The organism is Leclercia sp. UBA2479 (genome assembly GCF_002341985.1).
Taxonomy (GTDB): Bacteria; Pseudomonadota; Gammaproteobacteria; order Enterobacterales; family Enterobacteriaceae; genus Enterobacter; species Enterobacter pneumoniae.
On record NZ_DDPB01000009.1, the window covers coordinates 905,918 to 1,021,260 of the forward strand.

The 115,343-nt window shown below is 55.3% G+C and carries 98 protein-coding genes, 2 pseudogenes and 1 riboswitch (2 of these 101 running past the window's edge); of the genes and pseudogenes, 39 read left to right on the forward strand and 61 right to left on the reverse strand.

Translation table 11 applies throughout. From position 1 onward, the window contains the following. The 3 genes in view from wzc to B3B59_RS14050 are tightly spaced (at most 6 nt apart) and all read right to left on the reverse strand, a layout consistent with a single transcriptional unit that may run on beyond the window. Window positions 1-1,541: the 5' portion of a tyrosine-protein kinase Wzc gene (gene wzc, locus B3B59_RS14040; protein WP_286782666.1), read on the reverse strand. It extends 622 nt beyond the left edge of the window; 1,541 of the gene's 2,163 nt are visible here — the first part of the coding sequence; it begins with the start codon at window positions 1,539-1,541; its stop codon lies off the left edge, out of view. Window positions 1,542-1,543: 2 nt separating this feature from the next. Further along, window positions 1,544-1,987, reverse strand: a complete 444-nt coding sequence (gene wzb / locus B3B59_RS14045; protein ID WP_040074885.1) for a low molecular weight protein-tyrosine-phosphatase Wzb — start codon at window positions 1,985-1,987, stop codon at window positions 1,544-1,546. Between the two features lie 6 nt (window positions 1,988-1,993). Beyond that, entirely contained in the window at window positions 1,994-3,130 is a 1,137-nt protein-coding gene (locus B3B59_RS14050; protein WP_040074884.1) for a polysaccharide export protein, read from the reverse strand. A gap of 691 nt (window positions 3,131-3,821) precedes the next feature. On the opposite strand from B3B59_RS14050, the gene B3B59_RS14055 reads away from it, so the two are divergent. Then, window positions 3,822-5,405, forward strand: coding sequence for a TerC family protein (locus B3B59_RS14055; protein WP_233801770.1), 1,584 nt, complete (start codon window positions 3,822-3,824; stop codon window positions 5,403-5,405). 40 nt (window positions 5,406-5,445) lie between these two features. On the opposite strand, the gene asmA is transcribed toward B3B59_RS14055, so the two are convergent. From asmA to udk, 3 genes are all read right to left on the reverse strand, one after another. Beyond that, window positions 5,446-7,290, reverse strand: coding sequence for an outer membrane assembly protein AsmA (gene asmA / locus B3B59_RS14060; RefSeq protein WP_046884793.1), 1,845 nt, complete (start codon window positions 7,288-7,290; stop codon window positions 5,446-5,448). Between the two features lie 26 nt (window positions 7,291-7,316). Continuing rightward, a complete protein-coding gene (dcd, locus tag B3B59_RS14065; protein WP_040074881.1) occupies window positions 7,317-7,898 on the reverse strand; it encodes a dCTP deaminase in 582 nt (193 codons plus the stop codon). Between the two features lie 91 nt (window positions 7,899-7,989). Then, window positions 7,990-8,631: a uridine kinase gene (gene udk / locus B3B59_RS14070; protein WP_040074880.1), complete on the reverse strand. Its 642-nt coding sequence runs from the start codon at window positions 8,629-8,631 to the stop codon at window positions 7,990-7,992. A gap of 342 nt (window positions 8,632-8,973) precedes the next feature. Here udk and B3B59_RS14075 point away from each other — a divergent pair, with 342 nt between their 5' ends. Beyond that, the gene (locus tag B3B59_RS14075) at window positions 8,974-12,300 is read left to right on the forward strand and encodes a diguanylate cyclase (RefSeq protein WP_263616166.1); all 3,327 of its coding nucleotides are present in this window, start codon (window positions 8,974-8,976) and stop codon (window positions 12,298-12,300) included. Here the strand turns inward: B3B59_RS14075 and alkA are convergent. After that, entirely contained in the window at window positions 12,265-13,137 is an 873-nt protein-coding gene (alkA, locus tag B3B59_RS14080; RefSeq protein ID WP_286809352.1) for a DNA-3-methyladenine glycosylase 2, read from the reverse strand. The genes B3B59_RS14075 and alkA overlap by 36 nt on opposite strands. 134 nt (window positions 13,138-13,271) lie before the next feature. Between alkA and yegD the strand changes: the two genes are divergently transcribed. From yegD to baeR, 7 genes are all read left to right on the forward strand, one after another. Further along, window positions 13,272-14,624, forward strand: coding sequence for a molecular chaperone (yegD, locus tag B3B59_RS14085; protein ID WP_207292063.1), 1,353 nt, complete (start codon window positions 13,272-13,274; stop codon window positions 14,622-14,624). 207 nt (window positions 14,625-14,831) lie between these two features. After that, window positions 14,832-16,064, forward strand: coding sequence for an MdtA/MuxA family multidrug efflux RND transporter periplasmic adaptor subunit (locus tag B3B59_RS14090; RefSeq protein WP_286809354.1), 1,233 nt, complete (start codon window positions 14,832-14,834; stop codon window positions 16,062-16,064). Then, window positions 16,064-19,186, forward strand: a complete 3,123-nt coding sequence (locus B3B59_RS14095) for an MdtB/MuxB family multidrug efflux RND transporter permease subunit (RefSeq protein ID WP_286809356.1) — start codon at window positions 16,064-16,066, stop codon at window positions 19,184-19,186. Before B3B59_RS14090 ends, B3B59_RS14095 begins: the two co-directional genes overlap by 1 nt. Beyond that, the gene (gene mdtC / locus B3B59_RS14100) at window positions 19,187-22,279 is read left to right on the forward strand and encodes a multidrug efflux RND transporter permease subunit MdtC (protein ID WP_046884787.1); all 3,093 of its coding nucleotides are present in this window, start codon (window positions 19,187-19,189) and stop codon (window positions 22,277-22,279) included. Continuing rightward, window positions 22,263-23,678, forward strand: coding sequence for an MFS transporter (locus B3B59_RS14105; protein ID WP_286809358.1), 1,416 nt, complete (start codon window positions 22,263-22,265; stop codon window positions 23,676-23,678). Before mdtC ends, B3B59_RS14105 begins: the two co-directional genes overlap by 17 nt. Continuing rightward, window positions 23,675-25,078 (forward strand): two-component system sensor histidine kinase BaeS, encoded by a 1,404-nt coding sequence (gene baeS, locus B3B59_RS14110; protein ID WP_286809360.1) that lies wholly within the window; start codon window positions 23,675-23,677, stop codon window positions 25,076-25,078. Before B3B59_RS14105 ends, baeS begins: the two co-directional genes overlap by 4 nt. Continuing rightward, on the forward strand, window positions 25,075-25,797 hold the full coding sequence (baeR, locus tag B3B59_RS14115) for a two-component system response regulator BaeR (RefSeq protein WP_046884784.1): 723 nt from the start codon (window positions 25,075-25,077) through the stop codon (window positions 25,795-25,797). Before baeS ends, baeR begins: the two co-directional genes overlap by 4 nt. Before the next feature lie 72 nt (window positions 25,798-25,869). Here baeR and B3B59_RS14120 read toward each other — a convergent pair whose 3' ends face one another. After that, window positions 25,870-26,613, reverse strand: a complete 744-nt coding sequence (locus tag B3B59_RS14120; protein WP_046884783.1) for a MerR family transcriptional regulator — start codon at window positions 26,611-26,613, stop codon at window positions 25,870-25,872. A gap of 114 nt (window positions 26,614-26,727) precedes the next feature. Further along, the gene (locus B3B59_RS14125; RefSeq protein ID WP_046884782.1) at window positions 26,728-27,948 is read right to left on the reverse strand and encodes a diguanylate phosphodiesterase; all 1,221 of its coding nucleotides are present in this window, start codon (window positions 27,946-27,948) and stop codon (window positions 26,728-26,730) included. A 326-nt stretch (window positions 27,949-28,274) separates the two neighbouring features. Here B3B59_RS14125 and ycgZ point away from each other — a divergent pair, with 326 nt between their 5' ends. From ycgZ to yegS, 6 genes are all read left to right on the forward strand, one after another. After that, on the forward strand, window positions 28,275-28,514 hold the full coding sequence (ycgZ, locus tag B3B59_RS14130; protein WP_040074864.1) for a regulatory protein YcgZ: 240 nt from the start codon (window positions 28,275-28,277) through the stop codon (window positions 28,512-28,514). A gap of 139 nt (window positions 28,515-28,653) precedes the next feature. Next, window positions 28,654-28,977 carry a hypothetical protein gene (locus B3B59_RS14135; RefSeq protein ID WP_046884781.1) on the forward strand — a complete coding sequence of 108 codons (324 nt, stop codon included), beginning with the start codon at window positions 28,654-28,656 and terminating at the stop codon, window positions 28,975-28,977. Between the two features lie 50 nt (window positions 28,978-29,027). Further along, the gene (locus B3B59_RS14140) at window positions 29,028-29,294 is read left to right on the forward strand and encodes a biofilm development regulator YmgB/AriR family protein (protein WP_040078438.1); all 267 of its coding nucleotides are present in this window, start codon (window positions 29,028-29,030) and stop codon (window positions 29,292-29,294) included. A gap of 173 nt (window positions 29,295-29,467) precedes the next feature. Beyond that, window positions 29,468-30,829: a tRNA 5-hydroxyuridine modification protein YegQ gene (gene yegQ / locus B3B59_RS14145; protein ID WP_286809362.1), complete on the forward strand. Its 1,362-nt coding sequence runs from the start codon at window positions 29,468-29,470 to the stop codon at window positions 30,827-30,829. A gap of 333 nt (window positions 30,830-31,162) precedes the next feature. Beyond that, window positions 31,163-31,501, forward strand: a complete 339-nt coding sequence (locus tag B3B59_RS14150) for a hypothetical protein (protein WP_046884779.1) — start codon at window positions 31,163-31,165, stop codon at window positions 31,499-31,501. A 125-nt stretch (window positions 31,502-31,626) separates the two neighbouring features. After that, entirely contained in the window at window positions 31,627-32,526 is a 900-nt protein-coding gene (yegS, locus tag B3B59_RS14155) for a lipid kinase YegS (protein ID WP_286809363.1), read from the forward strand. A 32-nt stretch (window positions 32,527-32,558) separates the two neighbouring features. Here yegS and B3B59_RS14160 read toward each other — a convergent pair whose 3' ends face one another. From B3B59_RS14160 to thiM, 9 genes are all read right to left on the reverse strand, one after another. Beyond that, window positions 32,559-33,332, reverse strand: coding sequence for an ABC transporter ATP-binding protein (locus B3B59_RS14160; protein ID WP_286782688.1), 774 nt, complete (start codon window positions 33,330-33,332; stop codon window positions 32,559-32,561). Between the two features lie 9 nt (window positions 33,333-33,341). Continuing rightward, on the reverse strand, window positions 33,342-34,205 hold the full coding sequence (locus B3B59_RS14165; RefSeq protein WP_207292073.1) for an ABC transporter ATP-binding protein: 864 nt from the start codon (window positions 34,203-34,205) through the stop codon (window positions 33,342-33,344). Then, window positions 34,177-35,082, reverse strand: coding sequence for an ABC transporter permease (locus tag B3B59_RS14170; protein ID WP_040074856.1), 906 nt, complete (start codon window positions 35,080-35,082; stop codon window positions 34,177-34,179). Before B3B59_RS14170 ends, B3B59_RS14165 begins: the two co-directional genes overlap by 29 nt. Next, window positions 35,079-36,116, reverse strand: coding sequence for an ABC transporter permease (locus B3B59_RS14175; RefSeq protein ID WP_286809364.1), 1,038 nt, complete (start codon window positions 36,114-36,116; stop codon window positions 35,079-35,081). The genes B3B59_RS14170 and B3B59_RS14175 overlap by 4 nt, the downstream gene beginning before the upstream one ends. Then, on the reverse strand, window positions 36,113-37,729 hold the full coding sequence (locus B3B59_RS14180) for an ABC transporter substrate-binding protein (protein WP_286809366.1): 1,617 nt from the start codon (window positions 37,727-37,729) through the stop codon (window positions 36,113-36,115). Before B3B59_RS14180 ends, B3B59_RS14175 begins: the two co-directional genes overlap by 4 nt. Window positions 37,730-37,762: 33 nt before the next feature. After that, window positions 37,763-38,917, reverse strand: coding sequence for a mandelate racemase family protein (locus tag B3B59_RS14185; protein WP_040074853.1), 1,155 nt, complete (start codon window positions 38,915-38,917; stop codon window positions 37,763-37,765). A 267-nt stretch (window positions 38,918-39,184) separates the two neighbouring features. Further along, a complete protein-coding gene (gene fbaB / locus B3B59_RS14190) occupies window positions 39,185-40,237 on the reverse strand; it encodes a class I fructose-bisphosphate aldolase (protein ID WP_040074852.1) in 1,053 nt (350 codons plus the stop codon). Window positions 40,238-40,420: 183 nt separating this feature from the next. After that, window positions 40,421-41,221, reverse strand: coding sequence for a bifunctional hydroxymethylpyrimidine kinase/phosphomethylpyrimidine kinase (thiD, locus tag B3B59_RS14195; RefSeq protein ID WP_207292076.1), 801 nt, complete (start codon window positions 41,219-41,221; stop codon window positions 40,421-40,423). After that, entirely contained in the window at window positions 41,218-41,988 is a 771-nt protein-coding gene (thiM, locus tag B3B59_RS14200; RefSeq protein WP_286809368.1) for a hydroxyethylthiazole kinase, read from the reverse strand. Before thiM ends, thiD begins: the two co-directional genes overlap by 4 nt. Window positions 41,989-42,024: 36 nt before the next feature. Then, window positions 42,025-42,121: riboswitch (TPP riboswitch) on the reverse strand. Window positions 42,122-42,475: 354 nt separating this feature from the next. Here thiM and B3B59_RS14205 point away from each other — a divergent pair. Both B3B59_RS14205 and B3B59_RS14210 read left to right on the forward strand, forming a co-directional pair. Further along, window positions 42,476-43,861, forward strand: coding sequence for a diaminobutyrate--2-oxoglutarate transaminase (locus B3B59_RS14205; protein ID WP_040074848.1), 1,386 nt, complete (start codon window positions 42,476-42,478; stop codon window positions 43,859-43,861). Between the two features lie 18 nt (window positions 43,862-43,879). After that, window positions 43,880-45,346: a pyridoxal phosphate-dependent decarboxylase family protein gene (locus tag B3B59_RS14210; RefSeq protein ID WP_286809369.1), complete on the forward strand. Its 1,467-nt coding sequence runs from the start codon at window positions 43,880-43,882 to the stop codon at window positions 45,344-45,346. 40 nt (window positions 45,347-45,386) lie between these two features. Here the strand turns inward: B3B59_RS14210 and B3B59_RS14215 are convergent, their stop codons facing one another. From B3B59_RS14215 to B3B59_RS14245, 7 genes are all read right to left on the reverse strand, one after another. Beyond that, a complete protein-coding gene (locus B3B59_RS14215; protein ID WP_286809370.1) occupies window positions 45,387-45,890 on the reverse strand; it encodes a protein disulfide oxidoreductase in 504 nt (167 codons plus the stop codon). Further along, window positions 45,880-46,479, reverse strand: a complete 600-nt coding sequence (locus tag B3B59_RS14220) for a DsbA family protein (RefSeq protein WP_414671907.1) — start codon at window positions 46,477-46,479, stop codon at window positions 45,880-45,882. The genes B3B59_RS14215 and B3B59_RS14220 overlap by 11 nt, the downstream gene beginning before the upstream one ends. Next, window positions 46,479-48,485, reverse strand: coding sequence for a protein-disulfide reductase DsbD family protein (locus B3B59_RS14225; protein ID WP_286809372.1), 2,007 nt, complete (start codon window positions 48,483-48,485; stop codon window positions 46,479-46,481). Before B3B59_RS14225 ends, B3B59_RS14220 begins: the two co-directional genes overlap by 1 nt. A 48-nt stretch (window positions 48,486-48,533) precedes the next feature. Beyond that, a complete protein-coding gene (locus B3B59_RS14230; RefSeq protein WP_286809527.1) occupies window positions 48,534-48,878 on the reverse strand; it encodes a copper resistance protein in 345 nt (114 codons plus the stop codon). A gap of 112 nt (window positions 48,879-48,990) precedes the next feature. Then, window positions 48,991-51,192: a polysaccharide biosynthesis tyrosine autokinase gene (locus B3B59_RS14235; protein ID WP_286809374.1), complete on the reverse strand. Its 2,202-nt coding sequence runs from the start codon at window positions 51,190-51,192 to the stop codon at window positions 48,991-48,993. Beyond that, entirely contained in the window at window positions 51,174-51,650 is a 477-nt protein-coding gene (locus tag B3B59_RS14240) for a protein-tyrosine-phosphatase (RefSeq protein ID WP_046884766.1), read from the reverse strand. The genes B3B59_RS14235 and B3B59_RS14240 overlap by 19 nt, the downstream gene beginning before the upstream one ends. Continuing rightward, window positions 51,641-52,777: a polysaccharide export protein gene (locus B3B59_RS14245; RefSeq protein WP_046884765.1), complete on the reverse strand. Its 1,137-nt coding sequence runs from the start codon at window positions 52,775-52,777 to the stop codon at window positions 51,641-51,643. The genes B3B59_RS14240 and B3B59_RS14245 overlap by 10 nt, the downstream gene beginning before the upstream one ends. 456 nt (window positions 52,778-53,233) lie before the next feature. Here B3B59_RS14245 and B3B59_RS14250 point away from each other — a divergent pair, with 456 nt between their 5' ends. After that, window positions 53,234-53,566 (forward strand): RcnB family protein, encoded by a 333-nt coding sequence (locus B3B59_RS14250; RefSeq protein ID WP_040074836.1) that lies wholly within the window; start codon window positions 53,234-53,236, stop codon window positions 53,564-53,566. Continuing rightward, window positions 53,517-53,999, forward strand: coding sequence for a GNAT family N-acetyltransferase (locus B3B59_RS14255; protein ID WP_286809377.1), 483 nt, complete (start codon window positions 53,517-53,519; stop codon window positions 53,997-53,999). The genes B3B59_RS14250 and B3B59_RS14255 overlap by 50 nt, the downstream gene beginning before the upstream one ends. Before the next feature lie 15 nt (window positions 54,000-54,014). Here the strand turns inward: B3B59_RS14255 and apbC are convergent, their stop codons facing one another. After that, a complete protein-coding gene (gene apbC / locus B3B59_RS14260) occupies window positions 54,015-55,124 on the reverse strand; it encodes an iron-sulfur cluster carrier protein ApbC (RefSeq protein WP_040074834.1) in 1,110 nt (369 codons plus the stop codon). A 166-nt stretch (window positions 55,125-55,290) separates the two neighbouring features. On the opposite strand from apbC, the gene metG reads away from it, so the two are divergent. Together metG and B3B59_RS14270 are read left to right on the forward strand one after the other, a co-directional pair. Further along, window positions 55,291-57,324: a methionine--tRNA ligase gene (gene metG, locus B3B59_RS14265; protein WP_286809379.1), complete on the forward strand. Its 2,034-nt coding sequence runs from the start codon at window positions 55,291-55,293 to the stop codon at window positions 57,322-57,324. A gap of 145 nt (window positions 57,325-57,469) precedes the next feature. Continuing rightward, complete coding sequence (locus B3B59_RS14270) at window positions 57,470-57,925, forward strand: DUF1307 domain-containing protein (protein ID WP_286809380.1); 456 nt, start codon at window positions 57,470-57,472, stop codon at window positions 57,923-57,925. Between the two features lie 44 nt (window positions 57,926-57,969). Here B3B59_RS14270 and B3B59_RS14275 read toward each other — a convergent pair whose 3' ends face one another. From B3B59_RS14275 to B3B59_RS14285, 3 genes are read right to left on the reverse strand one after another with little or no spacing between them, the layout of a single operon-like run. After that, window positions 57,970-58,437, reverse strand: a complete 468-nt coding sequence (locus B3B59_RS14275) for a DUF1456 family protein (protein WP_046884759.1) — start codon at window positions 58,435-58,437, stop codon at window positions 57,970-57,972. A 47-nt stretch (window positions 58,438-58,484) separates the two neighbouring features. Then, window positions 58,485-59,204: a two-component system response regulator BtsR gene (gene btsR, locus B3B59_RS14280; protein ID WP_040074830.1), complete on the reverse strand. Its 720-nt coding sequence runs from the start codon at window positions 59,202-59,204 to the stop codon at window positions 58,485-58,487. Beyond that, window positions 59,198-60,886 (reverse strand): sensor histidine kinase, encoded by a 1,689-nt coding sequence (locus B3B59_RS14285; protein ID WP_040074829.1) that lies wholly within the window; start codon window positions 60,884-60,886, stop codon window positions 59,198-59,200. Before B3B59_RS14285 ends, btsR begins: the two co-directional genes overlap by 7 nt. A gap of 219 nt (window positions 60,887-61,105) precedes the next feature. Here B3B59_RS14285 and mlrA point away from each other — a divergent pair, with 219 nt between their 5' ends. Continuing rightward, window positions 61,106-61,840, forward strand: coding sequence for an HTH-type transcriptional regulator MlrA (mlrA, locus tag B3B59_RS14290; RefSeq protein WP_046884757.1), 735 nt, complete (start codon window positions 61,106-61,108; stop codon window positions 61,838-61,840). 59 nt (window positions 61,841-61,899) lie between these two features. Further along, window positions 61,900-62,013, forward strand: a complete 114-nt coding sequence (locus B3B59_RS14295) for a protein YohO (protein ID WP_072039489.1) — start codon at window positions 61,900-61,902, stop codon at window positions 62,011-62,013. Here the strand turns inward: B3B59_RS14295 and B3B59_RS14300 are convergent. The 5 genes from B3B59_RS14300 to bglX form a co-directional block, all read right to left on the reverse strand. Then, complete coding sequence (locus tag B3B59_RS14300; protein ID WP_040074827.1) at window positions 61,988-62,725, reverse strand: ABC transporter permease; 738 nt, start codon at window positions 62,723-62,725, stop codon at window positions 61,988-61,990. The genes B3B59_RS14295 and B3B59_RS14300 overlap by 26 nt on opposite strands. Further along, window positions 62,709-63,659, reverse strand: a complete 951-nt coding sequence (locus tag B3B59_RS14305; RefSeq protein ID WP_207292088.1) for an ABC transporter ATP-binding protein — start codon at window positions 63,657-63,659, stop codon at window positions 62,709-62,711. The genes B3B59_RS14300 and B3B59_RS14305 overlap by 17 nt, the downstream gene beginning before the upstream one ends. Further along, window positions 63,652-64,809 (reverse strand): ABC transporter permease, encoded by a 1,158-nt coding sequence (locus B3B59_RS14310; RefSeq protein ID WP_040074825.1) that lies wholly within the window; start codon window positions 64,807-64,809, stop codon window positions 63,652-63,654. Before B3B59_RS14310 ends, B3B59_RS14305 begins: the two co-directional genes overlap by 8 nt. A gap of 22 nt (window positions 64,810-64,831) precedes the next feature. After that, entirely contained in the window at window positions 64,832-65,749 is a 918-nt protein-coding gene (osmF, locus tag B3B59_RS14315) for a glycine betaine ABC transporter substrate-binding protein OsmF (protein ID WP_286809383.1), read from the reverse strand. A gap of 144 nt (window positions 65,750-65,893) precedes the next feature. Continuing rightward, window positions 65,894-68,191: a beta-glucosidase BglX gene (gene bglX, locus B3B59_RS14320; protein WP_286809385.1), complete on the reverse strand. Its 2,298-nt coding sequence runs from the start codon at window positions 68,189-68,191 to the stop codon at window positions 65,894-65,896. A 187-nt stretch (window positions 68,192-68,378) separates the two neighbouring features. Here bglX and dld point away from each other — a divergent pair, with 187 nt between their 5' ends. Beyond that, on the forward strand, window positions 68,379-70,127 hold the full coding sequence (dld, locus tag B3B59_RS14325; protein ID WP_286809387.1) for a D-lactate dehydrogenase: 1,749 nt from the start codon (window positions 68,379-68,381) through the stop codon (window positions 70,125-70,127). Window positions 70,128-70,237: 110 nt separating this feature from the next. Continuing rightward, on the forward strand, window positions 70,238-70,792 hold the full coding sequence (locus tag B3B59_RS14330; protein ID WP_207292092.1) for a GNAT family N-acetyltransferase: 555 nt from the start codon (window positions 70,238-70,240) through the stop codon (window positions 70,790-70,792). Here B3B59_RS14330 and pbpG read toward each other — a convergent pair whose 3' ends face one another. From pbpG to B3B59_RS14345, 3 genes are read right to left on the reverse strand one after another with little or no spacing between them, the layout of a single operon-like run. After that, window positions 70,793-71,740 carry a D-alanyl-D-alanine endopeptidase gene (gene pbpG / locus B3B59_RS14335; protein ID WP_040074818.1) on the reverse strand — a complete coding sequence of 316 codons (948 nt, stop codon included), beginning with the start codon at window positions 71,738-71,740 and terminating at the stop codon, window positions 70,793-70,795. 17 nt (window positions 71,741-71,757) lie between these two features. Then, a complete protein-coding gene (locus B3B59_RS14340) occupies window positions 71,758-71,907 on the reverse strand; it encodes a hypothetical protein (protein WP_154298770.1) in 150 nt (49 codons plus the stop codon). Beyond that, window positions 71,908-72,495 carry a Yip1 family protein gene (locus tag B3B59_RS14345; RefSeq protein ID WP_040074817.1) on the reverse strand — a complete coding sequence of 196 codons (588 nt, stop codon included), beginning with the start codon at window positions 72,493-72,495 and terminating at the stop codon, window positions 71,908-71,910. A 116-nt stretch (window positions 72,496-72,611) separates the two neighbouring features. On the opposite strand from B3B59_RS14345, the gene B3B59_RS14350 reads away from it, so the two are divergent. Next, on the forward strand, window positions 72,612-73,178 hold the full coding sequence (locus B3B59_RS14350; protein WP_207292093.1) for a DedA family protein: 567 nt from the start codon (window positions 72,612-72,614) through the stop codon (window positions 73,176-73,178). A 6-nt stretch (window positions 73,179-73,184) separates the two neighbouring features. Here B3B59_RS14350 and B3B59_RS14355 read toward each other — a convergent pair whose 3' ends face one another. From B3B59_RS14355 to B3B59_RS14385, 7 genes are all read right to left on the reverse strand, one after another. Then, the gene (locus B3B59_RS14355; RefSeq protein WP_040074815.1) at window positions 73,185-73,958 is read right to left on the reverse strand and encodes an SDR family oxidoreductase; all 774 of its coding nucleotides are present in this window, start codon (window positions 73,956-73,958) and stop codon (window positions 73,185-73,187) included. Between the two features lie 237 nt (window positions 73,959-74,195). Beyond that, complete coding sequence (locus B3B59_RS14360; RefSeq protein ID WP_286809390.1) at window positions 74,196-75,590, reverse strand: glycoside hydrolase family 1 protein; 1,395 nt, start codon at window positions 75,588-75,590, stop codon at window positions 74,196-74,198. A gap of 14 nt (window positions 75,591-75,604) precedes the next feature. Beyond that, window positions 75,605-77,461 (reverse strand): PTS beta-glucoside transporter subunit IIABC, encoded by a 1,857-nt coding sequence (gene bglF, locus B3B59_RS14365; protein WP_046884747.1) that lies wholly within the window; start codon window positions 77,459-77,461, stop codon window positions 75,605-75,607. Between the two features lie 137 nt (window positions 77,462-77,598). Continuing rightward, window positions 77,599-78,432 carry a BglG family transcription antiterminator LicT gene (gene licT, locus B3B59_RS14370; protein ID WP_212477758.1) on the reverse strand — a complete coding sequence of 278 codons (834 nt, stop codon included), beginning with the start codon at window positions 78,430-78,432 and terminating at the stop codon, window positions 77,599-77,601. A gap of 248 nt (window positions 78,433-78,680) precedes the next feature. After that, complete coding sequence (gene dusC / locus B3B59_RS14375; RefSeq protein WP_286809393.1) at window positions 78,681-79,613, reverse strand: tRNA dihydrouridine(16) synthase DusC; 933 nt, start codon at window positions 79,611-79,613, stop codon at window positions 78,681-78,683. 66 nt (window positions 79,614-79,679) lie between these two features. Then, window positions 79,680-80,459 (reverse strand): type I methionyl aminopeptidase, encoded by a 780-nt coding sequence (gene map, locus B3B59_RS14380; RefSeq protein ID WP_207292098.1) that lies wholly within the window; start codon window positions 80,457-80,459, stop codon window positions 79,680-79,682. Next, window positions 80,440-80,658: a ParD-like family protein gene (locus B3B59_RS14385; protein WP_004868736.1), complete on the reverse strand. Its 219-nt coding sequence runs from the start codon at window positions 80,656-80,658 to the stop codon at window positions 80,440-80,442. The genes map and B3B59_RS14385 overlap by 20 nt, the downstream gene beginning before the upstream one ends. A 185-nt stretch (window positions 80,659-80,843) precedes the next feature. Here B3B59_RS14385 and B3B59_RS14390 point away from each other — a divergent pair, with 185 nt between their 5' ends. The 4 genes from B3B59_RS14390 to sanA all read left to right on the forward strand — a co-directional run bounded on the left by B3B59_RS14390 (window position 80,844) and on the right by sanA (window position 83,794). Then, a complete protein-coding gene (locus B3B59_RS14390) occupies window positions 80,844-81,242 on the forward strand; it encodes a CidA/LrgA family protein (RefSeq protein WP_040074808.1) in 399 nt (132 codons plus the stop codon). Next, window positions 81,239-81,934, forward strand: a complete 696-nt coding sequence (locus B3B59_RS14395; RefSeq protein WP_040074807.1) for a CidB/LrgB family autolysis modulator — start codon at window positions 81,239-81,241, stop codon at window positions 81,932-81,934. Before B3B59_RS14390 ends, B3B59_RS14395 begins: the two co-directional genes overlap by 4 nt. Window positions 81,935-82,062: 128 nt before the next feature. Further along, window positions 82,063-82,947: a cytidine deaminase gene (gene cdd, locus B3B59_RS14400; RefSeq protein ID WP_046884743.1), complete on the forward strand. Its 885-nt coding sequence runs from the start codon at window positions 82,063-82,065 to the stop codon at window positions 82,945-82,947. 127 nt (window positions 82,948-83,074) lie between these two features. Continuing rightward, window positions 83,075-83,794 (forward strand): outer membrane permeability protein SanA, encoded by a 720-nt coding sequence (sanA, locus tag B3B59_RS14405; protein ID WP_046884742.1) that lies wholly within the window; start codon window positions 83,075-83,077, stop codon window positions 83,792-83,794. Between the two features lie 1,206 nt (window positions 83,795-85,000). Here sanA and B3B59_RS14410 read toward each other — a convergent pair. Next, the gene (locus tag B3B59_RS14410; protein ID WP_286809397.1) at window positions 85,001-85,504 is read right to left on the reverse strand and encodes a hypothetical protein; all 504 of its coding nucleotides are present in this window, start codon (window positions 85,502-85,504) and stop codon (window positions 85,001-85,003) included. 1,489 nt (window positions 85,505-86,993) lie between these two features. Here B3B59_RS14410 and B3B59_RS14415 point away from each other — a divergent pair. Continuing rightward, window positions 86,994-87,198, forward strand: a pseudogene (locus B3B59_RS14415) (phage virion morphogenesis protein); the annotation flags it as partial. 80 nt (window positions 87,199-87,278) lie between these two features. On the opposite strand, the gene B3B59_RS14420 reads toward B3B59_RS14415, so the two are convergent. After that, on the reverse strand, window positions 87,279-89,075 hold the full coding sequence (locus tag B3B59_RS14420; RefSeq protein WP_286809398.1) for an AAA family ATPase: 1,797 nt from the start codon (window positions 89,073-89,075) through the stop codon (window positions 87,279-87,281). Between the two features lie 240 nt (window positions 89,076-89,315). Here B3B59_RS14420 and B3B59_RS14425 point away from each other — a divergent pair. Further along, window positions 89,316-89,525, forward strand: a pseudogene (locus tag B3B59_RS14425) (baseplate assembly protein); the annotation flags it as partial. Window positions 89,526-89,888: 363 nt separating this feature from the next. Here B3B59_RS14425 and mglC read toward each other — a convergent pair. The 7 genes from mglC to B3B59_RS14460 all read right to left on the reverse strand — a co-directional run bounded on the left by mglC (window position 89,889) and on the right by B3B59_RS14460 (window position 98,084). Beyond that, a complete protein-coding gene (gene mglC, locus B3B59_RS14430; RefSeq protein WP_040074800.1) occupies window positions 89,889-90,899 on the reverse strand; it encodes a galactose/methyl galactoside ABC transporter permease MglC in 1,011 nt (336 codons plus the stop codon). Between the two features lie 15 nt (window positions 90,900-90,914). After that, the gene (gene mglA / locus B3B59_RS14435) at window positions 90,915-92,435 is read right to left on the reverse strand and encodes a galactose/methyl galactoside ABC transporter ATP-binding protein MglA (protein ID WP_046884740.1); all 1,521 of its coding nucleotides are present in this window, start codon (window positions 92,433-92,435) and stop codon (window positions 90,915-90,917) included. Window positions 92,436-92,516: 81 nt separating this feature from the next. Then, window positions 92,517-93,515, reverse strand: coding sequence for a galactose/glucose ABC transporter substrate-binding protein MglB (gene mglB / locus B3B59_RS14440; protein ID WP_046884739.1), 999 nt, complete (start codon window positions 93,513-93,515; stop codon window positions 92,517-92,519). A gap of 295 nt (window positions 93,516-93,810) precedes the next feature. Continuing rightward, a complete protein-coding gene (galS, locus tag B3B59_RS14445; protein WP_040074796.1) occupies window positions 93,811-94,833 on the reverse strand; it encodes an HTH-type transcriptional regulator GalS in 1,023 nt (340 codons plus the stop codon). A 155-nt stretch (window positions 94,834-94,988) separates the two neighbouring features. After that, window positions 94,989-96,146, reverse strand: a complete 1,158-nt coding sequence (gene yeiB, locus B3B59_RS14450) for a DUF418 domain-containing protein YeiB (RefSeq protein WP_286809401.1) — start codon at window positions 96,144-96,146, stop codon at window positions 94,989-94,991. Between the two features lie 17 nt (window positions 96,147-96,163). After that, entirely contained in the window at window positions 96,164-96,832 is a 669-nt protein-coding gene (gene folE / locus B3B59_RS14455) for a GTP cyclohydrolase I FolE (RefSeq protein ID WP_046884737.1), read from the reverse strand. A 106-nt stretch (window positions 96,833-96,938) separates the two neighbouring features. Then, window positions 96,939-98,084, reverse strand: a complete 1,146-nt coding sequence (locus tag B3B59_RS14460) for a YbfB/YjiJ family MFS transporter (RefSeq protein ID WP_207292110.1) — start codon at window positions 98,082-98,084, stop codon at window positions 96,939-96,941. A 137-nt stretch (window positions 98,085-98,221) separates the two neighbouring features. On the opposite strand from B3B59_RS14460, the gene fghA reads away from it, so the two are divergent. Then, window positions 98,222-99,058: an S-formylglutathione hydrolase gene (gene fghA / locus B3B59_RS14465; RefSeq protein WP_286809403.1), complete on the forward strand. Its 837-nt coding sequence runs from the start codon at window positions 98,222-98,224 to the stop codon at window positions 99,056-99,058. A 255-nt stretch (window positions 99,059-99,313) separates the two neighbouring features. After that, on the forward strand, window positions 99,314-101,299 hold the full coding sequence (locus tag B3B59_RS14470) for a ligand-gated channel protein (protein WP_286809404.1): 1,986 nt from the start codon (window positions 99,314-99,316) through the stop codon (window positions 101,297-101,299). Between the two features lie 54 nt (window positions 101,300-101,353). Here the strand turns inward: B3B59_RS14470 and B3B59_RS14475 are convergent, their stop codons facing one another. Next, on the reverse strand, window positions 101,354-102,823 hold the full coding sequence (locus B3B59_RS14475; RefSeq protein WP_040074787.1) for an amino acid permease: 1,470 nt from the start codon (window positions 102,821-102,823) through the stop codon (window positions 101,354-101,356). 155 nt (window positions 102,824-102,978) lie between these two features. After that, a complete protein-coding gene (gene yieE / locus B3B59_RS14480) occupies window positions 102,979-103,845 on the reverse strand; it encodes a DNA-binding transcriptional regulator YeiE (RefSeq protein ID WP_212477739.1) in 867 nt (288 codons plus the stop codon). Window positions 103,846-103,970: 125 nt separating this feature from the next. Here yieE and B3B59_RS14485 point away from each other — a divergent pair, with 125 nt between their 5' ends. Together B3B59_RS14485 and nfo are read left to right on the forward strand one after the other, a co-directional pair. Continuing rightward, window positions 103,971-105,017, forward strand: coding sequence for a YeiH family protein (locus B3B59_RS14485; RefSeq protein WP_286809406.1), 1,047 nt, complete (start codon window positions 103,971-103,973; stop codon window positions 105,015-105,017). Between the two features lie 76 nt (window positions 105,018-105,093). Continuing rightward, a complete protein-coding gene (gene nfo, locus B3B59_RS14490; RefSeq protein WP_040074784.1) occupies window positions 105,094-105,951 on the forward strand; it encodes a deoxyribonuclease IV in 858 nt (285 codons plus the stop codon). An 84-nt stretch (window positions 105,952-106,035) separates the two neighbouring features. Here the strand turns inward: nfo and B3B59_RS14495 are convergent, their stop codons facing one another. Next, a complete protein-coding gene (locus B3B59_RS14495) occupies window positions 106,036-107,289 on the reverse strand; it encodes a NupC/NupG family nucleoside CNT transporter (protein WP_040074783.1) in 1,254 nt (417 codons plus the stop codon). A 115-nt stretch (window positions 107,290-107,404) separates the two neighbouring features. After that, window positions 107,405-108,337 carry a ribosylpyrimidine nucleosidase gene (gene rihB, locus B3B59_RS14500; RefSeq protein ID WP_286809408.1) on the reverse strand — a complete coding sequence of 311 codons (933 nt, stop codon included), beginning with the start codon at window positions 108,335-108,337 and terminating at the stop codon, window positions 107,405-107,407. Between the two features lie 127 nt (window positions 108,338-108,464). Here rihB and B3B59_RS14505 point away from each other — a divergent pair, with 127 nt between their 5' ends. Next, window positions 108,465-109,163 carry a transcriptional regulator YeiL gene (locus B3B59_RS14505; protein ID WP_046884729.1) on the forward strand — a complete coding sequence of 233 codons (699 nt, stop codon included), beginning with the start codon at window positions 108,465-108,467 and terminating at the stop codon, window positions 109,161-109,163. A 189-nt stretch (window positions 109,164-109,352) separates the two neighbouring features. Here B3B59_RS14505 and fruA read toward each other — a convergent pair whose 3' ends face one another. Genes fruA through fruB form a run of 3 tightly spaced genes read right to left on the reverse strand, consistent with a single transcriptional unit; the run spans window position 109,353 to window position 113,123 of the window. Continuing rightward, window positions 109,353-111,038: a PTS fructose transporter subunit IIBC gene (gene fruA, locus B3B59_RS14510; RefSeq protein WP_286809410.1), complete on the reverse strand. Its 1,686-nt coding sequence runs from the start codon at window positions 111,036-111,038 to the stop codon at window positions 109,353-109,355. Window positions 111,039-111,054: 16 nt separating this feature from the next. Next, complete coding sequence (gene fruK / locus B3B59_RS14515; RefSeq protein WP_040074777.1) at window positions 111,055-111,993, reverse strand: 1-phosphofructokinase; 939 nt, start codon at window positions 111,991-111,993, stop codon at window positions 111,055-111,057. Continuing rightward, on the reverse strand, window positions 111,993-113,123 hold the full coding sequence (gene fruB / locus B3B59_RS14520) for a fused PTS fructose transporter subunit IIA/HPr protein (protein WP_040074776.1): 1,131 nt from the start codon (window positions 113,121-113,123) through the stop codon (window positions 111,993-111,995). The genes fruK and fruB overlap by 1 nt, the downstream gene beginning before the upstream one ends. A gap of 367 nt (window positions 113,124-113,490) precedes the next feature. Here fruB and setB point away from each other — a divergent pair, with 367 nt between their 5' ends. Then, window positions 113,491-114,672 carry a sugar efflux transporter SetB gene (gene setB / locus B3B59_RS14525; RefSeq protein WP_040074775.1) on the forward strand — a complete coding sequence of 394 codons (1,182 nt, stop codon included), beginning with the start codon at window positions 113,491-113,493 and terminating at the stop codon, window positions 114,670-114,672. Here setB and B3B59_RS14530 read toward each other — a convergent pair. Continuing rightward, complete coding sequence (locus B3B59_RS14530; RefSeq protein ID WP_046884725.1) at window positions 114,669-114,923, reverse strand: YkgJ family cysteine cluster protein; 255 nt, start codon at window positions 114,921-114,923, stop codon at window positions 114,669-114,671. The two genes, setB and B3B59_RS14530, sit on opposite strands and share 4 nt — an antisense overlap. 164 nt (window positions 114,924-115,087) lie before the next feature. On the opposite strand from B3B59_RS14530, the gene yeiP reads away from it, so the two are divergent. Beyond that, on the forward strand, window positions 115,088-115,343 hold the 5' end (the start) of the coding sequence (yeiP, locus tag B3B59_RS14535; protein ID WP_040074772.1) for an elongation factor P-like protein YeiP. Its footprint extends 317 nt past the window's final position; the window shows 256 of its 573 coding nt (coding positions 1-256); the start codon lies at window positions 115,088-115,090; its stop codon lies beyond the right edge, outside the window.

Below are 115,343 nucleotides of genomic sequence, written 5' to 3' on the forward strand. Positions count from 1 at the left end.
CGCAGGCTGCGCACCGCTTCAATCGCCAGATCCGTTGGGTTACCCACCGCCAGCAGCTGGCTCTGTTTGTAACGCTTAACCCCCTTCACGGTTTTAACGCTGTCGCGGGATTTTTGCCATTCAGAGAGCGGGATGCTGGCATAGACGCTGATGCCGTTCTCTTCCAGCACCTGCGGGCTTTCGATACCGCGGTTGAACAGAGAGCGCAGCAGTACGCCCACAATCGAGAGCATCAGGCCAAGAATGATGCTGCCGAGAATAATCAGCGCTTTCTTCGGCTTCAGTACCCCAGGCTGGGTGATGGCCGGGTCGACGATACGGACATCGCCTACGGTACTGGCCTCAGTGATCTTCAGCTCCTGCTGTTTGTTCAGCAGCTGCATATAAACCTGCTGACCCGACTCCACATCACGCGTCAGACGCACAATCTCTTGCTGGGTCTTCGGCATGGCGGTCACGCGGTTGTTCAGTTTGGCTTTCTCATCCTCTAAGGCCTTACGTTTTTCCAGCAGCGTGCGGTATGCCGGGTGACGTTTGGTATAGAGCTTGGAGATTTCCGCCTCTTTAAAGGTCAGCTCGTTCAGCTGGGCGTCGATATTGACCATCGAATCCAGCACCGATTTCGCCTCTAAAGGCAGGTCAACCGAGTCCTTATCCTGACGATAGGCGTTGAGTTTGTTCTCGGCTTCATCCAGGCTGGCGCGCACTTCAGGAAGCTGTTTCGCCAGGAAGGCCAGGCTCTTCGCCGCTTCTTCGGATTTACGCTCAACGTTCTGCTCGAGATAGTTGCGGGTGATGCTGTTCAGGATATCGCGGATTTTATCTTTATCTTCACCGGTAAAGGTCATGCTCAGCACGCCGGTATCTTTACCCGTTTCCGTCACCGTGAGGTTATTTTGCAGGTTGTTAATCATCCCAAGCGTGGAGAACTTGGTGACGGTAAACTCGCTGCCCTCAGCGGCCTGAATCGCGTTCACTTTAATGCTCACGCCATCTTTGCTGAGCAACTGCCCTACTTCGCCACGGGCGCTAAAGCCGGCGTCGCTGGTCAGTTGGTACTGCTTAGGCCCCAGCACTTCGAGGGTAAAGACCTGATCGGCCGTCCCCTTTGGCAGACTAAAGTCGGTCACTTTGACGGTATCGTTTTGCCGTCCCATCAGACGATCCCAGCCCGCGCCGAAGACCGGGAAGGTATTTTTGCTAACGGCGATATCCAGACCCAGGTCTCGCACGGTTTTACCCAGCACCAGACGCGACTGCAGCAGCTGAATTTCCGCTTCTGAAGCCGGTGGCTTGTTTGCCAGCGCCGAGCCAATATCCTGCACCAGCGAGTTGCCGGTGTTTTGCTCGATCTGCACCAGCGCATCGGCGCTGTAGATGGGAGTGGCGAACAGGGTGTAGACCACTGCCGCCAGCGCAAAGACGGCGGTGGTGCCTAACACCCACCAGCGCGCCTCAACCACGGTCCCAATCAGGCGACCAATATCGATTTCATCGCTGCCCGCGGTCGAGGCGGAAGAAGCTTTTACTTTTTCTGTCATTGTTATCCCTGCTGAACGTTCAGTGCCTGCGCCCACTGACGGGCAGACTGGTCAAGTAAGGTGTAAACCGCTTCAAAGGCTTCACGGCTTTTGCGATAGGGATCGGGGATTTCGCGTTCGTTGTCCCAGTGACCAAACAGCATCACTTTGCCGCGCATCTCCGGCGCGATATCGCACAGAGCGTGAATATGGCGCTTTTCCATCGCCAGGATCAGGTCATATTCCCGACACATGGCGGCTGAAACCTGACGGGCGCAATGCCCGTCGAGAGAGAGGTTATGTTGCTCTGCCACGCTCGTTGCACGCTCGTCGGCCCCTTTGCCTACCAGCGCACCCAGGCCTGCAGAACCCACCGTCAGCCCCGGCTGATATTGCTTTAACAGCCGCTCGGCCGTGGGGGAACGGCAAATGTTCCCCACGCACACCACCAGAATTTTGTTAAACATCGCGGATTACCAGTTATGAACGTCGCTTGCCGTGTCGGTCATGTAGCGAACGCCACTGATCGTCGGCAGCAACTGGTTGATCAGGCGGTTCCAGCGAGCAACCGGTGCGGTCGTCACGTAGACCACGTCATACGGCTGGAGGCGGAACTCGGTTGCCATCACCAGAGAGGTGGCATCGGACATATCCAGCTGATAAATGTTGGCAATCTTGCCGTTGCTGCCCTGTCCTTTGAGCGGACGAATAACGAAGATGCCGCTGGCATTGGAGGTCGTCAGATCGATACCTTCCGCCGAGCCCAGCGCTTCGGTCAGCGTCATGCCGCTGAAGTCCATTTTGAGGGTGCTCTGTTTCTTCACTTCGCCCATCACGAACACTTTCAGATCGTCATTACGCGGCACAAAGAGGATGTCACCCGGATAGAGCAGTCGGTTCTGGCTCAGGTCGCCGTTTTGCATCAGCGCCTGCAAGGAGATGCGTTGTTCTTTGCCCTGATGGGTCAATACAACATTGCGCCAGTCGGCATTTTCGGTCAGCCCGCCTGCGGCGTTGATAGCGTCAAGTACGGTCAGCGGCACGTTGGTGATCGCCTGCTGCCCCGATTTATTGACCTGCCCGGAGATATAGGCTTTTTGCGAACGGAACGCGGCGATATTAACGTCCACCTGCGGATCAGCGATGTACTGCGCTAAGCGGCTGGTAATATCACTACGGATCTCGGCCAGCGTTTTGCCAACCACGTGTACTTTGCCAATGTAGGGATAGAACATGGTGCCGTCAGGCTGTACCCAGTTGCCGGTATCGCTCGAGCTACGGTACTGACCGGCTGGCGTCGTCAACTCCGGGTGGTCCCAGACGGTAACGCTAACGACATCGCCTGGGCCGACGCGATACTGATAAGAGGAGATCTCCTGATCCAGCGAAACGTTCGGCTGGGCCACGTTCGGGCGTGGGCGTAATTGCTCCACCAGTCTTGGTGTCAGGGGATAGACATTTACCATCCGATCAAGGTCGAAATCAGCATCTTGCTGTTTAATCACATCCTTACCCATGGTCGACATATTGCTGCCAGGTAAGACGGTGCACCCACTCATCAAGGTCACAGACACCAATAATGGCATCAATTTCATTTTGGATTTCATCATTGATTATTTATCACTTTGGCAGAGTAATTATCCTGTGCGGTTTAATTAAATGCGCGGCATTTAACTTTTAGCATGCGGTTAATAAAACAGAAATATAACTGGCATCAGTCCTAAAAAAAGTTTATTCATCCGCAAGCTATTGACAGAATAATCGAGGCTGATTAACACGCTTTCAGGCACGCTACCGCCCTTGGCTTTCAGTTACCAATCCACTGTTTAAACAGTAATTTATGGATAAACACCCTCTTTGACATGGTTTAATCGAAAGATATATCGGGCAAGAAAACGCTTCTCCAGATATAAACTTTCTGTTCTTTAAACCGACACTGAAATAGCAACAAGAGGCTTTAACATTTGATGCTGGAGGAATTGTTGCAGCTAACGATTTAGCAGGCAAGGAAACAACAGTCGGCGCATCGCTTTTTAAGATTAATATTAACGGCAAAGTTTTAATGTTTTAGGATTTTCTTCAGGTTGACAAAAATGAATATATAACCGTTACCTGCGATATTTCTTAAATATAATTATTTAAGGGGATTCTGGTTATAACCCTAATTTAACCATGGGAATAGAGTGAGCCGTATTTGCGGCGTTGCCCGAGGAAATCCCAGGCTGGCATTGCATTTTTCGCAGGCTTTATCCATGATCGAAATGTGACATTTGTCATATTACAAAAGGTATGATTCCCGCTATGGAATGGATTGCAGATCCATCAATCTGGGCCGGTCTGGTCACTCTGGTGTTACTGGAACTGGTGCTCGGCATCGACAACCTGGTCTTTATCGCCATTCTTGCCGAAAAATTGCCCCCTGCTCAGCGCGATCGCGCTCGCGTCACCGGCCTGCTTCTGGCCATGGTGATGCGCCTGCTGTTACTGGCCTCTATTTCCTGGCTGGTGGGGCTCACCAAACCGCTATTTACGGTACACGGCCTGGGCTTCAGCGCGCGCGACCTGATTATGCTTTTTGGCGGCCTGTTCCTGATCTTCAAAGCCACCGTCGAACTCAATGAACGGCTGGAAGGTAAGGATAATGAAAACCCCACCCAGCGCCGGGGCGCCAGATTCTGGCCGGTGGTGGCGCAAATTGTGGTGCTGGACGCTGTCTTCTCTCTTGATTCGGTGATCACCGCCGTGGGGATGGTGGACCATCTGGCCGTTATGATGGCAGCCGTCATCATTGCCATTGCGCTGATGGTGATGGGCAGTAAGGCGTTAACGCGCTTCGTTAATAGCCACCCGACAATCGTCATTCTCTGTCTTAGCTTCCTGCTGATGATCGGCTTTAGCCTGGTGGCAGACGGCTTTGGCTTCCACATTCCGAAAGGCTATCTGTACGCCGCCATAGGGTTCTCGGTCATCATCGAGGCGCTAAACCAGCTGGCCATTTTCAACCGCCGTCGCTTTCTGTCAGCCAATCAGACGCTACGTCAGCGCACAGCTGAGACGGTGATGCGTCTGCTGAGCGGAAAGAAAGAGGATGCGGAACTGGATGCGGAGTCGGCCTCCCTGCTGGCCGATCATGACAGCAGCCAGATCTTTAACCCGCAGGAACGTCGAATGATTGAGCGGGTGTTAAATCTTAACCAGCGCTCTGTCAGCAGCATCATGACCTCGCGCCACGATATCGAGCATATCGACCTCAACGCCCCGGAGGCGCAAATCCGCGCGCTGCTGGAAAAAAACCAGCATACCCGCGTGGTGGTAACCGGTGGCGAGCAGGAGGAGGATCTGCTCGGCGTGGTGCACGTTATCGACCTGCTCAACCAGCAGTTACAGGATGAACCGCTTGACCTGCGGGCGCTGGTGCGTCAGCCGCTGGTCTTCCCGGAGGGGCTGCCGCTGCTCTCTGCGCTGGAGCAGTTCCGCAACGCCCGTACGCACTTTGCCTTTGTGGTGGATGAATTCGGCTCCGTTGAGGGGGTGGTGACCCTGAGCGACGTGATGGAAACCATTGCCGGTAACCTGCCTAACGAAGTGGAAGAGATCGACGCCCGCCATGATATCCAGAAAAATGCCGACGGAAGCTGGACGGCGAACGGTCATATGCCGCTGGAAGACCTGGTGCAGTATGTGCCACTGCCGCTGGATGAGAAGCGTGAGTATCACACCCTCGCCGGTCTGCTGATGGAATACCTGCAACGTATTCCCGCCCCTGGGGAAGAGGTCCAGGTGGGTCACTATGCTCTGAGGACGCTGGAAGTCGATCATCACCGGGTGCAGAAGGTGCAGTTAATTCCGCAGGCTGATGAAGCAGAGGAAGAGTACGAAGTGTAATAAAAAGCCGGGTAAGGCTAACCCCTACCCGGCTTAATCATTAAAGTTTTTCCAGCAGCTTTTTCACGTCTTTACTGTTTTTCGAATCCTTGTTGCGATCCGCCCAGTCGTTCAGACGCCGTTTGGCTTCATCCTGAAGATGTTTACGCATCAGCTGATCCACCTGCAGACTGTAGTTGAGCGCCTGCCACTGACCATACACGCTCAGCGGGATCGGTGTCTGTTTCAGGAAATCGATCAGCTTACCCTCGCCCAACCAGCCCTCCAGCACCGTCACTTTAAAGTGGGTATCCGCCGTCTCTTTGACCAGGTCCATCGTGCCATCGCCCTCAAGCGATAACATAGGCGATTCCCCCTGCATGCTCTCCAGCGAGAGCTGGCCGTTATCAAGCGAAAGCTCGGTAACAAAGCGATTCAGACGGGTGGCGTTCTCAAAGTTATCTTTGGCCTTCACATTACTGCTGCGCTCCACCGCCTGCTGCACCAGTTGCTGGAAGTTAAGCCCTTCCATACGGGTGTTGCTCATCTCGACGTGGGCCTGCCCTTGCCAGTTGCGACGGAAGGCCTCGGCGTCGATCTTGCCGCCAGAGAAATCGCCCGCCAGCGTCAGGCTACCGGTCAGGGGGATCGGATAGTTGAAGGCTTTCAGGATGGTGCCAATCTCGACATTTTCCAGCCGCGGCTGGAATGCCGTGCGGGCCTCCGCTTTGCGCACATCCAGGGTGCCTGGCAATGAGAGGCGCCCCTGCCCCATCTCGCCGCTCAGATCGCTGATGGTGAGCAAACCATTTTTGTTAGTCATCTGGCTGGAGACATGGGTGAAATCCATGCCGCGCCAGTGGACGCGGTTGGCTTTTAGCATGATATCCGCGTCAAAACCGCGCAGACCGTTATAGTCAGGCCGATCGAGGTTCGTCGAGATCACCGGGCGCGGCTTCGGCTGAGACTGCCCCTGCTGCGCCACGTCGCCCTGGGCGGCAGCGGCTTGCGCCGTAAGCAGATTTTCAAGATTGAGCGTATCAAATTGCAGGTTGATCACCCATTGCGGGGTGTCGCTCAGCATCACGCTCGCCTGGCCAGTCAACGCGCTGTCGTTCGCTTTCAGATCGAGCTGGTTGAGCTCAAGCTGTTTGCGCTCTTCCCGCCAGACTGCCTGCAGTTTGCCCTGTCCGGTGATCCCCTGCGCCGGAAGATCGGCCCCGGTCAGCTGCCAGTCAAGCTGCTGAATATTGGCAATCAGCTGGTGAGGATAGTCAGACGCATCGACATTCGCATTCAGCGAGACCACCATGTCGCGCTGATTACGGTTCACGCGCCCGCTAAAGTCCATCGTGCCTTTGTGGTGCTCATCCTGCTCCATCTGCAGATTGATATTACGCACCGTCACCTGTTCGTCGCTCTCATGCTGGAACACCAGCACGCTATCGGCGACCTTCAGTTTGCCAATATCAAACGACCAGCCGTTATCTTCTGCTACGTCGGGAAGCGTGTTTTCGCGCGGCGCCACCGGGGCATCGGGCTTGCGCACCGCCTCGGTCTGCGGCGTCAACTGAATTACCGCCCCTTTAAGCATCACCTGATTCACCTGCAACTGATGCGAAAGAAGCGGCATTAACGCCACGTCCAGACGCATATTGTCAGAGGTAAGCAGCGGCACGGAAGCCCCCGGCGCGGTTAACGACATCCGGCCGGAAAGAATGCTTAACTGCGGCCAGACGTGCCAGCGCAGCGGGCCGTCCAGCTTCATCACGTAGCCACTGCGCGCTTCAACCTGGCGCACCATGTAGGCACGAAAATCGTTGGGATTTACCAGCAGCACCAACGCAGTAAGACCTGCCAGCAAGACCACCAGCAAAATCATCAGCGTTGTCAGAACTCTTCTCATGGCTTCCTCGGTGGACTGGGCTGGGCTCAGTCTTTGTCAATACGACTGGCAACCGCACCCTGCTGATCGCGGTATTTCGCATCCTGGCGGCGGTTGTAAGGACGTGCAGCCGGGCCGGTCAGCGGCTCGAAACTGAGCGCGCCAATCATCATGCCTGGACGTAATGCCAGCGGCAATTTACCGGCGTTGAAGAACTCCAGTACAATGCGACCCGACCAGCCTGGATCGATACGGTGCGCGGTTACGTGCACCATCAGCCCCAGACGCGCCAGGGACGAACGTCCATCAAGCCAGCCAACCAGATCGGCAGGCAGGGTCACGGATTCAAAGGTAACCGCCAGCGCCAGTTCTCCTGGGTGCAGATAAAAGGCCTCGCCGTCCTCAAGAACAATCTCGTCGCTCATCACGCGTTCGAGTGCGGCGCTCACTTCATCTTTTGGACCGCTAAGGTCGATAAAGGGGGCGGTATGCCCGCTGAAGGTGCGGAATTTATTGCCCAGACGCACGTCCACGGTCACGCCATTAATGCGCTCCACGGGCGGACGGGGTGAAATGGACAGACGGCCTTCATCGAGCCAGGCTTCAATATCTTTGTCACACAGACGCATGGCACTCTCTCCTTTCGTGCATCACTCCCTCGGGCTTATCTGCGCCGAGGGTGAACCGGGTTATCTCTGAACGGTACACAATTCGCGTGTTTTATTCAAAAAACTGGCTGATTTTCGCTTTCAGAATATCGATCGCAATACGGTTTTTACCCCCGCGCGGCACGATAATATCGGCGTACTGTTTGGACGGTTCAATAAACTGCAGGAACATCGGACGTACCGTTTTTTGATATTGCGCCATAACGGAGTCCATGGAGCGACCGCGTTCGTTAACGTCGCGCTTGATGCGGCGCATCAGGCAAATATCCAGTGGCGTATCAACAAAAATGGAGAAGTTCATCGATTCGCGCAGACGCGCGTCGGTCAGCAGCAGGATGCCTTCAAGGATAATGACCTTCTTTGGCTCAATACGGATAGTTTCCTGCGTGCGGGTATGTTCAACATAGCTGTAGACGGGTAATTCAATTGGGGCGCCGTTCTTCAGAGACTGAAGATGCTGAAACAGCAGGCTGTGATCCATCGCGCTGGGATGGTCATAGTTGGTCTTAACGCGCTCTTCCATCGACAGATGACTTTGATCCTTGTAATAGCTGTCTTCCGGAATGACACCGATGTGCTCATCACCAACCTGTTCACGTAATTCACGGTAAAGCGTACTAGCAATAAGACTTTTACCTGAAGCCGATGCGCCGGCGATGCCTATAATGACGCACTGATGAGACTTATCAGTCATAAATTTAGCGACCTGAGTAACCTGGATGTAAAGGAAGGACGACGCCGAAGCGTCAAACGGCGCAATTATAGGGATTTCGCTCCCGTGATACCAGTCGAAAGCGCAGGTTATGCGTGACGCGCGAAAATAGCCTTTTTCTTCCCGCTACGTTATTACCCTGTTCACTTTTCCATCATCAAAGATGAAATTTTTGCAGGATAACTATTTAATAACTCTATGATGTCAAATTATGAGCAGCCACCATATGAATTGTAAATTGTTTGTACTAGCATAATCCAAATTCATCATTCAACTCGTCCGGACCTCGTTCGTGACGGCATGGCGTCCCCTGGATAAGCGGTAATGAATAAACAATACCAGCGCGTTTTGGTTACCACCCCACATCCTTTACTACGGCTTGTCAGTCTTGGTCTGGTTACCTTTATCTTTACCCTTTTTTCGCTGGAGCTGACGCGTTTCGGTACATTACTGGCACCTTTATGGTTCCCGACCGCCATTATGATGGTGGCCTTTTACCGTCACGCCGGCAAAATGTGGCCCGGTATCGCGCTCGCCTGCACCTTCGGCAATATCTTTGCCACCTGGCTGCTCTTCTCCTGGGATACCCTTAATCTGTGGTACGGGTTGATCAACACCCTCGAGGCGGTGGTCGGCGCGCTGTTGCTGCGAAAACTGCTCCCCTGGTATAACCCGCTGCAAAATCTGGGCGACTGGATCCGTCTGGCGATCGGCAGCGCCGTGATCCCGCCTCTGCTGGGCGGCATGCTAGCGTATCTGCTGGTCCCTACCGCCGAGCCGATGCGCAACTTCCTGGTCTGGGTGCTCTCGGAAACCATCGGCGCGCTGGCGCTGGTGCCGCTGGGCCTGCTGTTTAAACCCCACTACCTGCTGCGTCATCGCAATCCGCAATTACTGCTCGAAACGCTGGTCACTATGGTGGTGACGCTGGTGCTAAGTTGGATCGCCATCCGCTTTTTACCCTGGCCCTTTACCGCGATTATCGTCTTACTGATGTGGAGCGCCGTCCGATTACCACGCCTTGAGGCATTTCTGGTCTTCCTGGTCACGGTAATGATGGTATCGCTGTTGATCGCCTCTTCGCCGGTGCCGCTGGTCACTGAAAATGCCGCCATGCTCAACGCCCCCTGGCTGCCGTTCCTGATGATGCTGTTGCCCGCTAACGTCATGACCATGGTGATGTACGCCTTCCGCGCCGAGCGGAAACACATCACCGAGAGCGAAGAACGTTTTCGCAATGCCATGGAGTACTCCGCGATCGGCATGGCGCTGGTCGGTACCGACGGCCAGTGGCTGCAGGCCAACAAAGCGCTTTGTCAGTTCCTCGGTTACTCCCAGTCTGAGCTGCACTCCCTGACGTTCCAGCAGGTGACCTGGCCCGAAGATCTCAATCTTGACCTCGAGCAGATGGAGCAACTGATCCGCGGGGATATCAACAGCTACTCGATGGAGAAGCGTTACTACACCCGCAATGGTGAGGTGGTCTGGGCGCTGCTGGCGGTCTCGCTGGTGCGCCATGCGGACGGCAGCCCGCTCTATTTCATCGCCCAGATTGAAGACATTAACGATCTCAAGCAGACCGAATGGGTTAACAAGCGCCTGATGGAGCGCATTACTCTCGCTAACGAAGCGGGGGGAATTGGTATCTGGGAGTGGGATGTTAAACCGGACGTGATCAGCTGGGATAAGCGCATGTTCGAACTCTATGAAGTTCCGCCGCATATTAAACCCACCTGGCAGATGTGGCATGAGTGTATGCTCCCGGAGGACCGCGCCCATGCTGAACAGGTGGTACGTGATGCCCTGGCCGCGCGCATTCCCTTCAAGCTGGAGTTTCGTATTCGGGTCAAAGAGGGGGTTCGTCACATCCGCGCGCTGGCGAATCGGGTGCTGAATAAGCAGGGCGAGGTCGAACGCCTGCTCGGCGTCAATATGGATATGACCGAGGTAAAAGAGCTTAACGAAGCGCTGTTCCAGGAAAAAGAGCGTCTGCATATTACCCTCGATTCTATCGGCGAAGCCGTGCTCTGTACCGATGTCGATATGAACGTCACCTTTATGAACCCGGTCGCCGAGAAGATGAGCGGCTGGACGCAGCAAGACGCGATGGGCCAGCCGATTTTATCGGTGCTGCATATTACCTTTGGTAATAGCGGCCCGCTGATGGAAAACATTCACAGCGGGGATATGTCCCGTACCGATATCGAACAGGATGTCGTCCTGCACAGCCGCAGTGGCGGGAGCTACGATATTCACTACAGCATCACCCCACTGAGCACTCTCGATGGACAAAACATCGGCTCGGTGCTGGTCATTCAGGATGTTACCGAGTCGCGCAAAATGCTGCGTGAACTGAGCTACAACGCCTCTCACGACGCCCTCACCCACCTGGCAAACCGCGTCAGCTTTGAAGCGCACCTGAAACGTCTGCTCCATATGGTGCAGGAGACCCGCCAGCGACATGCGCTGGTGTTTATCGATCTCGACCGTTTTAAAGCGGTGAATGACACCGCAGGCCATGCGGCGGGCGATGCCCTGCTGCGTGAGCTCTCTTCGCTGATGCTTAGCATGCTGCGTTCGACCGATGTGCTGGCGCGTCTTGGCGGGGACGAGTTTGGTTTACTGTTGCCTGAATGCAATACCGAAAGCGCCCGCTACATCGCGGGGCGCATCATTAATGCCATCAACGATTACCACTTTATGTGGGACGGCCGCCTGCACCGTATCGGCGCCAGCGCCGGGATTACGCTTATCGACGCTGTAAACCACCAGGCCGCTGAAGTGATGTCTCAGGCGGATATTGCCTGCTACGCCTCAAAAAACAGCGGACGTGGGGTAGTCACGGTGTATGAACCGCAGCAAGAACGCATGCAGAGCAACCGCAATATGATGTCGCTCGATGAACAGTGGCACATGATTAAAGACAACAACCTGGTGATGCTGGCGCGCAGCGTGGCGTCACCGCGTATCCCGGAGAGCAGCAATTTCTGGATGCTGTCGCTGCGCCTGTGGACCAGCGAAGGGGAAGTTCTCGAAGAGCAGACCTTCCGCGCCGGATTGGCTGAGCCCGAGCTCCTTCACGCTCTCGACAGACGCGTGATGCAGGAGTTCTTCCGCAGTTTTGCCGCCCCGCTGGCTAAAAAAGGGACCGGCGTGGCCCTTCCGCTGTCGCTGGCTGGACTGGCCAGCGTGACCCTGGTCGACGAGCTGCTGGATATGCTGGCACAGAGCCCGCTACCGGCACGACTACTGCACCTGATGCTGCATATTGACGTACTGAGGCAGCAAAATAACGCCTGTCTGCAGGGGCTGGATAAACTGCGCCGCGCCGGCTGCCGTATCATCCTCAGCCATGTCGGGCGAGATATGGACGAGTTTAACCACCTCAGTGCCCATCAGGCAGATTACCTGCTGCTGGATCCCGAGGTCGTGACCAACGTTCACGGCAACCTGATGGACGAGATGCTGGTCACCATTATCCAGGGTCATGCCCAGCGGCTGGGCATGAAAACTATCGCCGGGCCGAGCAACCAGCCGGTGGTGATGGACACGCTCTCAGGCATCGGCATCGACTATATCTACGGCAATACCATTGACGAACCGCGCCCGCTGGAACTACTGCTTAATACCAGCTACTTCGCTATCAACTGACGGCGTCCAGCCTTCGGTATACCAGATATGCAGCAGCGCGTATGAGCGCCACGGCTGCCACCGGGCGGCATAGCGCCGTATCCCGGCCGGGGTCATGCCGGCAAAGCGTTGCTTGATCAGATAATCATCCGGTAAGAACACATCTTTTGCCTGCCAGCCGCGCAGGGCGAAATAATTCGCCGTCCAGCGCCCGATGCCCGGGCGAGTTTGCAGTGCCTTCACGCCCGCCTCGATATCATCCGGCGGCGTAAGAGGAAATGTCCCGGCCTCCACCGACTGCGCCAGGTGAATGAGCGACTCGGCGCGTTTAACTGGCATGCCGAGCGCCTTCAAGGCCAACGGGTCGGCATTTGCCAGCGCCGCCGGGGTAGGAAAGCAGAAATAGCCCGGCGCCCCTGCGAGCGGCTCACCACACAAGGCGACCACTTTCGCGGTGAGCTTCGCTGCCATCGCTACGCTCACCAGTTGGCCGAGAATAGCGCGTACCCCCTGCTCGTAAGCATCCATCGAGCCGGGCAGTCGCAGGCCGGGCCGGGCAGCGCCGAGCGCCCCGAGTACCCCGGCTATCTGCTGCGGGCGACAATCCAGGTCAAACAGCCGGGCCACGCGCGCCAGGACCGGGTCAGCGACCGGCAGCAGCCCGTCACTCAGTTCAACCTGAAGCGTGCCGTCTTGCAGGTGCGGCGTGGCGCGAATTAACCCGACATGCCCCTCACAGGCGAAACTGCGCACGTAGTCAGTGGCGGTCACGGTTTCGATACCGGTGACCGCACGGGCGGCCAAAAAATCGAACATCCATTGCCAGTCGTAGGGGGGTTGCCAGTGCAGAATAAACATTACGGCTCCTTTTTTCGTTACTCCACAGCATAACGCTGCCCGGCGGTTCTTGCCTTGCTTTCATATTCCAGTTGTCGCAGGCGAGACATTTCGCTAAAGTCTCGCCCCTTCTCAATGGCATGGGGATTTCGCACGTGTTTATCGGATTTGACTATGGTACCGCCAACTGTTCTGTGGCGGTGATGCAAGACGGGCAGCCACAGCTGCTCAAAATGGAAAATAACAGCACCCTGCTGCCATCAATGATTTGCGCGCCCACGCGTGAAGCGGTAAGCGAGTGGCTCTATCGTCATCATCAGGTTCCGGCTACCGGCACGGAAACCCAGGCGCTGTTACGCCGGGCGGTAAGCTTCAATCGCGAAGAGGATATCGACGTTACCGCCACCAGCGTGCAGTTTGGACTCTCCTCGCTGGGCCACTATATTGAGGACCCGGAAGAGGTCTACTTTGTTAAATCCCCGAAATCCTTCCTCGGTGCCAGCGGACTGAAGCCGCAGCAGGTTGCTCTGTTTGAGGATCTGGTTTGCGCCATGATGCTGCATATTCGTCAGCAGGCACAGTCGCAGGTGACGGATACCATTACCCAGGCGGTGATTGGTCGCCCTATTAACTTCCAGGGGCTGGGGGGAGACGACGCGAACCAGCAGGCGCAAGGGATCCTTGAGCGTGCCGCCCACCGCGCAGGTTTTCAGGACGTGGTGTTCCAGTATGAGCCGGTTGCCGCCGGTCTGGATTTTGAAGCGACGCTTAGTGAAGAGAAACGTGTGCTGGTAGTGGATATCGGCGGCGGGACAACTGACTGCTCGCTGCTGCTGATGGGGCCACAATGGCATGTCCGCCGCGACCGTGAAAATAGCCTGCTGGGACACAGCGGGTGCCGCGTAGGCGGGAACGATCTTGATATTGCACTGGCGTTCAAAAGCCTGATGCCGCTGCTGGGCATGGGCGGCCAGACGGAAAAAGGTATCGCCCTGCCGATCCTCCCCTGGTGGAATGCGGTTGCCATTAACGACGTCCCCGCTCAGAGCGATTTCTACAGTACCGCCAACGGTCGTTTCCTTAATGACCTGGTGCGCGATGCGCAGGATGCCGACAAAGTCGCCCTGCTGTATAAGCTCTGGCGTCAGCGTCTGAGCTATCGCGTGGTGCGTAGCGCCGAAGAGAGTAAAATTGCCCTTTCAGAAGCAGCCGATCATACCGTTACGCTGCCGTTTATCGGCGATGAGCTGGCCACCGCGATTAGTCAGCAGGGGCTGGAGGCGGCACTGGCACAACCGTTGCAGCGCATTCTGGAACAGGTGCAGTTGGCGCTGGATAACGGTAAAGAGAAACCGGACGTGATCTACCTTACCGGCGGTAGCGCCAAATCGCCGTTAATTAAGCGTGCGCTGGCGGAGCAGTTGCCGGGCATCCCGATTGCTGGCGGCGATGATTTCGGCTCGGTGACGGCGGGGCTGGCGCGTTGGGCGCAGGTAGTGTTTAGCTGACATAGGTGCGGGCTGATGCCCTCACCCCTACCCTCTCCCTGTGGAAGAGGGAGAAAAGCCTAGAAAAGGCAACCCGTGTTGCCTTTTTGCTTTACCCTCATTCAGACAATTCCAGACAGTCTTCCATATTTCCTCCATTTTTCTGCCGTCTCCACTCACTAAACTAGTATCATTTCCCGAAATGTTTCAGGACGAGAACGTATAACGATGAAAGGCAGTCAAAAATCCCGCTGGGCAATCGCCGCAGGCCTTATTGTGGTGGTCGTTGCCGCCGCGTGGTACTGGCACAGTCACTCCGCGGCACCGGCAGGTGCCACCAGCCAACAGCGCCCCGCAGGCGGTGGCCGCCACGCTATGCGCGGTGGCGTGCTGGCCCCTGTCCAGGCTGCCACCGCCGTCAATAAATCCGTTCCGCTTTACCTTACGGGCCTGGGAACTATCACGGCGGCAAATACGGTGACCGTGCGCAGTCGCGTTGACGGCCAGCTTATGGCGCTCCACTTCCAGGAGGGGCAACAGGTCAAAGCCGGTGATCTGCTGGCTGAAATCGATCCCAGCCAGTTTAAGGTTGCCCTCACCCAGGCGCAGGGGCAGCTCGCAAAAGACAAAGCGACTCTCGCCAACGCACAGCGCGACCTCGCCCGCTTCCAGAAGCTGGTGAAAACCAATCTGGTGTCACGCCAGGAGCTGGATACCCAGCAGTCGCTGGTCAGTGAATCACAGGGCACGATCAAAGCGGATGAAGCCGCCGTCGCCAGCGCCCAGCTCCAGCTCGACTGGAGTCGGATCACCGCCCCGATTGATGGCCGCGTGGGGCTGAAACAGGTTGATATCGGTAACCAGATCTCCAGCGGCGATACCACAGGCATCGTGGTGATCACCCAGACCCACCCCATCGATCTGGTTTTCACCCTGCCAGAAAACGACATTGCTACCGTCGTTCAGGCGCAGAAAACCGGCCAGCCGCTGGTGGTTGAAGCCTGGGATCGCGCCAACAAACAGAAACTGAGCGAAGGTACGCTGCTGAGCCTGGATAACCAGATCGACACCACCACCGGCACCATCAAGCTGAAGGCCCGATTTACCAACCAGGACGACGCGCTCTTCCCGAACCAGTTTGTTAACGCCCGGATGCTGGTCTCGACTCAGGATAACGCGGTAGTTATCCCGACCGCAGCCCTGCAGATGGGCAACGAAGGCAACTTCGTGTGGGTACTGAACAGCGAGAATAAAGTGAGTAAACATCTGGTGAAAACCGGCATCCAGGACAGCCAGACGGTGGTGATCAGCGCCGGGTTGTCTGCAGGCGATCGCGTAGTCACTGACGGTATCGACCGCCTGACCGAAGGGGCTAAAGTCGAGGTAGTGGAAGCGCACAGCGACACCGCCACTCCGAAGCAGCCTGCCCGTGAACAGGCCAAACAGAGAGAGAACGCCTGATGCAGGTGATGCCACCCAGCGCCACGGGCGGGCCGTCACGCCTGTTCATTATGCGCCCGGTCGCCACCACGCTGTTGATGGTGGCGATTTTACTGGCGGGGATTATCGGCTACCGTTTTCTGCCGGTCTCCGCCCTGCCGGAAGTCGATTATCCCACCATCCAGGTGGTGACCCTCTATCCCGGCGCCAGCCCGGATGTGGTCACCTCTGCCATAACCGCCCCGCTGGAGCGTCAGTTCGGCCAGATGTCGGGGCTGAAGCAGATGTCCTCACAAAGCTCTGGTGGCGCGTCGGTTGTTACGCTTCAGTTCCAGCTCACCCTGCCGCTGGATGTCGCCGAGCAGGAGGTGCAGGCCGCCATTAACGCCGCCACCAACCTGCTGCCGTCCGATCTGCCGAATCCGCCAGTCTACAGCAAGGTCAACCCGGCGGATCCGCCCATCATGAGCCTCGCCGTCACCTCGTCTGCCATGCCGATGACGCAGGTTGAAGATATGGTCGAAACCCGCGTGGCGCAAAAGATTTCTCAGGTATCGGGCGTCGGCCTGGTCACCCTCTCTGGTGGCCAGCGTCCGGCCGTTCGCGTGAAGCTTAACGCGCAGGCCATCGCCGCGCTGGGGTTGACCAGCGAAACCATCCGTACCGCCATCAGCAACGCCAACGTCAACTCGGCGAAAGGCTCCCTGGATGGCCCCACCCGCGCGGTCACGCTGTCGGCCAACGATCAGATGCAGTCTGCCGATGAGTACCGCCAGCTGATTGTGGCTTACCAGAACGGGGCCCCTGTTCGGCTGGGCGATGTGGCCACGGTTGAACAAGGGGCGGAAAACAGCTGGCTGGGTGCCTGGGCGAATAAGCAGCAGGCCATCGTGATGAACGTGCAGCGCCAGCCGGGCGCTAACATTATTGATACCGCCGACAGCATCCGCGCCATGCTGCCGCAGCTGATAGAGAGCCTGCCGAAGTCGGTGAGCGTGAAGGTGCTTTCGGATCGCACCACCAACATCCGCGCCTCGGTCAGCGACACGCAGTTTGAGCTGATGCTCGCCATCGCGCTGGTGGTGATGATCATCTATCTGTTCCTGCGCAACGTTCCCGCTACCATAATCCCCGCCGTCGCGGTGCCGTTATCGCTGGTGGGGACATTTGCGGTCATGGTGTTTCTCGATTTCTCCATCAATAACCTGACGCTAATGGCGCTGACCATCGCCACCGGTTTCGTGGTGGACGATGCCATCGTAGTGATTGAAAACATCTCGCGCTATATCGAGAAAGGCGAGAAACCGCTGGCGGCAGCGCTCAAAGGGGCTGGTGAGATCGGCTTTACCATCATCTCCCTGACCTTCTCCCTGATAGCGGTGCTGATTCCGCTGCTGTTTATGGGCGATATTGTCGGACGTCTGTTCCGCGAATTTGCGGTCACCCTGGCGGTGGCGATTCTGATCTCGGCGATAGTGTCATTAACCCTGACGCCAATGATGTGCGCGCGCATGCTGAGCCATGAGTCTCTGCGCAAACAGAACCGTTTTTCTCGCGCGTCTGAACGGATGTTCGAGCGGGTGATCGCCGGCTATGGCCGCCTGCTGACCAAAGTGCTTAACCACCCCTGGGCGACGCTGGGCGTGGCGCTGGCAACCCTGGCCCTCAGCGCACTGCTGTGGGTCATGATTCCGAAGGGCTTCTTCCCGATTCAGGACAACGGCATTATTCAGGGAACGCTGCAGGCGCCGCAGTCGGTGTCGTTTGCCAGCATGGCCCAACGCCAGCAGCAGGTTTCCGAAATCATTATGAAGGATCCGGCCGTCGAGAGTCTGACCTCATTCGTGGGGGTGGACGGTACCAACCCGTCGCTGAACAGCGCTCGCCTACAGATCAACCTCAAACCGCTGGATGAGCGTGATGACCGCGTCAATGCGGTGATTGAGCGCCTGCAGCAGGCCGTGGCGCGCGTACCGGGTATCGAACTCTATCTGCAACCGACTCAGGATCTGACGATCGATACCCAGGTCAGCCGCACTCAGTATCAGTTTACCTTGCAGGCCACTACGCTTGAGGCGCTCAGCACCTGGGTACCGCAACTGGTAGAGAAACTGCAGGCGCTGCCGCAGCTTTCCGACGTCAGCAGCGACTGGCAGGATAAAGGGCTGGCGGCCTATATCAACGTCGATCGCGACAGCGCCAGCCGGCTGGGCATTACCATGGCGGATGTGGATAACGCCCTGTACAACGCCTTTGGTCAGCGCCTGATCTCCACCATCTATACTCAGGCAAACCAGTACCGCGTGGTGCTGGAGCACGATACGCAACAGACGCCGGGACTGGCAGGGCTGGACGCCGTGCGTCTCACCAGCAGCGAAGGCGGCAGCGTGCCGCTCAGCGCCATCGCGAAAGTGGAGGAGCGCTATACGCCGCTGGCGGTGAACCATCTGGATCAGTTTCCCTCTACCACCATCTCGTTTAACGTCCCGGACGACTACTCGCTGGGCGAGGCGGTGGAGGCGATCCTGGGTGCGGAAAAAGATCTCAGTTTCCCCACCGATATTCAGACCCAGTTCCAGGGCAGTACGCTGGCATTCCAGGCCGCACTGGGCAGTACCATCTGGCTGATCGTGGCGGCAGTGGTGGCAATGTACATCGTGCTTGGCGTGCTGTACGAAAGCTTTATTCACCCCATCACCATCCTCTCTACCCTGCCCACCGCAGGAGTGGGGGCCCTGCTGGCGCTGATGCTGGCAGGCAGTGAACTGGATGTGATTGCCATCATTGGCATCATCTTGCTGATTGGTATCGTCAAGAAGAACGCCATCATGATGATCGACTTTGCCCTTGCCGCCGAGCGTGAGCAGGGAATGGCACCGCGCGAGGCCATCTATCAGGCCTGTCTGCTGCGCTTTCGTCCGATCCTGATGACCACCCTCGCCGCCCTGCTCGGTGCCCTGCCGCTGATGCTCAGCACCGGGGTTGGCGCAGAGCTGCGTCGTCCGCTGGGGATTGGCATGGTAGGCGGCCTGCTGGTCAGCCAGGTGTTAACACTCTTTACCACACCGGTGATTTACCTGCTGTTCGACAGCCTGGCGCTGAAGATGAAATCCCGCTTCCCGAAGCGTACTGAGGAGGCGTAAGTGAAGTTTTTCGCCCTCTTCATTTACCGCCCGGTGGCGACAATCCTGATTTCGCTCGCCATTACGCTCTGCGGCGTGCTCGGCTTCCGGCTGCTGCCGGTGGCCCCGCTGCCGCAGGTGGATTTCCCGGTCATTATGGTCAGCGCCTCGTTGCCCGGCGCGTCGCCAGAGACCATGGCCTCGTCGGTCGCCACGCCGCTTGAGCGCTCCCTCGGACGCATCGCCGGGGTCAATGAGATGACCTCCAGCAGCTCGCTGGGCAGTACGCGCATCATTCTGGAGTTCAACTTTAACCGCGACATCAACGGCGCGGCCCGTGACGTGCAGGCAGCGATCAACGCCGCGCAAAGCTTGTTGCCAAGCGGTATGCCGAGCCGCCCGACGTACCGCAAAGCTAACCCGTCCGACTCGCCGATCATGATCCTGACGCTCACCTCGGATACCTATTCCCAGGGTGAGCTGTATGACTTTGCCTCTACCCAGCTGGCGCAGACCATCGCCCAGATCGACGGCGTGGGCGATGTGGATGTGGGGGGCAGTTCCCTGCCAGCCGTGCGCGTGGGGCTCAACCCGCAGGCGCTGTTTAACCAGGGCGTATCGCTGGATGACGTGCGCAGCGCTATCAGTAATGCTAACGTGCGCAGGCCGCAGGGAGCCATCGAAGACAGTAGCCACCGCTGGCAGATCCAGACCAACGATGAACTCAAAACCGCCGCCGAATACCAGCCACTGATTATTCACTACAACAACGGCGCGGCGGTGCGCCTCAGCGACGTGGCAAGCGTAACCGACTCGGTTCAGGATGTGCGTAACGCCGGGATGACCAACGCCAAACCGGCCATTTTGCTGATGATCCGCAAGCTGCCGGAGGCCAACATCATCGAGACGGTGAACAGCATCCGCGCCCGTCTGCCGGAGTTGCAAGAGACCATTCCGGCGGCCATCGATCTGCAGATCGCTCAGGACCGCTCCCCCACCATTCGCGCCTCGCTTGAAGAGGTGGAGCAGTCGCTGATTATCTCCGTGGCGCTGGTGATCCTCGTGGTCTTCCTGTTCCTACGCTCCGGTCGCGCCACGCTGATCCCCGCCGTGGCGGTACCGGTGTCGCTTATCGGCACCTTCGCCGCCATGTATCTGTGCGGTTTTAGCCTTAATAACTTGTCGCTGATGGCGCTGACTATCGCCACCGGCTTCGTGGTGGATGACGCTATTGTGGTGCTGGAGAATATCTCCCGTCACCTGGAGGCGGGCATGAAGCCGCTACAGGCGGCGCTGCAGGGGTCGCGTGAAGTGGGCTTTACGGTGCTCTCCATGAGTCTGTCGCTGGTGGCCGTGTTCTTACCGCTGCTGCTGATGGATGGCCTGCCGGGACGGCTGTTGCGAGAATTCGCCGTGACGCTCTCGGTCGCAATCGGCATTTCGCTGGCGGTCTCTCTGACCCTCACCCCAATGATGTGCGGCTGGATGCTGAAATCCGGCAAACCGCACAGCCAGCCGCGTAAACGCGGGTTTGGCCGGCTGTTGATGGCGCTGCAGGAGGGCTACGGTAAATCACTGAAGTGGGTACTTAACCATACCCGCATCGTCGGGCTGGTGCTGCTGGGCACCATTGTGCTCAATGTCTGGCTCTATATCACCATTCCGAAAACCTTCTTCCCGGAGCAGGATACCGGGGTGCTGATGGGCGGCATCCAGGCTGACCAGAGCATCTCCTTCCAGGCGATGCGCGGAAAGTTGCAGGACTTTATGAAGATCATACGCGACGACCCGGCGGTGGATAATGTCACCGGCTTTACCGGCGGCTCGCGGGTCAACAGCGGGATGATGTTTATTACCCTTAAATCCCGCGATAACCGCAGCGAAACCGCCCAGCAGGTTATTGATCGTCTGCGCGGCAAGCTGGCGAAAGAGCCCGGCGCGAACCTCTTTTTGATGGCCGTTCAGGATATCCGCGTTGGCGGGCGGCAGGCCAATGCCAGCTACCAGTACACCCTGCTGTCGGACGATCTCGCCGCCCTGCGCGAATGGGAGCCGAAGATCCGCAAAGCGCTGGCGGCCTTGCCGCAGCTGGCGGATGTTAACTCAGACCAGCAGGACAACGGCGCAGAGATGAGCCTGACCTATGACCGGGAAACCATGTCGCGGCTGGGGATAGATGTCAGCGCGGCCAACAGCCTGCTGAATAATGCCTTCGGTCAGCGGCAGATCTCTACCATCTACCAGCCGATGAACCAGTACAAGGTGGTGATGGAAGTCGATCCGCGCTATACCCAGGATATCAGCGCGCTGGATAAGATGTTTGTGATTAACAACGACGGCAAGGCAATTCCGCTCTCCTACTTTGCCAGCTGGCAGCCAGCGAACGCGCCGCTGTCGGTTAACCATCAGGGGCTGTCCGCGGCGTCGACCGTCTCATTCAACCTGCCTACCGGCTCTTCGCTTTCAGAGGCCAGTGAAGCCATCAACCGCGCCATGACTCAACTGGGGGTCCCTTCGACTGTGCGCGGCAGCTTTGCCGGTACGGCGCAGGTTTTCCAGGAGACGATGAACTCTCAGATCATTTTGATTCTGGCGGCGATTGCCACCGTCTATATCGTGCTGGGAGTGCTTTACGAGAGCTATGTCCATCCGCTGACGATTCTTTCCACCCTGCCGTCGGCGGGGGTGGGGGCGCTGCTGGCGCTGGAGCTATTTGGCGCACCGTTTAGCCTCATCGCGCTTATCGGGATCATGCTATTAATAGGAATAGTGAAGAAAAACGCGATCATGATGGTCGATTTTGCCCTCGAGGCGCAGCGCAACGGCAACCTGACGCCGCAAGAGGCCATCTTCCAGGCCTGCCTGCTGCGTTTCCGCCCGATTATGATGACCACCCTGGCAGCGCTGTTTGGCGCGCTACCGCTGGTTATCTCCAGCGGGGACGGTGCCGAGCTGCGTCAGCCGCTGGGGATCACCATTGTCGGCGGTCTGGTGATGAGCCAGTTGCTTACGCTCTACACGACGCCGGTGGTCTACCTGTTCTTTGATCGTCTGCGGTTGCGTTTTTCACGGCAAAACACTAACGGTGACGGAGTAAATGACCGATCTCCCTAAGCAGGTTCGCTGGCAGCTATGGATTGTCGCCTTCGGCTTCTTTATGCAGTCGCTGGATACGACCATCGTTAACACCGCCCTCCCCTCAATGGCGAAAAGCCTGGGGGAGAGTCCGCTGCATATGCACATGGTCATCGTCGCCTATGTGCTGACGGTGGCGGTGATGCTGCCTGCCAGCGGCTGGCTGGCGGACAAAGTGGGGGTGCGCAATATTTTCTTTACCGCCATCGTGCTCTTTACCACCGGCTCGCTGTTTTGTGCTCAGGCGAACACCCTCAATGAGCTGATCATGGCGCGGGCGTTACAGGGGGTCGGCGGGGCGATGATGGTGCCGGTTGGCAGGCTGACGGTGATGAAAATCGTCCCGCGCGCGCAGTATATGGCGGCAATGACCTTCGTCACCCTACCCGGGCAGGTTGGTCCGCTGCTCGGCCCGGCGCTGGGGGGGATTCTGGTTGAGTACGCTTCCTGGCACTGGATCTTCCTGATTAACCTTCCTGTGGGGGTTATCGGCGCCATCGCCACCCTCTGGCTTATGCCCAACTACACCATGCAGACCCGACGTTTCGATCTGATGGGCTTTTTTCTGCTGGCGGCTGGTATGGCGACCTTGACCCTGGCGCTGGATGGGCAAAAGGGGCTGGGGATCTCTTCTCTGTCGCTGGTCGCTCTGGTGGCCATCGGGGTGGTTTCGGTGCTGTGGTATCTCTGGCATGCCCGCGATAACGACCGCGCCTTATTCAGTTTGTCGTTATTTGAAAATACGACCTACCGGCTGGGGCTGCTGGGCAGCTTTGCCGGGCGCATCGGCAGCGGTATGTTGCCCTTTATGACCCCGGTCTTCTTACAGATTGGACTGGGTTTCTCCCCGTTCCACGCCGGGCTGATGATGATCCCCATGGTGCTGGGCAGCATGGGGATGAAGCGGATCGTCGTGCAGGTGGTCAACCGCTTTGGCTATCGCCGGGTGCTGGTGACGTCCACCCTGGGGCTGGCGCTGATCAGTCTGCTGTTTATGGCCGTCGCCCTGCTGGGCTGGTACGCCGTTCTGCCGCTGGTGCTCTTCTTCCAGGGCGTCATTAACTCCACCCGCTTCTCGTCGATGAACACCCTCACCCTGAAGGATCTGCCGGATTCGCTGGCGAGCAGCGGCAACAGCCTGCTGTCGATGATCATGCAGCTCTCCATGAGCGTCGGGGTCACTGTCGCCGGGCTGCTGCTGGGGATGTATGGCCAGCACCATCTGAGCGCCGATACCGCCGTGGCCCACCAGGTCTTTTTATACACTTATCTCAGCATGGCGGTCATCATCGCTCTGCCCGCGTTGATCTTCGCCAGGGTTCCGGATGATACCAGTAAAAACGTCGTCCTCCGGCGGCGTAAAAGGAGTGAACCATGAAGTTCTGGCGTCCCGGTATTACGGGTAAGCTGTTTCTCGCCATTTTCGCCACCTGTATCGTCCTGCTTATCACGATGCACTGGGCGGTGCGGGTCAGTTTTGAACGCGGCTTTATCGATTACATTAAGCATGGCAACGAACAGCGTCTGCAGGGGTTAAGCGATGCGCTGGGCGACCAGTATGCCCTGCATGGCAACTGGCGGTTTTTACGTAATAACGATCGCTTCATTTTTCAGATCCTGCGCTCCCTCGAACATGATTCTGATGATGATCGCCCCGGTCCGGGCATGCCGCCGCACGGCTGGCGCACCCAGTTCTGGGTGATTGATCAGGATATGCGCGTGCTCGTTGGCCCGCGGGCGCCCGTGCCCCCGGACGGGACCAAACGAGCCATCAGGGTCAACGGCGCCAACGTCGGCTGGGTCATTGCCTCCCCGGTGGAGCGGCTCACCCGCAATACCGATATTAATTTCGATCGCCAGCAGCGGCAGACCAGCTGGCTGATTGTGGCCCTCTCCACCCTGCTTGCCGCGCTGGCCACCTTCCCGCTGGCGCGCGGCCTGCTGGCGCCGGTCAAGCGGCTGGTTGAAGGGACGCACAAGCTGGCGGCGGGCGATTTCTCGACCCGGGTAGATACCCGCAGCGAGGACGAACTGGGCAAGCTGGCGCAAGACTTTAACCAGCTTGCCAGCACCCTGGAGAAGAACCAGCAGATGCGCCGGGACTTTATGGCCGATATCTCGCACGAACTGCGTACCCCTCTGGCGGTGCTGCGCGGCGAACTGGAGGCCATCCAGGATGGGGTGCGGCAGTTTACCCCCGAGTCGGTGGCCTCGTTGCAGGCAGAGGTGGGTACCCTCACCAAGCTGGTGGACGATCTCCACCAGCTCTCGATGTCCGACGAAGGGGCGCTGGCCTATCAGAAAGCCCCCGTCGATGTGATCAACATTCTGGAAGTGGCCAGTGGGGCGTTTCGTGAACGTTTTGCCAGCCGCGATCTGCGCATTGAACTCGCCCTGCCCGACCATGCGGTGGTCTTTGGCGATCGCGACCGCCTGATGCAGCTATTTAATAATCTGCTGGAAAACAGCCTGCGTTATACCGATGGCGGAGGGGCATTACGCCTCTCCGGCCACCTTACAGACACCCATTTTTCCCTCACCTTCGCCGACACGGCCCCCGGGGTCACAGACGCGCAGCTCACAAAACTGTTTGAGCGCTTTTACCGTACGGAAGGTTCGCGTAATCGTGCCAGCGGCGGCTCCGGGCTGGGGCTGGCGATTTGCGTGAACATTGTGGCGGCGCACGGCGGCACGCTGCGCGCCGCGCATTCGCCTTTTGGTGGGGTTAGCATTACAGTAGAGCTACCGCTGGAAAGAGAGTTATCGAGAGAAGTATGACTGAACTCCCTATTGACGAAAACACGCCACGAATTTTGATCGTGGAGGACGAGCCTAAGCTTGGGCAACTGTTAATCGACTATCTGCGGGCGGCCAGCTATGCGCCCACCCTGATCAGCCACGGCGATCAGGTGCTGGCGTATGTGCGTCAGACTCCACCGGATCTGATCCTGCTGGATCTGATGCTGCCAGGCACCGATGGGTTGACCCTGTGCCGCGAGATCCGCCGCTTTTCCGATCTCCCCATTGTGATGGTAACGGCCAAAATCGAAGAGATCGACCGCCTGTTGGGGCTGGAAATTGGTGCCGATGATTACATCTGTAAACCCTATAGCCCGCGCGAAGTGGTCGCCAGGGTGAAAACGATTTTGCGCCGCTGCAAGCCACACCGTGAGCTTCAGGCTCTGGATGCGGTCAGTCCGCTGATTATCGACGAGAGCCGTTTTCAGGCCAGCTGGCGTAATAAGCTGCTGGATTTAACCCCCGCCGAGTTTCGCCTGCTGAAAACCCTCTCTCACGAACCGGGGAAAGTCTTCTCCCGCGAACAGTTACTTAACCACCTGTATGACGATTATCGCGTGGTTACTGACCGTACTATTGATAGCCACATTAAAAATCTGCGCCGCAAACTGGAAGCGCTGGATGCCGATCAGTCGTTTATTCGCGCGGTGTATGGTGTGGGATATCGCTGGGAAGCGGACGCATGCCGCATCGGATAGGAGAGTGTGAACGCAGCTGAGGGGTAACAGGCTTAACCGGCCTGCGTTACCCGTGCGCGTCACGGAAGAGGATTAGCGGGCTTCGCCCAGCCCGTGCGCCATAATGGCGTAGCCCTGTTTTTGCCAGTGCTCAAGTTGTTCTGATTGTAACGCCGTTAACGTCCGGCCCGCCCACACAAGGATCTGCTGCCCCGGGAAAAACTCGGGGTGCGGCAATTCGAGCGGTTCAGCAAAGACATCGATACGCCAGCCGCGCTGTGAGAGCCGCCAGGCTTCCAGCCACAGGCTGGTGCGATCGACGATACCCCAGCCGATTAACAGCGCATCTCTGCCAGCCTTAACCCGGGACTCGCTAAGACTGGAGACCGCATGTTCAATCAAAATGCCATCGAGCAGGCTGCACATGGCTCGCGCCGTGTTTTGATCCAGGCTCAGCGTCTGGCGAACAGGTTCAAAGACATGATCAATGAGTGAATCAATGGGATGCAGATGGCAAAAGGCATTGATTTTCGCCCGCACTTTAAGCGGGTTAACCTGCCGTAAGGTACTCATCATCTCTTCTTGCAGTGCGCGCCAGTCGCCCGGCTCAGGCGCTTTGTCCTGATCAAGCAGCGCTTTAACCTTACCGACCGGCACACCACGCTCTATCCAGCGCTTGATCTCCTCAATGCGCTGAAGGTCTTCGTCATCAAATTGTCGATGCCCGCCTTCACTGCGCTGCGGCTTTAGCAACCCGTACCGGCGCTGCCAGGCGCGTAATGTGACGGGATTTATGCCGCAACGTTCTGCGACATCGCCAATACTGTAAAAGGCCATCGAATCCCCATGCGTAAAACGATATATTCTGTATCCAAGGTAACCAATCTCACCAGGGTGTACAACCTGTAATATTGTACAATAAGTTTGTACTATAACCCGGTGAGAGAGGATTTAAATGTCATCGACCCGCTCAGGCCACGCGATTGCCGGGATCCCCGCCAGTTGAGGACGGGCGAAAAGATGCCCCTGGAACTGAGAAACACCTGCCGATTCAAGCCACATCCACTCTTCTGGCTTCTCAATACCTACAGCAGAGATCAAGATTTCCAGCGTTGTACAACATTTGATGATAGCCAGGACGATAGCCTGCCGTGGACCACTTTTGTGTACATCGCGAATCAGATCACGGTTAATCTTAATTCTGTCCGGCTGGAACTGCGCCAGCAGCAATAATCCGGCGAATCCGCCGCCAAAGTGGTCAATAGCCACCCCTATGCCTGCCGCCTTCAGTTCGCGCACGGCACCGGTGAACTCTTCCAGCCGGGAAATGACTTCGTTTTCAGTAAATTCCACCACGATCTGCTCTGCCACCAGCCCGTTTGCTTCTATCTCCTGGAGCAAGAAATCTACCGCGTTAGGTACCATGACCAGCGTCATCGGTAACAAATTCACTGACAAGCTCTGCTTCCCTAGCCCCAGCTGGCGGGCCATAGCAAAGGCTACGCTTTTGCTCCGCAGGTCAGCTTCGTAGACCTCATCTCCTGGTCGATCGTCGAACCAGGTTTGGGCCTGTTCGCCACCCGGCGCACGAATCAAGGCCTCAAAAGAGACCACTTCCCGGGCCAGTGGATCGATAATCGGCTGAAAAGCGAAGCTGCATGTCTCATCAGGGCTCTGCTCAAGCTGACGGATGCCACTGGCATTATCATCGACAATAAATTGCCAGGAGTCTCCCGGTGGGATCTCGAAGTAGTTCTCTCTTTCACTCTCTTCGACAAACGTCCGGAAAAACTGCAGAGCGCGATCGTTATAAATCAGCTGATAACGGCTGGTTCCTTTATCCAGCACCGTTTGTAGCACCTCGTGGCGGTCATATTTGCGCAGGTCAAACAGCTCCATTCCAACCTTGCCAAAACGCCGCGAGCGGGAGAAATCATTAAGCAGCTCTACCACGTTGTGGTGGCGGTCATCGGCGCAGATGTCGCGATAGATAGCCCGAACTGTCTCATCAGGTCCCTCGAGCAGTTGGAAAAAGAGCTTACCGTTAAACAACAGAATGCCGGTGACATTGGATTCGATGTTTTTCTTATTTGCTGCAACAACCATGTCTTCCAGCGTGCTAACCGGCAGTTCATCGCGAAGATGACTACGGTAAATGATGGTAGTGAGCATAGGGTTTCCAATAGAGGAGGTGAATGAAATGCCACGATATCAGATGGTTGCTAACGCGTCCTGTTGCAGGTCTGTAGTGGTTTTCCTGTCACGCCGTATGACCTTTTATAGGACTAAAATTATGCCATAATGTACAAGCTTTTTTAAATACACGCTAAACATTAGTTTTATAAGTTGCTGATATTAATAATTTAGCACTTAATGATCAAAAATAAATTGATAAGTTGTACAACAGATGTGTACAGTATTTATAAATTTACATTGTGTTAACCATTTGCGTTAACGCATTTTTGAATGTTTTAAGCATTAAAAGCGAGGAGTGACATATGCGCGAGAACGGCTTTGTACCGAATACAGCGAATGCCATTACCCAATACTTCAACAAAGCAAGTCAGCCTACCCAACAAGAAGCGCTGGGACAAATTGTTGTCGAAATCCTGCGGGAGGGTAAAGTTCTTAACCGAAAAGCGATTTGCACAAAACTGCTTTCCCGGATGGAAAAGGCGTCTGATTTTGATGAGGAGAGTCGCTACCAAACTTTAATCGGCTTGCTCTTTGACCGTTAACAGATTGAGGTCAAGCGCCGCTGATTACCCGTTTTTAAGTCAGTTTTTTTGCGCCATCTTAATGCCTTATACTGGCGCAATTTACTGATGAAATGCCGCCCTTTCGCTAGCAGAATTTGGCGGCAACAGAGACGTAGTTATGAACAGAAGTGAACATGAACGACTGACTGATGAACTTATTGGCGAAGCCACCCTATCGCTGCTGAAAGATAACGGCCCTATCAGCATGAAGCTGCTGTTGGCAAGGCTGCAATCCATGCTGTCAGCAGAAAAGGATGGTGAACGACGCGCTGTACTGGCCCAGATAATCCTGGAGATTTCTAATGGGAATACCAGTACAGAAGTGCCGGCTCGTAAGCACAAAGGTGAGCAGCATGAATGGGACAAGGAGAGTCGCCAGAGCAGTAATGTTTATCCCCTGTTTGGTGATAGCCAACAATCCAGCAGCAGCAAAAAACATTAACTGCATACATTTACTCTAAACTGAACCGGTGTGACACTATGAGCCAGGCTATGCTCCAGAAATCCGACTTTTATGATGAACTGCCCGATCCTGTCCTCTCCAGCTATTTTCGCAACTCCGGCGGTTTGCTGGCAGAAGAGTGGGCATTACTCGAATCTGTTATGGGTGCCATTCTGGATGCGAAGGAACCGCTGACCAACAAAGCGATTATCTTGCGCTTGATTCAACAAATTGAATCCACGCAGGACGTGGTAAAAGCCGATATTATCCGCAAGACGCTGGAAATTATTGTCGATCACACTCAGGACGACCTCTAATACGCACCGCAAATTTTAACGCTGACGGTACACTGCTGCCGTCAGCGTTTCTCTGTAGAGTGGTTTACCTCCCTTCCCCGTAGCGTTACAATGCCCGCCCTTAAAGTAGGGGATCTCCCCCTGGCGCCCACCTTGTGAGGCGCATCTGACCTGTCATCAGAACGAGAACATACATGTTTAAACCGGAACTTCTCTCCCCGGCGGGAACGCTGAAAAATATGCGTTACGCCTTCGCCTATGGCGCCGATGCCGTTTATGCGGGCCAGCCGCGTTACTCCCTGCGCGTGCGTAATAATGAATTCAACCACGAGAATCTGCAGCAGGGCATTAATGAAGCGCATGCCCTTGGCAAGAAATTCTATGTAGTGGTCAACATCGCCCCGCACAACGCCAAGCTGAAAACCTTTATCCGCGACCTGCAGCCGGTGGTAGAGATGGGGCCGGATGCCCTGATTATGTCGGATCCCGGCCTGATCATGCTGGTACGTGAACACTTCCCGGAGATGGATATTCATCTCTCCGTGCAGGCAAACGCCGTTAACTGGGCGACGGTGAAGTTCTGGAAACAGATGGGGCTGACCCGCGTTATTCTCTCCCGCGAACTGTCGCTTGAGGAGATCGAAGAGATTCGTACCCAGGTTCCCGATATGGAACTGGAGATCTTCGTCCACGGTGCACTGTGCATGGCCTACTCTGGCCGCTGCCTGCTCTCGGGCTATATCAATAAGCGCGACCCGAACCAGGGCACCTGTACTAACGCCTGCCGCTGGGAATATAAAGTCCAGGAAGGGAAAGAGGACGATATCGGGAATATCGTACACAAATACGAACCGATTCCCGTACAGACCGTTGAGCCGACGCTGGGTATTGGCGCTCCGACGGATAAAGTGTTCATGATTGAAGAGAACCAGCGCCCGGGCGAGTACATGACCGCCTTTGAGGACGAGCATGGCACCTACATCATGAACTCCAAAGATCTGCGGGCCATAGCTCATACCGAACGGTTGACGAAAATGGGCGTGCACTCTCTGAAGATTGAAGGTCGCACCAAATCCTACTACTACTGTGCGCGTACCGCTCAGGTCTATCGTAAAGCGATAGACGATGCCGCAGCCGGCAAGCCATTCGACACTGGGCTACTGGATACGCTGGAAGGGCTGGCCCATCGCGGCTACACCGAAGGCTTCCTGCGTCGCCATACCCACGACGATTATCAGAACTATGATTACGGCCACTCCCTTTCCGAGCGCCAGCAGTTTGTTGGGGAATTTACCGGTGAGCGTAAAGGGCCGCTGGCGGCCGTCGCCGTGAAAAACAAATTCCTCGTGGGCAACAGCATGGAACTGATGACGCCGCAGGGCAATGTTAACTTCACGCTGGAACATATGGAAAATGGCAAAGGCGAAGCCGTTTCCGTGGCGCCGGGCGATGGCCATACTGTCTGGTTGCCGGTCCCTGAAGATATCGCGCTGGAGTATGCGCTGCTGATGCGTAATTTCGACGGTGAAAACAGCCGTACGCCTTACGCGAAGTAATTTAGTGGGGTTATTTCTTCAGGGTGGGATAATTCTTAGAATCGGATCACATACCGCTGCGTTCAATACGGGTATTATCCCCAGCGCTGAAAAACATAACCCATAAATGCTAGCTGTACCAGGAACCACCTCCTTAGCCTGTGTAATCTCCCTTACGCAGGCTTATTTTTTTGCCTGCCATTCCCCGCTTTCTCTCCGCTGTTACGTAAATTTATCTCTGTTTACCTGTAGAAACGCATCGATTCGTTTGATATTGAATTTCAGTCTATTCATAGAGATACATAATGTTATTCTTTCCGCGTATAAAAATTTACCTTAGGGAAAGGAGGTAATATGTATTGGGTCGTTGAAAACAGGATGGTCTGTCCTGCAACGGGAACGATTTTTGTTCATGTACTCACGGTAAAAAACATCAGGATGATAGTTTGGTATAAAGGCGATTATTTCATCAGCGTTGGTTCAATCCTCGTCACTGGCCCCTTTGGCATAGCCGTAGACGGCACCCTCAGAGAGCTAAACATTCTTCGTGTATTCCCCTATAAAGACGCGCTTTGGTCTGAATTTCTCGCCGGGACCCGCTGCCCCGGCAACAGCGGCGCCCTGATAACCCACTGTAAACGGCGCCCGTTCTGCGCCTTTTCCCTCTGCCCCTGGGGGGCCCGGGACTGCTAATTTATTGCCTTACGCCGCCCCCCTGCCGGGGGCGATGACGAAATTTCAACTCTTTCATCCTCTTCTTACCCGTTTTTTCTCGCGCTGCGATACACTTTTCAGAGACCCGAACAGGAGCAACGTGGATGGCAACCTATCCCGCAAGTTTATTAATTCTCAATGGCAAAGGGGCTGGCAACGATCTTTTACGCCAGGCCATCACCCTGTTACGCGAAGAGGGCGTGGTGATCCACGTCCGCGTGACCTGGGAGAAAGGCGACGCGGCGCGCTATATCGACGAAGCCTGCGCCCTGGGCGTAGAGACCGTGATCGCCGGCGGAGGCGATGGCACCATTAATGAGGTAGCAACCGGGTTGATTACGGTCCCCGAAGCCCGGCGTCCGGCGCTGGGGATTTTGCCGCTGGGCACCGCTAACGACTTTGCCACCAGCGCCGGCGTGCCGGAGAGTCTGGACAAGGCACTGCAGTTGGCGATCGCCGGAAAAGCGACGGCAATGGATATCGCCCGGGTTAACGATAAAACCTGCTTTATCAATATGGCGACCGGCGGTTTTGGCACGCGTATTACCAGTGAAACGCCGGAAAAATTAAAAGACGCACTGGGCGGCGTCTCTTATCTTCTTCATGGACTGGTCAGGATGGACCTGCTCAAGCCAGATAGCTGTGAAATCACCGGTGAGAACTTTAACTGGCAGGGGAACGCGCTGGTTATCGGCATTGGTAACGGACGCCAGGCGGGCGGCGGTCAGCAGCTCTGTCCCGAGGCGCTAATCAACGACGGGCAGCTGCAGCTGCGCATTTTTACCTCTGACGAGCTGCTCCCTGCCCTCTTCACCACGTTGACGCATCCGGAAGAGAGTCCGAACGTCATTGACAGCCAGTCTGCCTGGTTTGAGGTGAATGCCCCACACGGCATGACTTTCAATCTGGACGGTGAACCGCTAAGTGGCACGCACTTCCGTATGTCGTTGCTACCGGGTGCGCTTAAGTGCCGCCTGCCGCCGGACTGCCCGCTACTGCGTTAATCTTTGCCGGTCAGGTGACTGACCGGCCTGGCTTAATATGCCGCCACCTCACGCGCCATCTCACGGCTATATTGCTGACTGGCATTGACCAGCATTCGCGTGTAATCCGTCTTTGCATTACCGGCGACCAGTTCATCCACGCTCAGCGTTTCAAGGATCTTGCCGTACTGCATTACCGCTACCTTCTGGCAGAGATGAGCAATCACCCCCAGATCATGCGTGACCATCAGATAGGTGAGATTCGACTCCCGCTGCAACTCTGCCAGCAGGTTGAGGATCTCCGCCTGTACCGATACGTCCAGTGCCGAGGTAGGCTCATCCAGCAGTAAGACCTGCGGCTCCAGTATCAACGCGCGGGCGATAGCTACACGCTGGCGTTGCCCGCCTGAAAGCTGATGCGGATAGCGATCGCGAAAAGCCCGGTTTAATCCCACCCGATCCAGCAGGGTGTGAATACGGCGATCCCGCTCTTTCATCCCATGGATTTGCAGCGGCTCTTCCAGAATATCGCCGATGGTGTGGCGCGGGTGTAGCGAGCCGTAGGGATCCTGGAACACCATCTGGACCCGACGACAACGCTCAGCGCTGATGCTACGTCCGAGCGCGACCCCGTCAATAGCGAGCGCCCCCTCCCAGTGGGTGAAAAGCCCCGCCAGGCACTTCAGTACCGTGGTTTTGCCAGAGCCCGACTCTCCCACCAGGCCATAAATCTCGCCTGGCTGAACATGGATATTCACGTCGTACAGCACCTGGGTGCGCTTTTCACCTTCGCCGAAAGTCAGATTAAGATTCTGTATATCGATCATGGCTCCTCCCTATTCGCTGAGCCAGCTGGCCTGACGTTGCAGCACCGGCAACACCGGGCGGCGATGGTTAATTTCCGGCAGGGCATCGATCAGCCCCTGGGTATAAGGATGCTGTGCATTGTGCAGCTCGCTGGCGGCGATCGACTCCACCACGCGCCCGGCATACATCACCAGCACCCGATCGCAGAAGCTACGGACCAGGTTGATGTCGTGGCTGATAAATATCAGCCCCAGCCCGCGCGACTGCACCAAATCATCCAGCAACCCCAGCACCTGTAAGCGCACCGAGACGTCCAGCGCCGAGGTGGGTTCATCGGCAATCACCAGTTCGGGGTCGGTGATTAACATCATGGCAATCATGATGCGCTGCCCCTGCCCGCCGGAGATCTCGTGCGGGTACAAATGATAAACCCGCTCCGGCTGGCGAATACGCACGACGTCGAGCATCTCCAGCACTTTGGTTTTGGCCTCCGCCTTGCGGCCGGGGTGGTGGGTAAGCCATGCCTCAGCGATTTGATCCCCCACGCAGACCACCGGATTGAGCGAATACTTTGGGTCCTGCATGATCATTGAGATGCGTTTGCCGCGGATCGCACGCATTTTCGCCTCGCTGACGGTGCGTAAATCCACATCGCCAAACTGCATTTTTGTCGCACTAATCCGCGCCTTTGCCGGGTGCAGACGCATCAGCGCGCGCCCAACGGTAGATTTTCCGGAGCCGGATTCGCCGACAATCGCCAGCTTCTCGCGCCCCAACTGGAAGGAGACGCCGCGCACCGCGTTGGTGACAGCGCGTCCGTTGATAAAATCGACGTGCAGATCGCGCACATCTAACAGCGGCGCATCAGGCGCTGCGAGGATCGAGGATGTCACGTAAGCCATCTCCTAAGAAGTTGAACGCCAGACTGTTGATTAAAATCGCCAGCCCCGGGATCGTTACTACCCACCAGCACTCCATCATGTAGGTCCGGCCGCTGGAGATCATCGCCCCCCACTCCGGCTCTGGCGGCTGTGCTCCCAGGCCAAGGAAACCGAGCCCGGCGGCGGTAAGAATGATGCCGGCCATGTTCATGGTGATACGGATAATCACCGACGGCAGGCACAGCGGCACAATGTGACGCCAGAGGACACGCACCGGGGACGCGCCCTGTAAACGGACGGCGGAGATGAAATCGGCCTGCCGTAAAGAGAGCGTTTCAGCCCTGGCAAGGCGGGCAATCGGCGGCCAGGCGGTGATCGTAATCGCTATGACCACGTGCTCCAGCCCAGGCCCCAGCGCGGCAACAAACGCCAGCGCCAGAACCAGGCTCGGGAAGGAGATAAAGATGTCAGTCACCCGCATCAGTACCGCATCCACCTTGCCGCCAAAATAGCCGGCGGTCACGCCCAGCAGTAGCCCCAGCGGGCCGACCGTGACCGACACCAGCAACACGATATAGAGCGTGATTCGCGCGCCATACACCAGACGGCTAAAGATATCCCGGCCAAATTCATCGGTACCGAACCAGTGCTGGCCATTAGGGGCCACCAGGGCGTTATTGAGATCCTGCACCAGCGGGTTATACGGGGCGATCCAGGGGGCAAATATCGCCACAATCAGCAGCAGCAAGATAATCCCGCCGCCAATCGCGGTAAGGGGGTTGCGCGCCATCTGGCCAAGAAAGCCCACCATGCGTGAAAGTGAACGTTTGATACGCTGGCGGCTTTCAGATTGCCCCGCCCCCAGCGGCGTATCCAGAGAAACGGTCATGATTTCGTCCTCGGGTCAAAGAGTTGATACAGCATGTCGGAGAGCAGGTTGAGCATCACAAAGATTATCCCTACCAGCAGCACGCAGCCCATTACCGCATTCATATCCCCCAGCAGCAGGCTGCCAGTAAGATAGGAGCCAAAGCCAGGCCAGGAGAAGACGGTCTCAATCAGGACGGCCCCTTCCAGCAGCGAACCGTAGGCCAGCGCGACCACGGTTAACAACTGCACCAGGATATTACGAAACGCGTGGTTCCAGATAACCTGCCGCTCGGTTAACCCTTTTACGCGGGCGGTGATAATGAACTCCTGCGACAGCTGCGCCAGCATAAAGCTACGGGTCATACGGCTGATGTAGGCCAGCGAATGAAAACCCAGCAGTGAGGCAGGTAGCACCAGGTGGTTAATGGCATTCCAGAATACGGCGCTGTTACCCGCCAGCAGGGCATCGACGGTCATGAGTCCGGTACGGCGCGGGACTAAACCGTCCAGCCCCAGATCCAGACGTCCGGCGCCCCCCACCCAGCCAAGCCAGGCGTAAAACAGCAGCAGCCCCATCATTCCGACCCAGAAGATGGGTGTGGAGTAACCCGCCAGGCTGATAATGCGCACCACGTAATCGGAAACACTGTTGCGCCGCGCGGCGGCCAGAACGCCCAGCGGAATACCCAGCCCTGCGCCGACAATGATCGCCATCGTCGCCAGCTCCAGCGTGGCCGGGAAGACGCGTAAAATATCGTCCAGCACCGGCTTACCGGTCAGCAGCGCATTCCCCAGATTGCCGTGCAGCAAGTTGTTCAGGTAGATACCAAACTGCGTCAGCAGAGATTGATCAAAACCTAGCTGCTGATAAACCTGCTGATAGGTACTGTGGTCGGCATCCGGACCCACTATCGCCAGTACCGGGTCCACCGGCATTACCCGACCAATAAAGAAGGTGAGCACCAGCAGGCCAAACAGCGTGATCAGCACCTGAGTCACCCGCTTTGAGAAGCGCCGGGTACGGGAGCCCAACGCGAGGATCGCCACACTCATTGTTCACCTCCGGTTTTATAGACTTCACGCAGGAAGGTGGTGGCCGACGGATGCGACTGGAAGTTTTTCACTTCGTTACGCACCACTACCGAATCCACCATCTGTGACAGCGGGATCAGCGCCGGTATCAGTTGGTCATAGCGCACCTGGATCTGCTGATAGTCGGCAATCTGTTTTTGCGGATCGCGCTCCAGCAGCGCCTTGTCGATCATCGCGTTGAGCGGCTTATCGTAGAAGCTGGTGCGCCAGCCCTGGAAGTTGGTCAGCCGCGCTTCGTCGCTGTTGTCGGGGTTATAGACCAGCGCGCGCAGGCTGGAGTGTGGATGAGGCTCTACGCCGCTCCCCCCACGCCCGACCAGCATGTCGAATTTGCGCTCGCGCATGGCCCCATAAATCTGGTTCCCGGTACCGGTAACGATTTTGGCGTTGATCCCCGCCTGCATCAGGGTGGACTGCACGGCGATGGCAATATTCAGGAAGGGCTGATCCGCCAGCACGCGCAGGGTGGTGTCGAATCCTTCCGGATACCCTGCCTCTGCCAGCAGTTTTTTAGCGCGCGGGATATCCAGCTTATAGCCGGGATCCGGTAGCGTGGAGGGCATCCCCGCCTTGATGGGCCGCTGATGCAGCACGCCGTAGCCCGGCATCAGCGCTTTGTTGATGCCCTGATAATCAATGAGGTAGCGCACCGCCTCGCGCACTTTCGGATTGTCGAAATGGGCCTCTTTCATGCTCATCGCTACGTAGTAAACCGTCCCTTTCTGCACGGCCTCTACCGTCAGCTGCGGATCCTTACGTAAGGCATTGATATCGGCCACCGCCATATTGTTGGCAATGTCGAGGTCGCCCTTTTCAATCATCAGACGCAGGGTTTGCGACTCCTGGAAATGGCGCAACACAATGCGATTCATTTTAGGCGCGTCTCGCCAGTAGTGCGGATTGCGCTGCATACGCAGCACATCTTTTGCCTGCCAGGTCTCCAGCATAAAGGGGCCGGAACCCGCTTCGTTCGTGGTGAGCCAGCGGTTGCCCCAGTCGTTATTCACTTCATGCTGTTGCACGGTTTTGCTATCGAGCACGCCGAGGTTGCCAAGCGCCCCGAGAGAGTAAATCACCAGCTGCGGGTCATTGGCTTTCGGCAGGACGATTTGCACGGTGTAGGCATCTGGCGCACTCACCTGCTGATCAATGTTTTTCTTGTTAAAGCCGTAGGATTTCCACACCGAGGCCTGGGCCAGATTCAGGTGCAGCAGGCGACGCATCGACCAGACGACATCCTCGGAGGTAAGCGGGTTACCGGAATGAAAGGTGACGTTATCGCGCAGATGGAAGGTCAGGGTTTTGCCGTCCGGGGCAATATCCCAGGATTTCGCAAGGGCCGGTTTCACGTTGGTGAGTTGATTCGGATCCAGCTCCACCAGCGAATCATAGAGATTGACCACAATACCCACCACTTCGTTTCCGGTCATCGCCGCCGGATCGAGCGTCAGCAGGTTGTTCATATTCATGCCGATGATGAGCTGATCGGGCGGCGTTTTTGCGTACGCCGCCCCGCTCCCCATCATCAGCGAGAGCGCGAGCAAGCACGCGCCGGCTAAGGAAGATCGTTTCATGTATATATCGCCTGTAGGGTACGTTTTTATTTGTCAGTCGTGGCTGACGGTATTGGCTTCGATATATGCAAAATTAATGTCTTCGCCCAGTCCCGGACGGTTTGGCAGGCTGACCATGCCGTCGTCGTCCATCGGATCGACCAGGCTGTTGAGGTACGCCGCGGGCTCCTCATAGTCGAGGAAGGGGTGCAATAAACCGCGCTCATACCAGCGGCAGTTTTTGATTGCCCCAATCACCGCCAGGCTTGCCGCCCCGTTGCCATGGACTTCGCAATCCATACCAAACGACTCGGCCAGGTGGGCCACCTTCAGGGTTGGCGTAATACCGCCCACGCCGTTTGACCCGGCGCGCAGAATGTCGCACGCCCCTGCCTTCACCCAGTCGGCACGGCTGTGATGTTTACCGCCCAGGCTCTCCGGCCCGATGATGGGGATAGAGAGGTTCTCTGCCAGCCAGACGTAGGAGGACATGCTCTCCTCTTCCATCGGCTCCTCAAACCAGGCGAAATTAAGCTTTTCCAGCTCTTTACCGATGTACAGCGCTTCGGTCCGGCTATACCAGTGGTAGCCGTCGATCATCAGATCGATATCCGGCCCCACCGCCTCACGCACGGCGGCGCAGGCTTTAACATCCATTTTGGGGTTCGGGGCGAAGGAGACCGGCGGCATCCAGGTGTGTAGCTTGATCGCTTTGTAACCGCGCGCCACCAGTTTCTCGGCAAAGCTGGCGTACTCCTCCGGGGTGGAGAGGCCACCCGGCAGGTCATCACCGCACATGGTGCTGCCGTAGGCCGGCACTTTATCGCGATAACCGCCCAGCAGTTTCCACACTGGCATATTCAGTTTGCGCCCAATCAGATCCCACAGCGCCTGTTCAACGAAGCCCAGCGCACGCTCGCTAAGCTGATGGGCGCTGCCGCGCTGCCAGTGCGCCAGGTCTTGCCAGATGCGCTCGCGATTAAACGCATCCTGGCCGATCATCACCTTGCGAAAGAAGGTGTTGACCACAAAAGGGCGCACCACTTCCGGCGGTGCAAATGCGTACCCTTGGGTGCCATCGTCTGCGGTAATCGTCAGCATTGCCATTTTTGCCAGGCTCTCTGGCCCCGGGTGCGAATGCCCGGCGGTGTCAGAGACGCGGCGCGTGGGATACTGGAAGACGGTGACATTGACAGATTCGATTTTCATTTTCAGTCCTTAAAACTACAGAGGTTCAGAGCGACTTTGTATTTTGAAAAGCTGTTTCGAAAGTAACTTTAAGCGCAAAATTCGTCCGCTGCCTTAGACAAATTCCGCTAAGCATCGGCCATTTTTTGGGCATATGCACGGCAACGAGTGACAGTTTTCACAAAAGAAAGGTGAACTGTGAAGTCGATCGGGAAGGATGTTTGAATGAAATGAAAAGCAGTTTCGAGCAACCCTCTTCCCGTCGGGAAGAGGGTCTGGAGAGGGGTATCAGGCGATGGTGACCTTGCTGTCCAGGTAGACATCCTGCACGGCATTGATCAGCTTCACGCCGTCGGCCATCGATTTCTTAAAGGCTTTGCGGCCCAGAATCAGCCCCATGCCGCCCGCACGCTTGTTGATAACCGCCGTACGTACCGCGTCGGCCAGGTCGGTCTCGCCGCCTGCAGCACCACCGGAGTTGATCAAGCCAGCGCGGCCCATGTAGCAGTTCGCCAGCTGGTAACGGACCAGGTCAATCGGGTTATCGCTGGTCAGCTTGCTGTAGACCCGTTCGTCGGTATACCCGTAATTCACCGCCGTATAACCACCGTTATTTTCGGCCATTTTCTGCTTCACGATATCCGCACCAATGGTGGCCGCCAGGTGGTTGGCCTGCCCGGTAAGGTCGGCAGATACGTGATAGTCGGTGCCCTCTTTTTTGAACGCATTGTTACGCAGATAGGCCCACAGGACGGTGACCATCCCCAGCTCGTGCGCACGTTCAAAGGCGCTTGAGATCTCTTCGATCTGGCGACGCGACTGTTCAGAGCCAAAGTAAATGGTCGCCCCTACCGCCACAGCCCCCATATTGAAGGCCTGCTCCACGCTGGCATACAACGTCTGGTCATATTCCGTAGGATAGCTCAGGGTCTCGTTGTGATTGAGTTTCACAAGGAAAGGAATGCGGTGCGCGTAGCGGCGCGAGACGGAGGCCAGCACGCCATAGGTGGAGGCCACGCAGTTACAGCCCGCTTCGATCGCCAGTTCCACAATATTCTTCGGATCGAAATAGAGTGGATTAGCGGCAAACGACGCCCCGGCAGAGTGTTCCACCCCCTGGTCTACCGGCAGGATAGAGAGATATCCGGTGCCGCCAAGACGCCCGGTGTTATACAGCGTCTGCATATTGCGCAACACCGCAGGTGGGCGGTTGTTATCGATCATCACGCGATCGACGTAGTCGTGGCCAGGCAGGTAGAGGTTGTCGGCTGGAATGGTCATACAACGGTGCTGTAACAGGCTATCGGCATCTTTGCCAAGCAGCTGCGTAATATCAGTCATAACTTTGCTCCCCTATGTGCCGACGTCATGTCGGCGCGTGTCATCCGGACCCATGTTTTTATGGGCAGGGTAAGCCTGGTCCCGACTGAACATCTTTGCCACTTTTAAGACCGATTTTCAGGACAATCTGCTGGCACGATTCGGGTACGGCAGCGTGACACGCCGCCGTTATGCACTCTCGCCCTACCACCAGGCGTGGAAATGGTGGACCGGGCCGATGCCTTGCCCGACTTCAAGTGTATCTGCCTGGGCCAGGGCGCGGGAGAGCCAGTGCTTAGCCTCCTGTACAGTGCTGGCCCAGTTCTCATGGCGGGGCCGCAAGGCAGCCAGGGCAGCCGAAAGAGTACAGCCGGTCCCGTGCGTGTTTTTGGTGTGTACCCGTGGGGCGGTGAAGCGCAGTTCGCCGTCGCGCGTGAATAACCAGTCGGGACTTTCTGCATCATCCAGATGACCGCCCTTCATTAACACGGCCTCGCAGCCCAACGCCCGTAGCGCTCTGCCCTGCTCTTTCATCTCTTGCTCGCTGCGCGCATGGGGAGCATCGAGCAACGCCGCAGCCTCCGGCAGGTTCGGCGTAATAAGCGCGACCTGCGGCAACAATTTGTTACGCAGGGTCGCAACCGCCGAGGGAGAGAGCAGCGGATCGCCGCTTTTCGCCAGCATTACCGTATCCAGCACCACGCTCTTGACCTGATGTCGCCGGAGTTGTTCCGCCACCGCTTCCACAATATCCGTCTCTGCCAGCATGCCGATTTTAGTGGTGTCGATGCGAACATCACTGAATACCGACTCCAGCTGCGCCGCCACAAAATCGGGTTCGATGCGGTAGACCGACTGCACCCCACGGGTGTTTTGCGCCACCAGCGCGGTAATGACCGAGCAGCCGTAAGCTCCCAGCGCCGAAAAGGTTTTCAGATCGGCCTGGATACCCGCTCCACCGCTGGGATCGGTGCCGGCGATAGTCAGTGCATTAATCCTTTTCATGCCGCCCCCTCCAGGTTCCAGATGGCATCAAGGAACGCGGTGGCGAAGCTGCCAGGCCCCTGGCTTGCCTGAGCGGCTTCGCTTCCGGCACGTTTCATCAGGCCGCAGGCCGCGGCAACATTATCAAGCCGATCGCCAGGCAGGGCACAGCTGGCCGCCACCACCGCAGAGAGCGCGCAGCCAGTTCCCACTACGCGGGTCATTAACGGATCGCCGCCGGTGACCTCCTTCGTGCGTTGGCCATCGGTGATGTAATCCACCTCTCCGGTCACGGCCACGATGGCGTGCGTCTGCCGCGCCAGCGCCTGCGCCGCAGGCAGTGCGCTGCTGGCGGTATCGGTGGTATCGACCCCGCGTCCACCGGCGCTTATACCGGCGAGGGCCATAATCTCAGAGGCATTGCCGCGAATGGCGGCGGGTTTGAGCGCCAGCAGTTGCTGGCAAAATTGCGTGCGAAACGCCAGTGCACCTACGGCTACGGGATCTAAGGTCCAGGGCTTACCCGCTGCCCGCGCGCTCTCGACGGCCAAACGCATCGCCTGAGCACGCGGCACCGTCAGGGTGCCGACATTGATCAGCAGCGCATCGGCAATCGCAGCGAACTGCTGGGCTTCTTCGGCCTCAATCACCATCGCGGGCGAAGCGCCAAACGCGAGCAGTACGTTGGCGGTGAAGGTTTGCACCACATCGTTCGTCATACAATGGGTCAGCGGTGCGCGGTCGCGGAAGTGGTTAATAAGAAGGTGTTCGGGCAGGTCAGGCTGCATGTTATCGCTCCTGCCTTGCGTGAAGAAGCGATAGCCGTGAAGGGCATCTGACTTCCCTACGCTGGCATTATCCAGATCAGGTGGTACGGGTATTTCTCAGCCTTCACAAAGAAGGGCACCCCGAGTCATTTAAATCATTACGTTGCAATTACTGCGCGTAAATCGCTATTCAGAATACTGCCTCTGCGTCGCTGAAATCTACTGATTTAACGTTTTCGCCTATTTCCGTTGCGCTTAACTGATTTTGTAAAGGTTCGGTAAAACCGTCAATTTGCACCTCATCAGACCACCCGACAACCCCAGGTACCATGCGGGTTTCGCGTACCTTTCTTCTATTTATGTATCCAGTAATAAAACGTTAAACAATTAACCATTGAGCCCCACGAAAAAAGGCTCTATATTGGCCGCGATTTTTGCCACGTTTCTCATTTTTCTTAACTAATGATTCAATCGGGGCCGCCTGACGTGCCGCGGTTGTAGGAGTGATATGATGACGGATAAAGTCCGTATTGATACTTTGAATGCCTCTACTTTCAATAAATCCAACGAGACCTACCTGGCCCGTCAGGCCGAAATGGAATCCAATGTCAGAAGTTATCCGCGTAAACTGCCTTTAGCGATCACAAAGGCGGACGGCGTATGGGTAACGGATGCGGATAATAAAGAGTATCTTGATTGTCTGGCAGGCGCCGGTACCCTGGCGCTGGGTCACAACCATCCTGACGTACTGAAAAGCATCCAAAGTGTTATTACCAGCGGCTTGCCGTTACATACCCTGGATCTGACAACGCCGTTGAAAGACGCGTTCTCTGAATACCTGCTCTCCCTGCTGCCGGGCGAAGGCAAAGAGTACTGCCTGCAATTTACTGGCCCATCCGGTGCCGATGCCGTTGAGGCAGCGCTGAAGCTGGCGAAAAAAGTCACCGGTCGTAGCGGCATCATTAGCTTCTCGGGCGGCTATCACGGCATGACTCACGGTGCACTGTCCGTGACCGGCAACCTCTCTCCGAAAGAGGCGGTTGACGGCATGATGCCTGAAGTTCAGTTCATGCCTTACCCGCATGAGTACCGCTGCCCGCTGGGTATTGGCGGTGAAGCTGGCGTGAAAGCACTGACCTACTACTTCGAAAACCTGATCAACGACGTTGAGAGCGGCGTGCGTAAACCTGCTGCCGTGATCCTGGAAGCCGTTCAGGGCGAAGGTGGCGTGAACCCGGCGCCGGCCGAGTGGCTGCAACGCATCCGTAAAGTGACTCAGGAACACGGTATCCTGCTGATCCTCGACGAAGTGCAGGCAGGCTTTGCCCGTACCGGTAAATTCTTCGCCTTCGAACACGCGGGTATTGAGCCAGACATCGTTGTGATGTCAAAAGCAGTGGGCGGCGGTCTGCCGCTGGCCGTGCTGGGTATCAAAAAGCAGTTCGATGCCTGGGCTCCGGGTCACCATACCGGTACTTTCCGCGGTAACCAGCTGGCGATGGCAACCGGCCTCACCACCCTTAAGATCCTGAAAGAGCAAAACATCGCTGACAAAGTCGCTGCACAGGGTGAATGGCTGAAAGCGAAGCTGGTTGAGCTGCAGAAACGTTATCCGGTTATCGGCCACGTTCGCGGCCTGGGCATGATGATCGGTATTGAGATCGTTAAGCCAAATGAAGCCGCCGATCAGCTGGGTTGCTTCCCGGGCGATGGCGAGCTCTCTGCCCTGATTCAGAAGAAGTGCTTCGAAGCGGGTCTGATTCTGGAGCGCGGTGGCCGTAACGGTAACGTTGTGCGTCTGCTGCCTTCTCTGCTGATCAGCGATCAAGAGCTGAACGTATTCCTGGATAAATTTGAGCAGGCGCTGCTTGCTGCGGGCGTTCGCCCGGCTTAACCGAAGACGAGAGATAAGATGTCAGATGTAAACCCGATTTTGTCGTCCTCGGCGCAAAGCATTGAAGCCTATCAGCAGGCGATTTCGCAAAGCACCGAAGCGGTAAAGCAGTGGCTACAGCAGCCGGAAATGTACAAAGGCAGAACGGTCGCGGAACTGCGTGACCGAATCCAGCTGGATTTCAGTCCGCAGGGGCTGGGCAACGAAGCCGCTATTGCGCGCGCCGTTGAATACTTCCTGAAGGACAGCCTGGCCGTGCATCATCCCCAGTGCGTTGCACACCTGCACTGCCCGAGCCTGGTGGTGAGCCAGGCGGCGGAGATCCTGATCAACGCCACCAACCAGAGCATGGACTCCTGGGATCAGAGCCCGTCCGCCACCATCATCGAGATGAAACTGATCGAGTGGCTGCGCACTCAGGTGGGCTACCAGGCTGGCGACGCGGGTGTCTTCACCAGCGGCGGCACCCAGAGCAACCTGATGGGGCTGATGCTGGCGCGTGATGCTTTCTTCGCGCGTCAGGGCCACTCCATTCAGCAGGATGGGCTGACAGGCGATCTGCGTAAAATTCGCGTTCTCTGCTCCGACAGCGCCCACTTCTCTGTGCAGAAAAATATGGCGCTGATGGGTCTGGGTTACCAGTCCGTGCTGCAGGTGAAAACCGACCAGTACGCGCGTATGGATCTGAACGATCTGAAAGCGAAGCTGGCGCAGTGTGAAGCCAACGGCGAGCAGGTGATGGCGATTGTAGCCACCGCCGGCACCACCGATGCAGGGGCCATTGACCCGCTGCGCGAGATTGCTGAACTGGCGAAAGCACAGCAGATTTGGGTGCACGTGGATGCCGCCTGGGGTGGCGCGCTGCTGCTCTCTGAAAAGCATCGTCACTATCTCGACGGTATTGAGCTGGTTGACTCCGTCACGCTCGACTTCCATAAGCAGTACTTCCAGACCATCAGCTGCGGTGCTTTCTTGCTGAAAGAAGCGCGTCACTATGAGCTGATGCGTTACCAGGCCGCTTACCTGAACTCTGAGTTTGACGAAGAAGCAGGCGTGCCTAACCTGGTCTCTAAGTCGCTGCAGACGACCCGTCGTTTCGACGCGCTGAAGCTGTGGATGAGCCTGGAAGCGCTGGGACGGAAGACCTATGCCGCGATCATCGATCATGGCGTAACCATGGCGCAGGACGTTGCCGCCTGGGTTGATGGCCATAAAACGCTGGAGCTGGTCATGAAGCCGCAGCTGGCGAGCGTGCTGTTCCGTTTCCGCCCTGAAGCGGCCATGGACGACGCGGCAATCGCGCTGCTGAACCAGAAAATCGGTGATGCGCTGCTGGAGTCTGGCCGCGCAAACGTCGGCGTGACCGAGCACAATGGCATCACCTGCCTGAAGCTGACGCTGCTGAACCCAACGGTGACGCTGGAGGATGTCAAAGTCCTGCTGTCGCTGGTTGAGCGTACAGCGCTGGAAATTCTGGCGAAGTAATCTCCGGCCCGGCAGGCAGAACCTGCCTGCCGGGCTTTTTTTAGCGCCCCGCCCACCAGAGGCGAAGCTTCATTCCCCAGTAGCTGCTCCAGCCGGTTGTCGTGCCGACTACATTTCCTTTCGACACTATCACCAGCGTAGGCGTTACGCTCACTTGCCACTGGCGTGATAGCGCCCCGCTCGCGTCATTCACTACCGGCATGGTCAGGCGTTTCTTTGCCATCCAGCGCGAAAGTTGTCCGTCATCCCCCGAGCGTAACGCGACGCTCAGAACATTGCCGCCCTCTTGCGTTAGCCTTTCAACCGCAGGAGTGGTGTAGCGGCAAATGGCGCACCAGGTCGCCCAGACGTAAATCAGCAAAGGGCGCTCCTCGCTGAGGGCCGCGATATTCATCTGCGCACCCTCCAGCGTCTCAACAGAGGTAGCCGAAAACCCGGCGGGCAGGACCGGTTTTCGCAGCTGATCCATCCCCCATACCGCTGCGACAATAATCAGCAGCAGAATCAGAAGCTCGCGCGCCCAGCGGCGTACTTTACTGCGCATCGCTTTTCGCCAGCTGTTCTTTGACCAGCGCCTCCAGATCCGCCTGAGGAATCGCCCCGGCGACCATTTGATCGCCAATAATAGTGGCAGGCGTTCCCTGAATGCCCAGCACCTGCGAGAGAATCAGGTTCATTTGCAGACTCTGCTGGCTTTTCGCATCGGGGGTGATCCCCGTTGTGGCTGTCTTTTGTTGAGCAGCCAGAATGGAAGCCGCGTCATGATTGCCCTTCTTCGTCATTAATCGCTGGTGTAACGCCCAGAATTTATCAGGCATCGTGCGCCAGGCCGTGAGCGCCACCCGTGCCGAGGCCATTGAGCTTTCGCCGCGGAAGGGTAAAAGCTTCACAATCAACTGCACGTCCGGGTTGTCGTGGACAATTTTCTCCAGCATCGGGTCAAATTTTTTACACCATGGACAGTTGTAATCGGTGAAGCTGACGATGGTTAGACGGGGATGCTTTGCCCCCATTCGCGGACTGTCGGGATCGTTAAAGATCAGCTCATCCAGCTGCTGGTTGGCATCGGGTTGCTGCCCAGCCATGCTGACGGCAGAAAAACAGAACAGGAAAATCATCATCCAGTAACGCATTAGTGCTCTCCTTTAGCGGCAGACAGTACGTTCAGCACCCCTTCGCGATTTAACAGCGCAGGCAGAATGGTGCCCTGCGGCTGAGCCGGACCATAAATCTGATTAAACGGAACCGCCGCACTCTGACGGCGTGTCAGAAACTGCGAGACAGTATCGGATGGTCGACTCCAGTCACCGCGCAGGGCAACCACATCCGGGGCACTCAGTGCCTGTTGTACATCGTCACGCAACAACACATTGTATTTATTGGCTTTACAGGTTACGCACCAGTCAGCGGTAACATCGACAAAGACCCGTTTATTGGCCGCCAGCGCGTCGGTGATGGCCTGCTCGCTCAACGGCTGCCAGGCAATACGATCTTCCACAACGGCACCGGTCGTCTGCGAGGTCAGCCAGTATCCCGACAATGCCATCAGCAGTGCCAGCGCGGTGGCGGCAAGGGCGCCGCGTCGCTGGTAGCGTCGCCAGACTCCCGCCAGCAGGAGCACTAACACCAGCGCCAGTACACCCCACGTCGCCTTACCAATATGCAGCCAAAGCAGCGAGATAAGCCACACGGCGGAGCCCAACATCATCAGCCCCAGCACCACGCGCAGCGTATTCATCCAGCGTCCGGGGCGCGGCAGGCGGCGCGCCAGTCCTGGCCAGGCGGCAATCGCCAGCCACGGCAAGCTCATACCGATCCCCATGGCGAGGAAGATCCCCCACAGCTGTACCAGCGGCGCCACCAGCGCGACCGACACGGCGGTGCCCAGGAACGGTGCGGTGCAAGGAGTGGCGAGTAAGGTGGCGAACGCCCCCTGCCAGAAATGTCCTGCCAGACCGTTGCCGCCTCGCGTGGCCAGCGAGGTGGTAATGCCAGAGGGTAAGCGGATTTCAAACAACCCCAGCAGGCTGGCGCTGAACAGCACCATCACCAGCGCCATAGCGGCGATAAACCACGGATTCTGGAACTGAATCCCCCACCCCAGCGCCTGGTTGCTAAGACGCAGAAACGTCATCATCAGCGCCAGTGCTAAAAACGACACCACAATGCCGGCCACCGAGGCGAGAAACTGGCCGCGTACACGGCTTCTGGTCTGCCCTTCCACCTGCAATACCGAGCCCAGTTTCATCGCCAGTACCGGCAAGACGCAGGGCATCAGGTTGAGGATAAACCCGCCCAGCAGCGCCATCGCCAGTACCGGTAAGAGGGACGACGTTGTCACCTCGGCTTCACCAATGGTGGTCTGGCTCTGCTGGGCCAGACCACCGTCGGCCAGTACCAGAGATAGCGTTTTGCCACGCAGGTCGGGCGCCGCCTCACCCCAGCCGTCCGTGACCGGCACGATCGCGGTCAGCGTTTCGCCCTGAATCTTAAAGGTCGGGCGTGCAAAATCCGCATCTTCAATCCCATCGAGATAGAGCGCTGGGGCGTGCCAGCCAGTGTCGCGGGTGGCGGTTACCGTCAGTTTGCCGGGGGCCCAGGCTGCCTTCAGCGAGGAGGTCAGCCCGTCTTCCCGCGGCAGCGTACCCATCGCTTTGGTGAAGTCATAGGTAAACTGACGCTCTGTTGGCCCACTCAGGTTGAGGGAGAAGGGATAGTCGGTCAGAATACAGACATCGCTACAGGTCGAGAGCGTTAGCACACCGGCCAGGGTGTCCGGCATCTTGCCTTTCACCACCAGCGGGAAGGTCACGTTACCTTGATAGCCCTGGGTGGCGATCCCCGCCACGTCAAAGCGCTGGGGTGTCGGCCAGTACCACTGCACCGGGAGCGGCGTTTGCCAGGCAATAGAGGGGGCAATTCCGCCCTCGCCCGGGGATCGCCAGTAGGTTTTCCAGCCCTTTTCCAGGGCTACGTCCAACAGCAGGTGTGTCTCTCCCGCCTCAGCGGGTTGGGCACGTAAACGCACGCTGGCGTGATCGTTATCGGCAGCGCGCAGCCAGCCGCTATCGGCCGCCCAGCTTACGGGCAGCCACAGTAATGCCAGGCAGACTAAAAGCCGCCTGAAAACAGTCAACATAGATTTTCTCCGTAAATGATTAATTAACCTGGAATAACAGGCGAATAATCACTCACGGAAGACGCATAAGCGGAGATGCACCCTGAGCCGGGGCGGAGAGATAACGCGAGGAGGCCAACGCCGTTGATGCCTGACAGGCTGGGGAGTGAGGACGACCATCAGCAACGCCAGGGCAAAGAGCGCCCCTTCAAACATGATCGGTGGCGATGCCAGCAAGGATTTGGCACTCAGTTCACAAGGGGTGACAGGCGATTCAACGTCGGACTGCTGGGTAACGAGCGGAGCTTTCATCGCCAGCGCGTGCAGGCTTGCCATGCGCTGTGCGCTGCAAACCAGCACCACCAGACATGCAAGCACTACCAATAATATCGCTTTCCGCTGCCGCTTGATCATCATTGCCCCTTTATTCACGACGCTTATATTAACGGGCTTAAACCATTTGGCAACGATAATGCTGTAAAGAAGTTTAGAGAACCGCTGCACCCTGTCAGGTGCAGCGATAGGATCAGGGATGCGCGGTTTTACTGTGCTGCGGGTCTTTGCTCTTTGACGCGGTATAGGCATAGGCGTCGTAGCCGGTGCTGTAGTGGTTAACCAGAGATTTGACCACGTCGTTAAGTATCGCCCCTTTGATGTTCACCCCCATCTGTTCGAGACGACGGACGCTGGTGACCATCTCCTTGACGCTGGTGATGTTATGGCGCGCCACCAGCAGCGTCGAGGCCGCCATACGCCCGACCATGGCGGCATCGGTGACCGCCAGAATCGGCGGGGTATCGACAATCACCATATCGTAATTCTCGCTGGCCCAGTGCATAAAGGCCTTGAAGCGCGAGTGCATCAACAGTTCGGAGGGGTTCGGCGGATAATACCCGCAGGTGACCACATCGAAATGACCGTCCTCGTAGGTCTGCACCGCCTCGTCGAAGGCAATTTTACCGGACAGCAGTTCAGAGAGCCCGCGCTCGTTTTGTATCGCAAAAATGTTGTGGACATAACCCTTACGCATATCCGCATCAACGAAGAGAACACGTCCGCCAATCTGCGCCACCAGCGCCGCCAGCGAGGTACTGACCAGCGTTTTACCGCAATCCTGCGAGGGGCCACTAAACATCAGGATGTTATTATCAGCGTCCATCATTGCAAAGTGCAGGCTGGTGCGCAGACCGCGTATCGCCTCCACAAAAATGTCCAGCGGCTTGTCGACCGGCAAAAAGGGAACATTAACAATTTTATGCCGGGTACGGTTACGCCAGAAATCAAAGCTACGCAGATGCGTTTTACTGCTCAGCCATTCTGAACGGGGCAGCGTTGCGTAGACGGTAATGCCCTGGTTTTCGAGCTGCTCCGGCGAAATAATCCCCTGGCGAATTGCGCTACGTGCCAGTATCCCTCCCGAGGAGATCAGCAACCCGAGCAGGGTGGCAAGAACGACAATCAACCCTTTGCGCGGCTGCACGGGGTCAGGCTGTGCAACCGCCGAATCGATAATACGGACATTGCCGATCGTGCTGGAACGGGAGATATCCAGCTCCTGCTGACGGGTAAGCAGCTGCAGGTAGATCGCGCGCCCCGAATCCACGTCCCGACTCAGCCGTAAAATCTCCTGCTGGGTGGATGGCATCGTTCCGACCCGCTTATTCAACCGCTCACGCTCCTTTTCCAGCGTAGCCCGTTTGTCCCGTAGCGCACGATAAGTAGGGTGATCCTTTTTGAAGTGCTGTGAAACTTCCGCCTCGCGGAAGGTCAGTTCGTTCAGCTGATTATCGACATTGACAATCTGCTCAAGGACCGATTTAGCCTCCAGCGACAGATCGACCGAATCCCGCTTTTTGCGGTAGTTGTTCAGGCGACCCTCCGCTTCATCCAGCTCTCCGCGCACCTTCGGCAACTGTCGCTTCAGGAAGGCGAGACTTTGTGAATCCTGCGCGGCCTGACGGTCGATATTCTGCTGCAGATAATTATTGGCAATTTGATTAAGCGTAGCCGCAATGGCGCCTCGCTCAGGGCCGGTTAAGCTGAGCTCCAGTACCCCACTCTCTTTGCCCTTTTCGACCACACTAAAGCGTTTCGACAAGACGTTGATCGCCTCAAGCTGCGTTTTCTGGCTGATTTTAAAGCGAGTACCGACCGGGGCGCGCAATTCACGCACCCGCAGCGCGACGCCCGCTTTCTGCACCAGTTTCCCCGGGGTGCCATGCACGTTGATATCAATGCCTTCGAGCAGGAACTCGCCATTTTTCCCGGCGGTCAGGGTCAGGGGGGAGTGCCTGGAGGGCAACATCAGCCAGTCGAGCTTCAGCACGGGCGTCTCCTGGCCTGTCAGCCGGGCCAGACCGTTGCCAATGAGCGGGAAACGCACCGGGACGATCTCATCGCGCAGGCGTAAATCATCGACGGTTTTACCCAGAATCATCCGCGATTTCAGCAGCTGGATTTCTGCCGTCGAGTCTGGTGAGGCATCCCCCGACAGCTGAGTGATCGATTTAAGGAGATTATTTTGCTGCTTTTGTTCAATTTGAATGATCGCATCGGCGATATAGACCGGCGAGGCAAAGAGTGCATACAGCAGACCGCAGGTTGCGCAGAGCAGCGTGAAACTCAATATACAAACGCGATGATCGATCAATTCGCTGAGCAGGCGAGCCAGATCCAGCTCCTGGGTTTCCATCCCGTAGCCAGACTGATTTACTGTTTTTGACGACATGTTGGTAATCCCTTAACTGTGAGCCGGCTGGCCCATTCCTGACTCGCCTCGCTTAACAAGCGAAAAACATACTCAAACGCATCCCGGCTCTGGCCGAACGGGTCCGGGATCTCCTGTCCCCCCTGCCATTTACCATACAGTAGCGCTTTGCCGCGCACCTCCGGCGCGATTTGCGAGATGCGGTTGATTTGCGCCTGCTCCATCGCAAGAATCAGATCGTGCTGCTTAAGCATGGGGGCGGTGACTACGCGCGCGACATGATCAGCAAGCGAAATGCCATGCGCCGCCGCCACTGCGAGCGCCTGAGGGTGAACGGGCCGTCCGTTCAATCCACTGATGCCTGCCGAGCTGACGGCGATCTCAGGCATCTTCTGCTGTAAAAGCCCCTCCCCCATCGGGGAGCGGCAGATGTTTCCTGTACACACCACCAGAATGGTTTGGATCCGCATTATGGCCACGTCCTGATGGAATGAACGGTTTCAGTCAGATCGTGGATACCGGTGATTGTCGGTACCAGCTGTTTCACGACGCGGTTCCAGCGAGCCAATGGCGCCGTAGTGACATAGACGATGTCGTAAGGCTGCAGCTCAAACTCCGTGGCCAGAACCATGGCCGACGCGTCGCGCGCTTTCAGCTGATAGATATTGGCAATTTTGCTCCCGGGCTTTTTCTCAGTCGTCGAGCGAATCACAAAAATGCCGGTAGCATCCGCCAGATCCTGGTTAATACCGCCCGCATTACCCAGGGCTTCCGCCAGGGTCATACCGCTGCGATCCATCTTCAGCGTGCTCTGTTTCACCACTTCCCCCATCACAAAGACCTTGAGGGCATCATTACGTGGAATAAAGAGGATATCGCCGGCGCTAAGCAGCCGGTTCTGACTGAGATCGCCATGCTGCATTAACGCATAGAGGGAAATCACGGAATCTTTGCCGTCATGGGTCAGCACCACGTTTCGCCAGTCGGCATCCGCAGAGAGACCGCCTGCCGCGTTAATGGCATCCATCACGGTCAGCGGAATATTGGTGATAGGCTGTTGGCCCGATTTTGCGACTTCACCCGTGACATAGGCTTTTTGCGAGCGAAACGCTGCGACGCTGACATCAACCTGTGGACTTTCGATCACCCGCTCCAGCCGTCGGGTGATCTCACTGCGCACCTCTGCCAGCGTTTTCCCGGCTACGTGCAGCTTGCCAACGTAGGGATAAAAGAGAGTGCCATCCGCCCCTACCCAGTTGCCGGTATCGCTGGCGCTACGATATTGCCCGGCAGGTGTGGTGAGTTCCGGGTGATCCCATACGGTGATCATCAGAATGTCACCGGTGCCGATCCGGTACTCCCACTTTTTAAGCTGTTCGTCGAGTCCAGGATTTGCCTGAGATTTCAGGCTGGCTGGACGCAACTGTTCAATCACAGAAGGGGTAAGTGGCCATATTTCGACTTTTTTGCTTATATCGTCGGAGGAATCAACGGTGTGGGCTATCTTTTTCCCATTCGTTTTAAGATGTTGCCCCGGAATATTAACGCAGCCTGTTAACAACCCTGTTGTAATAAGTAAAGTCCATATCCGTATTTTAGCTTTCATTAATAATGACGCCCTGAAATTAATGTTGATACACCCGACAAGTCCGGCATTGCTGATTTGTAATAACTAATTAATATTTATAGATTTATGAGGCATCGAAACGGTATGATCCGTCCGACGAAAGTATGCTGATATTATCTGAAATATAAGCAGTGAGGAAAATCCAATAACCTTCCAGGCATTTTAAACGCTGTGCTACAAAATTAACACAGCGTGTGCGCTCTATTACTGGATAACGGCTTCATATTCGGAATTCATTAATAAAGCAATACAAATAATTATTACTATTCTTAATCTAATTCATGCGACCGATAATTAGCGACAGCGCCTGACGGCCAAAAGTACGGTTTTGTTACATTTTTTCTCGACGCGCCAGCAAGCGAAACTTGAGATAGACTGTCGGTTGAGTAATAACTGATGTCGCGTCACAGCAAAGCATTAAGAACTGGAGAAAAAATGAACAAAGGTAAAGTACTGCTTCTGGGCACATTACTGTCTCTGGCGAGCACAGCATTTATTGCGCCTCTGGCCGTTGCGGCCCCTGGTGGCATCCAGGCCTATGAGGAGCAGGAGTTTATTGCCGATTTCACCAAATACAAAATTGGCGATTTTGCCCCCGCACAATACCAGACCCCGGAATACACCATTAAACAGTACAATCTGCGTAACTTGCCTGCGCCCGATGCCGGCACGCACTGGACTTACATGGGTGAGAACTACGTACTGATTGGCGATACCGATGGCAAAATCTACAAAGCCTACAACGGTGACATCTTCTACCATCGTTAAGCCCGTGAAAATTCGTCCCTGGCAGGAGGGTGACCGCCCTTTCCTGCGCACGCTCTACCTCCACGCCCGTCGCGCTGCCTGGCCATGGCTTGATGACAGCGCCTGGCGTCTTGAGGATTTCGATGCCGCCACGCTTAATGAGCAGATTTGGGTGGCTTTAGACGCGGGTCACCGGGTAGGTTTTGCCTCAGTGGCGGTCAATGACAATTTCCTGCACTGCCTGTTTGTCGATCCCCATTATCAGGGTCAGGGGGCAGGTAAGGCCTTGCTCGAACATGTTCAGCAAACGTTTACCAGCACCGGTGCATTGAAATGTCTGGTGAAGAACAGTCGTGCCGTGGAATTTTACCAGCGCCAGGGGTGGCATATTGAAGCGACGGGAGAGTCGCCGGACGGCGAGTATTATCTGATGCACTACAGGCTGCCCGGTTAGGGCAGCCTGTTGATTTTAGACCGCGCGGAACGCGATTTCGCTTGGGATAACGTCACCCTGCCAGTAGAGCTGCGCCGCAACGCGCCCCGCCAGCTGGCGATACATATCCGCAAACTCGCTAGCCGGACGGCTCACGACCGTTGGCTTGCCGCTGTCGAGATCCTCACGCAGCGTGATGTGTAACGGCATCTGTCCCAGCAGTTGAGTGTGATACTGTTCAGCCAGTTTTTCTGCGCCACCGGTCCCGAAGATAGGCTCATGATGCCCGCAGTTGCTGCAGATGTGCATGCTCATGTTCTCAACGATACCCAGCACCGGCACTTCCACTTTCTCGAACATCACGATGCCTTTTTTAGCATCGATAAGCGCGATGTCCTGCGGTGTGGTCACCACAACCGCCCCGGTGACCGGGATGTTCTGCGCCAGAGTCAACTGAATGTCCCCGGTACCCGGCGGCATATCCAGGACCAGGTAATCCAGATCCGGCCACATGGTCTCTTGTAACATCTGCATCAGAGCTTTACTGGCCATCGGACCGCGCCACACCATGGCGTTGTCGTCGGTTACCAGGTAACCGATAGAGTTTGTTGCCAGCCCGTGCGCCATGATCGGCGCCATATGGGTGCCATCCGGCGACGTTGGACGCTGGTTTTCTGCTCCCAGCATGTTCGGGATCGATGGGCCATAAATGTCCGCATCCAGGATGCCCACTTTTGCCCCTTCTGCGGCCAGCGCCAGCGCCAGGTTTACCGCGGTAGAGGATTTCCCCACCCCGCCCTTGCCGGAACTAACCGCAATGATATTTTTCACGCCGTTCACGCCCGGATGGTTTTTCACGCGCTTGAGGGTGGCGATGCTGTGCGACAACTTCCAGTCAATCGCTTTTGCGCCAGTAATGCGCAGCAGCTCAGAGCTGGTCTGCTCTTTCAGCGTTTCGAAAGCGCTGCGCCAGATAAACGGCATTTGCAGCTCAATGTGCAGTGTCTCATCCAGCCACGCTACATGGTGCAGCGCTTTCAGCGTGGTGAGATTGTGTTTCAGGGTTGGATGCTGAAAATTTGCCAGCGTCCCGGCGACCATTGCTCGTAAGGCTTCCGGTGATTTGGCCTGGGATTGAGAACTCATCCCGACTCCTTTGTTGTAGTTCTGAAATAGCATGCGTAGAGCCTAAGTTTACCCTACAGGCCACAATTATTCATTTATGGATTGATGCCCTTATTTCTTGGCGTAGTTATTCCCTTTCGGGTAACATCAAACCCCCTTTTCACAGTTAAAAGAAGTAATGCTTACTATGACTCAAGTCGCGAAAAAAATTCTGGTAACGTGCGCACTGCCGTACGCCAACGGCTCCATCCACCTCGGCCACATGCTGGAGCATATCCAGGCTGATGTCTGGGTCCGTTACCAGCGAATGCGCGGCCACGAAGTCAACTTCATCTGTGCAGACGATGCCCACGGCACGCCAATTATGCTGAAAGCGCAGCAGCTTGGCGTCAGCCCGGAGCAGATGATCGGGGAGATGAGTCAGGAACACCAGACCGACTTCGCCGGTTTCGATATCAGCTATGACAACTACCACTCGACGCACAGCGACGAGAACCGCGAGCTGTCAGAACTTATCTATACCCGTCTGAAAGAGAACGGTTTTATTAAAAACCGCACCATTTCTCAGCTCTACGATCCGGAAAAAGGCATGTTCCTGCCAGACCGTTTCGTGAAAGGCACCTGCCCGAAATGCAAATCGCCGGATCAGTATGGTGATAACTGCGAAGTGTGCGGCGCGACCTACAGCCCGACCGAGCTTATCGAGCCGAAATCCGTAGTGTCTGGCGCAACGCCTGTCATGCGCGACTCTGAGCACTTCTTCTTTGACCTGCCGTCCTTTAGCGAAATGCTGCAGGCGTGGACCCGCAGCGGCGCGCTGCAGGAGCAAGTGGCGAACAAGATGCAGGAGTGGTTCGAGTCTGGTCTGCAGCAGTGGGATATCTCCCGCGATGCGCCGTACTTTGGCTTTGAGATCCCGAACGCGCCGGGCAAATATTTCTACGTCTGGCTGGATGCGCCAATTGGCTACATGGGCTCCTTCAAGAACCTGTGCGACAAGCGCGGCGACACCACCAGCTTTGAGGAATACTGGAAGAAAGATTCCACCGCCGAGCTCTACCACTTTATCGGCAAAGATATCGTTTACTTCCACAGCCTGTTCTGGCCAGCGATGCTGGAAGGCAGCAACTTCCGCAAGCCAACCAACCTGTTCGTGCACGGCTATGTGACGGTGAACGGCGCGAAGATGTCTAAATCCCGCGGCACCTTTATTAAAGCCAGCACCTGGCTGAACCACTTCGACGCGGACAGCCTGCGCTACTACTACACCGCGAAGCTCTCTTCTCGCATCGACGATATCGACCTGAACCTCGAAGATTTCGTCCAGCGCGTTAACGCGGACATCGTTAACAAGGTGGTGAACCTGGCCTCCCGTAACGCGGGCTTCATTGCTAAGCGTTTCGACGGCGTGCTCTCTGCCGAACTGGCCGATCCTGCGATGTACAAAACCTTCACCGACGCCGCCGCTGCGATTGGCGAGGCCTGGGAAAGCCGTGAATTCGGTAAAGCCATTCGCGAAATCATGGCGCTGGCTGACGTGGCGAACCGCTACGTTGACGAGCAGGCACCGTGGGTTGTCGCTAAACAGGAAGGCCGCGATGCGGACCTGCAGGCTATCTGCACCATGGGCCTGAATATGTTCCGCGTGCTGATGACCTGGCTGAAGCCGGTTCTGCCGCAGCTCTCTGCGCGTGCTGAAGCATTCCTGAACACCGAGCTGACCTGGGATGCCATCCAGCAGCCGCTGCTCGGCCACAAGGTGAACACCTTCAAGGCGCTCTATAACCGCATCGAAATGAAGCAGGTTGAAGCCCTGGTCGACGCCTCTAAAGAAGAGGTGAAGGCTGCCGCTGCGCCGGTAACCGGCCCGCTGGCAGACGATCCGATTCAGGAGACCATCACCTTTGATGATTTCGCCAAAGTCGACCTGCGCGTCGCGCTGATTGAAAACGCGGAATTCGTCGACGGCTCCGACAAGCTGCTGCGTCTGACGCTGGATCTGGGCGGCGAGAAACGTAACGTCTTCTCCGGCATCCGCTCTGCCTATCCAGACCCGCAGGTGCTGATTGGTCGCCTGACGGTGATGGTGGCTAACCTTGCGCCACGCAAAATGCGCTTCGGCATCTCTGAAGGTATGGTGATGGCCGCAGGTCCTGGCGGGAAAGATATCTTCCTGTTAAGCCCTGACGACGGCGCGAAGCCGGGTCAGCAGGTGAAATAACCCCCTCCCCTTAAAGCGCTGCAGTGGCAGCGCTTTTTTTATAAATTCCGAAATCAAATCCCTTCACCACATTCCCGCTTTGGATATCACGATGACCTGTTAGCATCGTCGCGAAAAAGTATCTGCTTTAACAAAAGGGAATTTGATGACAGTAAACCGCCTCACCACCGCGCTGGCCGTGGTCTTGCTCGCCGCCACGGCTGTGGGCTGCGATAGCACAAGCGAAAACAGCCGCACCTTTACCAACGGTGCAAAAGAGAGTGAGATCACCTTCACTTATTACTATGAAGGGGACACCATCACTCGCCAGGATACCCGGAGTAAAATCACCTACCGATCGATGGGTGCCGCGGATGAAGCGCAGGCGCGCCAGTCCATTGAGACCATGGTGACCCATTATGCCGGGGTGAAAGGCGCCAAATACAGTGCAGAGTATCAGCCCGACGCCGTACTGCTACGCGTCTCGGTAAACTTTAGCGAGGTCAGCGACCGCGATCTGTGCAGATTACAGGGTAAAGAGGCCGACTGTGAAAAACCGAGCCTTTCAATGGCTGAATCGGCAGAACATCGGCTTGCGCAGGGATTTGTCGAGGTGAAATGAGTACGCGCCCCCGCAGAACGTAGCTGCCGGGGCGGTCACTGGCGTCAGGCTTTGGCGTGCACCCGGTTGGTCAGGCCGCGCAGGAAGTAACGCAAAAACTGATCGCCGCACTCACGGTAGTTCTTGTGGTCCGGCGCGCGCATCATGGCCGTGATTTCCGGCATAGAGACGCGAAACTTCTGCTCGGTCATGATCGCCAGAATATCGTCTGTTTTCAGGGAGAAGGCGATGCGCAGCTTCTTTAGCACCGTGTTATTGTTAACACGACGCTCAAGCGCCAGCTCAGGCGCGGATTCATCTTTGCCACGCTTATCGTAGATCAGCCCGTTCAGGAAGCCAGACAGAATAATGTCCGGACAACGGACAAAACCCTCTTCGTCCTCTTTGGTCATCCAGGTGTCGAAACCGGCAGAGGTGGACTCCATCTCGGAGAGCGCAAGAATGCGCACCATATCGTTATTGTTCGCTTTCAGGGTGTAGCGCAGGCTACGAAGAATGTCATTACTAAGCATGAGTGCCTTTAACTGTCGATGATGCAATGGCGCGCAGTGTAGCAGTTTTACAGCCCAATCGCCTCTTTCAAACTCTTCAGATAGCGGCGGCTCACCGGCACCGTCTGCCCGGATTTTAAGACCAGCTCCGCCTGACCGTTCTCCTCCAGCCGGATCTCTTCCAGGTGGGCCATGTTAACCAGGTATTGTCGATGGCAGCGCAACAGCGGCGTGCGGCTCTCCAGGGTTCGTAGCGTCAGCTCGGTAAAACCCTCTTTGCCTTCATGGCTGGTCACGAATACCCCGCTCATTCGACTGCTGACAAAGGCCACGTCATCCATCTGCAGCAGATAAATACGGCTATGGCCCGAACAGGGAATGAACTTCAGGGGCTGCTGATTTTCCGCCAGCAGCGAAACATCCTGCACGCTACGCTCTTGCCGTAAGCGGTTAAGGGTCTTTTCCAGCCGCTTCTCTTCGATGGGCTTCAGCAGATAATCAAACGCATGTTCTTCAAAGGCTTTTACCGCGTACTCATCGTAGGCGGTCAGAAAAACGATATAGGGCCGGTGCGCCGGATCGAGCATTCCCACCATCTCCAGCCCGCTGATGCGTGGCATCTGAATGTCCAGAAACAGCACATCCGGACGCAGCGTATGGACGGCCCCGATAGCTTCGATGGCGTTGGCGCACTCCCCCACCACCTCGATATCACGCTGTTCCTGCAGGAGCACCCGCAGGTTTTCCCTCGCCAGAGGTTCATCATCAACTATCAGCACGTTCAGCATGTGCGTTCCTCCAGGGGCAGACGTAAGGTAATACGGGTAAAGCAATCCGGTTCACAGGCCACGGTAATGCCGCAGCTATCGCCGAAATGGGCACGCAATCGTTTATCGACCAGCCCCATGCCCAGTCCGGTGGATCCGGGTTTTGCGGTATACAAGCCGGCGTTATCTTCAATATCAAGCACCAGATGGTGATTAAACTGGCTGGCGGTAATGGAGATCTCACCGGTGCCCAACAGCTGGGAAGTGCCATGCTTGATGGCATTCTCGACCAGCGGCTGCAAGGTAAAAGCAGGCAGCTGTTGCCATGAGAGCTTCTCCGGCACGTTCAGCGTCACCTGTAAACGCGCCTGGAAGCGCGCCTTTTCAATTTGCAGATAGGCATTCACATGCTCTATTTCATCTGCCAGGGTGACAATCTCTGACGGCCGCTTCAGGTTCTTACGGAAGAAGGTCGATAAAAATTGCACCAGCTGCGTGGCCTGATCGCTATCACGGCGGATCACCGCCTTAAGCGTATTCAGGGCATTGAATAGAAAGTGCGGATTCACCTGAGCATGCAGCAGCTTAATCTCCGACTGCGTCAGTAACGCTTTTTGTCGCTCATACTGTCCGGCCAGAATTTGCGCCGAGAGCAGCTGGGCAATCCCCTCCCCCAGCGTGCGGTTGATGGAGCTAAAGAGTCGGTTTTTGGCTTCATAGAGCTTGATGGTGCCCATGACCCGCTGGTTCTCTCCCCGCAGCGGGATCACCAGCGTTGACCCTAGCTTGCACTGGGGATGCAGCGAACAGCGGTACGGCACTTCGTTACCGTCTGCGTAGACTACCTCACCGGTCTCGATGGCGCGAAGCGTATAGCTGGACGAAATCGGTCTGCCCGGCTGGTGATGGTCGTCTCCGATACCGGTAAAGGCCAGCAACTTCTCACGATCGGTGATGGCTACCGCGCTGATGTCCAGCTCCTGATGCAGAACCAGCGCCACTTTCATGCTGTTCTCTTCGTTGAATCCCTGGCGCAAAATCCCCTCTGTCGAGGCCGCGACTTTCAGGGCGGTGGCGGAAAATGCCGAGGTATACTTTTCAAACATGGCCCGCTTATCGAGCAAGATACGCATAAACAGCGCGGCACCGACGGTGTTCGTGACCATCATCGGTGCCGCGATGCTGCTCACCAGATGCAGAGCGCTGTCATAGGGGCGGGCAATTAGCAGGATGATCAACATTTGCACCAGTTCGGCCACAAAGGTGATGGCGCCCGCAGTCAAGGGGCTGAAAACTTTGTCCGGACGGCCACGCTTAATCATGTAGCTGTGCACCAGCCCACCCAGCAGCCCCTCAACGATGGTGGAGATCATGCAGCTTAGCGCCGTCATGCCGCCCATGGAGTAGCGGTGCAGCCCACCGGTCAACCCCACCAACCCACCTACAACCGGGCCGCCCAGCAGCCCGCCCATGACCGCGCCAATGGCGCGCGTATTGGCAATGGAGTCTTCAATATGCAGGCCGAACCAGGTGCCGAGAATACAGAAAATAGAGAATACGACGTAGCAGAGGAGTTTATGCGGCAGACGCACGGTGACCTGCATCAGGGGGATAAAGAGGCGCGTTTTGCTCATCAGCCAGGCAATGACCAGGAACACGCACATCTGCTGAAGCAGCAACAACACCAGATTGAATTCGTACATACTTGAAAACCGCAAACCCTAAAAGCGCGTAACATACACCCATAAGCGTTAACTTTCTTTGTAGCAATACTTAATAAACCTCGTTTCGTGGCTGACATCACACCTTTTGCTGAACATATTCTGATCTTCGTATTGTTTGTGCAAAAAAAGGACAATTCTTCCTGGTTCGCGAAACTCGGTCTACAGTTAAGCTGGGAATGCGCAAGCCAGGGGGCTCAGATGGCGCTTTACACGATAGGGGAAGTGGCACTTCTTTGTGACATCAATCCCGTTACGTTACGGGCCTGGCAGCGTCGCTACGGATTACTGAAACCGCAGCGAACCGACGGCGGGCATCGGCTGTTTAACGATGCGGATATCGATCGGATCCGCGAAATTAAAGGCTGGATTGATAACGGCGTGCAGGTCAGCAAGGTGAAAACCCTGCTGAGCGAGCAGAATAATACTGAACAGGACATCTGGCGCGAACAGCAGGAAGTGTTGCTACGCTATTTGCAGTCTGGCCATCTCAACCGCCTGCGTCTCTGGCTTAAGGAACGGGGCAGTGACTATCCCGCTCAGACGTTAATTGCCCACCTTTTCATCCCCCTTCGCCGACGTCTGCAATCCCAACAACCAACCCTTCAGGCGTTACTGAGTGCCCTGGATGGCGTGCTGATTAATTACATCTGCATCTGTCTGGCGACGGCGCGTAAGAAAAACAGCAAAGACGCGCTCGTCATTGGCTGGAACGTGCATGATACGACCCGTCTGTGGCTGGAAGCCTGGATCGCCGCCCAGCAGGGGTGGCGCGTCGATGTGCTGGCTCATTCGCTCGGCCAGTTGCGCCCGGAGCTGTTCGACGGCCAGACGCTGCTGGTGTGGTGCGGTGAGTCCCCCACCGAAGCACAGCAGCAGCAACTAACCCAGTGGCAAGAGCACGGATATCCGGTCTTCTCCCTTAATGGCAATTAATGGTTCATTAACAGCCGTGCTTCGCCGTATAATCGCTCTGTTAACAAAAGGAGCACAAGATGAAAGCAACCAAAGTGGCGGTAATCACCCTGTTCGCACTGATGGCCGTAAGCGGTATTGGCGGTGTGATGCTGGCTGGCTATTCCTTTATTGTTCGCGGCGGTGTCGGCTGATCCAGCCTGCCAGCCGTTCAAAGGCGCGGTCTACCACAATGGCCGCCAGCGCCACCAGAGTCGCCCCCTGAATGATATAAGCCGTATTGAATCCGCTTAAGCCGATAATAATCGGCGTTCCCAGTGTGTTCGCCCCCACCGTCGACGCGATAGCCGCCGTACCAATATTGATGATCACCGAGGTGCGGATACCGGCCAGCATCACCGGCGCCGCCAGCGGCAGCTCAATACTGCGCAGTCGCTGCCAGCCGCTCATCCCCATCCCTTCCGCTACGCTGATGGCCGAGGCGGGCACTGCCGCGAGCCCTGCCAGCGTCGCCTGTAAAATCGGCAACACGCCGTAGAGAATCAGGGCGATAATCGCCGGCTGTTGCCCAAATCCCATCACGGGCACCGCAATGGCCAGTACCGCCACCGGCGGGAACGTCTGCCCGATAGCAGCCAGCGTTTCAATTAATGGGCGAAACTCCGCCCCTGCCGGGCGCGTCACCGCAATGCCTGCCCCCACGCCAATCGCCACCGCAATCAGGCTCGATATCCCCACCAGCCAGAAGTGCGCCAGCGTCAGGCTCAGAAAGCTCTCTTGCTGATAAACCGGACGAGGTAGTTCAGGAAACAGAGCGCTGAAAAGGGGCGCACTGTGGGGCATGAGCAGCAGCAGCGCCACGAAGAGCAGCACCAGCCACAGCAGCGGGTCACGCATCCACTTCATGCGCGGCCTCCCCGTTCAGCAGATCGCGAAAATGCAGCGTGCCGCAAGGCTGACCCTGGGCGTTGACGACCGGCAACCGCTCGCAGCGGCCAGTGACAAACGCCGACAGGGCATCGCGCAGGCTCATGCTGTCGTGTAAGGGCTCACCCGCCTCAGGGGTCATCTCCCGACGCATCGACTCACCCACCGTTCGCAGGGAGAGCAACCGCACCCCCAGCTCGCTGTGGCCAAAGAACTCACGTACAAAGGGGGTGGCGGGCTGTGTTAACAGCTCCAGCGGCGAGCCTTGCTGCACGACTCTGCCGTTATCCATCAGCACCAGTCTGTCCGCCAGCCTCAAGGCCTCGTCAATATCGTGGGTCACCAGAACAATGGTGCGCCCCAGAATGCGGTGAATACGGGTCATCTCCAGCTGTAATGCGCTGCGTGTGACCGGATCCAGCGCCCCGAAGGGTTCATCCATTAATAGCACTTCTGGGTTAGCAGCCAGCGCCCGGGCAACCCCTACGCGCTGCTGCTGCCCGCCAGAAAGCTGATGCGGATAGCGTTCCCGCAGGGAGGGATCCAGACCCAGCAGCGCCATCAGCTCATCGACGCGGTCGTCGATCTGTTGTTTCGACCACTTTTGCAACTGCGGCACGGTGGCAATATTGCGCGCGACCGTCCAGTGGGGGAACAGCCCGATGGATTGAATGGCGTACCCCATACGCCGACGCAGCTCCAGCACCGGCAGGCTGCGGATCTCTTGCCCGGCGAAGCAGATGCGGCCGCTGTCATGTTCCACCAGCCGATTGATCATTTTCAGGGTGGTGGACTTCCCCGATCCGGAGGTGCCAATCAGCACTGAAAACGCCCCCTCCTCACAGGTGAGGTTCAGGTCGCTGACCGCCGGCTGACCGGCGAATACTTTATTTACATCCTGGAATTCAATCATCGCGACTCCCTTTCAGTAGCGCTATCCACAGGGCGAAGAGAGCGTCAATGACGACTGCCAGCGCAATGACCGGCACCACACCCAACAGCACAAGGTCGAGGGCACTACTCAGCAGCCCCTGGAACACCAGTGCACCAAACCCGCCGGCTCCAATCAGCGCGGCAATCACCGCCATCCCGACCGTCTGTACCGCTACCACCCGTAATGCGCGTAGCAGCACCGGTAGCGCAAGGGGAAGCTGGATCTGCCAGAAGCGCTGACGGGCGTTCATGCCCATCGCATCAGCACTTTCCAGTACGTCGGCAGGCACATGGCTTAACCCCGCCACCATCCCGCGCGCCAGCGGCAGCAAGGCGTAGAGCACCAGGGCAATCAGCGCCGGGGTTAGCCCTGTCCCGGCGATACCCAGCGTCGAGAGCCACGGAAAGGCTTTGGTCAGCCCGGCCAGCGGCGCGATCAGCAGGCCAAACAGGGCCACGGAAGGGATAGTCTGGATAACATTCAACACCGCAAACACCGGCCCCTGGCGGGTGGGATGGCGATAACACCACATCCCCAGCGGCACGCCAATGACCAGCGCCGGGGCGAGAGTGCCCAGCAATAGCGTTAGATGCTGCGCCAGCGCGTTATCAAACACCTCCTGCCGATTGGCGTACTCCTTTAGCAACGATAAGCTATTCAGCTCACCGCTAAAGAGCAGGGCTAACGGCAGGATCCAGATTTGCGCATGCAGCAGCCAGCGCCAGACGGGCTGAGTCGAGAGACGACGAATAGCATCGCTGCAGGCCAGCAAGCACAAGGCCAGCCAGAGCCACAGGCCGCTACCAACCGACGTACGAGCCAGCGGGCTCTCTGCCGTTACCAGGTGCGTGGCCGCCTGCCCTGCGCTCCAGAAAAGCACAATAAACAGCAGCTCGCATACCAGTAGCGTCAGCATCAGCGCCAGTCGGCCACGCGCCAGCGATAGCCCCGCCAGCAGGCAGAGCGGCGCCAGAAGCAGCCAGGGGGAAAAAGACCAGATTTGCCAGAGCGCACGCCCCTCTCCGGAAACCAGCCGGTTTGGGGCGAAATTGACGAAAGGCAGCGCGGCTGCCGCCACAGCCAGAATGGCCAGCAGCAACAGCACGCGGTTATGACAGGTTATCGGCACAGCAAAGTCCTGTTGCGGTGGGCTATTTCACCAGCCCTTTCGACTTAAGATAATCTGCCGCCACTTTTTTGGCATCCAGCCCCTCTACCGCAATGCTGGCATTCAGCTGCTGTAAGGTTTTCTCATCCAGGCTTTCAAAGACGGGCTTCAGCCATTCGCCGAGCTGCGGATAGGCCTTCAGCACCGCTTCCCGCACCACGGGTGCAGGCGCATAAATAGGCTGAACCCCCTTCGGATCGGTAAGGGTCTGTAGACCCAGCGCCGCGACCGGGCCGTCGGTGCCGTAGGCCATAGCCGCGTTCACCCCGGAAGTTTGCTGCGCCGCCGCTTTAATGGTCACAGCCGTATCGCCACCGGCCAGCGACAATAGCTGGCTCTGGTCGAGCTTGAAGCCGTAAGTTTTTTCAAACGCGGGTAACGCATCCGCACGTTCGATAAATTCTGCCGACGCGGCCAGTTTGAATTCGCCTTTCTCTTTCAGATAGCGGCTAAGATCCTCAAGCGTCGTCAGTTTGCCCTTTTCCGCCACGTCTTTACGCACCGCGATGGTCCAGGTGTTATTGGCCGGGGCCGGGGTTAACCACATCAGCTTGTTCTGTTCGGCGTCGAGTTTTTTAACTTTTTCGTAGCCCTGGCTGGCATTCTTCCATGCGGCATCGTTTTCATCTTTGAAGAAAAACGCCCCGTTGCCGGTATATTCCGGGTAGATATCCAGCTCGCCGGACGTGATGGCACCGCGCACCACCGGGGTGGTGCCAAGCTGAACTTTATTGACTGTTTTTACGCCGTGACTTTCGAGCACCTGCAAAATGATATTGCCGAGCAGCGCCCCCTCAGTATCAATTTTAGAGCCCACTTTCACAGGCTCCGCGGCCTGTAGCGGTAAACTCAACGCCGCCAAAAGTGCCGCTGAGCCTAAAATCCCCTTCGAAATCGTCATACCTCATTCCTCATTTTTTTATCGCCCTTTTCAGAGGCTTGAGTGAAAAGCGTAGTTTAAAATGGCGAAATTAACCGCCAAATTACGTTATTTGCATCGCGTGAGAGACATCCCCCGCATGGCAGGGGATGTCTGGAGGAGGGGTTACAGCAGTTCGAACTCGCCTTTGTTTACCCGCGCAGAGTCCTGGCCAATAAAGACGTTGAATTTGCCCGGTTCAGCATCGTACTTCATGCGCTGATTCCAGAACTTAAGCGCCTCGATATCGATCGGGAAGTTAACGGTTTTGGTCTCGCCCGGCTTCAGGCTAATCTTCTCAAACCCACGCAGTTGTTTAACCGGGCGGCTGGTTGAGGCGGTAACGTCCTGAATGTACATCTGCAGCACGGTCGCACCTTCACGTTTACCGCTGTTGGTTACCTGCACGCTGGCGGTGACCTTGCCGTCACGGGCCATCGACGGGGAAGACATTTTCACCTCAGAGACGCTAAATGTGGTGTAGCTCAGGCCATAGCCAAAGGGATAAAGCGGGCCATTGGCTTCGTCGAAGTAGCGTGAGGTGTATTTGTTTGGCTTATCCGCGTTGTACGGACGGCCGGTGTTGAGGTGGCTGTAGTAAACCGGGATCTGTCCAACCGAACGCGGGAAGGACATCGGCAGCTTACCGGACGGGTTGTAATCGCCAAACAGCACATCGGCAATGGCGTTCCCGCCCTCGGTGCCGGCGAACCAGGTTTCCAGAATGGCGTCCGCCTGCTGATCCTCTTTTACCAGCGCCAGCGGACGGCCATTCATTAGCACCAGCACCAGCGGTTTGCCGGTGGCCTTCAGCGCAGCAATCAGGTCACGCTGACTTTGCGGCAGGGTGATGTCAGTCCGGCTGGAGGCCTCATGGGCCATGCCCTGCGCTTCACCCACCACGGCAACGATGACGTCAGACTGCTTCGCGGTATTCACCGCTTCGTCGATCATCTCTTTTGGCGAACGCGGATCGACCTTCACCGCCTCTTCATACTGATTGAGGAAGGTGACGATGCCCTGATCGTTAGTCACGTTGGCACCTTTGGCATACTTCACGGTGGCGTTGTCGCCCAGCGCATTTTTGATACCCGTCAGCACGGTGACCGACTGGTCCGCCACCCCGGCTGCCGACCAGCTCCCCATCACGTCGCGCTTGCTGTCGGCCAGCGGCCCGATCACCGCCACGGTGCCCGATTTGGCGAGCGGCAGCGTATTGAGACGGTTTTTCAGCAGCACCAGACTTTCGCGGGCGACTTCACGGGCTTCTTTGCGGTGCAGGCGGCTTTCGGCGTTCGTGTCTACCGGATCAGACTCTTTCGGCCCCAGGTGGCTGTACGGATCGTTAAACAGCCCCATGTCATATTTCACATTCAAAACGTGACGGGTCGCGTCGTCCAGCTCCACCATGGTGACCTTGCCCGATTTGACCAGCCCCGGCAGATATTTGCTGTAATACTCGTCGCTCATGCTCATGTTAATGCCAGACTTCAGGGCGACGCGCACAGCATCTTCAGGATCGGAGGCGGTGCCGTGCTTGATCAGCTCCTTAATGGCCCCGTGATCGGAAACGGTGATGCCCTTGAAGCCCCACTCGTCACGCAGAACCTCTTTCAGCAGCCAGGCATCCGAGGTCGCCGGGGTCCCGTTCAGGGAGTTCAGGGCGACCATTACCGCGCCGCTGCCCGCGTCCAGCCCCGCTTTGTGGGGCGGCATATAGTCGTTAAACAGACGCTGCGGGCTCATGTCGACGGTGTTGTACTCTTTACCACCCTCAACGGCGCCGTAGGCTGCGAAGTGCTTTACGCTGGTCATCACCGAATAGCGATCCGCCGGGCTTTTGCCCTGCATCGCTTCCACCATGGTTTTGCCCAGGGTGGCGGTAAGGTAGGTATCTTCCCCGAAGCCTTCCGAGGCGCGGCCCCAGCGCGGATCGCGAGAGACATCGACCATTGGCGCCCAGGTCATATTCAGGCCGTCGTCGGCTGCTTCATACGCCGAGACGCGCCCCACGGTTTTCACCGCATCGAGGTTAAATGAGGAGGCCAGACCCAGGCTAATCGGGAAGACGGTACGCTGGCCGTGCAGCACGTCATAGGCAAAGAACAATGGGATCTTCAGGCGACTCAACTCCATCACCTGGTCCTGCATCTTGCGGATGTCCTGGCGGGTGACGGTATTGAAAATCGCCCCAACCTGACTCTCTTTGATCATCTCACGGATGGCCTCTTTCGGGTTATCCGGGCCGACGCTGATAAGACGTAACTGACCAATTTTCTCATCGACCGTCATCTTCTTGAGCAGGTCGGTAACAAAGGCGTCACGCGCTTCCGGCGTCAGGGGATGATTGCCAAACAGCTCATCAGCCAGCGCGGGTTGCAGTGCCAGACTTACAGCGACACCTACAGAACATAGCCATTTCATGTCGTTTACTCTCTCATCAATAACCGCCGGATAATCGCGGCCAGACCGTGCGAAAAACGCAGTGTGCCATAAACCCTGCGCCGCTTGCAGGGTTTATTCTCTGATTTTTCTGGTGAATAGAGGTTCGTCTAAAGATTAATCGCGCTATGCTGTAGAGCACGAGTTTGCTTCATCACAAGGAGTGGAAATGTCTTCCGTCAACACGCACGATAACAACGCATTTATCAATGAATTGTCACGACTGGTGGGCGCGTCCCACCTGTTGACCGACGCGGCGAAGACCGCCCGCTATCGTAAAGGGTTCCGTTCCGGCCAGGGCGATGCGCTCGCGGTGGTATTCCCGGGAACCTTGCTGGAACTATGGCGCGTGCTCAGCCTCTGCGTTGAGGCCGATAAAATCATCCTGATGCAGGCAGCCAATACCGGCCTGACCGAAGGTTCTACCCCCAACGGTAACGACTACGACCGCGATATCGTGATCATCAGTACCCTGCGACTGGATAAGCTGCACCTGCTGGACAACGGCGAACAGGTTCTGGCCTATCCGGGCACCACCCTCTACTCACTGGAAAAAGCGCTTAAGCCACTGGGACGCGAGCCGCACTCGGTGATTGGCTCCTCCTGCATTGGGGCGTCGGTAGTTGGTGGTATCTGCAATAACTCCGGTGGCTCACTGGTGCAGCGCGGTCCTGCGTATACCGAGATGTCGCTCTTTGCGCGCATCGATGAAAACGGCAAGCTTCAACTGGTGAACCATCTCGGTATTGAACTGGGCGTTACGCCAGAGCAGATCCTTAGCAAGCTGGATGACGATCGGGTTAAAGATGAGGATGTGCTTCATGACGGGCGCCACGCGCACGATCATGATTACATCAGCCGCGTGCGCGAGATTGATGCCGATACGCCGGCACGGTATAACGCCGACCCGGATCGACTGTTTGAATCCTCCGGCTGTGCGGGCAAACTGGCGGTCTTTGCCGTGCGCCTGGACACCTTTGAAGCCGAGAAAAATCAGCAGGTGTTCTATATTGGCACCAACCAGCCGGAGGTCCTGACCACCCTTCGCCGTCATATCCTTGGCGAGTTCTCTCATCTGCCGGTGGCGGGTGAGTATATGCACCGGGACATTTACGATATTGCTGAGCGTTACGGCAAAGATACGTTCCTGATGATCGACAAACTCGGTACCGACAAGATGCCCTTCTTCTTTACTATGAAGGGGCGTACCGATGCGATGCTGGAGAAAGTCTCGCTCTTTAAACCGCACTTTACCGACCGGTTTATGCAGAAACTGGGCAACGCCTTCCCGGCACACCTGCCCCCACGTATGAAGAGCTGGCGCGATAAGTACGAGCATCACCTGCTACTGAAGATGGCGGGCGACGGTATTGCCGAAGCGCAAAGCTGGTTAAGCGAATATTTCAAAACCGCCGACGGGGATTTCTTCGCCTGTACCCCGGAAGAAGGCAGCAAAGCTTTCTTGCACCGTTTCGCCGCCGCCGGCGCGGCTATCCGTTATCAGGCGGTTCATGCCGATGAAGTTGAAGATATCCTTGCGCTGGATATCGCCCTGCGCCGCAATGATACCGAGTGGTTTGAACAGCTTCCGCCGGAGATCGATAGCCAGCTGGTGCATAAGCTCTATTACGGCCACTTTATGTGTTATGTCTTCCACCAGGACTATATCGTCAAAAAAGGGGTGGATGCCCATGCGTTGAAGGAGCAAATGCTGGCGCTATTGCAGGCGCGCGGGGCGCAATATCCTGCGGAGCATAATGTTGGCCACCTCTACGAAGCGCCAGAAGCATTAAAGCAGTTTTATCGCGCAAATGACCCCACCAACAGTATGAACCCCGGCATTGGTAAAACCACTAAGCACAAAAACTGGGCTGAAGGGGCTAATCCAGCGGGTGATACTTTGCAAACGACGAAATAGACCAGAAAGGGTCGCAGAAGCATTTGTTAAGCGACATGCAGCAGGACTAAAGTAGCATCACTGTGCCAGAGAAACGTTTCTCTGGCTTTTTGATGAGGAATGGGCAGACCATGTCGGCTGTAGAAATGTTAACCGAAACGGAAGTTGTGGTACGCGATGTGCTGCCCGACGATGCGCATGCCATTGCGGCAATTTACGCCTGGCATGTCCTCAATGGGCGGGCTTCGTTTGAAGAGGTTCCCCCGACGGTAGAAGAGATGCGTCAACGCATCAAGAGCGTGACCGGAGAGGGATTACCCTGGCTGGTTGCCCTCTATCGCGGCATCCTGGTGGGCTACTGCTATGCGACGCTATACCGTCCCCGCTCCGCCTATCGCTACACCCTTGAAGAGTCGATCTACGTTGACGCCAGCACGCCGGGACGGGGTTTTGGCAGCGCCCTGCTCAGCGCGTTGATTGCACGCAGCGAACAGGGGCCGTGGCGGCAGATGATCGCCATCATCGGCGATGGGCCGAATAACACCGGCTCGTTGCGCCTGCATAAAAAGCACGGATTTGAAGTGGCCGGACAGCTCAGGAGCGTGGGTTACAAGAAAGGGGACTGGCGCGATACCCTGATTTTGCAGCGTCCACTCAACGACGGTGACTGGACGCTGCCGGAGTAATTAGTCGTTCTGGGCGGTCTGTTCGCCGGCGAGAGTACCCGCCGCCGCCATCTGGGCCGCTTTTTGCTTTTTATAGCTCAGCGCCGCCGCCGGAACCGGCATCACTTTCCCCGTCTCAATCCAGGTACGCAGACGGCTGGCATCCGCGAAGTGGGTGTATTTGCCGAAAGCATCCATCACCACCAGCGCCACCGGTTTACCCTTGATCACCGTACGCATCACCAGGCAGTGGCCTGCGGCGTTGGTAAAGCCGGTTTTGGTCAACTGAATATTCCAGTTATCCCGGTAGACCAGATGGTTAGTATTGCGGAACGGCAAGGTATAAGCCGGGTTCGCAAAAGTCGCCATCTCTTCTCGGGTAGTGCTCAACTGGCCAATCAGCGGATACTGTTTGCTGGCAATCAACATTTTGGTCAGATCCTGCGCGGTCGAGACGTTATGGATCGACAGGCCTGTCGGCTCTACGAAGCGGGTATGGGTCATGCCCAGCGCTTTCGCCTTAGCGTTCATGGCCTTGATAAAGGCGTTATAGCCGCCCGGGTAGTGGTGAGCCAGGCTCGCCGCCGCGCGGTTTTCCGAGGACATCAGTGCCAGCAATAGCATATTTTTACGGCTGATTTCGCTGTTCAGGCGCACGCGGGAGTAAATCCCTTTCATTTCAGGCGTCTGGCTGATATCGACTTTTAGTTTCTCATCCAGCGGCAGTCGTGCGTCCAGCACGACCATCGCGGTCATTAATTTGGTGATGGAAGCGATCGGGCGCACCAGATTTGGGTGGCTGGCGTAGATCACCTTATTGGTGTTCAGATCGACGATCATCGCGCTACCGGAGGCAATTTCCGGCTGGGCTGCCGTCGTCACGGCGGCGGTTTTCGCGAGGGCCGGTGTCGCAACAGGTACGGTCAGCAACAGGGCAAGGCTCAGTATAGAAACGCGGAATTTCAGCATGGGGAGACTTCAGATAATTATTCACGCACGTGATAACGTACACCGCCGATGAAGTGAGGCATCACCGGCTGGCAAACGTCATCATAGCCGCCCGGATGCCTGGCTGCCAGAAGATAATCGTGAACAGATGCTGCATTGCTGGCTATTACGCCAGCAATGCAGTGCATTCAGAACAGGCGATACCCATAACCCCAGAGAATAACAGTCAGCGCCAGCAGCGCTTCCAGCACCAGCACGCCGATAGCCAGCGTCGAGCTGGAGAAACTGAGCCCCTCCTCTTTATTGATATTGAGGAAGGTGGGAATGCCGACATACAGCAAATAGCCGGTATAGAACAGCGCAACGGTGCCCACCAGCGCACAGAGCCAGACCAGCGGGTAAATCGCCACAATGCCGCTTAAAAATAGCGGAGTAGCAACATAGCCGGCGAAGATCATACAGAGCGTGAGGGAGGGACGCTGCGGGTGGTTGCGCGCCATCCAGTAAATCACGCGCCCCATGATCGCCACACCGGCCAGCATCATGCCGTAAAAGATCACCGCAAGCGCCAGGCCGGTCATCCAGGAGAGTTGTATAACTGTGCCATCACCAAAATCCCAGCCAATCTGCGTGGTGCCAATAAACGCGCAAATGACGGGGATCGCCGCCATCAGCAACACATGATGGGTATAGTGATGACTGACGGTTTCGTTTTCACTTCTGATAACGTGCATTTCACGGTCGGGATGGGAAAAAAGTCCCCAGACATGGTTCATAACGCCCCCTTGTTGTCGGCCCGTACAGCGATACTTAAGTATAATCCAGGCATCAGATTATTTTGTGTACAGCATAAAAAATGCCGTTATGGCCAGAGAGGAACTACGCTTATCTTATGGATATCAATGCACTGATAGAACAATACGGATACGCCGCGTTAGTGATAGGCAGCGTGGCAGAAGGGGAAACCATTACGCTTCTGGGCGGCGTGGCCGCGCACCAGGGCCTGTTGAAATTCCCGCTGGTGGTAGCTGCCGTGGCGCTGGGGGGGATGATCGGCGATCAACTGCTCTATTTTCTTGGCGTCCGCTTTGGCCCCGCGCTGTTACGGCGCTTCTCTCGCCATCAGAAAAAAATCCAGCGGGCGCAAAAACTGATTCAGCGCCACCCTTACCTGTTTGTCATCGGCACCCGCTTTATGTATGGCTTTCGCATTATCGGCCCGCTGCTCATCGGGGCCAGCCGTCTTCCGCCCAAAATCTTCCTGCCGCTAAATATCCTCGGCGCCATTGTTTGGGCGCTGATCTTCTCCACCCTGGGTTACGCGGGTGGAGAAGTGATAGGCCCGTGGCTGCATAGCCTTGACCAGCACCTGCGCCACTGGGTATGGCTGATTGGCGTGCTGGTGCTGGTGGTGCTGATACGCCTGTGGTTAAAGCGCCGTGAGAATAAGCGCGATTAACCCCGGCTACGACTGGGGCTTGAACTGCGGATTGGCCAGCATAAAGCCCCCATCAACGATAAACGACTGGCCGGTGGTGTAACTGGCATCGCTATCGCATAGCCAGGCGACCAGACTGGCGATCTCTTTGGTGTGCCCAGGCCGCGCCAGCGGGATTTCGGGCATCGAACCCGGCTTCACTTCGCTGTCATCCATGTCGTTCATCGGCGTGGCAATAGCGCCCGGCGCCACGGCATTGACCAAAATATTGTGGTGGACGAGCTCGAGCGCCATCGATTTGGTTAGCCCGCCGAGGGCGTGTTTAGCCGCGGTGTAAGCGCTGGCCTCCGGTAACGGCGTATGTTCATGCACTGACGTGATGTTCACAATGCGCCCGCCCTGCCCCTGCTTCACCATCTGCTGCGCCGCAATCTGCGAACAGAGAAAGGCCCCGTCCACATCGACGGTGAGGATGCTGCGCCACTCCTCAAATTTCATCTCGAGGAACGGGGCTTTGGTCATCGCCCCGGCGTTATTGACCAGCACATCGAGACGCCCAAAGCGGGCAATCAGCGTCTCGATGGCCTTCGCCCCCTCCGGAAGCGTGCTTAAATCGAGGTGAATGGACTCCGCGCGGCGGCCACGGGCTTCTACCTCCCGGCAGGTCTTCGCTGCCCCCTCTTCGTCCGAATGCCAGGTGACGCCTATATCAAATCCGCGCTCTGCCAGCATCAGTGCCGTGGTTTTACCGATGCCGGAATCGGATGCGGTCACAATCGCGACCCGTTGTGTTGCCGTCATACTCACCTCCTCAAGGACAAAGAGGTAAGTATAGATCCTGACTAAAATCAGGCCGCTTTTGTCATGGTTGCTACACTTAAAGGGAAAATACACAGATGAGGGAACTGACAATGAAAATTTTGCTATGGGTTATTTTAGTTATATTTCTGATTGGGTTACTGGTGGTGACGGGTGTGTTTAAGATGATCTTCTAAGCGATACCCCGGCAGGCTGACCCCTGCCGGGATGTTTCCTGCGTTACTCTTTTAGCGCTGCCCCGTTGGTGGCAATCACCTCCTGATACCACCAGAAGCTCTTCTTACGGCTCCGCGCCAGGGTGCCGTTACCCTTGTCGTCACGGTCAACGTAGATAAAGCCATAGCGTTTTGACAGCTCGGCCTTCGAGGCGCTGACCAGATCAATCGGCCCCCAGCTGGTATACCCCATGATCTCGACGCCGTCGTCAATCGCCTCGCGAACCTGCACCAGGTGATCGTTCAGATAACTGATGCGGTAATCATCCTGCACCACGCCGTCGGCATCCGGTTTATCCTTCGCACCAAGTCCATTTTCCACAATAAACAGCGGCTTCTGATAGCGATCCCACAGCACGTTCAGCAGCGTACGCAGGCCAATCGGGTCAATCTGCCAGCCCCATTCTGAGCTGGCCAGGTGCGGATTGGGGACCATGCTCAGGATGTTGCCGCGTGCCTGCTGGTTTAGCGCTTCATCGGTGGTCACACAGCCGGTCATGTAGTAGCTGAAAGAGATAAAATCGACGGTTGATTTCAGCGCCTCGCGATCGGCGTCGGTGATCTCCAACTGGATGCCGTTTTCGCGGAAGAAGCGCAGCATATAGCCCGGATACGCCCCGCGGCACTGTACATCACCGAAGAACTGCCAGGCGCGGTTCTCCTGCAGCGCTTCCAGCACATCTTCAGGTTTGCAGGTCAGCGGATAGACCAGGCCGCCCAGCAGCATATTGCCAATTTTCGCCTCCGCAATGATCTCGTGGCAGGCTTTGACCGCCAGTGCGCTGGCCACCAGTTGGTGGTGGATCGCCTGATAGACTTCGCCTTTACTGCTGCTCTCCGGCAGGCCGACGCCGGTCATCGGCGCGTGCAGGGACATGTTGATCTCATTGAACGTGAGCCACAGCTTCACCTTCTCTTTATAGCGTGTAAATACGGTGCGCGCGTACCGCTCAAAGAAGCCGATGGTCTGACGACTGCCCCAGCCGCCGTACTGTTTCACCAGGCCCCAGGGCATTTCGTAGTGGGAGAGCGTCACCAGCGGCGTGATGCCGTGGGCGGCCAGTTCGTCAAAGAGCTTGTCATAAAAGGCCAGCCCGGCTTCGTTTGGCTGCTGCTCGTCACCGTTCGGGAAGATACGCGTCCAGGCAATAGAGACGCGCAGGCAGCTGAAGCCCATTTCGGCAAACAGACTGATATCTTCCGGATAACGGTGATAAAAATCGATCGCCACGTCTTTGATGCCGCTGTCGCCCGCAACCCGTTCCACCACCGGGCCAAAGACCCCCTGCGGCTGCACGTCAGAGGTGGATAATCCTTTGCCATCCTCCAGATAAGCCCCTTCTACCTGATTAGCGGCAACCGCGCCGCCCCACAAGAAATCATTCGGAAACGTTTTCATAGGTTCTCCTGTTATTAATGGCTGACGCAGAGTAACGGCGTGCCCGCATTGACGGCAGTGGCCGCCACGGTGGCAACGTCCCGGTACTCGTCGCTATTACTGATAATGATAGGGGTCGCCAGATCGTAGCCGGCATCGATAATCGCCTGGCGATCGAACTCCAGCAGCAGATCGCCCGGCTGAACTTTGTCACCCACCTTCACGTGAGCGGTAAAGGGTTTGCCGTCGAGCTTAACGGTGTCGATTCCCACATGAATCAGCACTTCAATGCCGCTGTCGCTCAGCAGGCCGATGGCATGCTTGGTGGCAAACAGCGAGGCCACCTCCCCGGCAAATGGGGCGATCACTTTGTTGTCTGAAGGAATAATTGCCGCCCCGTTGCCCAGCAGCCCGCTGGCAAAGGTGGTATCCGGCACCTGATCCAGAGCCAGTACGGTGCCGGTCATCGGCGACAGCACATCGTTTTCACCCGGGGGCACCGCCACCGGGGTGGATTCCGCTGCCCGGCCCGGCATCCCGGCCACCAACGTCATGGCACAGCTCAACACCAGTGCCACCAGCGTACCGATAATACCGCCCCACAGGGTGGCATCCACGCCGCCTGGCGGGATCATCTGCGCCACGGTAAAGATATTGGCAAAGCCAAAGGAGTAGACGTGAGTATCGCTGAAACCCACAATCGCGCCGCCGATAGCCCCCGCCACACAACCAAAGATAAACGGACGACGCAGCGGCAAGTTCACGCCATAGACTGCCGGTTCGGTGATGCCAAAAATCCCTGCGGTGACGGACGAACCGGCCAACATTTTCTGACGGCTATCACGGGTACGCAGGAAGATACCCAGCGCGGCGCCTACCTGGCCAAACACCGCCGGCAGCAACATTGGCAGCATAGAGTCATGCCCCAGTACCGCAAGGTTGTTAATCATCAGCGGCACCAGCCCCCAGTGCAGGCCGAAGATCACGCAGACCTGCCAGAGCGCCCCCATTGCCGCCCCTGCCAGCCACGGCGCCAGCACGTAGATCCACTGGTACCCGTTTGCCAGCATCTGGCTAAGCCAGGTGGCAATCGGCCCAATGACCAGGAAGGTCAGCGGCACGGTCACGCCCAGACAGATGAGCGGGGTAAAGAAGTTTTTCATCGAAGAGGGCAGGCGTTTTACGCTCTGCTTCTCCAGCCAGCAGCTGACCCAGGCAGCGAGAATGATCGGAATCACCGATGAACTGTAGTTGAACCAGGTGACAGGGATCCCGAGGAAAGCGTCCTCCATCGCTCCTGCCTGCTGGCTGGCCTCAAAGGCCTGAATCATCATCGGATGGGTTAATGCCCCCCCGATGACCATGGTGATGAAGGGATTACCGCCAAATTTCTTACCGGCGGTGTAACCCAGCACCAGTGGGAAAAAGAAGAAGAGCGCATCGCTCGCCGCAAACCAGATTTTGTAAGTGCCGCTGTCGGTGGTCAGCCAGCCGCAGACTACCGCCAGCGCCAGCAGCCCTTTTAAAATACCGGAGGCGGCCAGAATGCCGATAAAGGGAGTAAAGATGCCCGAAACGATGTCGATCAAACGGCCAAGCAGATTACCTTTGTCGCCCGCCTCTTCCGTCACCGGCGTATCATCGGTGAGCCCGGCTTCATGACGAACGGCTTTCCACACATCGTTAACGTGGTTGCCGATCACCACCTGGAACTGGCCGCCGCTTTCGACAACCATAATCACGCCCGGGTTTTTCTTCAGCCCCTCAGCATCCGCCTTTTGGCTCTCTTTCAGTTTAAAGCGAAGCCGGGTGGCGCAATGCACCAGACTGACAATGTTCTCCTTGCCCCCGACGTGGGCGAGAATATCCTTTGCCAATGCTTGATATTCCATCTCGATTTCCTTCTTCAATGCCCGCAGGCATCCGTTGACTGAGACTAAAAATAAAAAAAACCCGAGAATGACCCCCCATCAGGGGGCCGCGCTCAGGTTTTGCCTGCGTAATGCAGTAACAATCCAGTTGTTGAGGCTCAACGCCCCTCTTTTCTTACCCGCTCAATATGGATAGCGAGGAACATAATCTCTTCGGTTGTCAGCTCGCGCTGATAACTTTTTTGCAGATGCTGTGCGATCTTCTCGGCGCATTTCCACGCCTTCGCATAGTTATCTTTCACCGCGGTATGCAGCGAGACGTCGTCATCTTCCACGACGGTTCGCGTCAGCATGCGCTGGGCGAAGAACTTTAGGTGGGTGACGAAGCGCTGATAACTGAGCGACTCCTCGTCATACTCCAGCTGCAGTTGATACTTCACTAGCTGCAGAATTTCCTGCATCACGCGCGTAACGTGCATCACCTCCGGCATTTCGCTATTCAACTGGGCGGTGACCAGATGCAGCGCGATAAAGCCGGCCTCATCTTCGGCTAAGGCGACGTCGAGCCTTCTGGCGATGATGGCCCGGGCTTCCTGTCCCAGTTCAAACTCTTTTGGATAAAGACGTTTGATCTCCCACAGCAGCACGTTTTTAATCGCCAGCCCCTTCTTCTGCCGCTCAATGGCGAAGTAGCAGTGGTCGGTCAGGGTGATGTATAAACTCTCCTGCAATTTACCCAGTCGCTGCGCCGCCAGCCCGATAATGCGGTCACAGGTGGTCATCACTTCCAGAGGGATCTGACTGAGAAGCTCCCCGAGGCGATGCACCAGTTCGTCACTTTGCAGTGCGAACACCTTTTCCACTTTCTCTTTATCCAGGTTCTCACCCACGCGCTTTTGAAAGGCCAGCCCACGACCCATCACGACCTGTTCGCGCCCGTGTTCATCCTGAACAACCACCACATTATTATTAAGAATTTTGGCGATGATCATCGGAACCCCAAAAACAAAAAAACCTGACCTCCGGCGGAAGCCAGAAATCAGGTTTTGCCTGCCGCAGCAGTAACAATCCAGTTCAGGTACTCTATCACTTTCATTCGTAGCCTCAATCCGCCACGAACAGAAACGTGATGGAGATCGCTCTCGGCCACTGTACAGCCCGCAGGCGATTTGCGTACCAAAGGCCCTTTAATACTGAGCGAAAGAGGCATCTAAAAGCACGGAGCCTGCACGAGCGGGTATTATTTTGCCTGGATGACGCGCGCAATCTCTGCTGAGGTTTGCAGCGTGCGGATCTCCTGAAATAACGACAGCGCCTCGTCATACTCTTTGCGCAGATAACTGAGCCACTGTTTAATGCGCGCCACATGATACAACCCGGTATCACCCTGCTTTTCCAGACGACTGTATTTTTGCAGCAAGGTCACCACCTCCGCCCAGGGCATGCGCGGCGCGTTATATTTTATGACCCGGCTCAGATTGGGCACGTTCAGGGCGCCACGGCCAATCATGACCGAATCACAGCCGGTAGCGGCCATACAGGCCTGGGCACTTTCGTAATCCCAGATCTCACCGTTGGCAATAATCGGAATCGACAGGCGTTTACGGATCTCGCCGATGGCCTGCCAGTTAATGCGTTCCGCCTTGTAGCCATCTTCTTTAGTACGCCCGTGCACCACCATCTCGCTGGCCCCCGCCTGCTGCACGGCATCGGCAATCTCAAACTGGCGATCGCTGCTGTCCCATCCCAACCGCACTTTTACCGTCACCGGCAGGTGCGCGGGTACCGCTTCGCGCATCGCCTTTGCGCCACGGTAGATAAGCTCAGGATCTTTTAATAGCGTGGCCCCGCCGCCGCTGCCGTTAACCAGCTTTGACGGGCAGCCGCAGTTGAGATCTACGCCATACGACCCCAGCTCCACCGCCCGTGCGGCGTTTTCCGCCAGCCACTCGGGATATTGCCCCAGCAACTGTACCCTTACCAGGGTGCCCGTAGAGGTGCGGCTCTGGTTGTGGAGTTCAGGGCAGAGTCTGTAAAACGACTTTACTGGCAGCAACATATCGACCACGCGCAGAAATTCGGTGATGCAGAGATCGTAATCGTTAACCTCGGTCAGCAGCTCGCGCACCAGTGAGTCGAGCACGCCTTCCATCGGCGCCAGTAATACACGCATTGTTCGTACCTGTGAAAAAAGACGCGCTATAGTAGCCGCTCTCCCGGTATGTGGAAAGTCCGGCGCTTACTCAGGCACCGTCTCTTCCGGGCGCAGCGTCAGCACTTCAAAACCCTCCGCCGTGACGGCGATGGTATGTTCCCACTGGGCCGAGAGTTTTTTGTCGCGGGTCACCACCGTCCAGCCATCTTTTTTGGTCTTGATACGGCTGTCGCCCTGGTTGATCATCGGCTCGATGGTAAAGACCATCCCTTCTTTGAGCACGGCGCCCTCACCGGGCTTTCCATAGTGCAAGACCTGCGGCTCTTCGTGCATCTCTTTGCCGATACCGTGCCCACAATATTCCCGCACCACGCTGTAGCCGTTGCTCTCGACATAAGACTGAATCGCATGACCAATGTCCCCCAGCGTCGCGCCCGGCTTCACGGCCTTAATCCCTCTCCACATCGCCTCGTACGTTTTATTAACCAGTCGACGGGCCAGCGGCGAGACGTCGCCAATGAGATACATTTTACTGGAGTCGGCAATCATGCCCGCTTTTTCGAGCGTGATGTCGACATTGACGATGGACCCGGATTTCAGGTGCTCGGACGATTTCGGGATACCGTGGCAAACCACATCATTCACCGAGGTGTTAAGCACATACGGAAAATCGTACTGCCCTTTACTGGCCGGACGGGCCTGAAGTTGATTAACAATAAAGGCTTCCACCCGGTCGTTGATCTCCATGGTGGTGACGCCTGGCTTAATAAAGTCGTCCAGCATGGTAAAGACCGAGGCCAGCAGTTCGCCCGCATGACGCTGGCGCGCCAGCTCATCTGCGCTTTTAATGAGAATTGATGGCATTGATCACCTCCAGTAAACGGTCGGAGCCGGATTTCAGCATCATCATCTTGATCTGCTGATGATTAAGTTCAGGGTAGAGCTCACTCATCATACCGAGGCGGATCCAGTATTCGGCCTGAGCATTGACCGAACGTGACATGGCTTTGCTGGCATCACGAATGTCGTCATGCAGCAGGTCGGAAATTTTTACGATACCCATTTATATACTCCGTAATGATTCATATATAAATCGTATATCGTCAGTGAAGGCTTGTCACCCGTGTTTGTGGAAATGCCCGACGTTCCAAAAAGCAATGTCTGGTATGCTCAAATTTCATGATGTGATCCGTAGCACGTTTCCGGGTTTAATTGTATGATGAATGCGTTTCTTCAAGGGCTTTCACCATGAACAAATCATTGAATAACGTCTGGCAGTATCTGCGCGCGTTCATATTTATCTATCTCTGCCTCTACGTGGGTAACTTCCTGGCATCGCTGCTGCCGATCACCATTCCGGGCAGCATCATAGGCATGCTGATCCTCTTTGTCTTACTGGCGCTGCAGATCATTCCGGCGAAGTGGGTTAAACCGGGATGCTCGGTGCTGATTCGCTATATGGCGCTGCTGTTTGTCCCCATCGGCGTGGGGGTGATGCAGTATTACGACCTGCTAAAAGCCCAGTATGGTCCGATCGTTGTTTCCTGTTTTATCAGCACTCTGGTGGTCTTCCTGGTGGTGAGCTGGAGTTCACACCTGGTTCATGGTGAGCGCAAAGTAATTGGCGAGAAGGAGAGTAAGAAATGATGGCAAATATCTGGTGGTCATTGCCGTTAACCCTGGCCGTCTTCTTCGCCGCGCGTAAGCTCGCCATGCGTTTTAAGATGCCGCTGCTCAATCCGTTACTGGTGGCGATGGTGGTTATCATCCCTTTCCTGCTGGTGACCGGTATCTCGTACGAGCACTATTTTGCTGGCAGTAAAGTGCTCAACGATCTTCTGCAGCCTGCGGTCGTGGCGCTGGCTTTCCCGCTGTATGAACAGCTGCATCAAATCCGTGCGCGCTGGAAATCCATCATCACTATCTGCCTGGTGGGCAGCGTGGTGGCGATGATCACCGGTACCTCGGTTGCACTGCTGATGGGGGCATCACCGCAAATCGCCGCCTCTATTTTACCGAAATCGGTCACGACCCCTATTGCGATGGCGGTGGGCGGAAGCATTGGCGGTATCCCGGCCATTAGCGCCGTTTGCGTGATTTTTGTCGGCATCCTCGGGGCGGTGTTTGGTCATACGCTGCTGAACCTGATGCGTATTCGGACCAAAGCAGCCCGCGGCTTAGCGATGGGAACCGCGTCGCATGCCCTTGGCACCGCGCGCTGTGCCGAGCTGGATTATCAGGAAGGGGCATTCAGTTCGCTGGCGCTGGTGATTTGCGGGATCATGACCTCGCTTCTTGCGCCGTTCCTGTTCCCGGTGATTCTGGCGGTAATGGGCTAAAATTTGCGACGCGTCGCGCATTTTTCATTTCTGTTTCATAAGTTGCACACATAATGAGATCGCCGTCACATATAAACCGGTTGCGGCTCCGTACACTACCGATCCATTAATCCTTATGAGGCAATGCCATGCACCCACGTTTTCAATCAGCTTTTGCCCAGCTTGCAGAGAATTTGCAATCAGCCCTGGCCCCGATTCTGGCAGATGCGCACTTCCCCGCCCTGCTGACGGCTGAACAGGTCACCGCACTGAAACGGGCAACCGATCTGGATGACGACGCGCTGGCCTTTGCGCTACTGCCGCTGGCCGCCGCCTGCGCACGCGCTGATCTTTCGCACTTCAACGTCGGTGCCATTGCGCGCGGCGTGAGCGGCACCTGGTATTTTGGCGGCAATATGGAGTTCCTGGGCTCCACCATGCAGCAGACGGTGCATGCCGAGCAGAGCGCCATCAGTCATGCCTGGCTGCGCGGTGAAAAAGGGTTGAGCGCCATCACGGTGAATTACACGCCTTGCGGCCACTGTCGTCAGTTTATGAATGAGCTGAATAGCGGCTTAGAGCTGCGCATCAACCTGCCTGGTCGTGCCCCTCATACGCTGGCCGATTATCTGCCTGATGCTTTTGGTCCAAAAGATCTGGAGATCAAAACCCTCCTGATGGATGAGCAGAATCAGGGGTTCGCTCTGAGTGGCGACGCCTTAACTCAGGCCGCCATCGCCGCCGCTAACCAATCCCACGCCCCTTATAGTAACGCCCCGAGCGGTGTGGCCCTGGAGTGCCGGGACGGTACGATCTTCACGGGTAGCTATGCTGAGAACGCGGCATTCAACCCGACCCTGCCCCCGTTGCAGGGTGCCCTGAATCTGCTGAGTCTGAATGGCTATGATTATCCGGACATTCAGCGCGCCATGCTGGCAGAAAAGGCTGATGCGTCGCTCATTCAGTGGGATGCTACGGTGGCAACCCTGAAGGCGCTGGGCTGCCAGAATATTGACCGCACCTTGCTGGCCTGATCCGCTTCGCGGGCAGAAATGCCCGCGTATCTGGTGAAAATCCCCCCAATTAAACCGCCGTTTCTTGCGCTTACCAGACGGGTAAAGTAGCCTGAGTGAAATTTCACCCACGACACGAGTCATCTCCATGTTTAAGCGCGTTTTTTACAGCCTCTTTGTCCTGACTGGCATCGTGCTGTTGACTGCGCTTGGCCTCGACCGCTGGATGAGCTGGAAAACCGCCCCTTACATCTTCGACGACCTGCAAGACTTGCCTTACCGCCAGGTGGGCGTGGTGCTGGGTACCGCCAAATATTACCGCACCGGGGTGATCAATCAGTACTACCGCTACCGTATTCAGGGGGCGCTGAATGCCTATAACAGCGGCAAGGTAAACTACCTGCTGCTGAGCGGCGATAATGCGCTCCAGAGCTATAACGAGCCGGTCACAATGCGTAAAGATCTGATTGCCGCCGGGGTCGATCCCGCGGATATCGTGCTCGACTATGCTGGTTTTCGTACCCTGGACTCGATTGTGCGCACCCGTAAAGTCTTTGATACCAACGACTTTATCATTATCACTCAGCGCTTCCATTGCGAACGCGCGCTGTTTATTGCGCTGCATATGGGCATCCAGGCCCAGTGCTACGCGGTCCCGTCCCCGAAAGATATGCTCACCGTACGGGTACGCGAATTTGGCGCACGTCTGGGTGCGATGGCCGATCTCTATCTCTTCAAACGTGAACCGCGCTTTTTAGGTCCACTGGTGCCGATCCCCACCCAACACGAAGTGCCGGAAGATGCGCAGGGTTACCCGGCGGTCACGCCGGAGCAGTTGCTGGATTTCCAGAAAAAAGAGAAAAAGTAGCAGTTTTATTTACGGCGAAAATGAGACGGCAAGTCTGAACGTTGCACAAAGAGCCCGCTATTGGACTGACTCCCTATCGCGGGCTTTTTCATGGATACGTGCAGTCAGAGTGTGATGACAAATGTCCTTGAACTGATATCTGCAATGAGCGAGGAACAGACGTTATGATTTAGGACTCTGTAGGCAAAATACATGGTTCTTCCATTACCTGACATTAGCTCACAGCACCACTTGAACTGCTATTAAGATTTATTAAAAACATGATGGTATAAGCTTTGGCCACTTCCTCGGATACGACCCTTCTTGATGTACGTCATAGGTCGATAAATAAATTTTTGTATTGTTTTATTACTTGGGATAAAGATAGATTATTCCAATAAAATAATTATGAGGCATGAATTATGGAAAATCAAAAGATACTCAACTCAGTACTTCCTTTTGGATCAATTACTAGAAAATTCACCATGCCAGTAAAATTCACAGAGTATGGTATTGGTCGAACAGAATATCTTGTAAGAAAAAACCCAATGATATTTTTCAAATAGGCATTGAGCTTGGGATCGTTTCAGTAATGCACACCCCAATCAGAATAAGTTTTCATTTGCAAAGGAATATCAAACTAGCGACCCATTATTGTATAAAAAAGTATCTAGGCATATAAAAGAAAATGTTAGTAAAGATATTTTATACATATATGGAGAGGTTCAGGATATAGAGTTGGATGATAAAGAGTCAATCCAATTTATCTTAGCACATACCTATCCTAATATTTTAATGATTGTCGATATAATGCTTGTGAATCCCTACACGCCAGTAATCCCACAAATATATGACTTCCAATACTATCATGGCCTCGGGCTTTTCGCTGAGTTTTGGAAAATGCTATACAGTATTGTAAGAAAGAAAGCATTGAAGAAATATATCTTACTGCTGCTGACTTACCACTTAAAAATCATTTTGAAAAATACGGATTTGTTGTTCATGATACATGGATGGGAAAATCTGCTCTTGAGGTCGGACAAGGCATACCGATGAGCTTGTATCTTTAAATTTAAGAGCCATAGATTAAGTTATTTCAATCCATGGCTCTTAAATGTTACCTCACATAACTAATATTAGTGCGGTATACCTGTGAGTTCATGGTGCGTTGACCTATAAGCAGGAAAGTGGGCAAATACTGCCCTCAAAATCCTCGCTCTTGGTCATTCAAGCAAATGGGTCTACTATTATAAATGTATTACCACGCTTCATTATGTTTTGGGGCTTGACCAAATCAAGAAATAACTTGTTTTGCTGGGCATACACGAATAGTTTTTGTATGTCATCAGCCAAATCAAAGGGATCAGTTTCAGGTTTTTTTCCTATTCTTATTTCATTTAAAGCTGTTGAGGCCCATTCTCTGTAATCGCTAATTTCTTGATAGGACATGTCAGTTAGTAATTCAATCTCAGTAATTGAATACTCATTATTATTATTTAGATCATTAACAACTCCTAAAGGCTCATTGTGCGAAAAGATTTTAACTACATTCTTTAGGCCAGAATTAGCAGACTCAATAAGCCTAGCGAAGTGCGCATAACCCGGATCCCCCCCAATACGAACAACGATCGAACCTTTAACTAAAACATCAGTGCTAATTCCTGATAAATTATTCGGCATCTCTTTAAAATTATTTTTTTTGTAAGAATCAATAGCTTGTTGCCTTGTCATTTCATGTACCTTTCATCCGCTAGAAACCCGCTCATCGGTATGTATTTTATCCGAAATTTGACTGAATGGCATTCACTTTAGCGATAAGTCTATCCTCGCTCATCAAAATTCTTTGTTGCACCTAGATGATAGTCACGAATGCTAAATCAATAAATTGTCTTTATTTGCTCATTAAATGATGCTCATAACCTACAAAAAAATCCATTTCCCGAACTGTCCACTAATATAACTCCGTACTTAAAATTTAAATGGGTATCAACGTCCGCCTCTGGCACGAAGCGGGCAAACTAACTGAGTTGAAGATCTACTAAGAGCTAAGAGCGGCCATCAGCAACTCTCACAATTGATGCTGATTGACCGTACGTAATGCGTATACAAAACAGAAAAAGTCATTGTCACTCATACTAACAGTCATTTTTAACTACAAATTTATCTGTTCTTTGAAGCTGGCTGATCTCGTATTTTTTAGTGCATACTCACAAAATAAATATCAAATTTTCGCTTGAACATTTATGCTAACGGTAATGTTCTTAAACAAATGGGGTGTTCATGGGCTGGGAACTTTATATCGTAAGAACAGAAAATTGGTCTGATAGTGAAACAATCCATTTAAAACCGAAGAATGGATTCAACTCATTGATAATAATGGACAATTAATAATACATACAGAGAATGGCAATTTCTTTGCTATAAGGAGCAACCATCAGGCACATGATGAATCCTAGCTCGATTGGAGTGATGGACAAATTTGCGCTAAGCATCCCAGCGAGATCCTTGTATTGTACGATGTTGCAGATAGCGAGCAAACTAGATGCTATCGATCGTTGTAGATGATTATCGCAAATATTTATTACCGAGCGATCTGAAAAATTCATCCTGGACTGATTCATCGACCTAGAATGAAAAAAAGATTTCATTATGGCGTAAGTTAATTACAAAATTATACCCATAATAATTAAAACTTAGCGTGAATAATTAAAGCGTAAAGCTTCGATTACATACGATGTTTGTATCTATCCGCATTTTATGTTGGTTGGATATTGACATGTTGTCTATTTCAGTTGGTCTACGAATCATAAATTAGTATTTTCATTGCCAGCTCTTAGCACTGAGTGGATATATACGGGGATGTAAGACAGCTGCTATGAGCGGTTAGCAGAGGTTGCCTGTTTAGTCCGTTCCCTGAGTAACGCGTTATTGCTCATCCATGAAATTTTTCACGAATTTTGTTGTTTTGCCGTAATACTGCGGCCAAGTATGCCTGTAGTACCAGAACCTTCCGGTCTGTATCCGAACCAGAACTTATATCGATGGCTGATATGGACATCGGCCGACTCAAGCGATATATGGTCGGATTCAGCCAGTACAGCCGTCTACGGACTGTCGTGACCTTTTTGCCTTAGAGCCAATGAACATGTTAACTGACTGCTAAGTCAGTCCGATATCCCGATTATAGAGGTCTGTATTTCCGAAAACGCGGGTCACCGGCCAAGTAACTGCTCGAACAAACAAGGGGCGGATCAAACTCCAGATGTTCACCAAGCTCCGCACTGCGAAATACCTCAAAACTGCCGCCTCTGCTGACACTGCCAGCGTGCACTTCGCTGGGCAGGTGCAGCGGATTGATCTGATGCGTCATGACGGCTTACGAGATCGTGTAAGCCGTCGGAGTACCTGAGATGCAGCACACTGACTAGCGTTTGCTGGGTGACAACTCAGAAATAACATCTTTGATACGTGATAAGCTATACGACGTAATAACCTCAATTGTAGATTAAGAGGTTGCGAAGATTATCAAAGATTGACAGAAATGCTTAAGATCATCGCAAATGCTGTTTTGCTCCATATTATTTAACACTTGATCTCTTGTGATTGAAAATTCTTTTTTTAGGCCATCTTGACCGTCAATGAATATTTCTTTTCCACGAGCGTCTTTTATTGCTGCGGCAATGTCCGTTGCGACTATTGAATCAGGCATTGCTAGCGCATGTTTCTCGACAAAAAAATCACGTACTTGCTCCTCGTTAACCCCAGCAGCTGCAGCTATAGCTGATATATCCAAAAAATAGTTTTCTATATGTCTACGTCGCCATTTCATGGCTTGAAAATTTACATCGGAATAGGTTGTACCCTTATCCTTAAGGTTTGAGTCTACCGAGCCATCACTGTCATCATCACGATCTCTTATACTAATGGCTTTTAATTCTGGAATTTCATTTTTGAGCTGTTTGTAAAGTTGGTATCTTTCCGATGATTTACCTGTCCAGAACCATGTGACGATATTTTTCGGCCAAGTTAATTGTAATTTTTCAAATATTTTCTTTAAAAATCTTTCGTCACTAACACCCTCTACAATTAATAATCTTTTTTCTTCAGTGAGTTTGTGTATTTTAGGGCTAAACATTGTGCCTATGCCACTTAATAAACCAATTTTCTCATCGTCTGATCCAAGGTATCTTCCCCTTGAATTTGAGAGTGATAATATTTTGTAGGGCTCATATGCTCTAATAAGTTCAGTGGAGTGAGTCGCTAGAAGAACTTGTTTACCCTTTTTAATGGTTATATCTTCTAAACGTTCGGTAAGATTTTTTTGCAATTGTGTATGCAGGTGAGCGTCTGGTTCATCAAGTAGAATTACGTTAAATTCATCGGATAATGCTAGTGTATATACACTTAACCATTGAAGAAATCCGCTCCCTTCAACCATAATATCACGAGCATTAAAATTTTTATGTTTAGTGAATTGATAACCGTTAACTTTACCAGCAGTACACTCTATTTTTAGATAGCTATGATATTGATCATTAAATGGCGTAACTTCAATTTTTAAGGAGAAAAGGTCGAATAGTGTCTTTTGTAGTATTTCCCAAGCGTCATTTTCCCTCAGTTCCGCAAGATCTTTGTTGGCAATTTTTGTTCTCCCTTGCTTTAAAGCTTGTCGTTTATTCTGATTGTTCAGATGGATATCATAAAGCGAGTTTCGTATAACCCCTCCAGACAAACCTTGCCCTATCAATCTGTTTCGCATGGCTGGACTCAACCTACTTTCTCGATCGGTAATTCCCGCAAACGGAGGTAGATAAGCTATTTGTGGTATATTGGTGTTATTCGGAGAACCATCAATGTTTATAATTTCTTGGATGTTGATATTGCTAGAAGTGTTTTTAATGAATAATCTATCGTTCGCTAAAGATAGCCCCATCTCCAAAAACTTTTCATTACCTGCGGAGTCATCCCAAAATAATTTTATTTTAAGTGTGTACCCGTCATTTTCTGTTTGTTTTTGTGATTTTAGATTCGTCCATAAATGACTGAGTGATGGTAGGAACATTGGTGTGAAGTCAACTATACCTAAACCTAAACCTTGGTTCGTTGCAGTTGCCGTCCAACTTAGTCGCCCTTTTTCAATCTCTAAAAGAGTTTTGCAAAACTGCCATGTAGCCATCGCTTGAAGTAAAGAGGATTTGCCTGAGTTATTCCCTCCAACAAGGAGGCTTAACTCATTATTTAAATCTAATGTTGAGTCTTTATATTTTTTAAATTTTTTAAGAGTGACTTTCTTCACATGCATTATGGAGCACCTAGTATTTAGTTGAACTGTGAAGCCTCATTAGCAGAACTGGTACAGTTTACTCCCCATTAATTTGTTTATGAAGAAGATTGTTATGATTTCCTCCCTGAAAAAAATACCAGTCTAAAGTTAAGCATACGGTCTTTCTTCCATCTCGCTGGTAAGGACATCGTCATGAAAAAGACCCTTTATAACGAAGAATAGATTGCATTTGCGCTGAAACAGGCCGAAACCGGCACCCGCGCGGCGGATACGCACACAACCAGCCCGGCCCCGGCGGAGGTGGTGCTTATCATCCGGCTCGGCAGGTGCTAACTGTTGGCGGTGATTGAAAAGGCACTTAAAAGCGAAAACGTGCACTCGGTGGCTGACCGGCTGACCGTGCGAAGTGCTGAAATTATCCCATGCAGCGTGAACGCCAAGATCTTTAATTATTCGGGGCCAGAGGCGGGGTAATCCCCCGTAAATCGATACAGGCATAATTAGAATTTTCTCCTAACTTGAATGCAGGAGGGATTTCTATGAAACGATCGCGTTTACTGGCAGCAAGATAATTGCCATTTTCATTCACAGCGATAAGGTACTTAAACTTGGCCATCAATGTCCTCTTCTGGCACAAAGCGGGCCTTTTCGATCTTTCCCTGAACGTTAACAGGACATCTGTGTCTCGCAGCTCAGGTGCCACTTCTGCTTTGCGTTAACATTCGAACGTTGCAGAATACGTTGCGTCGCCACGAAACTAGCCCACCCTTTCTTCTTTGCTGGAAATAAAAAAGCCCGCTCAGTGAGCGGGCCTGATAACAGATGGATAGATTATTTCTTACGCGCGTATTTCAATGAATCCAGCGCAACGGCGAAGATAATAATGCCGCCCTTGATAATGTACTGCCAGTAAGGGTTCACGCCGATATAGGTCAGACCGTAGTTGATAACGGTAAAGATAATGACCCCCGTTACCACGCCGAGTACGGTACCCACACCGCCGCTGAACGAGACGCCGCCCACTACACAGGCTGCAATCGCATCCAGTTCGTACATAAAGCCGAGGTTGTTGGTTGCCGAACCGATACGGCCCGCTTCCAGCATCCCACCGAAGGCATAGAAGACACCCGACAGCGCATAAATCATCAGCAGATTCAGGCCAACGTTAACGCCAGACACTTTTGCCGCTTCCGGGTTGCCGCCGATAGCGAAGATGTTTTTGCCAAAACGGGTCTTGTTCCACAGGATCCAGACGAAGGCCACCGCAATCAAAGCATAGAAGGTGATATACGAAAGACGGAAGCTCCCGAGTGCGATAAAGCCCTGCGTGAAGGAGGAGAATCCGCTGTCGAAGCCAGAAATAGGCGACGCGCCTACGAAGTCGTAGTACAGGGAGTTGATACCATAAACGATGATCATCGTACCCAGGGTGGTGATAAACGGCGTCACGTTCAGGTAAGCGATGATAATGCCGTTAATCAGACCAATGACGGCACCCACTGCGCAGACGATGAGCATAACCACGAAAATCGGCATGGTTGCCATCTCCGGGAACACCTTGTTGGCGTTCTCCATCGACTGCAACAGCGTTGCGGCGACGACCGCAGCCAGACCCACCTGACGTCCGGCAGAGAGGTCAGTCCCCTGGGTTACAATCAGCCCGGCAACGCCGAGGGCGATGATAATACGCACGGAGGACTGGGTCAGGATGTTACTCAAGTTCAATAAGCTTAAGAACGTGGGGTCCTGGAAAATAATAATGGCCAGTAACACTAAAAGAACAACGTAAATACCGCCTTCTTTCAGATAAGTGAGAAAACTTTTTTTATTTAACGCACTCATGAGGAGCCCCTGATCTTAAAGGTGCAAAGACGCAAGACGGAGAATTTCGTTTTGCGTTGTCGTTTTGGTGTCAACAATTCCGGCAACGAGACCATTGCTCATTACCAGAATACGGTCTGTGATCCCTAACAATTCCGGCATTTCGGAAGAAATAATAATGATCCCTTTATTCTTTTTAGCCAGTTCAGCAATCAGCTGATAGATTTCAAATTTTGCACCTACGTCAATACCACGGGTGGGTTCGTCCAGCATTAAAATTTCGGGCTGGGTCAATAACCAGCGGCCAATAATGACTTTCTGCTGATTACCACCAGAGAGAGAACCAATCTGGGTACGGTGTCCTGGCGTTTTAACGCGCATTGAGTCAATAACCCACTGGGTATCACTCTTCATGCGGGAATTATCCAGCAGGCCAACTTTATTTTTATAGTTGCGAATATTAGAGATTAACGAGTTAAAGTTAATATCCAGATAAGCGTAAATACCGGTAGAGCGGCGCTCTTCGGTGACCAGCGCAAAACCATGGTTAATGGCTTCGTTGGCGTTATGGTTATTAATTTTTTTACCATGCAGGGTAATGGTGCCGCCCGATTTTTCACGGATACCAAACAGGGTTTCCACGATATCGGTACGCTTCGCCCCCACCAGACCGGCAATGCCCAGGATCTCGCCCTTATGCAGGTCGAAGGAGACATCACGAATCGAGGGTTGACGTAGAGAGGTCAGGTTGCGGACCTCGAGGATCACTTCGCCCGGGACGTTCTCGCGGTCCGGGAACCGCTGGTTCAGTGAGCGCCCCACCATCATGGCGATGATCTTATCCATATCCAGCCCTTCAAGAGGCTGAGTGGCAATCCACTGACCGTCACGCAGAATGGTGATTTCATCGCAGAGCTGGAAGATCTCTTCCATCTTATGCGAGATATAAACAATGCCGCAGCCACGCTCTTTCAGCTTGCGGATAATAGTAAACAGATGGTTCACCTCTTTTTCCGTTAAGGAAGAAGTCGGCTCATCCATAATGACAATCTTGGCATCATAGGAAAAGGCTTTAGCAATTTCGATCATCTGCATTTGAGAAACGGATAGCGTGCCAACGCGGGCCCGTGGGTCAATATCAATATCCAGTTCATCAAAAATCGCTTTGGTATCGCGATACATTTTGTCCTGATCGACAAATACGCCTTTGGTGGGGTAACGCCCCAGCCACATATTGTCCATAACAGAACGCTGGAGAACCAGGTTTAATTCCTGGTGCACCATTGAAATGCCGTTTTCCAGTGCTTCTTTGGCCGAATGGAAGTCAATCTCTTTCCCCTGAAAAAGAATGCTACCTGAATCTTTAGAATAGATTCCAAAAAGGCATTTTAATAATGTTGATTTACCTGCACCATTCTCCCCCATCAATGCGTGAATAGAGTGAGGACGCACTTTCAAATTAACATTATCGAGAGCCTTAACGCCCGGAAAAGACTTGTTGATATTGCTCATTTCCAACAAGAATTCACCCGACGACTGAGTATTTGTGCTGACCATAATTATACCTTGTTGGCCTCGCATATCGCGTTATAAAAGGGCGCAACGAATTGCGCCCAGTGAGAACTTACAAAAAAGAACTTATTTACCGATAAACTCAGCCAGGTTGGACTGGTCTACGCCCACGTAAGGTACGCGTACGATTTTATTTTCAATTTTCCAGTTGGTGCCATCAGCGGCACCTTTACCGTCGGCCAGGTTTTTCGCCAGGTCGAAGGTGGCTTTCGCCTGGTTGTTGGCATCGTTCAGAACGGTACCGGCCATTGCGCCAGATTTAACCAGAGCCAGCGCTTCTGGCAGGGCATCAACACCGAATACCGGAACAGAGGATTTGTTGTGTGCTTTCAGCGCTTCTACCGCACCCATTGCCATCGCATCGTTGTTGGCAATGACCACTTCAATTTTGTTCGCATTCGGGCCAGAGAGCCATGCGTCCATCTTATCTTTCGCCTGAGCGGTATCCCACATTGCGGTATCTAACGCCAGCTGCTGGGTCTTCAGGCCCTTGTCATTCAGCTCTTTAATCACGTAAGAGGTACGCGCTTCTGCATCCGGGTGGCCCGGCTCGCCTTTCAGCAGCACGAACTGAATCTGACCATCTTTGTTCAGGTCCCAGTTCGGGTTAGCCGCCCAGTGTTTAGCAATCAGGTCGCCCTGGATAATGCCGGATTCTTTCGAGTCGGTGCCCACGTAGAACGCTTTGTCGTAGCTATCCAGCGCTTTACGGGAAGGTTCTTTGTTGAAGAAGACGATAGGAACGTTCTGGCCACGTGCTTTTTCAATAACGGTGCCTGCAGCAGCCGGGTCAACCAGGTTGATTGCCAGGGCTTTAACGCCCTTCGCCAGCAGAACGTCAATCTGATCGTTCTGTTTGGACTGGTCATTCTGGGAGTCATTCATCAGCAGCTGAACATCTGGCGCTGCTTTAGCATCTTTCTCGATAGCTTTACGCACAACGGACATGAAGTTGTCGTCGTATTTATAAATAGTTACACCGATACGGGTATCAGCAGCGTGCGCTGCGGCACCGAAAAGCATGCTTGCCATTACAGCAGACAGGGTCAACACCTTCTTATTCATGGTATCTCCGGTTTTTTTTATGCAGGGTAGTTCGTGTGAATAACGGTCGGCGGGCAGTGTGTTAAAAAAACGTTACTGACTACCGAAGCTCACTTATAAAATTTCTATCTTCCTTGGTCGGTAACGCTCCAGAATGCGTTTTTTTCGTTGTTTGCGGCACGTTTGCTATGGTGAAAATGAATAATCACCGTTACATAGCGTTTCAGCCCCTAAAACGCTGACATCATAGCCAGCGCCTTGTTAAGATACTGTGAATTTACTCACAGATTGAAAGCGGTTACATCACTGCAGATAATTAGTTAGTGATCGGCGCCACAATTTGCCGAATGGCAACGGAATGGCGACGCACCAGCGTTGGCATAAAACAGTGTGTCGCATCAGGATCAAGTTGCCCCGCCGCGCCCAGTAATGCCAGCTCTGTCGCCAGTTTCGCCATAGAAGCAATGGGATAACGGACGGTAGTGAGCTGCGGATCGGTGTAACGGGCAATGGGAATATCATCGAAGCCAATCAAGGAGAGATGCTGTGGCACCGCAATGCCATTATCTTTCAGCGCCGTCAGGGCGCCGGCAGCCATACTGTCGTTGTAGGCAAAAACTGCCGTTAATTGCAGGTTTCGGCCCAGCAACTCTACCATTGCCGCCTCCCCACCCTGCATATCAGGCTCTCCGGTACCCACCCAGCTATCAGAGGGCGTTATCCCCTGCTCTTTCAGCGCATTTTGCCAGCCTTCGTAACGCATCACGTCATCTTCAATATGGTGGCTGGAGGCCAGATAGCCGATGCGCTGATGACCATGATTGAGCAGCATCCGGGTAGCCATCATCGCCCCGCTGACATTATCCAGCCCCACGCAACGATGGGCGTAGCCCGGTACAATCCGGTTAATCAGCACCATGCCCGGGATCTGATCCATAAAGCTGGCCAGTTCGTCGTCGGCAAGGGCTTTTGAGTGCACAATCAGGGCGTTACAGCGCTGACGTATCAGCACCTCAATGGCGTTACGCTCTTTCTCTGCCTCGTGATAGCTGTTACCAATCAGCACATACTTCTGATGCTGCTGCGCCACCACATCCACGGCTTTAACCAGCGCACCGAAAAAGGCATCCGACACATCCATCACCACCACGCCGATGGTATCACTGACCTGGGTGGCCAGCGCCTGGGCATTCGCGTTCGGGCGATAGCCAAGCTCGGCCACCGCTTTCAACACGGCTTCGCGTGTATCAGGGCTGACCAGCGCGCTGTTGTTTAAAACGCGGGAAACGGTGGCAACAGAAACGCCCGCGATGCGGGCCACGTCACGAATGGTGATCATATTCACCATCCTTAAAGAGATTGCAGCAACTCACAGACACCCCCTGTGTTTAGCAAGGTGTCTATTCTGGCAGCGCAAGCGCGGGGACTACGTGAAGAAGCTCACACAGATGAAAACGGTTACATCCATTTTGTTAATGATTGTGATCCAGATCGTTATCTGGATGTATCGTTCAATGAAACACCGGCAGCCCTGGCGGTCAGTTGGCGCCACAGCCATTCAACCGGACCCTGGCGGAACCGGCGCAGCCAGTAAACTGAAAAGAGAATGTTTGCGGCCCATACCGGGAGTACGAATGCCAGCAGTTGCAGGCGGTCGAACTTCATAAACAGGCCCAACCGGTAGAAGAGTGTCGTACAAATCAGGGTTTGCAAAAGATAGTTGCTTAGCGCCATGCGCCCCACGCAGGCGATGGCGGTGACCAGGCGAAAACGGCATAGCTGCGGCCAGTAACCATACAGTAACGCCGCGTATCCCACCGTCTGGAACGGCGCACTCAGTTCGCGCGGGGCCTGCAGGAGAAAGGCACACCAGCGATAGTCCCACCCCAACTGCCACTGGGTAATGACCGCCGGCAGATTGATGGCGATACCGGTCAGCACCAGCCACAGGCCAGTACGACGATAGTGCTTCAGGCTAAATTCACCCTTCAGCCAGCCGCTGCGCATCAGCGCGGCGCCCATTAACATCATCCCCGCCAGTTGCCATCCGTACTGTGCCCCGAGCGCCAGCAAACTATCGCCCAGCATATCAAGGCGGTTCGTTATGGCTTCACTGCCTCCGGCAAGCTTCCATAACTTTTCATACTGTAAGTTTGCCGCATCCGGAACCCAGGAGCGGTTGGTGGAATCACCCGAGATTAACCCCAGCAATACCAACACCCCGATCCCCATGGCATACAGCACTACGCCGGTCATAAAGAGATTTTTCACGCCGTGGGCGTCGCGGATCATGCGCCAGCAAATTAACCCCACCAGCCCATACGCCAGCAGAATATCGCCATCCCAGAAAAAGAGACCGTGCAGAAAACCGAGCAACACCAACAGCGTCAGCCGCGACTGGATCCAGCGTTTACCGCGTTTCAGTAACAGCTGTAGTCCGGCGCCGAACAGCAGAGCAAATAAGGTCAGGAATTTAACCTGAGCGAAGAGATCCAGCACCGCCCAGGTCCAGGCGTCGCGGCGAGTGATCTCGCCATACCATGCAGGATTGAGATAAGCGGCCTTCGGCAGACCGAAGGCGCTTATATTCAAAAGCAGGATACCGAGGATGGCAACGCCACGTACAAAATCCAGCGTGACATTGCGCTCCATATACCCTGCCCTGACGATCAGTTGTGGTGACGAACGGCGCGCAGGAACTCCTGGCGGGTGTTCTGGCTGGATTTGAAAAGACCGCCCAGCGATGTGGTGGTGGTGGCGCTGGTGGCATCGCGAATACCGCGCGCTTTTACGCAGTAATGCACGGCATCAATGGAAACGGCCACGTTATTCGTACCCAGCAGCGTCTGCAGCGCGGTAAGGATCTGCTGCGTTAAACGCTCCTGAACCTGCGGACGCTGAGCAAAGAACTGCACGATACGGTTGATCTTGGACAGACCGATTACCGCATCTTTCGGAATGTAGGCCACCGTTGCTTTACCGTCGATAGTCACGAAATGGTGCTCGCAGGTGCTGGTGAGCGTGATATCACGCACGGTGACCATCTCATCTACCTTCATTTTGTTTTCAATGACGGTGATTTTCGGGAAGTTGGCGTAATCCAGCCCGGAGAAGATCTCATCCACATACATTTTCGCAATGCGGCGCGGGGTCTCCATCAGACTGTCGTCACTCAGATCGAGATTCAGCAGCTGCATGATTTCCGTCATGTGGCCGGAAATAAGACGTTTACGGGTTTCATTGTCCATCTCCTGAACCGGTGGGCGTAGCGGGGTTTCAAGACCGCGCGCAACCAGCGCTTCATGGACAAGGGCAGCTTCTTTACTGAGTGATGGCATTCATTGTTCTCCTGCAGGTGTGGCTCGCTTTTGCCTCTTGGGGGCAAAATGTGCACTCATTGTGCGCGAGGCGGCGCACTTAATCCAGTATTCACAGCGATAATTATTACGATTGCTGTAGCCTTTCATCGTAACGGCGCCAGACCAGCGCGCCCGCGACGAACAGCGCGATACCCGCAAGGCCTAAAGCCGGCTCAAGCTGATGCGTGAGCCAGGTCGACAGCGCCGAGGTTACCGGCCCTACCAGCTGCCCGACCGCATAACCGGTAGTTAATAATCCGGCCATGTAGCGGGTATGACCAGGCGCCAGTTCACGGCCATATAACAGCGATAACTGCACGGCACATAAGAAACCGCCGCCGACCAGCAGCGCGCCGGTAATCAGGCCGGCCATACCGGGCATCAGCCAGGCGGCCAGCACGCCAATACCCTGTAACCAAAGCACCAGTGCCAGCCTGCGGTTTGACGTCGAAATATGACGCAGCGCGATACTCAGCGCAATACCGATCACTGCGGCAACGCCAAATACGGGCCAGACGAACTGGGCGAAGACGCTACCCGGAAAACGCAGCGCCGCCATTTGCGACAGGAAGGTGGCCGGCAGGATATAGCCAAACCCCGCCAGACTGTAGCTCCATACCAGACGGCGGAGATCGCGCGTCAGGACCAGAGGCTCAGGCGCGCTCCCCGGACGGTGAAGCTGCCCGGCGCGGGGCAGATAACGGGCGACCAGGGCAATCAGCACCAGCGCCAGCACGCCATAAATCTGCCACGCGGCCCCTGCGCTCAGGGCGCGCGACTGAATATAAACCGCCAGTAGCCCGCTGATAGCAATACCGGCTCCCGGCCCGGCAAAAACCGCCGCACTCAGCCCAGGCTTGCCGTAATGGGCCAGTCGTTCGTTGGTCCAGGCGGCAATCAGCACCATCGACCAGCCGCTCATGCAGCCAATCACGAAGCGTAACAGGCCATGAACAATGGCGTTATCTGCCACGGCAGAGAGCAGCGTCAGCGCTACGGCACCGATAATCCCCAGCCACAGCCGCCCTTCAACGAAGCGGTGGGCGCGCATGGCATCCCACGCACCGACCAGATAGCCGAGATAGTTCATCGCGGCAACCAGCCCGGCGCTGGTGAGCGTCAGTTGACCGGCCGCAATCATCAGCGGCACCTGCGGCGTGAAAGCAAACCGTCCGATACCCATCGCCACGACCAGAACCACAAAACCGCTGAGCGCGATACGCAGCGCCATGATCACTCCAGTTGTTAAAATTTAGTTAATTTATGATGCAGTATTGGGAGGCGATGCGGAAGTGAAAGTTGCTCACAGGTGAATGAATTATCTGTATTATGGGCCGAATGATTCGCCCAACCCTTAAGGAGCCCTGCATGGAACTGCTCGAAGAGCACCACTGTTATGAAGGCCGACAGCAGCGCTGGCGCCACGACTCCACGGTTCTGAACTGCGCCATGACGTTCAGCATCTTTCTGCCGCCGGTTGACGAAACCGCAAGGCCACCGGTGTTGTACTGGCTCTCCGGTCTGACCTGTAATGATGAAAACTTCACCACCAAAGCGGGCGCCCAGCGTGTTGCCGCAGAACTGGGCATCGTCCTGGTAATGCCAGACACCAGCCCGCGTGGGGACGATGTAGCGGACGATGCCGGCTACGATCTGGGTAAAGGCGCCGGCTTTTATCTCAACGCCACCGAGCAGCCCTGGGCCAGCCATTACCGCATGTACGATTACCTGCGCGATGAGCTGCCTGCCCTGATTACTCAAACCTTTGCGGTGAGCGATCGCTGCGCCATCAGCGGCCATTCTATGGGCGGCCATGGGGCATTAATCATGGCCCTGAAAAATCCGGGTCGCTTCACCAGCGTGTCGGCCTTTGCGCCGATTGTTAATCCGACACAGGTGCCCTGGGGACAAAAAGCCTTCAGCCACTATCTGGGTGATGATGCCACCTGCTGGCAGGCGTGGGACAGCTGCGCGTTGATGCTCGCCAGTCAGCCAGAGCATGCCATCCCTACGCTTATCGATCAGGGCGATGCGGATCAGTTCCTTGCTGGCCAACTCCAGCCTGCGGTGCTGGCCGAAGCCGCGCGTCAAACCGCCTGGCCCCTCACCCTGCGCATCCAGCCGGGATACGATCACAGCTACTACTTTATTGCGACCTTTATCGAAGACCACCTGCGTTTTCACGCCGAACACCTCTTCGCCTAGCCATTCAGGAGGGCGCTGCCCTCCTTCTTTACCTTCCCCTACCTTTACATTCCATCATCTTATTGAATCTTCTGTCATTCTTTGCCCATCTTATCAAACACAAATGATTTCAATTATCATTAGTGTTTACAAATAAACATTCTTTTGTACAATTCCAGGCTCTTCTCCATGCCAAAGAGTTCATACAAGACAAATACATAGGGTTCTCAGGGTTATCTCCATGGAGTTTTATCTTTTTTTATACGGAATGTACAAATGACAATACCTCAGATTAATCGTCTGGCTATCGCCGTTAGCATCGCCACTTTGTCCCCTCTCCTTCACGCAGCCGACCAGGACACCGTTGTTGTCACGGCGACCGGCTTTGAACAAAAAATCCAGAATGCCCCCGCCTCTATCTCCGTCATCTCTAAACAGCAGATCGAAGATAAGGCCTACCGGGACGTGACTGACGCGCTGAAAGACGTGCCGGGCGTGGTGGTGACAGGCGGTGGCAGCAGCAGCGATATCAGTATTCGCGGCATGTCTTCGCAATACACCCTCTTCCTGGTCAACGGTAAGCGAATCAGCACCCGCAGCACCCGCCCTAACAGCGATAACTCCGGCATCGAACAAGGCTGGCTGCCGCCGCTGGAATCCATCGAACGTATCGAAGTGATCCGCGGGCCGATGTCCTCCCTGTATGGCTCCGATGCCATGGGCGGCGTGATTAACGTCATCACTAAGAAGGTATCGAACACCAAAGCCTGGACCGGCTCGCTGCATGGCGATGCCACCTTCCAGGAGAATAACGATTCTGGCGATCTGTTCCAGACCAATGCGTATGCCTCTGGTCCGCTGATTGACGGGCTGCTGGGGGCGAAGGTGACCGGCCTGCTCTCACGCCGCGCGGAAGATAAGATTGAGAACGGTTTTAACGAGCAGAAAATGCGTAACGGCGGTATCACGCTCAACTTCACGCCGGACGAGAAGAACGACATTGACCTCGATTTTGCCCGTGAGTTGCAGGATCGCAACAGCACGCCGGGGATGTCGAAAGCGGCTGAAAATTGTCGCGGTAATGTCTGCACTCCAAATACCAAAAGTGAAACCCGCTACGAGCACACCACCTGGGCTCTGACCCACAGCGGCTATTACGACGATTTCAATAGCACCAGCTACATTCAGCAGGAAGAAACCAACAACCCCGATCGCGATATGCGCTCGTACAACACCACCTTTAATAACCAGAACCAGATTTTCCTGGGCGATCACACCCTGACGCTGGGTGGGCAGTATCGTTATGAAAAACTGCGTGATGAAGGTAATCAGCTGGCCGCGGCCGATGGATTAAGCAAGCTGACCCGCTGGAGCTGGGCACTGTTTGCCGAAGACGAGTGGGCGATGACCGAAAGCTTTACGCTGACCGGCGGCCTGCGTATGGATAAAGATGAGAACTACGGCACCAACTGGACTCCACGTGGCTACGGCGTATGGCATCTGGCGGATCAGTGGACCCTTAAGGGTGGCGTCTCGGCAGGCTATCGTGCGCCCGATCTGCGTCAGTCTTCTGCCAACTGGGGCCAGGTTACCGGCGGTGGTCGTCTGAACGGCATTATTGTCGGCAACCCCGATTTGAAGCCGGAAAAGAGTCTGAGCGAAGAGATTGCCCTGCTGTGGGATAACAACGATAACCTCAACGCGGGCGTCACCCTGTTCAATACCGATTTCAAAGACAAGATCACGGAAGTCCGCCGTTGTAACAGCAGCGCCGATCCGGCCTGTACCATCGGCGACGAAACCTATGATTTCGTCAGCGATCGTGTCAACGTCGATAAAGCCAACATGCGCGGCGTAGAGTCCACCTTCGGCTGGAAAATCACCCGGGATGTGAACTGGACGGCCAACTACACCTATACCGAATCTGAACAGAAGAGCGGCCAGTTCTCTGGCAAACCGCTGAACAAGATGCCGAAGCATATGTTCAACACCACGCTGGACTGGCAGGCCACCGAAGATGTCGGCCTCTGGAGTCGCCTCAACTTCCGCGGCAAAACGTCTGAGTACCTGAGCCGTACTTCCATGTCCAAAGGCACCCCGTCTTACACCCAGATTGATGTGGGCCTGCGTTATAACGCCAACAAAAATCTGCTGGTTTCCGCCGGGGTCTACAACGTTCTCGATAAGCAGATCGATTACGATACCTACGACACCGTGCTGGACGGACGCCGTTACACCGTGGGGATGACCTACAGCTTCTGACCCACAAACAAAAAGCCCCCGGCGGTTGCCGGGGGCTTTTTTATGGCCGGAACATTATTTCTTAACGCGTCCCGGGAATTCCATTTCGCTGTAGCGCACGAAGCGCGTTCCTTTCGCCAGTTTGTAACCAAACCAGATGATGAGGAACAGCGGGATGCCGATATAGGTCGCCATCACGCCGCCCCAGTCGATGGTGTCCGACAGGAAGGCTTCGTAGTTCTGACCCAGGGTGATGATCAGACACAGTACGAAGGCAAAAATCGGACCCAGCGGGAAGAAGCCGGAGCGGTACGGCAGATCGTTAATATCATGACCCTGTTTCACATAGCCACGACGGAAACGGTAATGGCTAATGGCAATGCCCAGCCAGGCGATAAAGCCCGTCATCCCGGAGGTATTCAGTAGCCACAGGTAGACCGTCTGGTTACCGAACATCGAGGTAAGGAAGCACAGGCTGGCAATGACGGTAGTGGCCAACAAGGCGTTACGTGGCACACCGCCGCGAGACAGTTTGGCGAAAATACGCGGCGCTTTACCATCGCACGCCAGCGCGTAGAGCATACGGGTTGAGGCATACATGCCAGAGTTACCCGCAGAGAGCACCGCCGTCAGGATCACCGCATTCATGATTGCCGCCGCAGAGAGCAGGCCCGCATGCTGGAACACCAGGGTGAACGGGCTGACGCTGATATCTTTTACATCATTACGCAGCAGGCTTGGATCGGTATACGGAATAATCAGGCTGATGATCAGGATAGCGAACACGTAGAACAGCAGGATACGCCAGAACACCTGCCGCACCGCGCGGGGAATGTTCTTCTCCGGGTCGGCAGACTCCCCCGCCGCGATACCGATCAGTTCAGTACCCTGGAAGGAGAAGCCCACAATCATCGCCACGCCAATCATTGCCGAGAGGCCGCCAGCAAACGGCGCATCGCCAATCTCCCAGTTGCTCCAGCCCGCAGGCTCGCTGCCCTTGAAGATGCCGACGATCATCGCCAGACCCACAATGATAAAGATAATGACGGTCGCCACTTTGATCAGGGAGAACCAGTATTCCGCCTCACCAAAGCCGCGCACCGAGATGAAGTTCAGCAGGAAGATGACGGCCAGGAAAAGCGCACTCCAGATCCAACCTGGCGTGTCCGGGAACCACCATGTCATCACCAGCTGTGCCGCCACGAGGTCAACAGCGATGGTCACCGCCCAGTTGTACCAGTAGTTCCAGCCCAGCGCGAAGCCGAAGCCTTCCTCGACGTACTTTTGCCCATAAGTAGAGAAAGAACCGGAAACCGGCATATAGGCCGCCAGTTCACCGAGACTGGTCATCAGGAAATAGACCATCAGGCCAATCAGAATATAAGAGAAGAGTGCCCCACCCGGGCCTGCCGCGGAAATCGTTGCGCCAGAGGCAACGAAAAGACCTGTACCGATGGAACCGCCAATGGCGATCATCGTCAGGTGACGCGCCTTGAGTTCGCGACGTAGCGCGGGCGCTTCTGTGGTTTTAGTTTCGGAAACCATATGAAAATGCTGTCCATTCAAAAAATGAGGCGCGATTGTAGCAGAGGATCCGCGTTCCTTCCGGCAGAAATACTCTGTTATAAGAGAGCTTCATGACCGGTCCAGGATTATAAGTAAAGCAGAGTTTCGACCGATTTCACCCCGGCCCCTGGCGCTTACTGCTGGCAGTAGCGCAGGAAGCGCTGTAGCGAGCTGGAAAGGTGTTTCTGACGATGGCGAATGCACCATAGCGTGCGCACCAGCTTTGGCAAGGGCAGCGCAATCTCCACCAGCGAACCGCTCTCCAGTTGCTCGGCAATCACCCGCCGTGAAAGGCAGCTAATGCCCAACCCATGGCGAACCGCATGCTTGATGGCTTCCGAGTTGCCAAGCTCCATGCCCAGATGAAACTGCGGCAAATGCGACAACAGAAGATAATCGACAATTTCACGGGTACCCGAGCCATGCTCACGTAAAATCCACGGCGCCTGCGCCAGCCGTTCCAGCGTTACCTCCCCCTGTAGCAGCGAAGAGGCTGGCGAAGCAAAGACCACCAGCTCATCCTCCAGCCAGGGTTCAGCAACAATATCCGCGTTATGGCATGGCCCTTCGATGAGACCGATATCGACCCGAAAGTCGATAATGGCGTTAATCACATCCTGGCTGTTCCCTACGCTCATCTCCAGCGGCAAGGTGGGGAAATCCCGGCGGTAGCGGGCGATGACCTCCGGCAGGATATAGTTGCCAATCGTACTGCTCGCCGAAACGCGAATGGCTCCGTTCTCTTCCCTGAACAACTGCTCAATCTCGACCGTCTGCTCCAGCAACGCCAGCGCCCGGGGGTAGAGCAGCCGCCCATGCTCGTTCACCACCAGCCGCTTCCCTACCCTGTCAAAAAGCTGCACGCCGAGTTGCCCTTCAAGGTCGGTGAGCGCCGCGCTGACCGCAGATTGCGATAACGCCAGCATCTGCGATGCCTGGGTCGTCGAGCCGCTTTTCAGCACTTCAGTAAAGACTTCAAGCTGGCGTAAGGTAATGTGCATAGTCGCATTCCACGGTAAGGTCAGTAGGGGGTGCTTACCACTTATAAAGATTAATTATAAATATATAATCAATTTTATTTTTAAACCAGCGCGGCGTAATCTCCAGCCAGAGAAAGGAGAAGATTATGACGACACTGATTGCACAGCATCATCGTTCTGTATGGCATTACGCCCCGGGTCTGGCCCTGAGCGCACTCATCACCGGCGCGGCACTCTGGGGTGGCAGTATCCCTGCGGTAGCGGGGGCCGGGTTTAGCGCCCTGACGCTGGCCATTTTATTTGGCATGGTGGTCGGTAATACAGTGTACCCGCGTCTCTGGCGTGCCTGTGACGGCGGCGTGATCTTTGCTAAACAGCACCTGCTACGCCTGGGGATCATTCTCTACGGTTTTCGCCTCACCTTTGCCCAGATTGCCGACGTGGGCGTCAGCGGCATCGTCATAGATGTGCTGACGCTGAGCAGCACCTTTATGCTGGCCTGCTTTATCGGACAAAAAGTGTTCGGGCTGGATAAACACACCAGCTGGTTGATTGGTGCAGGCAGCAGCATCTGCGGCGCGGCGGCGGTGCTGGCGACCGAGCCGGTAGTGAAAGCCGAGGCCAGTAAAGTGACGGTGGCCGTGGCAACCGTGGTGATATTCGGTACCCTGGCCATTTTCCTCTATCCGGCCATGTACCCCCTGCTGGCGCACTGGTTCAGCCCGGAAAACTACGGCATCTATATCGGTTCGACCATGCACGAGGTCGCCCAGGTAGTGGCTGCGGGTCATGCTATCAATCCGGAGGCGGAAAACGCGGCGGTGATCGCCAAAATGCTGCGCGTGATGATGCTGGCACCGTTCCTCATCTTCCTCGCAGCAAGGGTTAAACAGCTGGCACCGGCGGGCCAGGCGCAGAAAGGTAAAATCACCATTCCGTGGTTCGCCATCCTCTTTATCGTGGTGGCTATCTTTAACTCCTTCCACCTGCTGCCAAAAGCGGTGGTCGATATGCTAATCACCCTGGATACCGTCCTGCTGGCGATGGCGATGGCAGCACTGGGGGTCACAACCCACGTCAGTGCTCTGAAAAAGGCCGGCGTTAAGCCGCTGCTGATGGCGTTGATCCTCTTTATATGGCTGATCGTCGGCGGGGGTGCCATCAACCTGGCGGTTCATAGCCTGATGGCATAAACCACTACATCCTTCTCCTGTTAACCCGCTATCATAAGCGTTTGCTTTCCCCGGCGGGTTAAACAGGAGTCCCTTTATGAAATATGTTGGAGCGCACGTCAGCGCAGCTGGCGGTCTTGCAAATGCTGCCATTCGCGCTGCTGAAATTGAGGCGACCGCTTTCGCCCTGTTCACCAAAAATCAGCGCCAGTGGCGCGCCGCCCCGCTCTCCACACAAGTGATTGATGATTTTAAAGCCGCATGCGAGAAATACCACTTTGGCCCCGGCCAAATTCTGCCGCATGACAGCTACCTAATTAATTTAGGTCATCCGGTCCAGGAGGCTCTCGATAAATCTCGCGACGCGTTCATTGATGAGATGCAGCGCTGCGAACAGCTTGGCCTGACCTTGCTGAACTTCCACCCTGGTAGCCACTTGTCGCAAATCGACGAATCCACCTGTCTGGCACGCATCGCTGAGTCCATTAATATCGCGCTGGACAAAACGCAAGGGGTGACCGCCGTCATCGAAAACACGGCCGGTCAGGGCAGCAACCTCGGGTTTAAATTCGAACAGCTGGCCGAGATTATCGCCGGGGTTGAGGACAAAACCCGCGTGGGGGTGTGTATCGATACCTGTCACGCCTTTGCCGCAGGCTACGATCTCCGTACTACCGAAGAGACCGAAAAAACCTTCGCAGAATTCGAGCGTATCGTCGGCTTCCAGTATTTGCGCGGTATGCACCTGAACGATGCGAAAAGCGCCTTTGGTAGCCGCGTTGACCGCCATCACAGCCTGGGTGAAGGCAATATCGGCCATGATGCGTTCCGCTTTATTATGCAGGACGCCCGCTTCGACGGCATTCCCATGGTTCTGGAGACCATTAATCCGGATATCTGGGCCGAAGAGATTGCCTGGCTGAAGGCACAGCAAACGGCGGAGGCAACGGCGTAAGCTTAAGCCCCGGGGCGTGCTGATAACGTCCTCTGCCGCAGGCCCATTTCAATCGACTATCGCGCCGCTTACGCGGCGCGACTCTTACCCAGCCAGACCAATAAAGAAGCCCGCAATGGTGGCGCTCATCAGATTAGAGAGCGTGGCGGCGGCCAGTGCCCGCAACCCCAGCTGCGCAATTTCCGGCGCGCGTCGGGGGGAAACGGCAGAGAACGCCCCGACCACGACCCCAATCGATCCGAAATTCGCAAACCCGCACAGCGCAAACGAGATAATGGCGATGGTTTTCACATCCAGCTGGCCGGCAGTTTGCAGCCAGGGCGAGAAGTGGAGATAAGCGACAAATTCGTTTATCGCCAGCTTCTGACCAATCAGGCTACCGGCCAGATGCGCATCGCTCCAGTCGACCCCCATCAACCATGCCAGCGGCGCCAGCGCGTAGCCAAAAATCCCCTCCAGGGTCGCCCCGCCGAAACCAAACCAACCGCCAATACCGCCAATAATCCCGTTGATCATGGCGATAATGGCCACAAAGGCCATGACCACTGTTGCCACGCCGGCGGCGATTTTCAGCCCGGTCATCGCCCCGCTGGCGGCCGCTTCAATAATGCTTTTTGGCGGCGTTTCGGTAAAAGAGAGGTTATCGAACGATACCTGCGAGGCTTCCGTCGCCGGACTCAGCAGGCGAGCAAAGAGAATGCCGCCCGGGATCGCCATCAGCGAGGCGGCCAGCAGGTAACCAATGGGTACCCCTAAGGCGGCGTAGCCAATCATTGTCGAACCCGCGATCGACGCCATCCCGCTACAGATCGCGGTAAAAAGCTCATTGCGGTTAAGACGCTCCATAAAAGGCTTCACGATCGCCGGGATCTCATTCTGCCCGAGGAAAATGGTGGTGACCGCGACAAAGGATTCGATTTTGCTGATATTAAGCGCTTTCTGGAAAATCCCTCCAAGAAGACGAATCAGGAAGCCCATCACGCCAATGTAATAGAGCAGGCTGACCAGCGCGGTGATAAAAATAATGGCGGGCAGCACGCGAAAGGCAAACACAAAGCCGGCGCCATCAAAGACTTTGTCCATCTTGGGCCCGACCAGCGAGCCAAAGATAAAGGCGCTACCGGCATCGCTATAGGTCATCACTTTGTGGATGCCGTAGGCAGCCTTTTCTGCCAGCCACTTCCCGGGTGGAAAATAGAGCATGATGCCGCCGATGGCGATTTGCAGCAGCAACGCCGCCCCTACCGTGCGCAGACTAATACGCTTTTTATTCACTGACAGCAGAAACGCGATTGCCAGTAATACCACCATACCCAGAACACTTCTCATGACGTCCATAATGATTTTCTCTTACGGCCAGGTCTGATTTTGTTGCGGGCTACCGCTTGCTGCCCGTTGGGTGTGACAGCGATGGCGCTTTGCGCAATGGCTGTCACGCCGCACGCCCAGGGGATTAGTGGTACTTACGTACACACTCTTCCACTAAGTCCCAGAACCAGTGGGTGTCGATGGTGATGCCCACTTTGGTGTTCGCCGGTTTGCCGAGAACGCCCAGCTCATCGCAGACCGTGCGTCCATAGCAAGGGCCACTGTTGACGTCGATTTCGACGTACATCTCCTGGGTTTTAATGCCGGCAGGGTTGATGAGGTAAGCAATACAGGTGGCGTCGTGAACCGGGCCGCCCGCTAAGCCATAGTTTTCATACTGGGTTTTGAGGGTAAAGTTCATGATGTCGCTGAAGAGCTTGCCGGCCGGTCCCCCCGCTTTTTCCATTCTGGCGATCACGTCGGCAGTGCAGACCGTCTGGTTAGTCAGATCCAGCCCCATCATCACCAGCGGCACACCGGAGGTGAAGACAACGCGGGCCGCTTCCGGATCGGCAAAGATATTAAACTCAGCGGATGGGGTGAAATTACCGGTGCCGTAGGCCCCGCCCATCATCACAATCTCACGGATTTTGGGCACAATGGCGGGCTGCATACGCATCGCCACCGCAATATTGCTCAGCGGACCGACGGGCACCAGGGTGATATCCCCTTCGCTTGCCATCAGCGTATCGATAATGAATTTTACGGCATGCGTATTTTCTGCTTTGCGGGTCAACGGAGCAAATACCGGGCCATCCAGACCCGTTTCGCCATGGATATTATCGGCAACGATTTGCTGGCGCATTATTGGCTGCGGCATACCCGCATAGACCGGAACATGTATATCTAATGTCTGACAGACATTTAATCCATTGACTAATGTTTTATCCAGCGTCTGATTACCGGCTACAATCGTTATCCCTAATAAATCGATAGCCGGATGCCTTGCTGCCAGCATTATCGCAATAGCATCGTCATGGCCTGGATCGCAATCAAGAATAATCTTTCTCTTTTCCATTTTTATTTCCTCGGTTCGCTGTTGCGTTAATTTCATTTCAGTCATTAAGGGGGGTAGTGTCGACGATTGAATGTTAACAACGGAGAACGTATGCTAAATATGAGAAATCTCACATCAGGAATGGGCCGTGAAAGAGATCCACAATGAGGTTGTTAAACAGGAACTGATTCTGCAGTCAGGATATAAGGAACGGTTTTCCGTGGATATTTTGCGGGATACCCGCTTGTTTGAGGTCGCAGCAGGTGAGGAGATCGTGAGAGTAGGCCAACAACCTGCCTGGCTCTTCTATCTCGTGCGCGGACGCGCCAGACTGTACGCCACCTCAGCCAATGGGCGGGTGTCGCTGATCGACTTCTTTACTGCACCCTGTTTTATTGGCGAAATTGAATTAGTTGACGCGGATCACGAACCCCGGGCCGTTCAGGCCATTGAAGCGTGCTGGTGTCTGGCGTTGCCGATGAAGCAGTACCGCCCCTTATTGTTGAATGATGCAACATTTTTACGGCATTTGTGCATTGCGCTAAGCCGCAAAAATTATCGAAATATTGTTTCGCTTACCCAAAATCAATCTTTCCCGCTGATTAATCGACTGGCGGCCTTTATTTTATTAACGCAGAATTGTGATATCTATCGCGAAAAACATACGCAGGCGGCCGAATATATGGGGGTCTCCTACCGTCATCTTCTTTATGTTATTGCGCAGTTCACTCAGGAAGGTGTACTGATAAAGCAAAAAGCGGGCTATATCATCAAAAATAAATCCCGACTGCTTAATCTGGCGCGGGAGATGGATCCCGAAAATAATTTCTCTGAATTATTACGTTAACCGCTTCACGCCTTTCTCGTTATATTACGCCGATCAACGCTGCCACCCCTACCCCAGACGGGGTGAGTACGGAATAGCGATATGTCCGGAGGAAAAAAGGCCTTTTGTCAGGCCATAAAAAAACGCGGCCGACGCCGCGTTTCTGAGATAAAAAAGGCAGAGTCACCTCTGCCTTTATGGGGAGCGGGTTTAAGCCGCTTTGGCAACTGCTTCCGCTTCCGGGCGCTTCAGCACCGCGTAAGAGAGGCCCGCCACCAGGGTACCGGCGATAATCGCCAGCAGGTAACCCAGCACCGGCGTGATCGCCCCAGGGATCAGCAGGACAAACAGACCGCCGTGCGGTGCCATCAGCTTCGCACCAATAGCCATAGAGATAGCACCGGTTACTGCACCACCCGCGATACAGCAAGGCAGAACGCGCATTGGGTCACGCGCAGCGAACGGAATGGCACCTTCGGTGATGAAGCACAGACCGAGAACCAGCGCTGCTTTGCCGCCTTCCTGTTGTGCCTTATCGAATTTACGGCGGGCAATAATAGTCGCCAGGCCCAGCGCCAGCGGTGGCACCATACCGGCAGCCATAATGGCAGCCATCGGCGCGTAAGTCTGGGTACTCAGCAGGCCAACACCAAACGCATAGGCCGCTTTATTCACCGGGCCGCCCATATCGGTACACATCATGCCACCGAGGATTGCGCCCAGCAGTACCGCATTGGCAGTGCCCATGGTTTGCAGCCAGTGGGTCAGGCCTTCGAGGATACCCGCGACCGGCTTACCGATCAGGTAGATCATTCCCAGACCCACCACCAGGCTTGAAAGCAGCGGAATGATCAGGATCGGCTTCAGCGCTTCCATACTCTGCGGCAATTTCAACTTCGAACTAATCAGCTTCGCAACATAACCGGCCAGGAAGCCCGCGATGATCCCGCCGATGAAACCTGAACCTGTGCTTACAGCCAACATACCGCCAATAAGACCTGGAGTCAGACCCGGACGATCCGCGATAGAGAAGGCGATATAACCTGCCAGGACAGGTACCATCAGCGCGAAGGCAGAACCCCCACCAATTTGCATCAGCGCCGCAGCCAGCGTGTTCGGCTCTTTAAAGGCTTCGATACCGAAAGCGAAGGAGAGTGCGATACACAGACCACCAGCCACCACCATCGGCAGCATATAGGAAACCCCGGTCAGCAGGTGACGATAAGCGCCAGCAGACTCTTTTTTGGTTTCCGTCGCGCCCTGGGCATCGCCCGCCGCCTGATACGGCTTCGCTTCTGCTACGGCCTTATCGAACTCCTGCGCGGTCTTCTTCAACGCCAGGCCAGTAGAGGTACGGTACATCGGTTTTCCGGCGAATTTCGCCAGATCCACTTCGATGTCTGCCGCCACGATCACCAGATCCGCTTCAGCCACCTCTTCGGGGGTGATGGCATTGCCTGCACCCACGGAGCCGCGGGTTTCAACTTTTACCCACCAGCCACGTTTTTTGGCTTCGGTTTCAATGGCTTCAGCCGCCATGAAAGTGTGTGCCACGCCCGTTGGACAGGCTGTCACCGCCACCACGCGTTTCGGACCGCCGCTCAGGGCCGGTGCCGTTGCCGCTGGCAGGGTATAGACCGAGGCGTGATCCTTCGCTTCGCTCAGGAACAGTTCCGGGTGGGCAACCGCGCGATTGATATCGCCCAGCCACACCTTTTTGCCGTTCAGCGCGCTGTCAGCAGGAATGGTGTCGCCCAGAACGATCACCAGTTCGGCATCGTTCGGGTTGTCCAGGATATCCAGATGTGCTTTTTGTGCCGCCGCGCCCAGCAGGGTCTTTGCCATATAGGCGCGGGCCTGTCCGAGAGCAGAGTCGATAATCAGCAGCGTTTTCATTATGCCTCTCCTGCTGTTAGTTAAAGGGTTTTAAGTCAACGCGCGCCATCATCGCGGCTAACTGGGTACGATCGGTAATACCGACATTGCTCTGGCTCACGGCCAGGGCAGCAACAGCGGTAGCAAGACGTAACGTGTGTTCACTGGATTCACGCATCAGCAGGCCGTAAATCAGCCCACCTACCATGGAATCCCCGGCGCCGACGGTGCTTACCACTTCCATCGACGGCGGTTTGGCAATCCATTCGCCAGACGCGTTAACCCACAGCGCGCCTTCTGCACCCAATGAAATCACCACATGAGCGATACCCTGTTCACGCAGCGCATGGGCAGCATCAATCACATCTTTCAATTCTGGCAGCTTACGGCCAGCCCAAATTTCAAGTTCGCGACGATTTGGTTTTACCAGCCATGGTGCGGCTTTAAGGCCTGCAACCAGCGCATCACGGCTGCTGTCGAAAATAATACACGGGCACTGGCTGCGCAGACGCGTCATCCAGTCGGTAAAGGCTTCCGGGCTGACGCCCGACGGCAGGCTGCCGCTGACGCATACCATGTCGAACTGGCCCAGCCAGGAGAGCGAGTCGTTAACAAAACGTTCCCAGTCTGACTGCGTCACTTCGAAGCCGGAGAAGTTCAGGTCGGTCACTTCACCGTCTTTCTCGGTCAGCTTCACGTTGATGCGGGTACGGCCCTGCACAATCTGAAAACGGTTAGCAATGCCCAGTTCGCTGAACAACTGCTGAAAGCCGTCCTGGTTATCTTTGCCCAGGAAGCCGCCTACGGTGACATCGATGCCCAGATCTTTCAGCACCTTCGCCACATTGATCCCTTTACCTGCCGCATGCAGGCCAGTGGTGCGCACCAGGTTGACTTCGCCGCGCTCAATCTCCGGGCAGAATCCTACCAGGTCGTAAGCCGGGTTCAGCGTAATCGTTGCAACACGTCTGCTCATTATGCGCCCTCCCCCAGACCTGCCGCGATGGCATCGCCAATGGCTTTCAGCGCCTGTTCAGCATCGGCACCCTGGGCGGTGAAGCGCAGGCGATGGCCTTTTTTCACACCCAGCGCGACCACTTTCATCAGGCTACGGCCATTAGCGGGCTTACCGCTGCCGTCGAGGTTAGTGACGGTAATGTCGCTTTCAAACTGCTTGATGGTATTAACCAGCATGGTGCCGGGGCGGGCATGCAGACCGTGTTCGTTACGCACCACGTACTCTGCACTGAGCAGGTCGTCGGTCAGCGCGTCATCGCTGGTCAGCAGCGCCAGCAGGGTCGCGGCATCCGCGTTCAGCAATTTGTCAGCTTTGTTGATCAGCAGCAGATCGCTCAGGCGTTTGAGCACGGCAACCGGCTGGTCATCGGCCATAGCGACGGTCACCAGCAGGGCTGCTTTCTCACCTTCAACATCAAATGCGGAGGCCGCACGGCTGACGGCAACAGCGCTGCGCAGATTGCCTTCAGCACTGTCGTTCAGCCAGACGCCCTGGCCCAGGTTCAGCGGCTTGTCCGTTATGGTATGGGTGACGAATGCCGTGTCGACCGCACCCGCCTCTTTCAGCCGTGCGGCGTTCATCGCCTGCAGCGTCACCAGATCGGAGGCGACCACATCCAGCGACAGCGTCGCGTTATCCAGCTTCAGCGCTTCGCTCTGCTTTTCACCCATCAGCAGTGCTCGCAGCTCTTCAGCGGTGGTGGCAGATTTCAGTTGTTCCGCCACTGCGTCATCGCTCAGCACGTGCGTCAGTTGACGCAGCAGGCCCAGATGTTCGTCACTGCTGGCGGCGATACCGATGGCGACATACGCCACCTGCCCTTCGCCCCAGAGCACGCCCTGCGGGAATTGATACACCTGCACACCGGTCTTCAGAACCTGATCGCGGGTATCAGTGGTGCCATGGGGAATGGCGATGCCATTGCCGAGGAAGGTTGAGGTCTGCTGCTCACGCGCCAGCATGCCATCAACATAGCCAGCGGCAACATTGCCAGACTGCACCAGCGCGGCAGCGATCTGCCGGATGGCCTCTTCTTTATTACCGGCCTGTTCGCCCGGATGAATGTCCTGTACGGATAACTGGAACATAGCTCTCCACTCCTGCTGAAATTGAATCGTTTCAGCTTAAATGTGAAAATAGGCGCCAATCCGTTTGTATTAGATCAACCAATTAGCGCTGAAACGTTTCAAGAAGTCTTGCTTTTTATCGCCATCCTTGCAAGTAAAGTTACGTTTCAGCTTTCGGAATTTAGAGTTGCAGCACATTTTTGCAACATTCCGTCCTCTTTCGAGGGCAATAAAAGAAACCAGCGCGCTTTACTTCAGCAGCTTCAGCAAGCGCAGCGGCAATATGAAATGCCATTTTGATTTTTTGTGGGTAATAAGAGTGCGCATCTGTTCATTTTCTGACAAGCGGCGTAAACTCCGCCTCTCTTCATATTACTGATACAGAAACATGCATACGACTCCCGCTGCCGCCAGGCAAAAATCGTTTGATTTGACGTCATCGGCGTTTTTGATTGTGGCCTTCCTCACCGGTATTGCTGGTGCACTGCAAACCCCTACGCTGAGCCTGTTCCTGACCACGGAAGTGCATGCCCGTCCGGCGATGGTTGGCTTCTTTTTTACCGGCAGCGCCATCATCGGCATTTTTGTTAGCCAGTTTCTGGCGGGCCGCTCAGACAAAAAGGGCGATCGCAAAAGCTTGATCGTCTTCTGTTGTCTGCTGGGCGTGTTCGCCTGTCTGCTGTTTGCCTGGAACCGTAACTACTTCATTTTGTTATTCGTTGGCGTCTTTTTGGGGAGTTTTGGCTCTACGGCTAACCCGCAGATGTTTGCCCTCGCCCGCGAACATGCGGATCGCACCGGGCGTGAAGCGGTGATGTTCAGTTCAATATTGCGCGCCCAGGTTTCGCTGGCCTGGGTGATAGGTCCGCCGCTGGCTTACGCCCTGGCGATGGGTTTTGGCTTTACGGTGATGTATCTCAGCGCCGCAGCGGCGTACATCATTTGCGGCCTGATGGTATGGTTCTTTTTACCCTCTATGCGTAAAGAGCCAAAGCTGGCGACCGGTACGCTGGAAGCCCCGCGTCGTAACCGCCGCGACGCCCTGCTGCTGTTTATTATCTGCACATTGATGTGGGGTACTAACAGTCTGTACATCATCAATATGCCGCTGTTTATTATTAATGAACTGCATCTGTCGGAAAAACTGGCGGGCATCATGATGGGCGCGGCGGCGGGGCTGGAAATCCCGACCATGCTGATTGCCGGCTATTACGCCAGGCGCTTCGGCAAACGCTTTCTGATGCGTATTGCCGCCGTAGCAGGGCTGCTGTTCTATGTCGGGATGCTGACCGCCAGCTCACCGGCATTGTTGCTGGGGTTACAACTGCTCAATGCGATTTATATCGGCATTCTGGCGGGGATCGGCATGCTCTATTTTCAGGATTTAATGCCCGGTCAGGCGGGGGCAGCCACCACGCTTTATACCAATACGACGCGCGTGGGCTGGATTATCGCGGGCTCGATGGCCGGTGTGGTGGCCGAGATCTGGAGCTATCACGCGGTCTTCTGGATAGCGCTGGCGATGTGCGTGATCACCTGCGGTTGCCTGACGCGCATAAAAGACATTTAAGGCGCGGTCAGCGCCTCCAGCTCCAGCAGCCAGGTCATCGCCTGCTGGCGCGAACTGCCACACATATCGGCGGCGGGCTGCAGGCCGGCGCAGACTTTTGGGCGTAGCGGTGAGCCAAAAATCTTACAGCGCTGCTGCGCATCCAGCTGTACGCACGGTGTATTCGCCGGCTTGCCGTTGGGCATGCCGGGAATCGGGCTGGTAATGGAGGGTGCAGTGCAGCATGCTCCACAGTCTGGACGGCATTCCATAAAGGCTCTCTTACCCTGACGAGAACCCGCAGAGCGGGCGTGGCGCGCACAGTAACACCTTTTATGTATTGATAGCAAAACCCACGAATTCCTCTTGCCTGAAAGCCCGCGCGCGAGTACTTTGACGCGATATTTTTGACCTCCCCGTTAACAGGATTACTGCAATGCCAAGAGCGAACGAAATTAAAAAAGGTATGGTGCTGAACTACAACAGCAAACTGCTGATTGTTAAGGATATTGATATCCAGGCACCGAGCGCCCGTGGCGCAGCGACGCTGTATAAAATGCGTTTCTCCGATGTCCGCACCGGTCTTAAAGTGGAAGAGCGCTTTAAAGGCGACGATATCGTCGATACCGTGACCCTGACCCGCCGCTTCGTTGACTTCTCTTATATTGATGGCAACGAATACGTGTTTATGG

Excerpts from the sequence above, each read along its gene's own strand:
- B3B59_RS14270 (WP_286809380.1), top strand. The coding sequence starts at position 57,470 with ATGACAGTAAACCGCCTCACCACCGCGCTGGCCGTGGTCTTGCTCGCC.
- B3B59_RS14180 (WP_286809366.1), bottom strand. The coding sequence starts at position 37,729 with ATGAAACGATCTTCCTTAGCCGGCGCGTGCTTGCTCGCGCTCTCGCTG.
- B3B59_RS14350 (WP_207292093.1), top strand. The coding sequence starts at position 72,612 with ATGGATATCAATGCACTGATAGAACAATACGGATACGCCGCGTTAGTG.
- B3B59_RS14475 (WP_040074787.1), bottom strand. The coding sequence starts at position 102,823 with ATGGTTTCCGAAACTAAAACCACAGAAGCGCCCGCGCTACGTCGCGAA.
- B3B59_RS14300 (WP_040074827.1), bottom strand. The coding sequence starts at position 62,725 with ATGAAGTGGATGCGTGACCCGCTGCTGTGGCTGGTGCTGCTCTTCGTG.
- apbC (WP_040074834.1), bottom strand. The coding sequence starts at position 55,124 with ATGAGTTCTCAATCCCAGGCCAAATCACCGGAAGCCTTACGAGCAATG.
- B3B59_RS14330 (WP_207292092.1), top strand. The coding sequence starts at position 70,238 with ATGTCGGCTGTAGAAATGTTAACCGAAACGGAAGTTGTGGTACGCGAT.
- mlrA (WP_046884757.1), top strand. The coding sequence starts at position 61,106 with ATGGCGCTTTACACGATAGGGGAAGTGGCACTTCTTTGTGACATCAAT.
- fbaB (WP_040074852.1), bottom strand. The coding sequence starts at position 40,237 with ATGACTGATATTACGCAGCTGCTTGGCAAAGATGCCGATAGCCTGTTA.
- bglF (WP_046884747.1), bottom strand. The coding sequence starts at position 77,461 with ATGGAATATCAAGCATTGGCAAAGGATATTCTCGCCCACGTCGGGGGC.
- metG (WP_286809379.1), top strand. The coding sequence starts at position 55,291 with ATGACTCAAGTCGCGAAAAAAATTCTGGTAACGTGCGCACTGCCGTAC.
- B3B59_RS14355 (WP_040074815.1), bottom strand. The coding sequence starts at position 73,958 with ATGACGGCAACACAACGGGTCGCGATTGTGACCGCATCCGATTCCGGC.
- map (WP_207292098.1), bottom strand. The coding sequence starts at position 80,459 with ATGCCATCAATTCTCATTAAAAGCGCAGATGAGCTGGCGCGCCAGCGT.
- B3B59_RS14135 (WP_046884781.1), top strand. The coding sequence starts at position 28,654 with ATGAACAGAAGTGAACATGAACGACTGACTGATGAACTTATTGGCGAA.
- rihB (WP_286809408.1), bottom strand. The coding sequence starts at position 108,337 with ATGGAAAAGAGAAAGATTATTCTTGATTGCGATCCAGGCCATGACGAT.
- B3B59_RS14410 (WP_286809397.1), bottom strand. The coding sequence starts at position 85,504 with ATGACAAGGCAACAAGCTATTGATTCTTACAAAAAAAATAATTTTAAA.
- B3B59_RS14340 (WP_154298770.1), bottom strand. The coding sequence starts at position 71,907 with ATGCACTGCATTGCTGGCGTAATAGCCAGCAATGCAGCATCTGTTCAC.
- pbpG (WP_040074818.1), bottom strand. The coding sequence starts at position 71,740 with ATGCTGAAATTCCGCGTTTCTATACTGAGCCTTGCCCTGTTGCTGACC.
- osmF (WP_286809383.1), bottom strand. The coding sequence starts at position 65,749 with ATGACGATTTCGAAGGGGATTTTAGGCTCAGCGGCACTTTTGGCGGCG.
- mglA (WP_046884740.1), bottom strand. The coding sequence starts at position 92,435 with ATGGTCAGCACAAATACTCAGTCGTCGGGTGAATTCTTGTTGGAAATG.
- licT (WP_212477758.1), bottom strand. The coding sequence starts at position 78,432 with ATGATCATCGCCAAAATTCTTAATAATAATGTGGTGGTTGTTCAGGAT.
- fghA (WP_286809403.1), top strand. The coding sequence starts at position 98,222 with ATGGAACTGCTCGAAGAGCACCACTGTTATGAAGGCCGACAGCAGCGC.
- thiD (WP_207292076.1), bottom strand. The coding sequence starts at position 41,221 with ATGAAAAGGATTAATGCACTGACTATCGCCGGCACCGATCCCAGCGGT.
- B3B59_RS14215 (WP_286809370.1), bottom strand. The coding sequence starts at position 45,890 with ATGCGCAGTAAAGTACGCCGCTGGGCGCGCGAGCTTCTGATTCTGCTG.
- B3B59_RS14225 (WP_286809372.1), bottom strand. The coding sequence starts at position 48,485 with ATGTTGACTGTTTTCAGGCGGCTTTTAGTCTGCCTGGCATTACTGTGG.
- B3B59_RS14120 (WP_046884783.1), bottom strand. The coding sequence starts at position 26,613 with ATGGCCTTTTACAGTATTGGCGATGTCGCAGAACGTTGCGGCATAAAT.
- sanA (WP_046884742.1), top strand. The coding sequence starts at position 83,075 with ATGTTTAAGCGCGTTTTTTACAGCCTCTTTGTCCTGACTGGCATCGTG.
- B3B59_RS14075 (WP_263616166.1), top strand. The coding sequence starts at position 8,974 with ATGAATAAACAATACCAGCGCGTTTTGGTTACCACCCCACATCCTTTA.
- B3B59_RS14530 (WP_046884725.1), bottom strand. The coding sequence starts at position 114,923 with ATGGAATGCCGTCCAGACTGTGGAGCATGCTGCACTGCACCCTCCATT.
- B3B59_RS14175 (WP_286809364.1), bottom strand. The coding sequence starts at position 36,116 with ATGAGTGTGGCGATCCTCGCGTTGGGCTCCCGTACCCGGCGCTTCTCA.
- B3B59_RS14230 (WP_286809527.1), bottom strand. The coding sequence starts at position 48,878 with ATGATCAAGCGGCAGCGGAAAGCGATATTATTGGTAGTGCTTGCATGT.
- B3B59_RS14495 (WP_040074783.1), bottom strand. The coding sequence starts at position 107,289 with ATGGACGTCATGAGAAGTGTTCTGGGTATGGTGGTATTACTGGCAATC.
- bglX (WP_286809385.1), bottom strand. The coding sequence starts at position 68,191 with ATGAAATGGCTATGTTCTGTAGGTGTCGCTGTAAGTCTGGCACTGCAA.
- B3B59_RS14485 (WP_286809406.1), top strand. The coding sequence starts at position 103,971 with ATGACGACACTGATTGCACAGCATCATCGTTCTGTATGGCATTACGCC.
- B3B59_RS14170 (WP_040074856.1), bottom strand. The coding sequence starts at position 35,082 with ATGACCGTTTCTCTGGATACGCCGCTGGGGGCGGGGCAATCTGAAAGC.
- thiM (WP_286809368.1), bottom strand. The coding sequence starts at position 41,988 with ATGCAGCCTGACCTGCCCGAACACCTTCTTATTAACCACTTCCGCGAC.
- B3B59_RS14055 (WP_233801770.1), top strand. The coding sequence starts at position 3,822 with ATGGAATGGATTGCAGATCCATCAATCTGGGCCGGTCTGGTCACTCTG.
- B3B59_RS14395 (WP_040074807.1), top strand. The coding sequence starts at position 81,239 with ATGATGGCAAATATCTGGTGGTCATTGCCGTTAACCCTGGCCGTCTTC.
- B3B59_RS14220 (WP_414671907.1), bottom strand. The coding sequence starts at position 46,479 with ATGCGTTACTGGATGATGATTTTCCTGTTCTGTTTTTCTGCCGTCAGC.
- yegS (WP_286809363.1), top strand. The coding sequence starts at position 31,627 with ATGGCAACCTATCCCGCAAGTTTATTAATTCTCAATGGCAAAGGGGCT.
- dcd (WP_040074881.1), bottom strand. The coding sequence starts at position 7,898 with ATGCGTCTGTGTGACAAAGATATTGAAGCCTGGCTCGATGAAGGCCGT.
- B3B59_RS14285 (WP_040074829.1), bottom strand. The coding sequence starts at position 60,886 with ATGTACGAATTCAATCTGGTGTTGTTGCTGCTTCAGCAGATGTGCGTG.
- fruA (WP_286809410.1), bottom strand. The coding sequence starts at position 111,038 with ATGAAAACGCTGCTGATTATCGACTCTGCTCTCGGACAGGCCCGCGCC.
- B3B59_RS14150 (WP_046884779.1), top strand. The coding sequence starts at position 31,163 with ATGTATTGGGTCGTTGAAAACAGGATGGTCTGTCCTGCAACGGGAACG.
- btsR (WP_040074830.1), bottom strand. The coding sequence starts at position 59,204 with ATGCTGAACGTGCTGATAGTTGATGATGAACCTCTGGCGAGGGAAAAC.
- galS (WP_040074796.1), bottom strand. The coding sequence starts at position 94,833 with ATGATCACCATTCGTGACGTGGCCCGCATCGCGGGCGTTTCTGTTGCC.
- B3B59_RS14470 (WP_286809404.1), top strand. The coding sequence starts at position 99,314 with ATGACAATACCTCAGATTAATCGTCTGGCTATCGCCGTTAGCATCGCC.
- B3B59_RS14295 (WP_072039489.1), top strand. The coding sequence starts at position 61,900 with ATGAAAGCAACCAAAGTGGCGGTAATCACCCTGTTCGCACTGATGGCC.
- B3B59_RS14140 (WP_040078438.1), top strand. The coding sequence starts at position 29,028 with ATGCTCCAGAAATCCGACTTTTATGATGAACTGCCCGATCCTGTCCTC.
- baeS (WP_286809360.1), top strand. The coding sequence starts at position 23,675 with ATGAAGTTCTGGCGTCCCGGTATTACGGGTAAGCTGTTTCTCGCCATT.
- yeiB (WP_286809401.1), bottom strand. The coding sequence starts at position 96,146 with ATGGAGCGCAATGTCACGCTGGATTTTGTACGTGGCGTTGCCATCCTC.
- B3B59_RS14235 (WP_286809374.1), bottom strand. The coding sequence starts at position 51,192 with ATGTCGTCAAAAACAGTAAATCAGTCTGGCTACGGGATGGAAACCCAG.
- alkA (WP_286809352.1), bottom strand. The coding sequence starts at position 13,137 with ATGTTTATTCTGCACTGGCAACCCCCCTACGACTGGCAATGGATGTTC.
- B3B59_RS14210 (WP_286809369.1), top strand. The coding sequence starts at position 43,880 with ATGTCAGATGTAAACCCGATTTTGTCGTCCTCGGCGCAAAGCATTGAA.
- folE (WP_046884737.1), bottom strand. The coding sequence starts at position 96,832 with ATGCCATCACTCAGTAAAGAAGCTGCCCTTGTCCATGAAGCGCTGGTT.
- mglB (WP_046884739.1), bottom strand. The coding sequence starts at position 93,515 with ATGAATAAGAAGGTGTTGACCCTGTCTGCTGTAATGGCAAGCATGCTT.
- B3B59_RS14245 (WP_046884765.1), bottom strand. The coding sequence starts at position 52,777 with ATGAAAGCTAAAATACGGATATGGACTTTACTTATTACAACAGGGTTG.
- wzb (WP_040074885.1), bottom strand. The coding sequence starts at position 1,987 with ATGTTTAACAAAATTCTGGTGGTGTGCGTGGGGAACATTTGCCGTTCC.
- B3B59_RS14345 (WP_040074817.1), bottom strand. The coding sequence starts at position 72,495 with ATGAACCATGTCTGGGGACTTTTTTCCCATCCCGACCGTGAAATGCAC.
- B3B59_RS14185 (WP_040074853.1), bottom strand. The coding sequence starts at position 38,917 with ATGAAAATCGAATCTGTCAATGTCACCGTCTTCCAGTATCCCACGCGC.
- yegQ (WP_286809362.1), top strand. The coding sequence starts at position 29,468 with ATGTTTAAACCGGAACTTCTCTCCCCGGCGGGAACGCTGAAAAATATG.
- B3B59_RS14090 (WP_286809354.1), top strand. The coding sequence starts at position 14,832 with ATGAAAGGCAGTCAAAAATCCCGCTGGGCAATCGCCGCAGGCCTTATT.
- B3B59_RS14360 (WP_286809390.1), bottom strand. The coding sequence starts at position 75,590 with ATGAAAACGTTTCCGAATGATTTCTTGTGGGGCGGCGCGGTTGCCGCT.
- B3B59_RS14125 (WP_046884782.1), bottom strand. The coding sequence starts at position 27,948 with ATGCTCACTACCATCATTTACCGTAGTCATCTTCGCGATGAACTGCCG.
- udk (WP_040074880.1), bottom strand. The coding sequence starts at position 8,631 with ATGACTGATAAGTCTCATCAGTGCGTCATTATAGGCATCGCCGGCGCA.
- fruK (WP_040074777.1), bottom strand. The coding sequence starts at position 111,993 with ATGAGCAGACGTGTTGCAACGATTACGCTGAACCCGGCTTACGACCTG.
- B3B59_RS14105 (WP_286809358.1), top strand. The coding sequence starts at position 22,263 with ATGACCGATCTCCCTAAGCAGGTTCGCTGGCAGCTATGGATTGTCGCC.
- dld (WP_286809387.1), top strand. The coding sequence starts at position 68,379 with ATGTCTTCCGTCAACACGCACGATAACAACGCATTTATCAATGAATTG.
- nfo (WP_040074784.1), top strand. The coding sequence starts at position 105,094 with ATGAAATATGTTGGAGCGCACGTCAGCGCAGCTGGCGGTCTTGCAAAT.
- B3B59_RS14160 (WP_286782688.1), bottom strand. The coding sequence starts at position 33,332 with ATGATCGATATACAGAATCTTAATCTGACTTTCGGCGAAGGTGAAAAG.
- B3B59_RS14305 (WP_207292088.1), bottom strand. The coding sequence starts at position 63,659 with ATGATTGAATTCCAGGATGTAAATAAAGTATTCGCCGGTCAGCCGGCG.
- mglC (WP_040074800.1), bottom strand. The coding sequence starts at position 90,899 with ATGAGTGCGTTAAATAAAAAAAGTTTTCTCACTTATCTGAAAGAAGGC.
- B3B59_RS14275 (WP_046884759.1), bottom strand. The coding sequence starts at position 58,437 with ATGCTTAGTAATGACATTCTTCGTAGCCTGCGCTACACCCTGAAAGCG.
- B3B59_RS14420 (WP_286809398.1), bottom strand. The coding sequence starts at position 89,075 with ATGCATGTGAAGAAAGTCACTCTTAAAAAATTTAAAAAATATAAAGAC.
- B3B59_RS14050 (WP_040074884.1), bottom strand. The coding sequence starts at position 3,130 with ATGATGAAATCCAAAATGAAATTGATGCCATTATTGGTGTCTGTGACC.
- B3B59_RS14205 (WP_040074848.1), top strand. The coding sequence starts at position 42,476 with ATGATGACGGATAAAGTCCGTATTGATACTTTGAATGCCTCTACTTTC.
- B3B59_RS14250 (WP_040074836.1), top strand. The coding sequence starts at position 53,234 with ATGAACAAAGGTAAAGTACTGCTTCTGGGCACATTACTGTCTCTGGCG.
- cdd (WP_046884743.1), top strand. The coding sequence starts at position 82,063 with ATGCACCCACGTTTTCAATCAGCTTTTGCCCAGCTTGCAGAGAATTTG.
- asmA (WP_046884793.1), bottom strand. The coding sequence starts at position 7,290 with ATGAGAAGAGTTCTGACAACGCTGATGATTTTGCTGGTGGTCTTGCTG.
- dusC (WP_286809393.1), bottom strand. The coding sequence starts at position 79,613 with ATGCGTGTATTACTGGCGCCGATGGAAGGCGTGCTCGACTCACTGGTG.
- B3B59_RS14255 (WP_286809377.1), top strand. The coding sequence starts at position 53,517 with ATGGCAAAATCTACAAAGCCTACAACGGTGACATCTTCTACCATCGTT.
- fruB (WP_040074776.1), bottom strand. The coding sequence starts at position 113,123 with ATGTTCCAGTTATCCGTACAGGACATTCATCCGGGCGAACAGGCCGGT.
- baeR (WP_046884784.1), top strand. The coding sequence starts at position 25,075 with ATGACTGAACTCCCTATTGACGAAAACACGCCACGAATTTTGATCGTG.
- B3B59_RS14095 (WP_286809356.1), top strand. The coding sequence starts at position 16,064 with ATGCAGGTGATGCCACCCAGCGCCACGGGCGGGCCGTCACGCCTGTTC.
- setB (WP_040074775.1), top strand. The coding sequence starts at position 113,491 with ATGCATACGACTCCCGCTGCCGCCAGGCAAAAATCGTTTGATTTGACG.
- B3B59_RS14385 (WP_004868736.1), bottom strand. The coding sequence starts at position 80,658 with ATGGGTATCGTAAAAATTTCCGACCTGCTGCATGACGACATTCGTGAT.
- B3B59_RS14460 (WP_207292110.1), bottom strand. The coding sequence starts at position 98,084 with ATGGCGCTGCGTATCGCGCTCAGCGGTTTTGTGGTTCTGGTCGTGGCG.
- B3B59_RS14390 (WP_040074808.1), top strand. The coding sequence starts at position 80,844 with ATGAACAAATCATTGAATAACGTCTGGCAGTATCTGCGCGCGTTCATA.
- yieE (WP_212477739.1), bottom strand. The coding sequence starts at position 103,845 with ATGCACATTACCTTACGCCAGCTTGAAGTCTTTACTGAAGTGCTGAAA.
- ycgZ (WP_040074864.1), top strand. The coding sequence starts at position 28,275 with ATGCGCGAGAACGGCTTTGTACCGAATACAGCGAATGCCATTACCCAA.